Source organism: Shewanella sp. 10N.286.52.E4 (assembly GCF_041468785.1).
Classification (GTDB): domain Bacteria; phylum Pseudomonadota; class Gammaproteobacteria; order Enterobacterales; family Shewanellaceae; genus Shewanella; species Shewanella electrodiphila.
In genome coordinates, this window is the sequence record NZ_JBFRJJ010000015.1 from 1 (window position 1) to 115,343 (window position 115,343).

The 115,343-nt window shown below is 42.1% G+C and carries 110 protein-coding genes and 1 riboswitch (1 of these 111 running past the window's edge); of the genes, 32 read left to right on the plus strand and 78 right to left on the minus strand.

Features of this window, described 5'->3' with window-relative positions; genetic code table 11:
• Nucleotides 1–248 precede the first annotated feature (248 nt).
• On the plus strand, nt 249–707 hold the full coding sequence (locus AB4153_RS07850) for an RNA-binding protein (RefSeq protein WP_102527642.1): 459 nt from the start codon (nt 249–251) through the stop codon (nt 705–707).
• A gap of 11 nt (nt 708–718) precedes the next feature.
• On the opposite strand, the gene murI is transcribed toward AB4153_RS07850, so the two are convergent.
• On the minus strand, nt 719–1,510 hold the full coding sequence (gene murI, locus AB4153_RS07855; protein WP_371996964.1) for a glutamate racemase: 792 nt from the start codon (nt 1,508–1,510) through the stop codon (nt 719–721).
• Nucleotides 1,511–1,651: 141 nt separating this feature from the next.
• Between murI and trmA the strand changes: the two genes are divergently transcribed.
• Nucleotides 1,652–2,758, plus strand: coding sequence for a tRNA (uridine(54)-C5)-methyltransferase TrmA (gene trmA, locus AB4153_RS07860; protein WP_371996965.1), 1,107 nt, complete (start codon nt 1,652–1,654; stop codon nt 2,756–2,758).
• Nucleotides 2,759–2,848: 90 nt separating this feature from the next.
• Here trmA and fabR read toward each other — a convergent pair whose 3' ends face one another.
• Complete coding sequence (gene fabR / locus AB4153_RS07865; protein ID WP_102527639.1) at nt 2,849–3,463, minus strand: HTH-type transcriptional repressor FabR; 615 nt, start codon at nt 3,461–3,463, stop codon at nt 2,849–2,851.
• 145 nt (nt 3,464–3,608) lie between these two features.
• Between fabR and AB4153_RS07870 the strand changes: the two genes are divergently transcribed.
• From AB4153_RS07870 to mnmH, 3 genes are all read left to right on the plus strand, one after another.
• Nucleotides 3,609–4,712: a fatty acid desaturase gene (locus AB4153_RS07870; protein WP_102527638.1), complete on the plus strand. Its 1,104-nt coding sequence runs from the start codon at nt 3,609–3,611 to the stop codon at nt 4,710–4,712.
• A 97-nt stretch (nt 4,713–4,809) separates the two neighbouring features.
• Complete coding sequence (gene selD / locus AB4153_RS07875) at nt 4,810–5,853, plus strand: selenide, water dikinase SelD (protein ID WP_303517129.1); 1,044 nt, start codon at nt 4,810–4,812, stop codon at nt 5,851–5,853.
• Entirely contained in the window at nt 5,853–6,977 is a 1,125-nt protein-coding gene (gene mnmH, locus AB4153_RS07880) for a tRNA 2-selenouridine(34) synthase MnmH (protein ID WP_371996967.1), read from the plus strand. The genes selD and mnmH overlap by 1 nt, the downstream gene beginning before the upstream one ends.
• A gap of 123 nt (nt 6,978–7,100) precedes the next feature.
• On the opposite strand, the gene AB4153_RS07885 is transcribed toward mnmH, so the two are convergent.
• From AB4153_RS07885 to nudE, 4 genes are all read right to left on the minus strand, one after another.
• Nucleotides 7,101–8,990 (minus strand): MFS transporter, encoded by a 1,890-nt coding sequence (locus AB4153_RS07885; protein ID WP_371996969.1) that lies wholly within the window; start codon nt 8,988–8,990, stop codon nt 7,101–7,103.
• Entirely contained in the window at nt 8,981–9,631 is a 651-nt protein-coding gene (locus AB4153_RS07890; RefSeq protein ID WP_371996970.1) for a TetR/AcrR family transcriptional regulator, read from the minus strand. Before AB4153_RS07890 ends, AB4153_RS07885 begins: the two co-directional genes overlap by 10 nt.
• Nucleotides 9,632–9,808: 177 nt before the next feature.
• On the minus strand, nt 9,809–10,618 hold the full coding sequence (gene cysQ / locus AB4153_RS07895; RefSeq protein ID WP_102527633.1) for a 3'(2'),5'-bisphosphate nucleotidase CysQ: 810 nt from the start codon (nt 10,616–10,618) through the stop codon (nt 9,809–9,811).
• A gap of 111 nt (nt 10,619–10,729) precedes the next feature.
• Nucleotides 10,730–11,278, minus strand: coding sequence for an ADP compounds hydrolase NudE (gene nudE / locus AB4153_RS07900; protein ID WP_102527632.1), 549 nt, complete (start codon nt 11,276–11,278; stop codon nt 10,730–10,732).
• Nucleotides 11,279–11,357: 79 nt separating this feature from the next.
• Here nudE and yrfG point away from each other — a divergent pair, with 79 nt between their 5' ends.
• The gene (gene yrfG / locus AB4153_RS07905; RefSeq protein WP_371996973.1) at nt 11,358–12,020 is read left to right on the plus strand and encodes a GMP/IMP nucleotidase; all 663 of its coding nucleotides are present in this window, start codon (nt 11,358–11,360) and stop codon (nt 12,018–12,020) included.
• Between the two features lie 103 nt (nt 12,021–12,123).
• On the opposite strand, the gene AB4153_RS07910 is transcribed toward yrfG, so the two are convergent.
• The 12 genes from AB4153_RS07910 to gspC all read right to left on the minus strand — a co-directional run bounded on the left by AB4153_RS07910 (nt 12,124) and on the right by gspC (nt 23,747).
• On the minus strand, nt 12,124–12,885 hold the full coding sequence (locus tag AB4153_RS07910; protein WP_102527630.1) for a type II secretion system protein N: 762 nt from the start codon (nt 12,883–12,885) through the stop codon (nt 12,124–12,126).
• Nucleotides 12,886–12,897: 12 nt separating this feature from the next.
• The gene (locus tag AB4153_RS07915; protein WP_229370248.1) at nt 12,898–13,374 is read right to left on the minus strand and encodes a type II secretion system protein M; all 477 of its coding nucleotides are present in this window, start codon (nt 13,372–13,374) and stop codon (nt 12,898–12,900) included.
• Between the two features lies 1 nt (nt 13,375).
• On the minus strand, nt 13,376–14,578 hold the full coding sequence (gspL, locus tag AB4153_RS07920; RefSeq protein WP_371996974.1) for a type II secretion system protein GspL: 1,203 nt from the start codon (nt 14,576–14,578) through the stop codon (nt 13,376–13,378).
• Between the two features lie 63 nt (nt 14,579–14,641).
• The gene (gene gspK / locus AB4153_RS07925) at nt 14,642–15,643 is read right to left on the minus strand and encodes a type II secretion system minor pseudopilin GspK (protein ID WP_102527645.1); all 1,002 of its coding nucleotides are present in this window, start codon (nt 15,641–15,643) and stop codon (nt 14,642–14,644) included.
• Nucleotides 15,643–16,407, minus strand: coding sequence for a type II secretion system minor pseudopilin GspJ (gspJ, locus tag AB4153_RS07930; protein WP_371996975.1), 765 nt, complete (start codon nt 16,405–16,407; stop codon nt 15,643–15,645). Before gspJ ends, gspK begins: the two co-directional genes overlap by 1 nt.
• A complete protein-coding gene (gene gspI / locus AB4153_RS07935; protein ID WP_102527626.1) occupies nt 16,388–16,756 on the minus strand; it encodes a type II secretion system minor pseudopilin GspI in 369 nt (122 codons plus the stop codon). The genes gspJ and gspI overlap by 20 nt, the downstream gene beginning before the upstream one ends.
• The gene (gspH, locus tag AB4153_RS07940; RefSeq protein ID WP_371996976.1) at nt 16,743–17,318 is read right to left on the minus strand and encodes a type II secretion system minor pseudopilin GspH; all 576 of its coding nucleotides are present in this window, start codon (nt 17,316–17,318) and stop codon (nt 16,743–16,745) included. The genes gspI and gspH overlap by 14 nt, the downstream gene beginning before the upstream one ends.
• Nucleotides 17,319–17,343: 25 nt before the next feature.
• The gene (gene gspG / locus AB4153_RS07945; protein WP_102527624.1) at nt 17,344–17,778 is read right to left on the minus strand and encodes a type II secretion system major pseudopilin GspG; all 435 of its coding nucleotides are present in this window, start codon (nt 17,776–17,778) and stop codon (nt 17,344–17,346) included.
• Between the two features lie 64 nt (nt 17,779–17,842).
• Entirely contained in the window at nt 17,843–19,066 is a 1,224-nt protein-coding gene (gene gspF / locus AB4153_RS07950; RefSeq protein ID WP_102527623.1) for a type II secretion system inner membrane protein GspF, read from the minus strand.
• Between the two features lie 3 nt (nt 19,067–19,069).
• On the minus strand, nt 19,070–20,617 hold the full coding sequence (gene gspE / locus AB4153_RS07955; RefSeq protein WP_371997041.1) for a type II secretion system ATPase GspE: 1,548 nt from the start codon (nt 20,615–20,617) through the stop codon (nt 19,070–19,072).
• Nucleotides 20,618–20,624: 7 nt separating this feature from the next.
• Nucleotides 20,625–22,802 carry a type II secretion system secretin GspD gene (gene gspD, locus AB4153_RS07960; protein ID WP_102527621.1) on the minus strand — a complete coding sequence of 726 codons (2,178 nt, stop codon included), beginning with the start codon at nt 22,800–22,802 and terminating at the stop codon, nt 20,625–20,627.
• 24 nt (nt 22,803–22,826) lie between these two features.
• The gene (gene gspC / locus AB4153_RS07965) at nt 22,827–23,747 is read right to left on the minus strand and encodes a type II secretion system protein GspC (protein ID WP_371996977.1); all 921 of its coding nucleotides are present in this window, start codon (nt 23,745–23,747) and stop codon (nt 22,827–22,829) included.
• Nucleotides 23,748–23,994: 247 nt separating this feature from the next.
• Between gspC and hslR the strand changes: the two genes are divergently transcribed.
• From hslR to AB4153_RS07985, 4 genes are all read left to right on the plus strand, one after another.
• Nucleotides 23,995–24,393 carry a ribosome-associated heat shock protein Hsp15 gene (gene hslR, locus AB4153_RS07970; protein ID WP_102527619.1) on the plus strand — a complete coding sequence of 133 codons (399 nt, stop codon included), beginning with the start codon at nt 23,995–23,997 and terminating at the stop codon, nt 24,391–24,393.
• A 32-nt stretch (nt 24,394–24,425) separates the two neighbouring features.
• On the plus strand, nt 24,426–25,289 hold the full coding sequence (hslO, locus tag AB4153_RS07975) for an Hsp33 family molecular chaperone HslO (protein WP_303517123.1): 864 nt from the start codon (nt 24,426–24,428) through the stop codon (nt 25,287–25,289).
• Nucleotides 25,290–25,542: 253 nt separating this feature from the next.
• Nucleotides 25,543–27,084, plus strand: coding sequence for a phosphoenolpyruvate carboxykinase (locus tag AB4153_RS07980; RefSeq protein WP_371996979.1), 1,542 nt, complete (start codon nt 25,543–25,545; stop codon nt 27,082–27,084).
• Nucleotides 27,085–27,292: 208 nt separating this feature from the next.
• Nucleotides 27,293–29,140, plus strand: a complete 1,848-nt coding sequence (locus tag AB4153_RS07985; RefSeq protein ID WP_371996981.1) for a M14 family metallopeptidase — start codon at nt 27,293–27,295, stop codon at nt 29,138–29,140.
• An 86-nt stretch (nt 29,141–29,226) separates the two neighbouring features.
• Here the strand turns inward: AB4153_RS07985 and AB4153_RS07990 are convergent, their stop codons facing one another.
• Entirely contained in the window at nt 29,227–29,592 is a 366-nt protein-coding gene (locus tag AB4153_RS07990) for a GIY-YIG nuclease family protein (protein WP_229370226.1), read from the minus strand.
• Between the two features lie 134 nt (nt 29,593–29,726).
• Between AB4153_RS07990 and moeA the strand changes: the two genes are divergently transcribed.
• From moeA to AB4153_RS08005, 3 genes are all read left to right on the plus strand, one after another.
• Nucleotides 29,727–30,977: a molybdopterin molybdotransferase MoeA gene (gene moeA / locus AB4153_RS07995; protein WP_371996982.1), complete on the plus strand. Its 1,251-nt coding sequence runs from the start codon at nt 29,727–29,729 to the stop codon at nt 30,975–30,977.
• Between the two features lie 16 nt (nt 30,978–30,993).
• Complete coding sequence (gene moeB / locus AB4153_RS08000; RefSeq protein ID WP_102527613.1) at nt 30,994–31,782, plus strand: molybdopterin-synthase adenylyltransferase MoeB; 789 nt, start codon at nt 30,994–30,996, stop codon at nt 31,780–31,782.
• A 137-nt stretch (nt 31,783–31,919) separates the two neighbouring features.
• Nucleotides 31,920–32,267, plus strand: a complete 348-nt coding sequence (locus AB4153_RS08005; protein WP_371996983.1) for a DUF333 domain-containing protein — start codon at nt 31,920–31,922, stop codon at nt 32,265–32,267.
• A 38-nt stretch (nt 32,268–32,305) separates the two neighbouring features.
• Here AB4153_RS08005 and AB4153_RS08010 read toward each other — a convergent pair whose 3' ends face one another.
• The gene (locus tag AB4153_RS08010; RefSeq protein ID WP_371996984.1) at nt 32,306–32,506 is read right to left on the minus strand and encodes a DUF2986 domain-containing protein; all 201 of its coding nucleotides are present in this window, start codon (nt 32,504–32,506) and stop codon (nt 32,306–32,308) included.
• A gap of 163 nt (nt 32,507–32,669) precedes the next feature.
• The gene (locus tag AB4153_RS08015) at nt 32,670–32,837 is read right to left on the minus strand and encodes a YqaE/Pmp3 family membrane protein (protein ID WP_102527610.1); all 168 of its coding nucleotides are present in this window, start codon (nt 32,835–32,837) and stop codon (nt 32,670–32,672) included.
• Between the two features lie 144 nt (nt 32,838–32,981).
• On the opposite strand from AB4153_RS08015, the gene AB4153_RS08020 reads away from it, so the two are divergent.
• A complete protein-coding gene (locus tag AB4153_RS08020; RefSeq protein ID WP_371996985.1) occupies nt 32,982–34,172 on the plus strand; it encodes a GGDEF domain-containing protein in 1,191 nt (396 codons plus the stop codon).
• A 21-nt stretch (nt 34,173–34,193) separates the two neighbouring features.
• Here AB4153_RS08020 and AB4153_RS08025 read toward each other — a convergent pair whose 3' ends face one another.
• The 11 genes from AB4153_RS08025 to moaA all read right to left on the minus strand — a co-directional run bounded on the left by AB4153_RS08025 (nt 34,194) and on the right by moaA (nt 42,761).
• On the minus strand, nt 34,194–34,871 hold the full coding sequence (locus AB4153_RS08025; protein WP_371996987.1) for a TIGR01621 family pseudouridine synthase: 678 nt from the start codon (nt 34,869–34,871) through the stop codon (nt 34,194–34,196).
• Nucleotides 34,872–35,054: 183 nt separating this feature from the next.
• Entirely contained in the window at nt 35,055–36,293 is a 1,239-nt protein-coding gene (locus tag AB4153_RS08030; protein ID WP_229370279.1) for a HAMP domain-containing sensor histidine kinase, read from the minus strand.
• A 67-nt stretch (nt 36,294–36,360) separates the two neighbouring features.
• Complete coding sequence (locus AB4153_RS08035) at nt 36,361–37,038, minus strand: response regulator transcription factor (RefSeq protein WP_102527607.1); 678 nt, start codon at nt 37,036–37,038, stop codon at nt 36,361–36,363.
• Between the two features lie 58 nt (nt 37,039–37,096).
• Complete coding sequence (locus AB4153_RS08040; protein WP_102527606.1) at nt 37,097–37,621, minus strand: PepSY domain-containing protein; 525 nt, start codon at nt 37,619–37,621, stop codon at nt 37,097–37,099.
• A gap of 83 nt (nt 37,622–37,704) precedes the next feature.
• A complete protein-coding gene (locus tag AB4153_RS08045; protein ID WP_371996989.1) occupies nt 37,705–38,823 on the minus strand; it encodes an ABC transporter ATP-binding protein in 1,119 nt (372 codons plus the stop codon).
• The gene (modB, locus tag AB4153_RS08050; protein WP_102527604.1) at nt 38,804–39,484 is read right to left on the minus strand and encodes a molybdate ABC transporter permease subunit; all 681 of its coding nucleotides are present in this window, start codon (nt 39,482–39,484) and stop codon (nt 38,804–38,806) included. The genes AB4153_RS08045 and modB overlap by 20 nt, the downstream gene beginning before the upstream one ends.
• A gap of 3 nt (nt 39,485–39,487) precedes the next feature.
• The gene (modA, locus tag AB4153_RS08055) at nt 39,488–40,363 is read right to left on the minus strand and encodes a molybdate ABC transporter substrate-binding protein (RefSeq protein WP_371996991.1); all 876 of its coding nucleotides are present in this window, start codon (nt 40,361–40,363) and stop codon (nt 39,488–39,490) included.
• 16 nt (nt 40,364–40,379) lie between these two features.
• Nucleotides 40,380–40,865, minus strand: a complete 486-nt coding sequence (gene moaE, locus AB4153_RS08060) for a molybdopterin synthase catalytic subunit MoaE (RefSeq protein WP_371996992.1) — start codon at nt 40,863–40,865, stop codon at nt 40,380–40,382.
• A gap of 1 nt (nt 40,866) precedes the next feature.
• On the minus strand, nt 40,867–41,115 hold the full coding sequence (gene moaD, locus AB4153_RS08065; RefSeq protein WP_102527601.1) for a molybdopterin synthase sulfur carrier subunit: 249 nt from the start codon (nt 41,113–41,115) through the stop codon (nt 40,867–40,869).
• Between the two features lie 86 nt (nt 41,116–41,201).
• Nucleotides 41,202–41,684 (minus strand): cyclic pyranopterin monophosphate synthase MoaC, encoded by a 483-nt coding sequence (gene moaC, locus AB4153_RS08070; RefSeq protein WP_102527600.1) that lies wholly within the window; start codon nt 41,682–41,684, stop codon nt 41,202–41,204.
• Nucleotides 41,685–41,780: 96 nt separating this feature from the next.
• Nucleotides 41,781–42,761 carry a GTP 3',8-cyclase MoaA gene (gene moaA, locus AB4153_RS08075; protein WP_248956683.1) on the minus strand — a complete coding sequence of 327 codons (981 nt, stop codon included), beginning with the start codon at nt 42,759–42,761 and terminating at the stop codon, nt 41,781–41,783.
• Nucleotides 42,749–42,882, minus strand: a riboswitch (molybdenum cofactor riboswitch). Its footprint overlaps the gene before it by 13 nt.
• Nucleotides 42,883–43,093: 211 nt before the next feature.
• On the opposite strand from moaA, the gene AB4153_RS08080 reads away from it, so the two are divergent.
• Nucleotides 43,094–44,743, plus strand: a complete 1,650-nt coding sequence (locus AB4153_RS08080) for an electron transfer flavoprotein-ubiquinone oxidoreductase (RefSeq protein ID WP_102527598.1) — start codon at nt 43,094–43,096, stop codon at nt 44,741–44,743.
• Nucleotides 44,744–44,902: 159 nt separating this feature from the next.
• The gene (locus tag AB4153_RS08085; protein WP_229370200.1) at nt 44,903–46,825 is read left to right on the plus strand and encodes a methyl-accepting chemotaxis protein; all 1,923 of its coding nucleotides are present in this window, start codon (nt 44,903–44,905) and stop codon (nt 46,823–46,825) included.
• 182 nt (nt 46,826–47,007) lie between these two features.
• On the opposite strand, the gene AB4153_RS08090 is transcribed toward AB4153_RS08085, so the two are convergent.
• From AB4153_RS08090 to AB4153_RS08165, 16 genes are all read right to left on the minus strand, one after another.
• Nucleotides 47,008–47,712, minus strand: coding sequence for an MOSC domain-containing protein (locus tag AB4153_RS08090; RefSeq protein ID WP_371996995.1), 705 nt, complete (start codon nt 47,710–47,712; stop codon nt 47,008–47,010).
• A gap of 51 nt (nt 47,713–47,763) precedes the next feature.
• The gene (locus tag AB4153_RS08095) at nt 47,764–49,221 is read right to left on the minus strand and encodes a sensor domain-containing diguanylate cyclase (protein ID WP_102527595.1); all 1,458 of its coding nucleotides are present in this window, start codon (nt 49,219–49,221) and stop codon (nt 47,764–47,766) included.
• Between the two features lie 484 nt (nt 49,222–49,705).
• Nucleotides 49,706–50,545 (minus strand): PfkB family carbohydrate kinase, encoded by an 840-nt coding sequence (locus AB4153_RS08100; protein ID WP_371996998.1) that lies wholly within the window; start codon nt 50,543–50,545, stop codon nt 49,706–49,708.
• 171 nt (nt 50,546–50,716) lie between these two features.
• Nucleotides 50,717–52,054 (minus strand): coproporphyrinogen III oxidase family protein, encoded by a 1,338-nt coding sequence (locus tag AB4153_RS08105; RefSeq protein ID WP_102527593.1) that lies wholly within the window; start codon nt 52,052–52,054, stop codon nt 50,717–50,719.
• A 310-nt stretch (nt 52,055–52,364) separates the two neighbouring features.
• Nucleotides 52,365–53,354, minus strand: a complete 990-nt coding sequence (locus tag AB4153_RS08110) for a formate dehydrogenase subunit gamma (RefSeq protein WP_102527592.1) — start codon at nt 53,352–53,354, stop codon at nt 52,365–52,367.
• Between the two features lie 74 nt (nt 53,355–53,428).
• Nucleotides 53,429–53,998, minus strand: a complete 570-nt coding sequence (gene fdh3B, locus AB4153_RS08115; protein WP_102527591.1) for a formate dehydrogenase FDH3 subunit beta — start codon at nt 53,996–53,998, stop codon at nt 53,429–53,431.
• Between the two features lie 28 nt (nt 53,999–54,026).
• A complete protein-coding gene (locus AB4153_RS08120) occupies nt 54,027–56,882 on the minus strand; it encodes a molybdopterin-dependent oxidoreductase (RefSeq protein ID WP_102527590.1) in 2,856 nt (951 codons plus the stop codon).
• A 17-nt stretch (nt 56,883–56,899) separates the two neighbouring features.
• On the minus strand, nt 56,900–57,097 hold the full coding sequence (locus tag AB4153_RS08125) for a twin-arginine translocation signal domain-containing protein (RefSeq protein ID WP_102527589.1): 198 nt from the start codon (nt 57,095–57,097) through the stop codon (nt 56,900–56,902).
• 822 nt (nt 57,098–57,919) lie between these two features.
• Complete coding sequence (locus AB4153_RS08130) at nt 57,920–58,930, minus strand: formate dehydrogenase subunit gamma (protein ID WP_102527588.1); 1,011 nt, start codon at nt 58,928–58,930, stop codon at nt 57,920–57,922.
• 50 nt (nt 58,931–58,980) lie between these two features.
• Nucleotides 58,981–59,577: a formate dehydrogenase FDH3 subunit beta gene (gene fdh3B, locus AB4153_RS08135; protein WP_102527587.1), complete on the minus strand. Its 597-nt coding sequence runs from the start codon at nt 59,575–59,577 to the stop codon at nt 58,981–58,983.
• Between the two features lie 26 nt (nt 59,578–59,603).
• Nucleotides 59,604–62,453 (minus strand): formate dehydrogenase subunit alpha, encoded by a 2,850-nt coding sequence (locus tag AB4153_RS08140; RefSeq protein ID WP_102527586.1) that lies wholly within the window; start codon nt 62,451–62,453, stop codon nt 59,604–59,606.
• Nucleotides 62,454–62,470: 17 nt separating this feature from the next.
• Nucleotides 62,471–62,671 carry a twin-arginine translocation signal domain-containing protein gene (locus AB4153_RS08145; protein WP_102527585.1) on the minus strand — a complete coding sequence of 67 codons (201 nt, stop codon included), beginning with the start codon at nt 62,669–62,671 and terminating at the stop codon, nt 62,471–62,473.
• Between the two features lie 138 nt (nt 62,672–62,809).
• Entirely contained in the window at nt 62,810–63,499 is a 690-nt protein-coding gene (locus AB4153_RS08150; RefSeq protein ID WP_102527584.1) for a molecular chaperone, read from the minus strand.
• A 10-nt stretch (nt 63,500–63,509) separates the two neighbouring features.
• Nucleotides 63,510–65,183, minus strand: a complete 1,674-nt coding sequence (locus AB4153_RS08155) for a 4Fe-4S binding protein (protein WP_371997003.1) — start codon at nt 65,181–65,183, stop codon at nt 63,510–63,512.
• 160 nt (nt 65,184–65,343) lie between these two features.
• Nucleotides 65,344–65,973 (minus strand): DUF3306 domain-containing protein, encoded by a 630-nt coding sequence (locus AB4153_RS08160; protein WP_371997004.1) that lies wholly within the window; start codon nt 65,971–65,973, stop codon nt 65,344–65,346.
• Entirely contained in the window at nt 65,973–66,437 is a 465-nt protein-coding gene (locus AB4153_RS08165; RefSeq protein ID WP_102527581.1) for a DUF3305 domain-containing protein, read from the minus strand. The genes AB4153_RS08160 and AB4153_RS08165 overlap by 1 nt, the downstream gene beginning before the upstream one ends.
• A 414-nt stretch (nt 66,438–66,851) precedes the next feature.
• Between AB4153_RS08165 and AB4153_RS08170 the strand changes: the two genes are divergently transcribed.
• Nucleotides 66,852–67,700 (plus strand): formate dehydrogenase accessory sulfurtransferase FdhD, encoded by an 849-nt coding sequence (locus AB4153_RS08170; protein ID WP_229370273.1) that lies wholly within the window; start codon nt 66,852–66,854, stop codon nt 67,698–67,700.
• Between the two features lie 80 nt (nt 67,701–67,780).
• On the opposite strand, the gene rlmF is transcribed toward AB4153_RS08170, so the two are convergent.
• Both rlmF and AB4153_RS08180 read right to left on the minus strand, forming a co-directional pair.
• Complete coding sequence (rlmF, locus tag AB4153_RS08175; RefSeq protein WP_371997006.1) at nt 67,781–68,920, minus strand: 23S rRNA (adenine(1618)-N(6))-methyltransferase RlmF; 1,140 nt, start codon at nt 68,918–68,920, stop codon at nt 67,781–67,783.
• On the minus strand, nt 68,920–69,321 hold the full coding sequence (locus AB4153_RS08180) for a flagellar basal body-associated protein FliL (RefSeq protein WP_102527578.1): 402 nt from the start codon (nt 69,319–69,321) through the stop codon (nt 68,920–68,922). The genes rlmF and AB4153_RS08180 overlap by 1 nt, the downstream gene beginning before the upstream one ends.
• Nucleotides 69,322–69,399: 78 nt before the next feature.
• Here AB4153_RS08180 and AB4153_RS08185 point away from each other — a divergent pair, with 78 nt between their 5' ends.
• Nucleotides 69,400–69,966: a chorismate lyase gene (locus AB4153_RS08185; protein ID WP_248956677.1), complete on the plus strand. Its 567-nt coding sequence runs from the start codon at nt 69,400–69,402 to the stop codon at nt 69,964–69,966.
• 81 nt (nt 69,967–70,047) lie between these two features.
• Here the strand turns inward: AB4153_RS08185 and AB4153_RS08190 are convergent, their stop codons facing one another.
• From AB4153_RS08190 to AB4153_RS08200, 3 genes are all read right to left on the minus strand, one after another.
• On the minus strand, nt 70,048–72,912 hold the full coding sequence (locus tag AB4153_RS08190; protein WP_303517108.1) for an immune inhibitor A domain-containing protein: 2,865 nt from the start codon (nt 72,910–72,912) through the stop codon (nt 70,048–70,050).
• Nucleotides 72,913–72,914: 2 nt separating this feature from the next.
• Entirely contained in the window at nt 72,915–73,184 is a 270-nt protein-coding gene (locus AB4153_RS08195; RefSeq protein ID WP_229370175.1) for a hypothetical protein, read from the minus strand.
• A gap of 234 nt (nt 73,185–73,418) precedes the next feature.
• A complete protein-coding gene (locus AB4153_RS08200) occupies nt 73,419–74,012 on the minus strand; it encodes a YhgN family NAAT transporter (RefSeq protein WP_102527576.1) in 594 nt (197 codons plus the stop codon).
• Nucleotides 74,013–74,237: 225 nt separating this feature from the next.
• On the opposite strand from AB4153_RS08200, the gene AB4153_RS08205 reads away from it, so the two are divergent.
• Together AB4153_RS08205 and AB4153_RS08210 are read left to right on the plus strand one after the other, a co-directional pair.
• Nucleotides 74,238–75,788 (plus strand): metal transporter, encoded by a 1,551-nt coding sequence (locus AB4153_RS08205; protein ID WP_371997008.1) that lies wholly within the window; start codon nt 74,238–74,240, stop codon nt 75,786–75,788.
• Nucleotides 75,789–75,965: 177 nt separating this feature from the next.
• Nucleotides 75,966–76,757: an NRDE family protein gene (locus tag AB4153_RS08210; RefSeq protein ID WP_371997009.1), complete on the plus strand. Its 792-nt coding sequence runs from the start codon at nt 75,966–75,968 to the stop codon at nt 76,755–76,757.
• A 25-nt stretch (nt 76,758–76,782) separates the two neighbouring features.
• Here the strand turns inward: AB4153_RS08210 and AB4153_RS08215 are convergent, their stop codons facing one another.
• Nucleotides 76,783–77,205, minus strand: a complete 423-nt coding sequence (locus tag AB4153_RS08215) for an SgcJ/EcaC family oxidoreductase (protein ID WP_229370270.1) — start codon at nt 77,203–77,205, stop codon at nt 76,783–76,785.
• Nucleotides 77,206–77,871: 666 nt separating this feature from the next.
• Here AB4153_RS08215 and AB4153_RS08220 point away from each other — a divergent pair.
• The gene (locus tag AB4153_RS08220; protein ID WP_371997011.1) at nt 77,872–78,444 is read left to right on the plus strand and encodes a lysophospholipid acyltransferase family protein; all 573 of its coding nucleotides are present in this window, start codon (nt 77,872–77,874) and stop codon (nt 78,442–78,444) included.
• 59 nt (nt 78,445–78,503) lie between these two features.
• Here the strand turns inward: AB4153_RS08220 and AB4153_RS08225 are convergent, their stop codons facing one another.
• Nucleotides 78,504–79,772 (minus strand): mechanosensitive ion channel family protein, encoded by a 1,269-nt coding sequence (locus AB4153_RS08225; RefSeq protein WP_371997012.1) that lies wholly within the window; start codon nt 79,770–79,772, stop codon nt 78,504–78,506.
• A 231-nt stretch (nt 79,773–80,003) separates the two neighbouring features.
• Here AB4153_RS08225 and AB4153_RS08230 point away from each other — a divergent pair, with 231 nt between their 5' ends.
• Entirely contained in the window at nt 80,004–80,546 is a 543-nt protein-coding gene (locus AB4153_RS08230; RefSeq protein WP_102527571.1) for a TonB-dependent receptor, read from the plus strand.
• A gap of 103 nt (nt 80,547–80,649) precedes the next feature.
• Here the strand turns inward: AB4153_RS08230 and hutH are convergent, their stop codons facing one another.
• The 3 genes from hutH to hutC all read right to left on the minus strand — a co-directional run bounded on the left by hutH (nt 80,650) and on the right by hutC (nt 84,643).
• The gene (gene hutH, locus AB4153_RS08235; RefSeq protein ID WP_102527570.1) at nt 80,650–82,194 is read right to left on the minus strand and encodes a histidine ammonia-lyase; all 1,545 of its coding nucleotides are present in this window, start codon (nt 82,192–82,194) and stop codon (nt 80,650–80,652) included.
• A complete protein-coding gene (gene hutU / locus AB4153_RS08240) occupies nt 82,194–83,867 on the minus strand; it encodes a urocanate hydratase (protein WP_371997014.1) in 1,674 nt (557 codons plus the stop codon). Before hutU ends, hutH begins: the two co-directional genes overlap by 1 nt.
• Nucleotides 83,868–83,935: 68 nt before the next feature.
• On the minus strand, nt 83,936–84,643 hold the full coding sequence (hutC, locus tag AB4153_RS08245) for a histidine utilization repressor (protein WP_229370170.1): 708 nt from the start codon (nt 84,641–84,643) through the stop codon (nt 83,936–83,938).
• Between the two features lie 217 nt (nt 84,644–84,860).
• Here hutC and hutI point away from each other — a divergent pair, with 217 nt between their 5' ends.
• Complete coding sequence (hutI, locus tag AB4153_RS08250) at nt 84,861–86,087, plus strand: imidazolonepropionase (protein ID WP_371997015.1); 1,227 nt, start codon at nt 84,861–84,863, stop codon at nt 86,085–86,087.
• Between the two features lie 113 nt (nt 86,088–86,200).
• Here the strand turns inward: hutI and AB4153_RS08255 are convergent, their stop codons facing one another.
• Nucleotides 86,201–86,644, minus strand: coding sequence for a dCMP deaminase family protein (locus tag AB4153_RS08255; protein ID WP_102527566.1), 444 nt, complete (start codon nt 86,642–86,644; stop codon nt 86,201–86,203).
• Nucleotides 86,645–86,849: 205 nt separating this feature from the next.
• On the opposite strand from AB4153_RS08255, the gene mtnC reads away from it, so the two are divergent.
• Nucleotides 86,850–87,533: an acireductone synthase gene (gene mtnC, locus AB4153_RS08260; RefSeq protein WP_102527565.1), complete on the plus strand. Its 684-nt coding sequence runs from the start codon at nt 86,850–86,852 to the stop codon at nt 87,531–87,533.
• A 133-nt stretch (nt 87,534–87,666) separates the two neighbouring features.
• Here the strand turns inward: mtnC and AB4153_RS08265 are convergent, their stop codons facing one another.
• Together AB4153_RS08265 and AB4153_RS08270 are read right to left on the minus strand one after the other, a co-directional pair.
• Nucleotides 87,667–88,650, minus strand: coding sequence for a Solitary outer membrane autotransporter beta-barrel domain (locus AB4153_RS08265; RefSeq protein ID WP_102527564.1), 984 nt, complete (start codon nt 88,648–88,650; stop codon nt 87,667–87,669).
• On the minus strand, nt 88,647–89,894 hold the full coding sequence (locus AB4153_RS08270; protein ID WP_371997016.1) for a hypothetical protein: 1,248 nt from the start codon (nt 89,892–89,894) through the stop codon (nt 88,647–88,649). Before AB4153_RS08270 ends, AB4153_RS08265 begins: the two co-directional genes overlap by 4 nt.
• Before the next feature lie 153 nt (nt 89,895–90,047).
• On the opposite strand from AB4153_RS08270, the gene AB4153_RS08275 reads away from it, so the two are divergent.
• On the plus strand, nt 90,048–90,479 hold the full coding sequence (locus AB4153_RS08275) for a thioesterase family protein (protein ID WP_229370166.1): 432 nt from the start codon (nt 90,048–90,050) through the stop codon (nt 90,477–90,479).
• A 77-nt stretch (nt 90,480–90,556) separates the two neighbouring features.
• Here AB4153_RS08275 and AB4153_RS08280 read toward each other — a convergent pair whose 3' ends face one another.
• The 6 genes from AB4153_RS08280 to AB4153_RS08305 form a co-directional block, all read right to left on the minus strand.
• The gene (locus AB4153_RS08280) at nt 90,557–90,967 is read right to left on the minus strand and encodes a thioesterase family protein (RefSeq protein ID WP_102527561.1); all 411 of its coding nucleotides are present in this window, start codon (nt 90,965–90,967) and stop codon (nt 90,557–90,559) included.
• A 104-nt stretch (nt 90,968–91,071) separates the two neighbouring features.
• Entirely contained in the window at nt 91,072–91,860 is a 789-nt protein-coding gene (locus AB4153_RS08285) for a lipase family protein (protein ID WP_102527560.1), read from the minus strand.
• A 150-nt stretch (nt 91,861–92,010) separates the two neighbouring features.
• A complete protein-coding gene (locus AB4153_RS08290) occupies nt 92,011–93,804 on the minus strand; it encodes a long-chain fatty acid--CoA ligase (RefSeq protein WP_102527559.1) in 1,794 nt (597 codons plus the stop codon).
• Nucleotides 93,805–93,921: 117 nt separating this feature from the next.
• Complete coding sequence (locus AB4153_RS08295) at nt 93,922–95,247, minus strand: hypothetical protein (protein ID WP_371997017.1); 1,326 nt, start codon at nt 95,245–95,247, stop codon at nt 93,922–93,924.
• Nucleotides 95,244–96,086 (minus strand): ABC transporter ATP-binding protein, encoded by an 843-nt coding sequence (locus tag AB4153_RS08300; protein ID WP_102527557.1) that lies wholly within the window; start codon nt 96,084–96,086, stop codon nt 95,244–95,246. The genes AB4153_RS08295 and AB4153_RS08300 overlap by 4 nt, the downstream gene beginning before the upstream one ends.
• A gap of 73 nt (nt 96,087–96,159) precedes the next feature.
• Nucleotides 96,160–96,534: a GntR family transcriptional regulator gene (locus AB4153_RS08305; protein ID WP_229370157.1), complete on the minus strand. Its 375-nt coding sequence runs from the start codon at nt 96,532–96,534 to the stop codon at nt 96,160–96,162.
• 92 nt (nt 96,535–96,626) lie between these two features.
• Here AB4153_RS08305 and AB4153_RS08310 point away from each other — a divergent pair, with 92 nt between their 5' ends.
• The 4 genes from AB4153_RS08310 to AB4153_RS08325 all read left to right on the plus strand — a co-directional run bounded on the left by AB4153_RS08310 (nt 96,627) and on the right by AB4153_RS08325 (nt 100,396).
• Nucleotides 96,627–98,171: an alpha/beta hydrolase gene (locus tag AB4153_RS08310; RefSeq protein ID WP_371997018.1), complete on the plus strand. Its 1,545-nt coding sequence runs from the start codon at nt 96,627–96,629 to the stop codon at nt 98,169–98,171.
• Between the two features lie 2 nt (nt 98,172–98,173).
• Complete coding sequence (locus AB4153_RS08315; protein ID WP_102531647.1) at nt 98,174–98,908, plus strand: ATP-binding cassette domain-containing protein; 735 nt, start codon at nt 98,174–98,176, stop codon at nt 98,906–98,908.
• On the plus strand, nt 98,908–100,056 hold the full coding sequence (locus tag AB4153_RS08320; protein ID WP_102531648.1) for an ABC transporter permease: 1,149 nt from the start codon (nt 98,908–98,910) through the stop codon (nt 100,054–100,056). The genes AB4153_RS08315 and AB4153_RS08320 overlap by 1 nt, the downstream gene beginning before the upstream one ends.
• A 103-nt stretch (nt 100,057–100,159) precedes the next feature.
• Nucleotides 100,160–100,396 carry a hypothetical protein gene (locus AB4153_RS08325; RefSeq protein ID WP_102531649.1) on the plus strand — a complete coding sequence of 79 codons (237 nt, stop codon included), beginning with the start codon at nt 100,160–100,162 and terminating at the stop codon, nt 100,394–100,396.
• A gap of 74 nt (nt 100,397–100,470) precedes the next feature.
• Here AB4153_RS08325 and AB4153_RS08330 read toward each other — a convergent pair whose 3' ends face one another.
• The 10 genes from AB4153_RS08330 to AB4153_RS08375 all read right to left on the minus strand — a co-directional run bounded on the left by AB4153_RS08330 (nt 100,471) and on the right by AB4153_RS08375 (nt 110,305).
• Nucleotides 100,471–101,478: a GlxA family transcriptional regulator gene (locus AB4153_RS08330; RefSeq protein WP_371997020.1), complete on the minus strand. Its 1,008-nt coding sequence runs from the start codon at nt 101,476–101,478 to the stop codon at nt 100,471–100,473.
• 400 nt (nt 101,479–101,878) lie between these two features.
• Nucleotides 101,879–102,412, minus strand: coding sequence for a molybdopterin adenylyltransferase (mog, locus tag AB4153_RS08335; RefSeq protein WP_153912954.1), 534 nt, complete (start codon nt 102,410–102,412; stop codon nt 101,879–101,881).
• A 179-nt stretch (nt 102,413–102,591) separates the two neighbouring features.
• A complete protein-coding gene (locus AB4153_RS08340) occupies nt 102,592–103,077 on the minus strand; it encodes a C40 family peptidase (protein WP_102527548.1) in 486 nt (161 codons plus the stop codon).
• A 378-nt stretch (nt 103,078–103,455) separates the two neighbouring features.
• Nucleotides 103,456–104,499 carry an inorganic phosphate transporter gene (locus AB4153_RS08345; protein ID WP_248956660.1) on the minus strand — a complete coding sequence of 348 codons (1,044 nt, stop codon included), beginning with the start codon at nt 104,497–104,499 and terminating at the stop codon, nt 103,456–103,458.
• 11 nt (nt 104,500–104,510) lie between these two features.
• On the minus strand, nt 104,511–105,179 hold the full coding sequence (locus AB4153_RS08350) for a DUF47 domain-containing protein (protein ID WP_102527546.1): 669 nt from the start codon (nt 105,177–105,179) through the stop codon (nt 104,511–104,513).
• 114 nt (nt 105,180–105,293) lie between these two features.
• The gene (locus tag AB4153_RS08355) at nt 105,294–106,121 is read right to left on the minus strand and encodes a hypothetical protein (RefSeq protein ID WP_371997023.1); all 828 of its coding nucleotides are present in this window, start codon (nt 106,119–106,121) and stop codon (nt 105,294–105,296) included.
• A 16-nt stretch (nt 106,122–106,137) separates the two neighbouring features.
• Nucleotides 106,138–107,484, minus strand: a complete 1,347-nt coding sequence (locus tag AB4153_RS08360) for an OprO/OprP family phosphate-selective porin (protein ID WP_371997025.1) — start codon at nt 107,482–107,484, stop codon at nt 106,138–106,140.
• A gap of 329 nt (nt 107,485–107,813) precedes the next feature.
• Nucleotides 107,814–109,136, minus strand: a complete 1,323-nt coding sequence (locus AB4153_RS08365) for a hypothetical protein (RefSeq protein ID WP_371997026.1) — start codon at nt 109,134–109,136, stop codon at nt 107,814–107,816.
• Nucleotides 109,137–109,145: 9 nt separating this feature from the next.
• On the minus strand, nt 109,146–109,616 hold the full coding sequence (locus AB4153_RS08370; protein WP_102527542.1) for a CYTH domain-containing protein: 471 nt from the start codon (nt 109,614–109,616) through the stop codon (nt 109,146–109,148).
• A 53-nt stretch (nt 109,617–109,669) separates the two neighbouring features.
• On the minus strand, nt 109,670–110,305 hold the full coding sequence (locus AB4153_RS08375; RefSeq protein ID WP_102527541.1) for a hypothetical protein: 636 nt from the start codon (nt 110,303–110,305) through the stop codon (nt 109,670–109,672).
• 321 nt (nt 110,306–110,626) lie between these two features.
• Between AB4153_RS08375 and AB4153_RS08380 the strand changes: the two genes are divergently transcribed.
• From AB4153_RS08380 to gltS, 3 genes are all read left to right on the plus strand, one after another.
• Nucleotides 110,627–112,228, plus strand: a complete 1,602-nt coding sequence (locus tag AB4153_RS08380) for a DASS family sodium-coupled anion symporter (RefSeq protein WP_102528899.1) — start codon at nt 110,627–110,629, stop codon at nt 112,226–112,228.
• Nucleotides 112,229–112,268: 40 nt separating this feature from the next.
• Complete coding sequence (locus AB4153_RS08385) at nt 112,269–113,282, plus strand: helix-turn-helix domain-containing protein (protein WP_102528898.1); 1,014 nt, start codon at nt 112,269–112,271, stop codon at nt 113,280–113,282.
• Nucleotides 113,283–113,611: 329 nt separating this feature from the next.
• A complete protein-coding gene (gene gltS, locus AB4153_RS08390) occupies nt 113,612–114,841 on the plus strand; it encodes a sodium/glutamate symporter (RefSeq protein WP_102528897.1) in 1,230 nt (409 codons plus the stop codon).
• An 84-nt stretch (nt 114,842–114,925) separates the two neighbouring features.
• Here the strand turns inward: gltS and AB4153_RS08395 are convergent, their stop codons facing one another.
• Nucleotides 114,926–115,343: the end of a methyl-accepting chemotaxis protein gene (locus AB4153_RS08395; protein ID WP_248956652.1), read on the minus strand. Its footprint extends 1,202 nt past the window's final position; 418 of the gene's 1,620 nt are visible here — the last part of the coding sequence; its start codon lies beyond the right edge, outside the window; it ends in the stop codon at nt 114,926–114,928.

The following is a 115,343-nucleotide window of genomic DNA, read 5'->3' on the forward strand; positions in this document are numbered from 1 at the left end:
AACACCGCAAGGGCTTTTTTAAAGAAAAACGATCGAACGAAGAACTTTTGCACAGATCGTTTTATTTTTGACTGTTATGAGTATTATTAAGGCGATTTTATTCTACTTTAATATAGTGCTACGGAGTTTTTATTGTGTTTTGAGCTCATTTTTTCATCAGACTATGGTGAAAGTGCCAATAATTCATTACCATAGCTATGCTTTTTAACAGATATTTATCATTTTTCATTTTTATTAGAGACAAACTTATGCAGAAGTCATTTGTTATTACCTTAATTACGGCGCTAATTGGCGCAGTCATCATTTATGCTCTTTCTACCAATGTTCAACTTGTTGTGTCTTTTATCGCAGGTGCAATGTTAGCTAGTCTTATTTTTACTTTCGCACCATCTTCATCTGCTGCAGGTTCAAATGAACCTTATGTTGGCCCAACGATGACACTTTATGTTGGTAACCTTCCATATCGTGTACACGAGGGTGAAGTTAAATCACTTTTCGGTGAATACGGACCAGTTAATTCAGTTCGCTTAGTACGTGATAGAAAGACTGGTCGTCGCAAAGGTTTCGGTTTCGTCGAAATGTCAGAAGCTGGCGCGAAAAAAGCGATGAACAAATTGAATGATTACAGTTTCCAAGAACGTACTTTAAAAGTACGAGAAGCTAAATCTCAAGAGTCTGATCCTGCAGATCAAAATAAAGATAGTTAGTTTGACCTTATTTAGTTGGCTACGGTAATCCGCTGTAATTGTGTAAAACCGTAGTCAGCTAATGTCATTTCCAGTCCTAAATCTATATCCTTCGTAAAACCTGCTTGCAAGTTTCCTTTCTTAGTAATGAATTGTTCTTCGTTCGCTTCGATAAATGACAGTACTCTTGCTGCTACCGCATCACCAGAATCTAATAACATCACTTTTTGTTGGAGCACTTGATCGATTTCTTGCTGCAATAAAGGAAAGTGAGTACAACCCAATACCAGCGTATCTATATCTGTTGCCTTTATAGGTGCCAAGATTTTTTCTATTTGATTTATGTCGACAGTTTTTCTTTGCGCTTTCGCCTCTGCTATTAACACTAAATCAGACGTTCCAACTAAAGTCACTTTGCAATCGCTAGCAAAGGAATCAATTAAATCTTGAGTATATTGTCTTGTCACTGTACCTGGCGTTGCAAGCAAACCAATATGTCGTGTTATTGAAATTAACGCTGCTGGCTTTATGGCTGGTACCACTCCAACAACCGGTATATCCAACTGCTTTCTTAATTCTGGCAGCACTAAGGTGCTTGCACTGTTACAGGCAACCACTACGATTGATGCCCTAATTGCTTTGACCTGTCTTACAATCAGTTCGACACAGCCATGAATCAATTCTTGCTCATTAAGATCGCCATAAGGAAGACGGGCATTATCAAATAAGTAATAAATGTCATGTTGTGGTAGTTGACTATGTATGTGGTCAAACACTGATAAACCACCTATGCCTGAATCAAAAACGAGTATGGGACCGACCAAGATAATCTCCGTTTGAGTGGTTATTAATAAGAATTCGATTATATTTTGACTTAATCTTCGAAGAACACGCCAATCCGCTGGACATCAGCGGTGTGTAGTATAATATTTGCGCCCTTAATTTACAGCCTATGGTGGAACAAAATGAATTTAGCTGCAATGGATCCTAAAAACTATGATGCGCAACTCGAAGAAAAGCGTATCAAGCTTGAACAGACCTTTGCCGAGTTTACTCCGCCTAGTTTAGAAGTTTTCGCTTCGGAACCTACAAATTACCGCATGCGTGCAGAATTTCGAGTGTGGCATGATGGCGACGACTTATACTATTACATGTTTGATAAAGCATTGAATGAAAAAGTACGTTGTGAGCAATATCTTCCTGCTGGAAAGCTCATTAATGAGGTAATGACAGCATTAATGGAAGAGCTACGTCCCAATCATGATTTACGCTTTAAACTTTTCCAAGTCGATTTTTTATCAACCCTAAGTGGTGAAATATTGGTTTCGTTGCTTTATCACCGTCAACTTAACGATGAATGGCGTGCTCAAGCAGAGCAAATGAAACAACGTTTATCCGCCAAGTTTAACGTTAACTTTATTGGCCGCGCACGTAAGCAAAAAATTGATTTAGATAAAGACTTCGTCGTCGAAACGTTAACAGTCGATGGTAACGAGCTTAAATACAAGCAAATTGAAAATAGCTTTACCCAACCAAATGCTAAAGTTTCTGTGAAAATGTTGGAATGGGCAATTTCAGCGACAAAAGACAGTACGGGTGATTTATTAGAGCTTTACTGTGGTAATGGTAATTTCACCATTGCTCTTGCGCCTAATTTTGATCGCGTACTTGCCACCGAATTGGCTAAACCCTCTGTCGATGCCGCTCAGTACAACATCGCCATTAATAACATCGAGAATTTACAAATCATTCGTATGTCAGCAGAAGATTTTAGTGACGCGATGGCGAAGAAACGTACTTACCGACGTTTAGAAGGTATCGATTTAGACAGCTATGATTGCAATACTATTTTTGTAGACCCTCCACGTGCGGGTATTGATGACGATACACTGTCGTTAATGCAAAACTACGATCGCATCTTATACATTTCTTGTAATCCAGAAACCTTGAAGGAAAATTTAGCGACTTTAAGTCGTACCCACGAGATCACTCGTTTCGCTTTATTTGATCAGTTCCCATATACCCATCATATGGAATCGGGTGTTTTATTAGAACGTAAAATAAATGCCTAAATACCTGCTTAATCGGATATAAAAATCAAAAAAGCGGCGTTGTGATATCACAACGCCGCTTTTTTGTATCTCAACTAATGAAATAGAACCTTACTTAGTTTCGACTTTATGTTGCAAGGCTTCAGCACCTTTAGCAACCATACGCAGTTGAAGTACCAGATGATCTGCTAATACTTTTCTATCTGCACGTTTCATATCTAAAGCCGATGCGCCAGCGTTAAACACTAACGTCACCAAAGCCTCAGCCTGAACTCTGGCTAACATTGGCGTTCGCCCTGCTGTGGCTTCAGTATAATGAGATAGTTCAGAGATAAAATGTTCTATTTCTCTTGCCACTGCTGCACGAAATGCAGCTGAAGTACCAGAACGTTCGTGCAAAAGAATACGAAACACGTTTGGATTTGACTCTAGCACTTCCACAAATGTGTCGACAGAAATACGAATAACACTGCCACCAGCTTCAGCACGTTGTCTTCCTTTGCGCATCATTTGTCTTAAGGTTAATCCACCTTCGTCAACCATTGTCAGACCTAACTCATTCATGTCTTTAAAATGACGATAAAAAGAGGTTGGTGCAATCCCTGCTTCCCTTGCAACTTCGCGTAAACTCAAACTTGAAAAGCTACGCTCAGCACTGAGTTGATTAAAAGCGGCATCTACCAATGCACGACGGGTTTTTTCTTTCTGTAATGCTCTTACACCCATGTATAGAATCCATTTAGTAAATGTTAATGCACAGATAATACCGTTTTTATCAGAGAAACACAGCCCTTCAAAGCTTGACCACAGAATAAGGGTAAGTTAAATTGGCGTACAACTGTACGCCCAATAAGTTTTTTGGAACATCTTAATGAAAAAACCACCGATTATTTGGTTAAATACATCTCTTTTCGCACTCACCTTACTGGGTGCAATCACGCTAGTTCCTTGGCGTGGTATGACTCATGGCTTTGAAGCGATTGAATGGGTTGCCTTTGTTATCCTCGCTTTTGCTAGCGGTCTATCTATTACTGCGGGTTATCATAGATTATGGTCGCATAAAGCTTATAAAGCACATCCAGTGATGCGTTTTCTATTCGCTTTAGGCGGTGCTCTTGCACTGCAAAATAGTGCATTACATTGGTCTTCTGATCACCGTATTCACCATAAGCATGTGGACAATAACGATAAAGATCCTTATTCCGCTAAAAAAGGCTTTTGGTATAGCCACATCGGTTGGATGCTAAGAGAATACCAAGCCAGTCGTTACCACGATTACAATAATGTTCGTGACTTGCAAAAAGATGCCATCGTTATGTGGCAGCATAAACATTACTTGTCATTAGTGGTATTGATGAATATTGGCTTACCTGCTTTTTTAGGTTGGCTAAACGGCGACATTATTTCGATGGTACTCATGGCAGGCTTACTTCGCCTTGTTGTCGTACATCACTGCACATTCTTTATTAACTCACTTGCCCACATCTGGGGAAGCCAGCCATATACAAATAAGAATACCGCGCGTGATAATGGCGTTATCGCATTATTAACTTATGGTGAGGGTTATCATAATTTCCACCATATTTTCGAAAATGATTACCGTAATGGGATTAAATGGTGGCATTACGACCCAACCAAATGGTTAATCAAATCGATGTATTGGGCTGGGTTAGCCACAGATTTACGTGTGGTACCACAAGAACGTATTGAAAGTGCAAAATTGCAGATGCAGTTACTCAGGGCACAAGACAAAGTGGCTCATTTACCAAACTGTGATGAGATCATTGCGAATTTTCAAGCAGAATACGATCTAATGAAGCAACACTTAATGGAATATTACCAAGCTAAAAAGAGTTTGATTGAGGCCAAAAGTAAACAGCTGAGCTATCAACAGCTCAACTTGCAAGTTGAAGAGTTAAAAGCACGCTTGTTAGCTCAAAAGAAAAATTGGAATAACATTACTGCTGCTTATTAACACTAAGCGATTGTCATTAATGTGAAACGGCTACCTTGCAAGGTAGCCGTTTGTGTTTATGATGGATAATCGATGTTCATAACAGGTTATTCATTTCATGGCAGAAACCGATATTAAACTCACCGAATACAGTCATGGCGCAGGTTGTGGTTGTAAGATTTCCCCTCAAGTACTTAGCACCATTCTAGCCAGTGATATTCCAGCTTTTACCGATCCCAATTTACTTGTAGGCAATCTGAGCCGTGATGATGCCGCCGTATATCAGCTAAACCAAGAAACTGGGATTATCAGTACCACTGATTTTTTCATGCCGATTGTTGATGACCCTTTTACCTTTGGTCGTATTGCAGCCACTAATGCCATCAGTGATATTTATGCCATGGGCGGCACACCTATTATGGCTATTGCTATACTGGGCTGGCCAGTGAATACCTTACCAGCTGAAGTTGCACAGAAAGTCATTGAAGGTGGAAGAAAAGCCTGCGCTGACGCTGGCATTATGCTTGCCGGCGGCCACAGTATTGATGCTCCTGAACCTATTTTTGGATTAGCTGTCACTGGACAAATTCCACTGTCTAAACTTAAACGTAATGACCAAGCACAGGCTGGAGATAAACTGTATCTGACTAAGCCTATTGGCATCGGTATTCTCACCACTGCACAGAAGCAGAAAAAACTGGCTGAAGCCGATAGTCAGATTGCCATCAATGCCATGTGTCAGCTCAATAAAGTTGGCCAGAGTATCGCTAATATTAACGGCGTTAATGCATTAACCGACGTCACAGGTTTTGGTCTAGCAGGTCATTTAATTGAAGTATGCCAAGGAGCAAACCTCTCAGCGACATTGTCTTTTGAACAGATTCCACTTTTAGACAAAGCTGAACACTACCTGGATCTAGGTTGCGTCCCTGGTGGCACTCAGCGAAATTTTGATAGTTACAAACAACACCTCGGCTCATTATCAGATAAACAAAAAGCCATTTTATGCGATCCACAAACCAGCGGCGGCTTACTTATATCGGTATCAACCGCTGCAGAGCAAGCGCTCATTAGCTGTCTTTTAGAGCAAGACATAGCGCCTATTTGCATTGGTGAGCTATCGCTTACTGCTCCAACTTTACCTTTGGTGAACATACTCTAATGGCAGTAAATATGATTGCCGACAGCGAATATCAACGCATCTTCATAGAAGATGTGCCTTTACTTGATGTGCGTGCGCCTGTTGAGTTTATTAAAGGTGCATTTGGCCGTTCGACTAATATCGGACTAATGACTGATGATGAACGTAAACAAGTAGGCACTTGCTATAAACTACATGGCCAAGATGCTGCGATAGCACTTGGACATAGTCTCGTTAATGGCAACACTAAACAGCAGCGCATAGAAGCATGGCAGCAATATATAGCTGCTCACCCTAACGCTTACCTGTATTGTTTTCGGGGTGGGCTTCGCTCGAAACTAAGTCAACAATGGATAAAAGAAGCCGGTATTGATATTCCGTATATTGAAGGCGGATATAAGGCCATGCGCCAATATTTGATTAAGACAATCGAACAGGCATCGACTGAACAACCTTTACTGATATTAAGTGGTATTACCGGCAGTGGTAAAACAGATTTATTGTTGCAACGTCATGAAGCAATAGACTTAGAAGGTCTAGCTAACCATCGTGGTTCAAGCTTTGGTAAAAATATTGACCCGCAGCCCACTCAAATTAACTTTGAGAACAATTTGGCGATAAAACTACTCAAGCAACAACACATAGCGAGTACTTTTACCTTGTTAGAAGATGAGAGCTACCTCATTGGGCGCTCAGCTATACCACAGGTATTCTATCAAGCCATGCAGCGTAGCCCTATCATAGTGTTGGAAGAGTCTTTTCAAAATCGCCTTAACCGATTACATAAAGCCTATGTCGCGGACAAATCAGCAGCATACATTAACCGTTTTGGCGCTGAAGCAGGTCAACATGCCTTTAGCGAATACTTACTGAATAGCGTAAATAGTATTAAAAAGCGCTTAGGCGGACAACAGCATGCTGAGTTAACGACCTTGATTGAACAAGCCATCAACAGTCAATTTAATCGTAATGACTTATCAGCTCACTTTGATTGGATAACCAGCCTTCTGCGTCATTACTATGACCCAATGTATCAATATCAATTATCGAAGAAACAGCAAAGAGTAATTTTTAGTGGTGACCATCAAGCCATTCATGATTGGTTATCTTCTAAAGGTCATTCGAATATTTCCTTATCACGCTAATATTCTAGCTAACACACAAAGAAAAACGCCCTTATTCATAAGGGCGCTTTATTCTATCCAAGGTCATTACTTTATAAGATCATTACTTTCTAACGGCATTGAATTAACCGCAGCTCTGAGGGCCTAGGCCTTAGTTATATCATCCGACTTCAAGCTTGCATTAAACAGTTCACTCACGTTTTGATGTAAACCATGTCGGCCTAACGTAACGCCGTCAACAGCTTCGCCTATATTCACTTCCACTTTCGACCAGAAACGCTTCGGACGTGTTGTTAACGCGTGCCCCCCTTTATGACTGAAGTAAGAGCCCCATAAGCCACTTAACGACATTGGGATTACTGTCACAGGGTCTTTTCCCAGTATTCGCTCAACCCCTGGTCTAAACTCAGCGATGTCTCCATCTACTGATAAACGTCCCTCAGGGAAGATGCACACTAACTCTTCGTTGTTCAAGGCATGATGAATTTGCTCAAATGCATTTTCATAGGTTGCTTTACATTTTTTCGGCGAACAAATTGGGATCACGCCTGCATGACGAAATAAGTACTTAAGTAATGGTATTTCGCTAATGGATTTATCCATTACAAAACGAATCGGTCGTGTAGAGGATCCCATAATAATTAACGCATCAACATAACTGACATGATTACACACAATAACCCCTGCCCCTTGCGCAGGAATATGTATCCGGCCATTCACCTTAACGCGATACATGAAGTGACTCAGTAAATAGCTAATAAAGCGCTGAGCAAATTCAGGGACCTGTGAATACACGTATAGTGCAACGACAGTATTCATCGCGGCCAGCAGCAAGAATAAATCTGGAATGCTCCATTCTAGTACGCCAAGTAAGATAATCGACAAGATGGCTGCAACAACCATAAACAACGCATTAATTATGTTGTTGGCTGCAATAGCTTGTGCACATTCATCTTTTGCGGCGCGTGATTGAATAAAAGCGTATAGAGGGACAATGAACAAGCCACCGCTAAGGCCAACCATAAACAAATCAGCCATTACCCTATAGTGCTGCGAGTCACTAATGAAACTACTAAAGCTATAAACAAAACTTAAATCTGCTGGAGCAGGCGGAATAGCAAAAATTAAATCCACACCAAATACGGTTAAACCCAATACACCAAAAGGTAAAACACCTAACTCAACATGACCGTAAGACACACGTTCACAAATCCACGAACCTACTGCGATACCAATAGAGAACAAGGCCAGTAGTAAAGACACGACTGTCGCATCTGCATGTAAGTGCAATTTGGCAAAATTAGGAAACTGGGTCAGGTAAGTCGCACCCAGAAACCAAAACCAACTGATGGCCAGAATAGCCATCCAAATACCTGGCGTTTTCCTCACTTTTGCAATGCTTTGCCATGTACCAGATAAAGGGGTAAATCTAATTTTATCGATTTTACCTTGTGGCGGTAATGCTGGAATTGCGCGACTGCAAAGGTAGCCAATAACTGATAATGTCACAACAATCGTCGCTGCACCGATTAAGCTATGGTCACTGGCAACAATTAAACCTGCTGATAATGTCCCGACTAAAATCGATATAAACGTGCCCATTTCTACCCAGGCATTTCCAGTTACTAACTCACTTTCTTTTAACGTCTGTGGCAACAAAGAATACTTAACAGGGCCAAAATAGGCTGACTGACTACCCATCATAAAGAGCAGTAATAACATCACTAAATAACTTTGAGTCAAAATGGCCACCGCAGCGCAAGACATGATGATCAACTCAAGCAACTTGAGTCTGCGGATCAACATCGCTTTATCCATATTATCTGCCACCATCCCCGCATGAGCGGAAAACAAGAAAAATGGCAAAATGAAAACACCTGCAGCCAAATTAACAAACATATTGACGCTGATAGGTAGTTCACTCACTTGGCTATATGTCACCAGTAATAACAATACATTCTTATAGATATTGTCATTCAGTGCCCCTAAGCACTGCGTGACAAAATAAGGAAGAAAGCGTTTAGTTAACAACATGAAAGCTCCTTTTCTTGAGTCATACCTAATAAATATCCATGAACATGACTACTGAGCATCGCGGGTAATGCGGTTTGATCAGTAAATAATTTTCCATCTATTCCAAGGCATGTTAATCCATGGATCCCGCCCCATAACACACGACTCATCATTATAATCTCTGCGTGATCTGCTTTTGGAAACAAGGCGGTTAGCTGCTCTGAAACTAAACTGAATAGCGTATCAATGGCTTGCTGATGATTTGATGACAGTGATACGCCTTCTGGCGCAGACAGTTCAAAGACCAGTTTAAAACAAACTCGGTGCTCGTTAGCAAACTGGTAATAGCGATGCGCCATGAGCTCAATTGAAGCTTGAGCTTGCTCGGTGGCGTGTATTGGCGAGTGATTATGATTTATTTCATCTGATGTCGATGAGGTTAAGTGCTCGAACAAATCAATCAATACCTGTTCAGATACCGATAATAATAACTGCTGATAGCTGCCAAAAATATTAATCAACGTACTTGGCGCATAACCAATATCGGTGGCGACTTTACGTAGACTCAAACTTTCAAGCGAGGCAATGTGTAGATACTGCATCACTGATTTAATGGCCATATCATGGATTTCACCATGAGTATGTTCTTTCCTTCTTGCCATCAGGTAACTCCATTTATGCGGTTAGTGTTGCTAACCTAACAACAAACAAAATAAAAAACAATGTTCATAATAAGTTTATTTTTAATCTTCTAATAAATATTATCGAAAAAATGACACAAAAAAGCCCTCAACAGAGGGCTTAGATGATGAAACGAGGCAACTGACTTTACACGATAATTAGGTGGTTAAAATATCATCCCACGCTAAACTCGGGCTACCTACAACAATAAAGTTAGGGTTTTCTAATGTTTCACGTTCATTGTAGGTCATTGGCTGAAGGTTAATATCCATTAATGCACCGCCAGCTTCTTCCAAAATAATCTGTGCTGCACCAGTGTCCCATTCACCTGTAGGTCCAAGGCGGACATAACAATCAGCTCGCCCTTCAGCCACTAAGCAACTTTTTAATGCCGCTCCACCTAACACCACGAGTTCGCAGCTGTTTGGATGACTTAATAACTTAAGCACTGACTGCGGATCTTGACGACGGCTAACTGCCAGTTTTAATCCTGATTCTTCAATACTATTAATTTGTCGGCTGGTAATACGCACTTCATTTTTGCTATCACGTTTATAGGCACCTAAGCCTGCAATGGCGTAGTAACAGACTTTCGTCATTGGCACATAAACGACTCCCATTACAGGACGGTTATGTTCTACCAGTGCGATAATAACGGAAAAGTCACCACTACCAGCGATAAACTCACCGGTACCATCTAAAGGATCAACCAGCCAGTAACGCTGCCATTCAGCACGTTCAGAAAAAGCAATATCAGCAGCTTCTTCACTAAGAATAGGAATATCAGGTGTCAACGCTGCTAAACCAGCACAAATGATCTCATTTGCTGCTAAGTCTGCAGAAGTCACTGGGGTATTATCTGATTTTATTTCTCGATCAAAATCACCTTTGACATAAATGTCGCGAATTTTTTGACCTGCCTCGGTGGCAATAGTGATGACTTGTTCAATTACTTCTTCTGGCTTCATAACGACTCCAATCGCCAAATAATACGCTGAATACTGTCAAGTTAGACCAAATTAAGGCATTTTTGTAGTTAACTTAGGCTAATATTTTGTTTTTATTTTACTTTATAACGACTACTTTGCTAAAAACTGCTGTGCAAGAAATAGCGCACTGACACTTCTCGACTCAGAAAAATCTGCATCATCGAGTAAGTTTTTCCACTTCTCTAACGGAAAAGGAATCACTTCTATTGGTTCTGGTTCATCACCTTCAAGGGTACTTTCATATAAATCTTCAGCGATGAAAATCTGCATCTTACTCGCAAAGTAACCTGGGGCTAAACTCAGTTCTTTTAATAAAGTCAGCTTGTTACTGGCAAAACCGATTTCTTCTTGCAGTTCACGGTTCGCAGCTTCAATCCCAGTTTCGCCTGGGTCGATTAAGCCTTTAGGAAAGCCGAGTTCATAATTATCAGTGCCTGCTGCATATTCTTTAGCTAACAACAACTTGCCTTCATGCACGGGAACAATCATCACCGCACCACGACTGCCGCCACTCATTCTTTCATATTGACGCTCAACACCATTGGAAAACTTAAGGTGGAGTTGTTCAATTTGAAACAAGCGACTTTTCGCTACAATCTCACGATGTAAGATTTCAGGCTTTTTATGTCGAGTTGTCATTAAGGCCTCATATATGACGAATTTACTTAGACAAGTTACAATCTTACTATCCTAGCTATATTCTACAACTGGAATTTTCATGTTTCCTTGGCATAAGATAGACACGGTTTTACTTGATATGGATGGCACTTTGCTCGATTTGCACTTCGATAACCATTTTTGGTTAACTTTAGTGCCACAGCAACTTAGCCAGCAAAGACAGATTTCTGTGGCGGAAGCACAGAAATTGGTTGAACAGTCATACCATAAAGTGGAAGGCACACTTGACTGGTATTGTATTGATTATTGGCAGCAACAACTTGGGTTAGATATTTTAACCCTGCACTATTCGCTGGTTGAACGTATTCAAATGCGCCAAGACAGCATGCCATTCTTACAAGCACTGCACAAAGCTGGCAAGCAGCGAATTTTAATGACCAATGCTCATCCTAAAAGCCTGGAGTTGAAATTAGCACATACTGACTTAGCCCATGGATTAGATGCGACTTTTTCAAGCCACGAAACGGGTTACCCAAAAGAACACCCATTATTTTGGCAGCATGCAATTAAGCAGTTTAAGTTGAATCCAAGCCGCTGCTTATTTGTTGACGATAACGAACATATTCTTGAGGCTTCAAAAAAGGCGGGGATTGGTTTTCAATTAGGTATTTCAAACCCCGACAGCAAAAAACCACACAATGACTTTTTTGACTTTCCAGCAATTCATGATTATCAAATGTTACATCAGGATTTATTAGGTTAACGCCGAGAATGACGATTGATGAGTGTGTCGCTCTCTAAGCGATAAGATCAAAAAAGGCATGTTATTCAACATGCCTTTTTAATTGCTATTTTACAGCAGTGGATTACAACCCAGGAATCACACCATTATAATTAATTGGGTAATAACCTTGGCTATCCTGTTTACCCAAAAATGATAACGCTTGGGTTAGATCTTCTGGCTGTTCAGGTGTTGGTTTAATTTTAGCGCTGACCGAAAAACGGTTACTTTCACCCAATGTTGCAATACCTTCGATACCCATCTTGTTCATGCTATCGTCAGTATTTAATTGCACCATACCGTCAACACAGCTTAAACCCAACGCAATATCACCTAGCGGATATTTACCAAACTGGTTATTCACATCAATTCGATTTAAAAATAACTTACCTGATAACTGTTCACACCATGGTTCACCTTGCTCAAGACGTTCCACAATCAAGCTGACATCACCGGCGACTTTAGTTCTAAACGGTAGGCGAGCATTACCCAATAAAAATTGGTTAGGCGCTTCAAAGCGTAAATTATCAGCCGAAATCCCTGACAGAGACCAACTGATATCGCCTTGACCACTGACTGGTGTCGCACGGCTACCAATTTGTAGATCAACATTGACGCTACCAATAAACAAAGCCCATGGGTTTAAATCCCAGTTCACTTGTTCGATTAGGCGTCGGTCAATAGACACAAGTTCAGCACTGCCCTGCCACAAGGTGCCAGATACTCCGCTCACTTTGATATTATTTGGCAGTGGCGCAATGCCTACAACCCAATTAGCTGGAATATACACCACCATGAAAATGAGGTAGATGAATACGCCAATTATAATTTTCTTAATCAAACTCACTACAATACCTGCTTACTTAGACAGCTGAATACGACGTACTTTGACAAAACCTGCAAGATCAGACTCAGATAAATCAACACTTTCAAGGGTTAAGCCTTTCTTCTCGACTAACTCATGTAAGTAATTCAACAAGCTGTCAAACGGAACATCATCCATCCACAATTGAATTTTATCGCCTTGTGGCTGCATCCGAGTAATCTCTAACTTATATTGACCCGCTAGCTGATTCACCACAGAACTTAAACTACCACTTGCAGTCGGTCTGGACCCCGATTGCTTCAGACCTGCGATTTTATTTGCAGTTTGTTTTACATAATTTAATGTTTGTAATTCTGATTGGTGGCGCATTTCAGCATTTTCAGCCGCTGAGGATATTGGGCTCCAAATACCCCAATATAAAATACCAATAACAACAAACACACCACAGCAGGCAACTAACTGTTGCTCACGAAGCACTAAGCCTTTCCACCAGTTTTGCAAATTTTCCATCTTATTTGCCTCTCAATGTCAGGGTTGTATTCACTGCATCTTCACCGCTATTAATTGCGCCCATGTCTAAGTCGTAGCGCACTTCAACTAGCTCTTTAAACTTATCCACTTGATCATAGGTCTTAGCAGTGACCTGCATCCGCAGTTCATTGCGGTTGGCATCAAAACGCAATGAGTTTGGCTTTAAATCTGGTACTTGTTCAAATGAACCGCGTAAACCATCTAGCATTTCGAAGAAAGCAGCTCCACCGCCTTGCCCTTGCATGCTGCGAAGTTGTGAGTCCATTTGCGAGCGAATATTAACAATACGATTAACGTTCGGAATAACCCGTTTGAATATAGCTTCACTTTCTTGTCTGACTTCAGCGCTTCTGTTTTCCAATTGATGGATAGTCAGGCCTTTATTCACTAGAGAAAGCACAATTGCAATGAATGCAATAATCGCGACATTTTTCCAAAGCATTAAATGTTTGCTGTATTCGCGTTTAGGTACATACACCCCACTCAGTAAGTTAACTGGTGATTGTAAAATACCTTTCGCTAACACCATCATAGGTAAATCTAGTGGTTTAGACTCAACTTCAGCATCCATGAAAACTAAATCTTCACTGTAGGCTGCAATACTGATTGGCGCTTCATCTTGTTGCTTTTCTGGCATCAGTTTTGGCAATGCAAAATCCAGCCATGTTTTCGGTAAGCTGACACCACTACCTTCGCCTGTGCGCAGTAATAATTCATCACCCATATCAAGCGCCGCCCAACGGCATTGCTCCAATGGCAATGCGAGACAGTCCGGCACAATACGTTTAACCTTAATGCCAGCGTCCATTAACCATGACATCCAATCTTGCATTTGCTCATGGGCAACAGCAATCACATTAAGCTGTTCGCCGTCTCTTGGGCCGACAACAAAATGCATATCTTCAACATCAGAAGCAATTGTTTCTTCCAGCATAAAAGGTAATGCCTTTAATGCTTGGCGTTGGTTCTTTTCTGGTAATTCAATTTGCGTCAATGTCATGCTAGAAGCTGGTACTAAAACATCAACCGGACGATTACCTGCACGCTCAGTTAAACTGGTTAAGCTGGCAGCATCACTTAACTCACCTGAGGCAATGATCTCTTGCTCTTGTTCTGACCATACTAGCCAAGAACAAGGGCTTTCTAATGTTTTTCCTAATCGGATAAAAAGCCGTTCAGACACTGTTATTCTCCACAAGCTGCAATACCAACAAGGTTAATTGCAGCGGGTTGTTACGCTTATTCATTATTGCTGCCCGCCATATTGACGTGTCAGCACTTCAAATTTATTTCCGCTTCGCTGAAGTACGCTATCCATTCTAAAGGTGGCGTTATCCACTTTCGCCCCAGCCTTTAGTAAAAAGAAATTACTATCGACAACAATACTCGATTTCATATTGCTTTCCGTTGCTAAGCTCGCAAGGGTATTATTTTCCCAAAACTCAGCAGCAGTTTCGAAACCATCAGCTGGCCTTTGATTAATTAGGCTTTCAGCATCACTTTGGCTAATTTTATTTTCTAGCATACCCACCAACAATGCCGCCTGCTCAACTTCAATAGTATTGACGTTCAGTAACTGTTGGTTATTACCTGGAATCGCACAGATATAAGGTAATAAGGTCATATACACTTGTTGGTTGTATCCCATCACAGCTCTAAGTTCGCTGCGATGATTCATTAATGTATTCGCGGCGCGGTATGGCACATTTCGTGATTCATACTCAGCATCTTCTGCGCCATATGGCATTGAAACGGTATCGTCGTCGATATAATCAACTAATGTATGAGTCAGCCTTTCTGCGCCAAAGTCATCCATACCTAAGGCCACTAATAAGGATTTATACTGAGTCGCCGCTAAACTTAATTTAGGCTGTCCGTTTTCAACTTCTGTAGATGTCACCGACAATGCATTGATATTAAAACATGAACGCATATCCATGATTTCACCACCGATTTCACCGTAATCGGCAGGAAAAATCACATCGGCAAGTGCCCAGTATTGTTGGCGATGCACAGTACCATCGCTGTCTTCCATGTCTTGCTTTAAAATCTTTTTAGCTAACTCTTCAGCCGAAATAGCATACCAATAGGCTTGATCATATTGGGCCAAATTCAGGGTTCGTCGCATTGACAGTTGATTGCGACTCGTAATGTTTGTCGCAATAATCACTACCAATGCCACAATCAATAACACCACTAATAAAGCAACGCCACGTTGGTTACGAATACCTGGTAATTGCTGCTTCATCATGTGCCATTACCTGTGCTACCCGTGCCATTACTGCCTGAACCACTGTTACCTGAACCATTACCAGTATTGGTACCATTATTGTTGTTGCCGTTGTTATTACCGTTACCATCGCTGCCGTCGTTACCAGAACCACTACTGTTACCACCTTTAGGTAACAAGAAGCGTCTTTCGATAATGCCTAAGCCTTCAATTTCAAGTGTCATCGTAATGCCCTGAGGTAAAGATGATGCATCAACTTTTCTTTCCCACTCAGTACCGGTAAAAAATGAGTACTCAATCGAAATCACACCTTCAATGATCAAGCTTTTAAGCGGCTCTGCACCGACTTCAGGCTCAGGATATGGATAATACCAACGCTCTAAACGACCATCTTGAACAATATACGCAACAGACTGCAAGCTGCCACGAGGTAACATGCCATCAGGATTCAGCCAGCCTAAGCGGAAAAACACTAAGGCTTCAGTTTCTGAGTCCAGCATGTTGTCGCCGGTTTGAAATACTGATGTGGTGCGTTCACCATCTAGACCGCGCTGTGTTCTAGCGACTATTTGGCCTAAATCTCGTTCAATAATCCCAAAGCCTTGCTGTAAGGCTTTAAGTCGAACTGAAAATTCTTTGGTTGCTTCATCATTTTTCATTACTGTTGATAGCACGGCGTTTGCAGCCAAACCTATCATGGCAAAAATAGCAATTGAGATGAGCATTTCAAGCAAGGTAAAACCTACTTGACTGTGTTGTGGCTTAGCCTTCGTTGTGAACATAACTACTCACTTGGGCAACGGTGCGGTTAAACCTATCTTCATCACTGACTAAAACGCGAATCATTCTAAAATTATCGTCGGTGGTTTTAATCACTTCTTGACGCCAATACCAATCTTTTCCTGCCAGTTCAACTTGACCATTCTTAGTCCCGAGTTCAGGAAATTGTTGCAGCAGTCGAGCTTCAACCATCTGATTACTCGCCACCCATTGCGCCAAGGTACGTTCTTCCAATATGGGGAGGTTCGCCATTTGGTCGCCAATACTTTTGGTAACAGCTACAGCGGCAATAGAAAACACCGCTAATGCCACGATGACTTCAAGTAAGGTCATGCCTTTACTGATCTTCATCGAAACTTCCTATTGCCAAGCGACCCATAGCATCACCAACAACCAAGACTTCCACTTCTTTACCGTTTTCATCATCGGTTAAAAAGCTCAGCTCAAATGTCGACATTTCCCCACTTGGGAAAAGTAATATTTGTGGTTCAGGGTTTTTCTTTTTGTCTTCTTTCGATTCATCTATCAGTGGCTCATCGAACCAAGATTCATCTTCTTCATCATCTTGCACAAGTGGCAAACCATCGAGCAATAAACTCATGCTGACGTCTTGTTCCATTTGCTGCGGTGCAAGCTGTCTATCACCTGTTAACGGCTCCCACTGAGCTTCTTTGTAGTAGACGAACTGATATTCATCTTCTTCAACGACGATACCTAGAAATTGGCCACTAAGGATCGTTTCTTCAATAACTAATTCGGTCGTGGCAATAAACTTTCTGGCCGTTTTTGTTAACGCCTGCTCAGGTCCTGCAGTACTGGTCGTCATGGTCACTGCTGCTGCGGTTAACCCCATCAGCAGCGCCACAAGTAACACTTCTAACAGTGTGAACCCAGCTTGGCGTTTAACGTTCATTATGCGTTATCAGCTTAAACTTCCATTACTGGAAGTTTTGTAGGTTCCAGTTACCGATGTCATCTTCAGTACCAACTTGTCCGTCAGGACCTGCACTGAAAATATCGATACGACCATTTTCGCCTGGGCTCAATAAGAAGTAATCATTGCGCCATGGATCCTGAGGCAAACGTTTTAGGTAACCATCTGGACGGTAGTTACGTGGTTCAGGTGAAGATGTTGGCTTTTGTACTAAAGCATCTAAACCTTGATCCGTCGTTGGATAAACACTGTTATCAAGACGATACATATCTAGGGCATTCTCTAATGCAACAATGTCAGATACTGCTTTTTGTAAATCGGCTTTATCTTTGTTACCCATAAGGTTAGGTACAACCATTGAGGCTAAAATACCTAAGATCACGATAACGACCATGACTTCTAAAAGGGTAAAACCACGTTGTTTACGATTGACTTGCATTGACGACTTCCTCCAGTGCACACCACATTGGCGTGACAAAAATAATATCTAAAAACTTGCTGCGCTAGCCGCTAATCAAGTTATTCAATTCTAAAATAGGTTGTAAAATGGCCATCACAATGAATAACACTACCGAGGCCATACTCACAACCAACATAGGTTCAAATACACCTAAAGCAATGTTCACATTCGCTTCAAACTCACTGTCTTGGTTATCAGCAGCGCGCTCCAGCATTTGCTCTAACTGGCCACTTTTTTCACCCGACGCAATCATATAGAGCATCATAGGTGGAAAAAGTTTAGTATTTGTCAGCGCAGCACCTAAACTTGTACCTTCACGTACTCTTGCTGTCGCATCATCAACAGCCGCGCGTACTTTCACATTGACTAATACTTCACTCGCAATTCGCATGCCTTCAAGTAACGGTACTGAACTTGCCGATAAAATACTTAAAGTTCGGGCAAAACGCGCAGTGTTAATCCCTTTACTGACTTTACCGAGCACTGGCGCTTTTAACAGCCAAGTATCGAACACCATTCTAAAATTAGGTTTTTTCAGCATTTGTTTAAACAACACAAATGCGGCAAACATCAGTCCCAAGACGACTAAACCATATGACTGCACAAAGTCTGATGCAATAATCAAAAATTGCGTAGTGCCCGGTAACTCTTGGCCCATGTGCTCAAACTGGCCAACAACTTTTGGAACTACAGCCGCTAATAAAACAGCAATAACGCCGATAGCAACAACGGTCAGTACAATCGGGTAAATCATCGCCTGAGTAAGCTTAGACTTAAGCTGTTGACGACGTTCGGTGTAATCAGCAAGACGATTCAATACCACTTCTAAATGACCAGACTTTTCGCCTGACGCCACCATTGCACGGTATAGATCATCAAAAACATGGGGATATTCTGCGAGTGAATCAGCTAAGCTATAACCTTCAACAACCCGTGAACGTACAGCCATCACTAAGCTAGCAAGTCTGTCTTTTTCACACTGCTGTCCAACCGCTTTAAGCGATTCTTCAATCGGCAAACCCGCAGCAACTAGGGTCGCAATTTGACGGGTAATCAGGGCAAGTTCTGCCACCGAGATACCACGTTGGAATAATTTCAGACCACCCGTTTTCGCTTTCGCTTCTTTTTCGGCAACAGGTTGTAACTCAAGTGGCATTAAGCGTTGTTCACGCAGCTGACTACGCGCGTGACGCGCTGTATCTGCTTCAATCACACCTTTTTGCTGTTTGCCATTGCTATCAAGGGCTTTATATTCAAACGCTGCCATTGATTATTCCTCGCGAGTTACGCGCAATACTTCTTCTAGGGTTGTGACACCATCAAGTACTTTACTCATGCCATCGTGACGAATACTTGGGATGGTTTGACGAACATATTTCTCAATTGCCAGCTCACCACGACCGCCGTGAATTAACTCACGTACATTGTCATCAACCACGAGTAACTCATGAATACCGGTACGGCCACGATAGCCATTATTACCACACTCTTTACAGCCATTAGCGCGGTAAATAACGCGAGTATCATTGGCGGTCACGCCTAATAATTCACGCTCTCGCTCATCAGGTTCATGGGGGATTTTACATTCGTTACATAGAGTTCGAATCAATCGCTGAGCTAATACGCCCAACAAACTTGATGAAACAAGGAACGGTTCAACACCCATATCTTGCAAACGCGTAATCGCGCCAGATGCGGTGTTGGTATGCAGTGTTGATATCACTAAGTGACCGGTTAATGATGCTTGAACCGCAATTTGCGCGGTTTCTAAATCACGGATTTCACCAATCATCACCACATCAGGATCTTGACGTAATATTGCACGTAAACCACGAGCAAAGCTCATATCGGCTTTCATGTTAACTTGCGTTTGGCCGATACCTTCAAGCTCGTACTCGATAGGATCTTCAACGGTCAAAATGTTGGTATCTTTTGAATTGATCTCAGTTAAGCCTGCATACAAGGTGGTACTTTTACCAGAACCTGTCGGGCCAGTTACCAAGATAATGCCATGGGGTTTACGAATAATGGCATCGAACTGTTCACGAATCGATAATGTCATACCCAGTAATTTTAAATCGAGATTACCGGTATTTTTATCCAGTAGACGTAGCACAACACGCTCGCCATGACTTGATGGCATGGTTGATACACGCACATCGACCGCTCGACCTGCAATACGCAATGAAATACGGCCATCTTGGGGCACACGTTTTTCAGCAATATCTAAACGCGCCATCACTTTAATACGCGAAACCAGCAGCGAAGACAGTTTACGATTTGGTTTTAACACCTCTTTTAATACACCATCAATACGGAAGCGGACAATCAATTGCTTCTCATATGTCTCGATGTGAATATCTGAGGCTTCTTCTTTAATCGCTTCCGATAACAAGGCATTAATTAACTTAATAATTGGTGCATCATCATCGCCTTCTAATAAATCTTCAGTTTGCGGCAGTTCTTCGGCTAGAGTGAATAAGTCCATCTCGTTGCCAATGTCTTCCATCAACTGCTGTGCTTCAGATGAATTTGCTTGGAAAGTTTGAGTTAACTTAGCTTCAAACTCATCAATCGGTAATTTACTTAGCACGAGTTCTTCACCAGCATAACGACGCACTTCGAGCATCGCATCTAATGGTGTTTCACTGGTGTAATACAATTTTAGTGCATCAGTTTCTTTGGCTAATGCCAAATTAAACCTGTGTGAAAAAGCAAAAGGTAAGCGCTCACGACTGGTTGAAACAAACACCTCATCATTGAGTTCATCTGCTTCTAAACCTAAGTCTGTTGACACTTTCGCCAATTGTTCAGTCATTTCTGCTTCACTCATTGGCGTTATCTTCTGATGCTTCTGCGTCTTCTTCAACCGATTCAGCTGCTTTGCTGGCTGCTTCTGTTGCAGCGCGATCTTTTTCCATGCTCTCGCTGATATGCTTCAATGCTGGATCCGAATCACGCATCTTAGTTTCTAAGTTCTTACCTTCTTTATAACGATTTAAGACTTCGTTAACTTCATCAGGTAAGTAAGCCTCTTGATCCCATTCATCAAGTATTGGCACATCAGTATTTGGCATTAAGTTAACACCACGTTCTTGTTGTTCGATTTGCAATGCGCGGAAGTAGTTATATTTACGTCCCGCAATACCTTCCATAGTAATACCATCACGAATAATCGTAGGCTTGATAAATACCATCAGATTTTTCTTTTTCACGCCACTTGAAGATGACTTGAATAAATGACCAATAATCGGTAAATCACCTAAGAATGGTACTTTTTGAACCGACTCTTGGGTTTCTTCATTGATCAAACCACCTAAGACAACGATTTGCCCCGAATCGGCCATCACAGTAGTGGTTAAGCGACGAGTCGCAAACGTCACATCGACACCCGTTTTACCGTTAATCCCTGAGACTTCCTGCTCAATGGTTAACTTAACAGCATTACCCTCGTTGACTTGTGGTACCACTTTAAGTTTTACGCCGACTTCTTTACGTTCAACCGTTTGGAAAGGGTTAGAGTTACCATTACTTGAGTTTTGGCTACCCGTTAGAATTGGCACTTCATCACCAACAATAAATGAAGCTTCTTGGTTATCTAGTGTTGTGATAGAAGGTGTAGCAAGTACGTTTGATTTAGTATCACTTGATACTGCTTGTACTAATGCGCCAAAATCACCAGCGGTAACGCCCCACGCCATGCCATTCACTTTACCTAACGCTTGCGCCAGTAAGGTAATGTCACCACGGGTATCAGGGTTTTCGGTACAGGTACCATTTTCAGTACAGACTGTGGTGCCTTCTTCGCCTTGAGCTTGCCAAATACCCGCACCAATTTCACCGATGGTAGGGCCTAAGTTATTAAACTGGGTGCCACCACCTGCGGCAGTTGCCCACTGCACACCAAAACCAACATCATCACCTTCTGAGACTTCAACAATAATCGCTTCGACTAGGACTTGTGCACGACGAATATCTAATTGGTTAACGACACTTTCAATGGTGCGCATTTGATCTGGTTCAGCGCTGATAACTAATGCATTAGTATCAACGTGAGCCATGATATTAATTTCTTTACGGCGCTTATTGCTGCCACTCTGGCCAGTATCCTGGTCGCTTTGTAGTTGCTCAGCAAAACCTGTTAATACTTCAACTAAATCTTCAGCCTTAGCGTAACGTAAGTAACGGACTTTGGTATTACCTGTTGTAGCTTGCTCAGCATCAAGACGGCGGACCAATTCGACTACACGCTGACGGCTTTTTTCATCACCACTCACAACCACGGCATTGGTTCGTTCATCAGCAACCACTTTAGGTGCTTGGCCTGGCATTTGTGCTTGGTTAGCTGTTGAGCGGTACAAAGTATCAATAATACGAACGATTTCGCCTGCTGATGCAAACTCAAGCGATACTACCTGTACTTCCGTATCACCTTGTTTATCTACACGGCGGACGATTTCGACTAGTTTATTTACGACTGCAGCACGACCTGAAATCATCAATACATTTGATGGGTCATAATTTACAACGTTACCGCCACCCGCATTATCATTTAGCTGACGTAATAACGGCGCAAGTTGTTTAGCTTCGGTATTATAAAGGGCCACAATACGTGTAACCATTTCATCACCTAAACCAGGCTTAGCATCATCGGCCACACGGATAGCTGCGGTTTTCGCATCTTTATCCTTGATGACTTTAATAACACGGTTTTCCATTTCGACAACGGCATAACCATAAACTTGCAATACGTTGAGGAAGAATTGGTAATACTGTTCATCATCCAATAAGTCGTAACTACGGACGTTAATTTTGCCGCGGACAGTTGGATCGACAATAATCGTTTTATTGAGGTTCTTACCTACAATATTAATGAATTCTTGAATATCTGTGCCTTTAAAATTGGCAGCATATTGCTCCGACCAAGCCGCTTGAGAAGCAAGCATTGCTATACCAGCAACCATCCCTGCTAATAACTTGCGTCGAATTCCATAACTCTTCATTATTTTCAATCCTCTACTGCCTAACTATTCTGGCAAACTAAAAATTATTTCTACTAACTGTCCATCACGTTCAACCATGACGCCGACTTCTGTTAATTCTGGTAATTGCGCCATAACTTCTAATGATTGTCCCATGTCGGTCAAATCATAGCCGTTGATGGATTTGGCTAAATCATTTGCTTTAAATCCCGCAGCCGCAAATAAAGATTTATTTTTACCTGGGTTGAGGCGATAGCCGCTGACACCGTCGGCGCCGCGCACTGGAGAAATGGCTAGATAGTCAGTCAGCTTTCCTGGATCAGCTAATAGTTCATCACGTGAATCACTGATTTGCTGAGCAACTTCGGCATTTTGACGACGATCGTCACGCTGTACTTGACGGTCTTTTTTGGCTTGCTGTAATGACTGGTTAGCTTGGCTTTGGGTGGTATAATTTAAACCATCCAACATTAATGTCTCATAACGGCCAGCATTAGTAATGATGATACGGTCGGCATACACTTCTTTCAGCGAAGCAGAAGTGCCTTTAATTTTGTCACCTAAGCCGTAAGTTTCTTGATTACCTTTTGATTCAATGACAGCAAGACCGTTGGTATCAGAAGTAGAAGCCACCACCCCCGTCAATAAAATAGAAAGGTTAGTTTTAGGTGCATCAGTAATTTGTTCAACTGGAGCAGGTTTATTAGGGCGGCCATTTGCATTGGCGTCTTTTTCGCCAAATAATGCCAATCGCTGGACACTACTTAGCTCAACCCGTTTAGCGCTTGCTACCGAAGTTGGCGAAGGTTGCCATGCAACTGCCTGAGAATTTACTGGCATTAGCTTCCAGGTAATCTGCGCTGTCAGTAATAGCACAATCACTAATCCTAACCAGAATACAGCTGTGCTTAATGGCTTTTGGGGGATTCCCGCAGCCTTAGTTATAATTTTATCTAATACATCCATATTCGGCTTTGACCCTCTAGCAGGTCGCTGTTCTAATTCTGTTAATTTAGGAAATACTGCATCATGCTAACCCAGCCAGCTTATTGCAACAAGCCCATAGCATATGGATTGGCGAAATTGCACCGAATATGCTACATTTGCGCGCCTAAAAAGGCTGTGAGAAACGCCACGATATTGGGCTCTCGCCTGCATTTTACACGTTAAAAATGTCAACGGTGTGAACTCGTACCACTTTTGGGGGTGTTAGATGAGCCAAGCTCCATCTAAAACAGTGACTGTTCGACTCGACAAATGGTTATGGGCGGCGCGTTTTTATAAAACACGCTCATTAGCAAAAGAGATGATCAATGGCGGAAAAGTGCACTATAACGGTCAACGCGCTAAATCCAGCAAACAAGCTGAAGTGGGTGCCAAGATACGTTTACGTCAAGGCCATGATGATAGGGAAATAATTATTGCTCAGTTGTCGGAACACCGACAAGGGGCTGCTGTAGCGCAAACGCTATACGAAGAAACAGCTGAGAGCATTAGCAAAAGAGCGTTTAATGCCGAAGCCAGACGTTTGAATATATTGAACAATCCCGCTCCAGAAAATAAGCCGGATAAAAAACAACGTCGCCAACTTATTCGCTTTAAAGATCTATAACGATAGTTAAAGTACAACAAACGAGATAAAACATGAGCAAAGATATATTACATCGCTACTTATTTGATAATGCCGATGTTCGTGGTGAAATGGTTCAACTTGAAAAAAGTTATCAAGAAATCCTATCAGCACATGAATACCCAAAGGCACTCCAACTGATAATGGGACAGCTTATGGCTGCAACATCATTATTGACTGCCACCATCAAGTTCACTGGCGACATCAGTGTGCAATTGCAAGGTGATGGGCCTGTTTCTGTTGCTGTGATTAATGGCACTAACTTGCAAGCTCTTCGTGGTGTTGCTCGCTGGAATGGTGAGTTTTCTGATGAAGCCTCTTTAAGTGATTTGTTCGGTAAAGGTGTGATGGTGATTACCCTGACGCCTGATGAAGGCGAGCGTTACCAAGGTATTGTGTCATTAGATCACGATAATCTTGCCGCTTGTTTAGAAGAGTACTTTAACCAATCAGAGCAATTGCCAACACGCATTTCATTATTCGCTGATGGTAAGCAAGCTGCGGGTATGTTGCTACAAGTGTTACCCACTCAAACTGAAGAAAACGAAGACTTCAACCACTTATTGGCGCTCACTGAGACCATTAAGCAAGAAGAGCTATTTACGTTAGAGGCTGAAGACATTTTACATCGTCTTTATCATCAAGAAGATGTGCGTCTGTTTGATCCTGTAGACGTTAGCTTTAAATGTACTTGCTCAAGAGAGCGAAGCGCTAAAGCACTCGCTACGATTGAGCAAACTGAAGTGGAAGAAATTCTAGCTGAAGAAGGTAAAATCGAAATGGGCTGTGAATATTGCCCGCAAATGTATACCTTCGACAGCATCGATATTGCTGCAATTTATGCGGGTAACTTAGATGCTGGAAACAGTAGCAACTGATCAAACCTACATAACAACTTTCAAAAAAAAGCGCCTTAGGCGCTTTTTTTATGTAAAAAATCTATCTTAAAACTAAAAAACCAGCTCAAATTACAAAAAAGTTACCAAACTGTTGGTTACCTGTTTTGTTTATTACGTTACAATGGCTTTGCTAAATTAGTTTTAGCATAAGCAAGCGAGAACGTAAGTCATCCCAACTATAAATCGGCAATATAGACCGATAAACGACCTATTTACAACGGAGAAGCACCCGATGACAGATGGAACAAATAGCGTACACTTCAACCTTACTAGCGCTGAGTTAATTGAACTTGCTTTACAACGTAATGAAGGGCAGTTAACCGCCAATGGCGCATTAGTAGCAAAAACAGGCGAACGTACTGGTCGTTCCCCTAATGATCGTTTTATTGTTCAAGAAGCCAATACTCAAGATGATATTGATTGGGGCTCAGTCAACAAAGGTATTGCTGCAGATACTTTTGATGCACTTTGGGGCCGCGTTGAAGCTTATCTATCTGAGAAAGACATATTCGTATCTGAGCTAGAAGTAGGTGCTGACGATGCGCACTACCTTCCCGTTCGAGTCACCACAGAATATGCATGGCATCAAGTTTTTGCGCGTAACTTATTTATCACTCCAGAGCAGTTTAACCGAGGCGATAAAGACGTTTGGCAAATAATGAATGCGCCTGAATTTGTTTGTGACCCTGCCCGCGATGGCACTCATTCTGATGCGGTTGTGATGATCAATTTTGCCGACAAAAAAGTCCTTCTAGCTGGACTTAAGTATGCCGGCGAAATGAAAAAGTCGATGTTCTCGGTACAAAACTTCTTATTGCCAGCTAAGGGCGTGCTTCCTATGCATTGCTCTGCCAATGTCGGTCATGATGGTGATACCACATTATTCTTTGGTTTATCAGGTACAGGTAAAACTACCTTATCTGCTGATCCAAAACGTTTTCTTATTGGCGATGATGAGCATGGTTGGGCTCCCGGCGGTGTATTCAATATCGAAGGCGGCTGTTATGCAAAATGTATCGACTTAAGCCAGAAGAACGAACCGGTGATTTGGGATGCGATTCGCTTTGGTACGGTACTTGAAAATGTCATGTTAGATGAACAACGAGTGCCTGATTATACGAATACAACATTAACAGAGAATAGCCGCGCAGCTTACCCGTTAGAGCATATTGCTCAGCGTAAAGAAGAAAACCGTGGTGCTGAACCCAACTCAGTGGTGTTTTTAACTTGTGATGTCTCTGGTGTATTACCACCAGTGTCAGTGTTAACTAAAGAGCAAGCGGCTTATCACTTCTTGTCGGGTTACACTGCAAAAGTGGGCTCTACTGAAATGGGCTCAACTTCAGCAATTCAATCAACGTTCTCAACCTGCTTTGGTGCGCCTTTCTTCCCGCGCCCTGCTGGTGTGTACGCAGAACTATTAATGAAGCGTATTGAGTCATTTGGTAGTCGTGTTTACCTAGTAAATACTGGTTGGACTGGCGGCCCTCACGGCGTTGGTAAACGTTTTGATATTCCAACCACTCGTGCAATTGTTGATGCGATTGTCAGTGGCGAGCTAAAAGATGTTGAAACTCAGTATATTGATAAACTGAACCTCGCTGTACCTGTAGCGGTTTCAGGCGTTGATACTCAATTGCTCAACCCAGTAAATACTTGGGCTGACAAAAATGAGTACGCAAAATACGCCCAGCAATTAGCCGAAGAGTTCACAGCGAACTTTGCTAAATATCAGGTATCGGATGCAATCAAAGCCGCTGGGCCTAATAGCTAGCACACTGATGCTGTAATACGCGTCAATATATGATTGCGCCAACACAAAGCCTCAAGTGACATTGAGGCTTTTTTATTTTATCCCTTTGTTCAAAATTGTTACATTTTAAACAGTAATATTATCAATTACCTCTCGCTAAGCCCTTGTCTCACTTCCTATTTGATTTAATATAAAACGACATTCTATTTGCTCACACATAGGGATATCTATGCGCCGCGCCATACTTGCCAGTTTAATGATCAATTCGCTATTTTCTTTTTCTAGTATGGCCGAAACCTCAGAGCAAGCCTTAACAGAATCACCCAGTTTAGCTTCCCACCCATTTATCAATGATGAGATTTTACCGCCTATTCAACCGTGGCAAGGGCGAAGTGAAGCGATCATTTTAGATGCCTCATCACCTTGGTCAACGCCATTTGAGCAAAATGGTTTAGCACATAGTCCTGATTACGAAGCCACCCATCAATGGCTAAATAAACTTGTTGATAGTAGTGATTTGTTATCACAAGTCTCGATTGGTAAAAGCCCTCAAGGTCGTGATATTTGGATGGTCGTGGCATCAGAATCAGGAGCGGCAACACCCGAGGTTCTCTCAGAAAGCAATAAGCCCACCATTTTAGTTCAAGCTGGTATTCACTCTGGTGAAATTGACGGAAAAGATGCGGGGATGATGCTGTTACGGGATATGACTCAAGGCGATAAGCAAGCTTTGCTTGATAGAGTGAACCTGTTATTTGTTCCAATTTTAAGCGTCGACGCCCATGAGCGAAGTGATGAGTACAACCGTGTAAACCAGCGTGGCCCTGTCGATATGGGTTGGCGCACCAATGCTAGAAACCTAAATTTAAACCGTGATTACGCCAAACTAGATACGCTAGAATTACAGCATATGATCCGTGCCATCAATGTGTGGCAACCTGACTTATATATTGATGTTCATGTCACTGACGGTATTGATTATCAGTACGATGTCACCTTTGGCTATAACGTAAAACAAGGCTACAGCCCTGCAAGCTTTGAATGGTTAGAAAAATATTACCGCCCAGAAGTTGAATCTGCACTGACAGATAATGGCCATGTCCCTGGGCCTTTAGTGTTCGCGTTAGACAATACTGACTTGTCAAAAGGCTTATCTTATTGGAATCCAAGTCCTCGATTTTCAAATGGTTATGGCGATGCACGCCACTTACCCACCATTTTAATTGAAAACCACAGCTTAAAACCTTTTAAACAAAGAGTACTAGGCACATACGTCATGTTAGAGCAAACCCTTAAAACGGTGGCAAAGCATGGCACAAAATTAAAAGCGGCGATTTATGAAGATAAGTACCAACGCCGACAACAGATCCCATTAACCTGGAATACAGTTGAGCAGCCCGGTTGGGATTTCAAAGGCATTGGTTATTCGCTTGAAACCAGTGAAATTAGTGGCACAGAGGTCGTGCGCTGGAATGGGCAACCTAAGCTTTACCCTAACTTACCAGTCATGGGTAATACCGAAGCGAATGTTATGACTCAACGCCCTAAATACTATTATGTACCTGCCCAGTGGCACCAAGTGATTGAGCGCCTATCGATTCATGGCGTCAGAATGACGCCACTGACTGAAGCTAAAACGCTCAAACTAAGCCAGTATCAATTTGCAGAGCCGACATTTAATCAAAAAGATTATGAAGGCAGACAACGCGTCAAAGCCACCAGCAACAAAGTGAATATTGAAACAACATTACCTATTGGCACGATTCAAATTGCAACCAATCAACCATTAGGTGATTTAGCAATTTTATTACTTGAACCACAATCTGCCGATTCGTTTTTCCAATGGGGCTTTTTCAATAGCATCTTCACTCGGACTGAGTACATCGAAGATTATGCTGTAGAGCCACTCGCAGCAAAAATGTTAGCAGAAGATGAAGCCTTAGCGGCAGAGTTTAAAACAGCATTAGAAGATGAAAGCTTTGCTAATGATTCAAAAGCAAGACTGCGCTGGTTTTATGAAAGAAGCCCTTATTACGATAATCAATATATGAAATACCCTGTGCTACGTTCACGATAATTAACTAAACAAGACCAAATGACTAAAAAGCCACCTGAAGATAATCTTTAAGGTGGCTTTTTATTGGCTTTAGCTTCACAGGTTAATTAATCCGTTTGATAATCTGCGATCAAGGCGAGTTTTTTAGCCCGAGTGAGCTTTTTAACCGCTAACTCACGTTTTGTCGCTAAGCTTCTGTCTGCGACACTTTCTTGATAGACCAGAGTTAATGGCCCTTTGCCTTTAAGGTATTTGGCTCCTTTTGTGCCACCAGCCTGATGCTCAGCAAAACGTCTTTTAACATCTGTGGTAATGCCTGTATATAAATGGCCGTTATGGCATTTCACCATATAAAGAAACCAGTCGTTCTTTTTCGATACAGGCTTGATGACAGGAACCTCTGCGGAAACCTTTTCGGAAACCTTTTCGGAAATAATGGCATTATTAATTATTGCGCCACTTTTACTGGTCATAGATATAAAAACCTTCGGTCTGATCATAGTTATCTGCCGCTATCATGGCATAATGCGGTATCAAAAATGAATCTTATTATCTAAGCCAGCCTTAGATAAACCACAACATGGCAAATGTCATGCGAGGAGCTACGATGTCAACAAAATCTGATGCCTGTGCACAGCCTGGTTTAATGCACCCAACTGACGCCATTAATGCTTTACTTGATCAAGTAAGTGTTATTGAACAAAGCGAAATGGTTAGCTTAAATGAGGCTGTTGGCCGTATTTTATCTGAAGACTTGGCATCTTGTATCGACCTCCCTCCTTTCGATAACTCATCAATGGACGGTTATGCCTTTAAGTTCGATGAACTGACAGGTGAAACAGCAACCACGTTAACCTTGGTCGGAACCTCATTTGCAGGACACCCTTACAAAGGCAAGATCCCAGCCAACAGCTGCATTCGGATTATGACTGGTGCGCCAGTTCCTGCAGGTTATGACACGGTACAGATGCAGGAGAAAACCTCTGCTGACGGTGACAAGATCACCATTGAACACCCAAATGCCAAAGGCAATAGCATTCGCTACTGTGGTGAAGAACTTACCGCTGGCACCAATGTACTCAAAAGTGGCACTCAAATTCGCGCGGCAGAAATGGGCGTATTAGCTACAATCGGCATCAGCCAAATAAGAGTAAAAGCCCGTCTTAAAGTCGCTTTCTTTTCAACAGGAGATGAACTGCGACCAGTAGGAAGCGAGCTTGCTCCTGGGCAGATTTACGATTCTAATCGCTACTCGATTAAAGGCCTACTCACCCAAGCGAATGTTGAATGGATTGATTTAGGCGTTATCGAAGATGACAAAGAAGCGATTCGCGGTGCGTTTAGAGAGGCAGCGAAAAAAGCGGATATGGTGCTGACCTCTGGCGGCGTTTCTGTTGGTGATGCTGATTACACTAAGCAAATTCTCTCTGAGGAAGGTGAAATTACCTTCTGGCGCTTAGCGATTAAACCCGGTAAGCCATTTGCGTTCGGTAAATTAGGCAAGGCCGTTTTTTGCGGCTTACCAGGTAACCCTGTTTCATCAATGGTGACCTTCTACAAACTTGTTTGGCCAATCGTCAATAAGATGCAAGGCTTAGCGGTGAAAGAGCCATTAATCGTTAAAGCGACCCTAACGAGTGCCATTCGCAAACAACCAGGCCGAGCAGAATATCAACGCGGTATTTTGAGCCGTGATGACAACGGTGAACTCGTCGTATCAACCACTGGCGGTCAAGGCTCAGGCATGCTTACCTCGATGAGTTTAGCTAACTGCTTTATTAACTTAGAGCAAGAACAAGGCGATATTGCCTCTGGCGCTCAAGTTAATGTTGAACCATTCAACAGCGTATTGTGTTAATTGCTAAGGAAGTTTAATGAGTGATTTATCCCTAAACGCAGCTGATGATTTGGACATTTTGTCAGACAATGAAATGCTGCGTTATAGCCGCCAAATATCCATTAAAGCTATGGATATTGAAGGCCAAGAAAAACTCAAGCAAGCAAAAGTATTAGTGATTGGCGCAGGTGGCCTAGGTTGTACTGTAACCCAATATTTAGCTGTGGCCGGTGTGGGTGAAATGACCCTTGTTGATTTTGATACGGTTGAATTATCTAATTTACAGCGCCAAGTATTGCACTACGATGAAAATATTGGTCAAGCCAAAGTGGACTCTGCCAAGCAGACATTGGCGCAATTAAACCCATTAATTACCATCAATACTATCAACGAATTTCTTGATGAAGCGCGTATTGAACACTTGGTATCTGAGCATATGTTAGTACTAGACTGCACTGATAATGTTCAAGTCAGAGAACAACTTAATCAAAGCTGTTTTAAGCATAAAACCAGCTTTATCTCAGCTGCTGCAATACGTATGGAAGGCACGGTAACGGTATTTGATTATCAGTCATCTTCGCCTTGCTACCATTGTTACAGCAGCTTGTTTGGCGAACAACAATTAACCTGTGTCGAGTCCGGTATCTTAGCGCCAGTTGTTGGTTTAGTAGGTTGTATTCAGGCGACTGAAGCCATTAAGGCCATCAGCCAAATGGGCCAAGGCTTAAATGGTCGTATTTTAATGATAGATGCGATGACGATGGAGTTTCGTGAAATGAAACTACCGAAGCAAGCTAACTGCTCTGTGTGCTCGGCACCTGTATAAGGTTCTTAATCAGCAAGCATTAACAATCAAAGTTTTACTAAAAGTCACAATCTTGGCTATAGTTGATAAAAGAAAACGGCTTAATTATCAGCTCTTTTATAACGCTCATTCATAGAAATCTGTCATAGGGATCTACTATGTTCGAACAATTAACTATAGCCAATATTGCATACTGCACTAACAAGTTAGCCCGCATTTATCTGTGGTACCCGTTTACTGCGCTATTTGCTCGAACACCCACTCGTAAGCTCAGTAATTGTAAGCTGTTATCATGCGTCGTAATACTCAGTGGTTTAAGCGCCTGTTCAGGCGATGAAATCAAGCCGCTACACATGAGTAACCCTGCAGCTGATTATTGCATAGATAAAGATGGCACCTTAGAAACCATTAAGCACATTAATGGCGATGTGTCGCTTTGCACTCTGCCTGATGGTGAAGTGATTGAGCAGTGGGAGTTATTTAGGCGTGATCATCAACAAAGCTAATAGCTTGATACCACCTTGGCGATGTTAAGTGATATCAATTAACCGACTTGCTCTGCTGTAACTTCTTGATTGTCGTCGCTCAATACAGCCAATTGACTCGCCTCTTGTTGCTCAGTCTGTTGTACTAATTCTCGCTCAGCTTTAGAAACATACTTAGGTTTATTACTACCTGCTTTTTTCGCATTGGCTTTTTTCGCTTTCCCTTTGAGCGTTTGGTTAATCTTTTTACGTCTATTCATACTAATTTCACCTTAAACTCTCTGAAACAACAGCTTTGCTATAAAGCACATATTCGATACAAGCGATATAAATCGGAGTGCGATTCTACAACCCTAAATACAAAAATACCAATTCCAAATATTATCAGAATTGGTATTCTCATCGTTCAATAAACCCAGCAGGTTAATCTTGTATCACCACCCAAATGGCATGGATCAAGCCAGGAACAAAGAACAATAAACAGAGAATAATATTAATCAGTAAATCTTTTCCCATGCCTTTTTTCAAAAACACAGCCACCGGCGGTAGTAAGATTGCAATGACAATTAGCAGCAGTTTATTTGTATCCATAATTATTTCTTTCCCTTTAAAATTGTAAAAATTAATCAACCAAAATGTTCATAATTGCAACAATTTGTGAAACAGATCAAATATTATTATGATATTCAACACAATCAACTTATCCTCAATTTTTAATCATTTAGTGCAGGTTCAATGATAGAAACTAGTAGCAGCCTCATTCTAATTCAAGTGATTTGTATCTTATGTTTCGCAGGAACAATCGCATGGACTGTCATGGTTATTCCTATGCGAGTCGCACCCAGTGCTAGCTGGCGTTTTGCGTTAGCCAACTTCTGCGTGTTACTAGGCATGTTGCTTTATACTCAACGTACCCATGAACCAAGTTACCTGCATTGGCTAGTAGCTGACAATATTATATTAGTAGGTTTTTGCTTTTTACGCTGGGGCGCGCAGCGACTTTATCATTTAAAATCTAGCCACCAATTTGATATTACATTAGTTCTTGTTTCCATCGGCAGCATGTTACTCGCCAAACCACAAAACAGTAGCTCGGCATATTTAATGATTATTTTATCTTTAGCTGCCGCTGTTTGTTTCTTTATGCTAGCAAAAGATCATTATGTCGCCTTTAAGAAGAATTTTACTGCTTTCGCCACTTACTGGTTAGTTATTCCGATTTTAATCATTGGCATTATGTTCTTAGCCAGGGCATGTATTTTGATACTTTATCCCGAAAAGGTCGCTACCTACGCGGCGTTTAACACTGAGGAATCAGTGCCTATTTTATGGGTCTATATCGTATTAATTTTATTAGTTAATATCCTCATCATAGGAAACACCATTAATCGTCTTGTGGTGAAAATAATGACCCTAGCGAATAAAGATACATTAACTGGGCTTTGGAATCGAAATGCACTACAAAGCAAGTTAACCCTAGAACATGCTCGATGGCTACGCGACAAGGTCAGCTACAGTGTGATTTTGATTGATTTAGACCATTTTAAACAAATCAACGATGTCCATGGCCACACTGCAGGCGATGAGGTGCTTAAAGTTGCTGCTAAGCAACTGAATAGTATCACCCGAGAAATAGACTATTTATGCCGTTATGGTGGTGAAGAGTTTGTTCTCATCTTACCGCTGACGTCGGAGCAACAAGCTCTTTGTGTGGCGAAAAAACTACAACAGGCCTTAGCGAAAGTGAACTTTGAGTGGCAAGGAACACCCATTGCCATTGAAGCCAGTATTGGTTTTTCGACGATTAATGAGAGCTTACCTGCTGAAGCGTTACTTCAATTAGCAGATAAAGCCATGTATGAAGCTAAAGCCAGTGGCCGTAACTGCATTAAAAGTGCTAATCCAACCCTAAACGATAAGTTCTAAATAAAATAGAATGACCTACGCTTAAGTATGCTTAGGCCAAGCAAGCATTTCTGGCGCTTGCCAGTCTTGTTGTAAAATGTCGGTGACTGATGGTGCTTGAAACACATCCCCTATCTCAGGAAGTTGTATAAACTGATATCGTTTATCTTGATACTCAAAGTCCAATGCCATGGCATGCAAGTAACAACGGTCTGCCACTTCGCCTCCATATAGTTCATCCCCCAAGATCGGCACACCGATACTGCTTAACGCGACACGTAATTGGTGAGTTTTCCCACTTAATGGTTTGAGCAAATATAATCTTAAGCCATCACCAATAGATTGAGAGAAAAACTGGGTTATTGCAGGATTGGTCCTAGTGCGCAGCAGTTTATACATGCTGCGTCGAGATTTGGCCATGTCGCCTATAATCCCACCTTGCTTCTTTTTAGGCTTTCCTTTGGCAATAGCCAGATAAAACTTTTGAATTTTATGCTCACTGAACAATTCAGTAAACTCTGCCGCTGCCTGTGGGGTTTTAGCTAATATAAGTAACCCAGAAGTCGGAGTATCTAAACGGTGTACCGCAAACAGCTTAATACCTAAATCTGCTTCAACTTGCGCAACAACACCTGCAGTGCCATCTTGGCTATGAAAATGAACCTTAGGAGACTTATTGATAACAATAAAGTCTGGGTGTTGTTCTAAAATTTGATACATAGTCTCGATTCTAATGAGAGTACTGAAATACAAGCTCTGAACTAAATTCCTGAACTAAGAGTTCTGAAATAAGCGTTTTGGAATAAGAGCTCTGAAATAAGCGTGCTAAAAATCACTGGTACAAGCCTGATATATCGGCTTTTACCAATGATTAACATGAGCTAGGAATATACCTAAACAGGACTAGAATCGAATGTCGACAATCAGCCCTGGATGATTATCCTTAAGCTCAATTTTAGCATGATGACGGGATAAAATCGCTTTCACCATTGATAAGCCCAACCCCGTGCCTTTGTGATGTCGGCTAGGGTCTAATCGGACTAAACGATCAAATACCCTTTCTTTATCTTCATCACTAATACCTGGGCCATTATCAATAATTTGGATCTTTCTGCCTTTTTGCACTATCTCAATAGTGGCATCTTCAGGGGCATATTTAATCGCATTATCAACTAAGTTAAACAAGGCTTGGAACAATAGGTATTTATCGCCAGAGATTGTCACATCTTTGTCTGCTGACAAGGTCAAAGTTTGTTGTTTCGACTCAGCAACCACTTCAGCCATTTCAAATAAGTCTTCACATAAAAGTTGTAGACTCACAGGCTGCATATCTAAGGTTTGCTGACCTTCTTCTATTCGAGTGAGAGATAACATGGCATCAAAAGTCGCTAAACAATGGTCCAGTTCTTCTAGCAACATGGCGGTCAATTCTGGCACATGCTCTGTCGGTTTACTGGGTAATTGCTCAATACCAATGCGTAAGTGAGACAAAGGCGTTCTTAAGTCATGGGCAATATTATCTGTCACCCCACGAACAGACATTAAGTTATGTTCTAAGGTATCAAGTACCCGATTAAACTGACCAGCAAGCATATCAAATTCGTCTTGATTATGACTCACAGGCAAACGGGTGTTGTACTCACCTTGCTCAATCTTTTTACACAATAAATTGTATTGCACCAAGCGTCTTAAAATCGCTTTAGAGAACACAAAACCAACCGCTAAGGTAATCCCTAACGTGAATGCCACCGCCCAAAATGCAGCATTGATAAATTTATCAATTAATGCGGCTAAATTATCAGTACGAGTCGCTATAAGCACCGGCCCATAATGGGTCATCACAATGCCACCGGTGAGAATATGAAGCTTATCTGGGCCACCGGTTAAAATAGGAAATTCGCGGGTTTTTGGCAATAAAGGCATGTTGTCAGGCACAAAACTCAGTGCCCCAACCATATCAACGCTGTTTCGCCAAGCAATCAAGGCTGTTTTAGGATCTGCTGCGCGAATTTGCGCAGCAAAACTGCGGCGATCAACCGTTAATGCCAATTGCTGATAACGCTGCATTTCAGTGGCAAGATGTTGCTCAACCTGATTTTCTTGCTCAATAACGAGTTGACGGTATAAACCAAATACCAACATCACAATCAACAAGGTAACCAAGGTCGAGAAAATTAGCGTTATCCGCCAAGCACTGCTTTGGTAGGGTTTAATTCCCTTTGCAAAGGCGATATCCAGCCCCTCGAACAGTTTCAATGATCTCTGGGTGGCCTAGCTCTTCAAATTTACGACGCAGTTTTGCAATATGCACATCAATCACATTGGTGCGCGGGTCGAAGTGATAATCCCACACTGCTTCAAACAATAATGTACGGCTAATGACTTGATTTGGATGCTCCATTAGATATTTCAGCAATTGAAACTCTTTAGGCTGTAGCATTAATTCATGCTCATCTAATGTGACTTTGCGGGTCAGCAATTCCATTTTTAAGTTGCCGACTTCAAGATCGGTATTTGCCGCAGCTGGCGCATTACGTTGAATCAGCTTTTCTGCGCGCACTTGCAACTCAGCAAAAGCAAACGGCTTGGTCATGTAATCATCGCCACCAGCACGTAATCCTTTCACTCGCTCGTCGACATGACTGAGCGCAGAAAGGATTAACACAGGTGTTTGGTTACCATTATTGCGCAGTGCAGTCAGCAAGGTTAGGCCGTCTAACTGAGGTAACATACGATCTAAAATGATAATGTCATATTGATTATGCTTTGCTTGGTGTAAGCCATCATGGCCATTGGTCGCAGTATCAACTTGATATTGCTGTGCGGTAAAACCTTCAGCAACGTATTGTAGTGTGGTTGCATCGTCTTCAACGATTAATACTCGCATAGTGCTATTCCTTAGTTCTACAGCGTTTGACTGTAAAGGTGCTAATTGCCAAGTCATATTAGTCCCACTGCAGTAATGGCAGCGGACGTAATTCTTCAATATCAAAAGCAATCGTATGCTTGCTTGAAACATTGAGTAATTTTAATTCTAGATAGCTGATGGCTAAGTCATGGTCTAACTCAGCTTCGATTAAATATCCCGTTTGACCTTTTTGCGCCATTGTGACGAGCTCAGTAAAAGTCATTTTTTGCTTGATGAGTACTCGTGCGGCTTTAACTTGGTCTAAATCATCGGCTTCAAAAGCGGATAATTTTTTGGTGATTAAGCTGCCGTCACTTGCATCAAATGAGAATTCGGTAATTTCACTGTCATCTAGATTGAGTAAGTCTATTTCATAAATGAGTTGACCATTTTCAACATCCATATCGAACGATGAAACGACACCGCTATATTCAGTTTCAATTTGTTCAACCACGACAAGTGGTTGGACGTATTCACCCTCTGAGAGCAAGGTATGCATAGTCGGGGTAGCCATTACCATTGATGGAAATACGACTAACAACGACAGAACGATACGGAACATGAAAGCCTCATAATGAGAATTGGAGTAGTGTTACTTTACCTAAGCCCAGCAAAAGACCCAAGCATTGTAAGATTAATAATTGATCATGATTCTAGAATATGGACTTGCTCAGATTTCAGTGCAATCGTTGTTGCCAATCCGGTTTTTAATGAGAGTTTTTCAGCCAAATGCGAAGGAATATCCATATTGAACACCTCGTCCACATCCGCCATTCGCGCTTTCACACGCACAGACTCACCCATGACTAGCATTGACTCGATAACAATATCGAGTTTATTGATACTACGACACAAACGGCCACTGGAAATCGCATTAAATCGAATGCCTTGGTTTGGGATCACCCAACGCACTTGCTGACCAATTGCCAATTCAGGTGCACTGTCACTGGCAATGATTTGCTCGCCCATTTTAAGCCATGTGATGTTTGCCTCTGCATCTCGGCCACTGACCTCGGCATTGAAAATGTTTCTAAGTCCCATCTGCCTAGCCACGGTTTCATTACGAGGATGAGACAATACCTCAAAAGGTTCGCCCTGCTGCAGCATGTTACCTTGGCTGATTAGGATCATTTTATCGGCCAATAACAAAGCTTCGTTCATATCATGGGTCACCATGACCACAGGAATTGATAACTGTGATTTTAATCTGGCTAACTCAATGTATAAACGTTCACGGGTTTCTCTATCCACCGCAGAAAACGGTTCATCGAGCAATAATACCGAAGGCTCTCGTGCTAATGCCCTTGCTAAAGCCACACGTTGACGCTGACCGCCAGATAACTGTGCAGGCAACCTAGCAGGTAGCCCATGTAAGTTAACTCGCTCAAGCCAGTCTAGAGCCCTTGCTTTGCGTTCACTTTTAGGAATGTGGTCCAAGCCAGATATCACATTTTCTAGCGCGGTAAGATGCGGAAATAAACCAAAGTGTTGTGGGACATAACCAATGTGACGTTGTTGAGGGGATAACTTAATCCGCAGCTCGTCATCAAACCATTGCTGCTCGCCACACTGAATCCGGCCTTTCTCAGGTACACTTAAGCCTGCAATCATGCGTAACAAAGTGGTTTTACCGCCACCAGAAGGTCCAACAACCGCCAGAACTTCGCCCGCTTTACAGCTAAAGTTAGCAATTAATGGGATGGGTGATACTTGCTCAATTTGGCAGTATAAATGAGTCTCTAAATCAACGTTGCGGGTTGGCATGCTGCCCCCCTAAACGTCTTGATAAACTTGTCGTTATTGCCAATACACTCACAGCAAATACCAAGAGTACTAACGACATCGTACCCGCCGCTTCAAAGTCAAACGCTTGCACACTGTCATAAATAGCAATCGAGATGGTTTTAGTTTCGCCAGCAATATTGCCACCAAGCATTAACACCACGCCAAACTCACCTAAAACATGTGAAAAACACAACACCACAGCGGTCAATATTCCAGGCCATATCATAGGTAGTTCAATTTTAATGAAAATACGCCACCAGCTCATGCCACAACATGCTGCTGCATCAGGAATATCATGGGGTATGGTTTCAAAGGCGCGCTGAATCGGCTGCACAGCAAAAGGGATATTAACCAGAATAGAGGCAATCACTAAGCCTGAAAAATTAAACACTAACTGGGCGCCAGTAAACTGCTCGACCCATTGTCCAATAAGACTTTGACTACCTAAACCGACAAGCAAGTAATAACCAATCACCGTCGGTGGCAACACTAATGGCACCATAATCAGTGCTTCTACCCACGATTTACCACGAAATTGTTTGTACGCCAGAAAGCGACCGACAAAAATGGCCATTGGGATCAGAATTAGTACGGTTACAGAACTTAATTTTGCAGATAACCACAACGACTGCCAATCCATAAATTACTGCTCCGCCACTTGCTGTCTTGGTCTTGGTGCACGAAGTTTAGGCTGGTGTAAATGATGTTTATCGCTGACGTTGGCTGGAAAGCCAAAACCATAATTCTCTAGAACTTGCTGAGCAGCTGTTGACTGCATGTACTGATAAAAATGTTGAGTGGTATCCCCCGCTCGCGGAGTCAGCACCATACGTTGATTAATGGGTTGATATAATGACTGGGGGATCTCTATGTAGCGGCCCATTTTGGTAAACTGCGGTGCTGATGCTAGCGACAATGCCACGATGCCACCTTGTGCTGAACCACTTAAAGCAAACTGAGCGGCTTGGGAAACATTCTCGCCCATAATGATCTTAGGTTGCAGCGCAGACCATAAATCTTTGCTCTCAAGTAACGCTTGAGCGCGCTCACCATATGGAGCATGAGCGGGATTAGCAATAACAAAACGCTTTATCTCGCCTTGGGAGACTGCCTGACTCAGACCTGTTAATTGGGGATCTAATGCTAATTTGGAATTATTTGGCGCCACTAGAGCCAACTTACCAATGGCGTAGATATCACCATCTGAATCGGTTTTACCTGCCTTATGAAGCTGTTGTACATAAAACTCATCGGCGCTTAATAGCATTTCAAACGGTGCACCATGCTGGATCTGAGCGACAAAATTGCCAGAAGACCCATATGAAACGCGTAACGCTAAGCCCGTTTCCGCAGTAAAGTTTGCCACAATTTCATCTAAGGCAAACTTAACATTAGCCGCAGCTGCAATGGCTGGCGGTTTAGCCGCCAATGCAGAAAGCGAAAACAAAGAAGAAAGTCCTAGCAAACTCGCAAGTAAAAGACTTTGAACCTTTAATGCAACTCGACGGCTAAATGTCATTGGTAAGCATCCTTTGCTATTTGGTTTCGTTCCACATTGACGCAGCCTGTTCATCTGAATCACGCGCTTCGACCCAGTTATTGCCTTCTTCGCCAGCTTCAAGTTTCCAAAAAGGTGCTTTGGTTTTTAAGAAATCGATAAGGAATTCACACGCTGCAAATGCCGCTTTGCGATGCATGCTAGTAACGCCGATAAATACGATTTGTTCGCCCAGTTCCATGCGTCCAACACGATGAATAATCGTGACATAATTTAATGGCCAGCGTTCATAAGCTTGTTCAGCTAATTGCACTAATACAGCTTCTGTCATTCCTGGGTAATGTTCTAAAGTAAGATCAGTAACAGCGCTGCCATCATTGAAATCACGTACTTTCCCTGCAAATGTTACTACTGCGCCATCACTGTTATCATTTGCAATCGCATTGTATTCATCAGCAACATTGAAGTCAGCGGTTTGCACGCTCACAACTTGCCTAGGATTTTTTTCAGAACTAACGGTCATATTAACCACCTGTTACTGGTGGGAAAAAGGCAACTTCATCACCATCAACAACAGCCGCATCCCATGCACTCATCGTTTGATTAACCGCTACCAGTAATTTGTCTGATGACAATACTTTTGCCCACTTATCATCTTTAGCGGCTAATGCTTCACGTAGCTGCTCAGTATTAGTAATACCTTCAGCGGCAACTTCAACTTTAGCGGTACCGAGTAACTCTCTAACTTGTGCAAAAAATAGAACTTGGATCATGTCGATGTCTCGTATTGATTGGGTCTAACAAATAACGTTTTACTGATTGTCAGCGATTCTTGCTACCAACAATCGCACCAAACTGATTAATCTTCAGCTTGAAAATGACCTGACTTGCCGCCACGTTTTTCGAGTAAACGTACTTGGGAGATAATCATGTCTTTTTGAACCGCTTTACACATGTCATAAATGGTAAGTGCTGCTGTTGAAGCGGCAGTTAATGCTTCCATTTCCACGCCAGTTTTGCCAGAAAGTTTACACAAGCTGGTAATTCGAACACGGTTAAACTCAGGCTGAGCTTCTAGATCCACTTCAACTTTAGTCAACATTAATGGGTGACATAAAGGAATTAAATCAGAGGTTTTTTTCGCAGCTTGAATGCCTGCAATACGCGCTGTAGCGAACACATCACCTTTGTGATGACTGCCGCTCATGATCATCTCAAGCGTACTTGGCGCCATTTCGATGAATGCTTCAGCGCGTGCTTCACGCTCGGTGATATTTTTTTCAGTCACATCGACCATGTGAGCGTTGCCATCGGCATTAATATGGGTAAAACAATTGCTCATGCTAACTTGCCTTATTAGATCTTAATTTCAGTATGGAAAAGGAATACTGTTTAACAGCGACGCTGCAACACCTTAGCCACCTAACATCGCTCTATATTAACCACCAATAGAGGCTAAATGTTTGGTCACACCTGTGATCCCTTGATGTAAGTAATGAGTTTCTTCTTTCTGTGCTAATTGACTGTGCAGACGTTCAATTAATTCCGCTCGCTGAGATTCATGTTGTAATAAGTCACGTAAATCGAGACCGTTTTCAGTAAACAGACATAAATGCAGTTTGCCTTTAGCTGATACACGCAAACGGTTACAGCTGGCACAAAAGTTTTTAGCGTAAGGCATAATCAAGCCAATACGGCCTTGGTAATCTGGGTGACTAAAGTTTTGCGCAGGGCCATCATCAACACTCGGCAGATCATATAACCAACCTTCTGATTCAAGCTTTAGCTTGATATCAAGACCCGCTAAATGATGGGCGTTAAAGTAATCATGGCCTAAACCCGTTTCCATCAACTCGATAAAGCGCAAATCTATCGGCGTGCTTTTAATCCAGTGTAAGAAACGTGGCAAATCTTTGTCATTTAAGCCTTTAAGCAGTACCGCGTTTATTTTAATCCGCTCAAAGCCCGCCTCAAGTGCTGCATCAATACCACGCATCACTTGATCAAACTTATTTTCGCCTGTGATTTGGTAGAACATTTTCGGATCTAAGCTATCAACCGAAACATTTATTCGGCGCAAACCCGCGTCGTACCATTCTTTAGCGTGCTTTTCGAGGCGATAACCATTGGTTGTTGTGGCAACGGTATTAATGTTGTCATTATCAGCAACAACGCGAATGATATCGGTGAAATCTTTTCTAAGGGTCGGCTCACCACCGGTAATGCGGATTTTTTGAGTACCTACCTCACCAAAAGCTGCCACTAAATTTTCAATTTCATTTAGCGCGAGGAACTTTGGCTTGCCATCAGGTCTGTAACCGTCAGGTAGGCAATAGGTACATTTGAAATTACAAACGTCAGTGACTGACATCCGCAGATAGTGAAATCTTCGACCAAAACTGTCTTGTAGTTGGGACATGTTAACCTTTCCAAGTGTGGGAGGTAAGCGCATTTCTTTACTCACCCCGGTGGCATTATTACCACGGCTAAATACCCGTATCTGTGGACGTAGGATATAAAGCTCGGAGAACCGTCAACTTTGATTATAGGCCTAAATTCGCTCTAATCAGTACCTTTTTATGACATTTTGTCCCGGTTTGTACAAAATCTGTAAAGAATTGCGAGCTAGCTCACGAGCTCAAAATCGCACTTGCTACTGTGACCTAGCTCATTTTTGAGGTAAGGTGAGTAAAACAAAAAAATAACAACAAACCCGCCATAAACCGGGGAATGAAGATCAAAGGTGAGATGATGGAACGCGAATCTATGGAATTCGATGTAGTAATTGTCGGTGCAGGACCTGCCGGACTCGCTACTGCATGTCGATTAATGCAAATATCACAAGACGCAGACAAAGAAATGACTGTCTGTGTTGTTGAAAAAGGCTCTGAGGTTGGAGCGCACATATTATCTGGTGCGGTTTTTGAGCCTAAAGTATTGGATGAATTGTTCTCCGATTGGCGTGATTCCGATATCCCACTGAATACTAAAGTGACTCACGATGAGATTTACCTGCTAAGTTCAGACTCCAAATCTCAATTAATGTCGAACAGTTTAGTGCCTAAAACCATGCATAATGATGGTAACTACATTATTAGTGTCGGTAACCTAACACGCTGGTTAGCAGAAAAAGCTGAAGGTTTAGGTGTTGAAATCTTCCCAGGTTTTGCTGCAAGTGAAGTGCTGTTTAATCAAGATAACAGTGTGAAAGGCATATTAATTGGTGACATGGGTGTTGGCGCTAATGGCGAAGAAAAAGACAGCTATATGCCAGGTATGGAGTTACATGCCAAATACACTGTATTTTCTGAGGGTTGTCGCGGCCATTTAGGTAAAGAACTTATCGCGAAATATCATCTCGATAATGGTAAAACACCACAGCATTACGGCCTTGGCTTTAAAGAAATTTGGAAAATTCCAGCAGAACAACATCAAGAAGGTAAAGTGGTTCACACCGGTGGCTGGCCGCTAAATCAAGGGACTTCTGGTGGTGGCTTCCTTTATCACATGGAAGATAACCAAGTCGCTGTCGGCTTGATTATTGATTTGAATTATAAAAACCCACATGTCAGCCCGTTCGATGAATTTCAGCGTTATAAGCAACATCCGGTTATTGCGCAAACATTAACTGGTGGTGAGCGCTTAACCTACGGCGCTCGCGCTATCGCTAAAGGTGGATTGAATTCATTACCTAAAATGAGCTTCCCTGGTGGATTGCTTATTGGTTGTGATGCCGGGACATTGAACTTCGCCAAAATCAAAGGCACACATACAGCTATGAAGAGCGGTATTGTCGCCGCTCAAACCTTAGGCGAAGCACTCATAGCAGGTGTTGAAGCTGGTAAAGATTTAGACTGTTTCCAAACTCGTATTGAGCAAAGCTGGTTACATGAAGAGCTATTTCAATCGCGCAACTTTGGCCCTGCATTACATAAGTTCGGTACCTACTTAGGCGGCGCTTTTAACTTTATTGACCAAAATTGGTTTGGCGGGAAGTTCCCGATAACGCTTCGCGATGAAACCCCAGATCATGCTGATATGGGACTGGCTAAAGACTTCACCCCGATTGAGTACCCTAAGCCTGATGGTAAGCTGAGTTTTGATAAATTATCATCGGTTTATCTATCGAATACCTTCCATGAAGAAGATCAGAAGTGTCACCTGCAACTCAAGGACGCGTCTATCCCCATTGCTGTTAACTTAATTAAATACAATGAACCCGCGCAGCGTTATTGCCCTGCGGGAGTTTATGAAGTGGTCGCTGAAGGCGCTGAGAATAAGTTTGTGATTAATGCGCAAAACTGTATTCACTGCAAAACTTGTGACATTAAAGACCCAAGCCAAAATATCACTTGGGTAACACCTGAAGGTGGTGGCGGACCTAACTACCCGAATATGTAGTTAACCAATTAACTCATCATAAAACGCACTGACTAAAGTGCGTTTTTTATTGCCTTAATACATCACACAGACAAATCAGCTTCAAAATCCCATATAAACTATTCATTTATTCTAGCCGATGCCGATATTAGACATATTGAACTATACAGGTTGTCCCGAATGAATCAGTTAAAACACCTCTCCATTAAACAAAAAATCTTATTTTCGATGATATTTGGTGTCGTCTTTTCAACCATGCTTGTCGGAGTATTCAGTCAACGTAGTGCTAAAAATGTAATTGAACAGCGAATGCTAGACTCCGAGCTACCTAGCTTATTAATGCAAATTCGCCATAAATTAGAACTTGATATCAACAACTTACTAAATGCTGCTGAGCAACTTGCAAACAGTCGCATGTTACTCGAATGGGTTGAACAGGGACGCCCAAGCGATACTGAAGCCAATGTTGTTGCACAATTAGGCGATTTACAAGATCAGTATCAACTTGCACAAGCATCCTTTGCTGACAAAGAAACAGCAGCCTATTACACACAAGATGGCTTTTTACGCGTTTTAAACCCACAGCAAGATAGTTGGTTTTTTGATTATGTTAATAGCGGGCAAGAGCGAATGCTCAATGTATTTACTGAAACGAATGGTGAAGTAAAACTCTTTATTAATTATCAACAACCAAATGGCCGAGGCTTGGTTGGGTTAGCAAAGTCACTGGATGATATGGTACGACAGCTCGGTTCCTTCAAAATCGAAGACAGTGGTTTCGTTTACTTGGTTGATGCTAATGGCAGTGTAAAACTCCATCCTGATCCTAACCAGATAGGTAAAGCGAGTTTGAGTGGCTTCTATTCAGGAAATAATACTCAATCTTTACTGGCGCAGAATGACTTTAACCTTATGCGCATTGACGTAAATGGCCAGAGCACTATTATTGCCAGTAGCTATATTCCGGCCATGAACTGGTATTTGATTGCCGAAGTACCAGAGTCAGAAATTTTTGCCCTGTTAGATAAAGCGGTATATCAAATAATACTGGGGACGATCATTGTCGCAGTATTTTTTATTGTGGTTGCCAGCGCTGTCGCATCCTCGGTAAGTCGTCCCATTGCGAAAGTAGCTGAACTATTCAAAGATATTGGCGAGGGGGAAGGCGATTTACGCCAACGCCTTCCTGTTGAGGGAAATGATGAATTAGCTCAGCTTGCCAAAGGCTTTAATAGTTTTATTGCCAAAATACAAGAATCGGTCATAGAGGTAGCAAGAACCAGTGAACAATTAAGCTTGTCAGCAAAAGATGTCTCAGCTCAAGCGAACCAAACTCTTGATGATAGCCAACAGCAAAAAGACAGAACCATTATGGTTGTGACCGCCATTAATGAAATGGGCGCAACGGTAAATGAAATCGCCAGTAATGCTGCACAAGCCGCAGTGACAGCAAAAGAAGCTGATACTGAATCTTCTGATGGCCAGCAGGTCGTTATGAGTGCAAGAACAACCATTAATCAATTATCAAATGATGTAGAGCAAGTCGGTGAAGTGATTGAGTCTCTTGCAACCCACACTAAATCCATTGGTGGTATTTTAGATGTGATCCGTGCAATCTCAGAACAAACTAACTTACTGGCATTGAATGCTGCGATTGAAGCGGCAAGAGCGGGTGAAGCAGGCAGAGGGTTTGCGGTTGTAGCTGATGAGGTAAGAAACCTTGCTTCTCGTACTGCTGATTCCACCAACGAAGTACAAACCATGATTGATAAACTGCAATCTGAAGCAAGTCGCGCCGTTGTTGCCATGGAAACGTCACGTAACCGCTCCCAAGAAGGGGTGAATGCAGTAGATGAAGCAAGCCAATCACTCAGCGGCATTAGCCAGCAAATTGCTTCAATCAGTGATATGAACATTCAAGTTGCTGCGGCGACAGAAGAGCAATCAACGGTCGTAGAAGATATTAACCGTAATGTCACAGAAATTAATGATATTACTCAACGTACAGCTGATACGGCTCAAGCGGCGGCACAAGCAAGTGAGTCTCTCAACGCCCTAGCGGGTCGACTGGATGTGTTAGTAGCTCGATTTAAAATTGAATAAATATAGGAAATTTTCCAATAAAAAACGCACAATTTATTGTGCGTTTTTTTAATTATATCATTTTTGACAAAGACGATTTAATAATAACTGATTGAAATGAAATAATTAATCGCCATAAGTTAACGATAAGCAAACCCCTCGCCACTTGTTAGCTTGATTATATTATGTAGCTTATTAAACCTTTAAGCCGGTTCACCAGCAGGGCCATATAATCGATATTGCCAGTTTTCGATTTGTTGAGTATCAATACGTCTTTGCATACTCGCCACCCAGTTTTGTGCCAAACCTTCACATTGCATCAATTGCTGATATTGTTCAGGGTCGACTTCAGGTAAGAAGTAAATCTTCATCGCCTGGGCAATACTGATGTCGGTTTTTCGTTCAATCAACACTATGCTGTCATTTGCGTTAATTTCTCCCGCTTGCAGCACTTTATAAAACCAACCACACATGCGACTTTCTTGCATTGCTAATGCAAATTTAGGATGGCCAAATTGCAGATTAAGCTTGAAACACGGTGAGCGTGGTTGAGTCACTTGCAATAAGACTTCACCTATTTGAATAATGTCACCAATATTCACTTGTGACTCATCTAAACCTACAGTACTGATGTTTTCCCCCATGGCTGGGACATCTTTAAAGTTAGTGATTAAATCCCAACGACGATACTGACCATAATGCTCACGCGGAAAATGGTGTAATACACGTTCTTCACCGCCATGATGAATCGGATCGGCTTGCTTATCACCTTCCACACCATGTTGCGTCACACTAAGACTTTGCACCGGGAGTTTATTATTCATACCACTATCAATACTTTCTAAGGTATCAATTTTATCTCCACGGAATAATCCTGAGATCTTTTTTGCTAACACATAGCCTGCCATTAATACGCTCTCGTCATGATATGAACAAATATAGAATTTATTAACTGTGAATTAATAAGACAACACCACCTGATTTCGACCTTGCTCCTTTGCTTGATACAAGGCGATATCTGCGCGGTTAATGAGTTCTTCAGGTGTCTCAGTTTTACGATACTCAGCAACGCCGCTGCTAATGGTGATATTAATATCATTGCCATTCACTTTGATACTTCTAGCAGCGACAGTTTCACGCATGCGATCAGCTAATTCATGCGCCTGACTGATATTCATATTAGGTAATAATACCAAAAACTCCTCCCCACCCCAGCGACAAAGTAAATCCGCTTCTTTAAGGTTTGACTTGAGTACATTGGCTGCAGACTGAATCACCAGATCTCCGATATTATGCCCATATTTATCATTCACTTGTTTGAAATGATCGATATCGATAATGAGCACAGCCATCGGTGTTGACTCGACCAAAGATCGAGATAAAGCTGGGGTAAAGTATTCTTCAAACGCTTGCCTGTTGGCTGCACCGGTTAATTTATCTGTCGACGCCATCATTTCCAATTTTCTTTGGTATTTACCCAAAGTCATATTGGCAATCAATAAAATCCCAAAGGTCACCACTAAACTCAAACCAATGTTGAGCCAAAATGTTGTGAGCAATTTCTTTTCTGCCAACACTTCATCTTGCTCAACCATCAAATACCATTGAAACTCTTCAACCAAACGGCTATTCAAATAAATCGTTCTGTTATCTCTCCTATAGGAAAAAGATGCACTTGGGCTGGTTAAAATACGGGTTGCTAACTTCTCTAACCCTGCTGTCGATTGTAAAGTAGTCGCACCATCAAACCCTTTGCTGCGCAAAGTAATATTGCCTTGTCTATCAGAGAAATAAACTTTGCGGTTATAACGTGTCTGGTATAGCTCAATCATCTTTTTCACGCTTTCAACGGCCAAACCTACACCGGTGACACCAATGAAATTACCTTCAAAGTCATACACCTTATAATTAACATAAATGACCGTACGATTTTTATCGGCGGTATCGGTATCAATGTTAATTTCATAGTCTTCTGACTTAGGTAATGAACGTACTCGAAAATACCAAGCATCTTCACTTGAAACATCTTCAATTTTTTTTAGCACACCACTGGAATGATAGTAATTCCGACTCGATTCAGAGATGAAAAAACTGGTTACCGTATTATATTTTTGCTGGATTTCGTTAAGGTATCGGATCAGTTTTTCAGGGTCTTGCTCATCATTAATGGTCCAGTCCCGAACAAAGGTATCTTGCGCCATTAACGAGGATATAAAGATAGGTCGTAGAAGGTCTTGTTGAATTTCAGAATAGATATTGTCACTGGTCAGCGGCAATGTATTATCTTCTATTTGCTCGCTTAATGATTCATGTGCAACTTGGTAGCTAATTCCACTTGTGACAATAAATGCAGCTAAAAGCAGTATGGATAACATCCAAATAAAACGCTTTTTATCGTTCCAAACTTTATTTCCCATAACGCCCCTACTAAAACTGAGCTCTTCAAAGTAGTAATGGATGCAAGTGGTTACTGATGTATGTGACTACATAGGCAAGTGGCAATCTATTATTAGCTTGATAAGAACTGGTATATGCGAACATGTTAAACCAATGTAAATACTAACTGAAAAGCAATGAAGGCGCATCGGATTTTTGAGCCAAAAACTCTGTATTTATCAGGTATTGCAAATCCTTTATTTTTACCGAGACAAAAAAAGCCCCTGTAAATGGGGGGATACAGGGTCGTAAATTCAAACCAAAAATTAAATAGGGTTGTAATTAACTCCCAGGAAGTGGAAGGGCTATATCAAACTAAATCTTTAGCGGAAAAGAATTGGCTTTCAACAAATTACGGCGAAATTATAGATTTACTACATGACATAATCGCGACAGTTATGTGACAGAAAAATGAAGCTATCCACCAAAAGACAACTTCACTTACTTAACTATTTATTTTCCTATTCAGTTAGCTAAATAGTGTTTTAAGTCGTCACCAGGAACAGAGCTAGGCGTCGCAACAGCAAAAGCCGCCCATCTCGCCCCTTCTTCCATCGCTTCAGTAATGCTTTTTTGCTTACACAGGAAGTGAATTAAACCTGCTGCGTATGCATCGCCTGCGCCTGTGGTATCCACCACCTCAGATAGAACAGCAGGTACATGTACTTGATCATCCTCACTATAAGCGATGGCTCCATTTTCACCATCGGTTACCACAAAGTAACGTAATGACTCACCGGCTATTTGAGTCGCAAAACGCCATTTTTCTTCATTGCAGCGCCCCTCCATATCGGTAATAGAGGCAATGAGAATATGACATGGGCGCACTCGTTCATCTTTGGCTAGTTGCGACACGACAAGGCAGGAGTCTAAAGCTGACTCGGTCCAACCACTGATACCTTTTGCAGAAGAATTAGTATATAGAGCATCGAATTGCAGCCAATTAGGTGGAGAAGATAATGCAAATATTGGACGTTCTGGGCGAATAATGGTTCGCTCACCGTCTGGCGTCATCACCAATAGCATTTCACAGGTATTACCCTGAAAGCGTTCTACTAAGCGACAATCTAAACCTTGGGTACTGGCTTGAGCTAAAATCCAGTTACCAATTTTATCATTGCCTACTTGGCTAACTAGCGAAACTGAATGACCTGCCCAAACAAGACCGATCCCTGTATTGGCGCCACCACCACCCAGCCGTAAACCACCATCTTGATAATGAAAACGTCCACCGGTTTGTAATGGTTTGTCTAACTGAAGTAGTCGGTCACAGTTAATATTGGCAAGCAGTAAAATATTGGCCATAGCAATCTCTTTTAACTATTCAATGTTCAATGCACCAACATCATTATGATAGAAATGACAAAATGGTGAGAATAGAGATGATGCATTCAAATTCAGTATACTGCAAATAACAAAAAAGGCAGTGACTATGGTCACTGCCTTTCATTAACTTATTTCTTAAACGTTAGATACTTACATATCAGCGGCTTGTAATGGTTTACGTAATTGCGCACGAACATTATCCATTCCTGAATAAAATTCTTTCATCATTAACAAGCCCATCATTTTGCCGTTATCAGTCCAAATCAAGTTGTCTGGGTCATTCGGGTCATTTTTAATCGCACCAATGGCTCTCATTGAAGCCATTTCTTTAAATAATGCGGTATCTAAGTTAACACCAAATGTGTCGCGGAAGTATTTACGTGACAAACGACCTGAGAACATACCTAGCAAGAAGCGGTATTGCATCACTTCTTTCTTGCCGTATTGCTTTTGTTGCTCAACACCCATCTTGCCACTGGCAATACGTTCTTGGTATTTCTTCAACGAGAAAGTGTTCACGTATAAGGTGTCATCTAAGAAACTAAATGAACCAGAACCGACTCCTAAGTATTCATCAAAATCGATAACGTATTCATCAAAGCCTTCATTATTGGCTTTACCAAAAGCCCAACCAGAAAGTTGAGTGTACTGGCCATTTAAGCTATTTAGAATTTGACGGTATTGACGCGCCATGTCGCCATGAGGTGCGGCTAGCTTGCCTTTCACACTCTTACGGGTTTGATGGGTAATCATCAATGGATAAGTGGTGATTTGGCGAGGGTCTAATTTTGAAGCCATATCCAAATCATGTTGGATAACTTCATCGGTTTGACCACGGAAACCGAAAATCAAATCAACATTAATAATTGGGAATAATTCTTTAGCCGCCATAATGCGGTCAAAAGTCTGCTGACCAGTGCCGAACTTTTCAATACGGTCAGTCATGGTCAAAATGTCATCGTTAAAGCTCTGTACACCAATAGACATACGATCGACTAAGCCTTCTAATTGCTTAAAGCCTTCACTGTCTAAATGTTGAGGATCTGATTCACATGACACTTCTTTAATACTTGGGAACAGCTTTTTAGCATGTTCAATAGTGCGAGCAAGTTCATCTTCAAGCACTGTTGTGGTGCCACCACCGATGTACATAGATTCGAAATCGTAACCGAGGTTTTTAACCATATCCATTTCTTTACGTAAAGAAACGAAATAGCGACGAGCCTTGTCTTCATTAAATAAGAAGCGATGAAAAGTACAGTAAGAACACAAGGTATGACAAAAAGGCACGTGCGCATAGAGCATGTACTTTTTGCCTTCCACTGGATTCGGCATCATTTCTGCAGATACAGTATCTAAGCGCAAATTACGGTCAACGTAAAATTGCATCACTTTTTCCATCGCACTGATCATCCAATCTGGCGTAGTAATATTGGCCTGGTAAGGTGATTGGATAATTTTATCTGATGGCTTAATTATTGATGACATAGCACTTCCTATCTTAAAATATGTACATACTCGCAATGCTAAACGATTGCTGATTGAGCAGAGTACTCTCAATCGAGTAACCATTATGTGAACTATCTATAACTTAGGAGGTAATCACAACTGATTCAATTGATTTTTACCATAGAGATCACAGATTAGCACTCATTAAATAACCAACACCTAATGTACACTATCCGTATGTTAAATATAACAAAGCTTTATGTTGTAATTTTGAACGTTAAAATTCAGATACAAAAACACCCTCAAAGCAAAGCTATTGAGGGTGTTTACGATTCAATATAGAGACTAATTAGTCTTTATATTTAAGCTCGCCTTTTTCTTTGATTTCATCATACCAAAGGTTGTGATGCTGTTTAGCCCACTGCTCATCACAGTAGCCAGACACCATACAATCCATACCACCTTCAGACATAGCGGTTGCCATGAAGATATGCACGATAGAGAAAGCACAGATTACGATAGCGCTCACTGAGTGAGTAACTAGTGCAATCAAACTTAAGGTACGGCTTGGTTCAAATAAGTTCGGGAACAGTAATAACATTCCTGATACTGAGATGATTAGACCGAATAGAGCAAATGCCCAGAACCATAGTTTTTCACCTGCGTTAGCAAAACCAGCGTCAGGGTGCTTGCCTTTAAATGGACCGAAGTTAATGTAACCACCAACCACCATCATCCATTTAATGTCATACATTTTTGGCATTTGGTTTTTAGCCCAAAGTACTACCATTAACGCCCAACCCAACATGAATGGGATAGCCATGTAATCATGGATAACTTTAGAAGCATTTACCAATCCAGCCCACATACCTTCACCAATGTATGGCTGAAGGAAGTAACGGCCAGCAAGTAGTACTAAACCTGTCAAAATCAATAACATGCAAGGAATCGCACCTAGCCAGTGAATTGATACGTCAAATTTAGACCAGCGATATACCATCTTACCAGTGAAACCACCGTGTAATTTCGAAATACCGTTAATTTTCATAAACAGTACGAAAATGATGATCATGCCAAATAGCGATAAAGCTAAAGCAGGAGCAAGCCAGTCACTACGCAAATCAAATACACGTAAATCATAGGTATTGATTGGTTGTTTATGGAACTCACTTGTTGAAGTCGTACGTCCTTCAGCACCGTCTTTAAGCTGTGCCCATAATTGTGCATTGCCATCTTGAACGGTTAGAGACTCTTCAACATTTCCACTTGCGTGGGCGAAGGTCATGACACTGAACATCAGTGCGATAACAACGCCAATTTGTTTGAACCACTTGTTCATATTACATCCTCTATGCTATTCGATGCCTAGGTTGCCCTAGGCATCATAGCTAAGCTGACTAACACGCTTGGAGATTAACCCCAAACACCTTTGTTAGCTCCGCGGTATGCAACACGCTCGCGGAAGATAGCAGAAACGATTTCTGCATCACCTGCAAGCAGTGCTTTGGTTGAACAAAGCTCAGCACACATTGGAAGTTTACCTTCAGCGACACGGTTAGCACCGTACTTCTCACGCTCAGCGTGTGAATGATCTTCTTCAGGGCCACCAGCACAGAAAGTACACTTGTCCATCTTGCCACGGCTGCCGAAAGCGCCTGACTGAGGGAACTGTGGAGCACCGAACGGACATGCATATAAACAGTAACCACAACCGATACAAGTATCTTTGTCGTGAAGTACGATGCCGTCTTCTGTTTTGTAGAAACAATCTGCAGGACATACTGCCATACAAGGTGCATCACTACAGTGCATACATGCAACTGAGATTGACGCTTCACCGCGCACACCATCATTGATAGTGACAACACGACGACGTTGGATACCCCACTCTAAAGCAGAGTCGTTTTCGTTTTTACAAGCTGTGACACAACCATTACATTCAATGCAGCGCTTGGTATCACATAAAAATTTCATTGTAGCCATTTGGCAATTCTCCTAGCTATAGCTGCAGTTACGCTTTTTCAATTTGACAAAGCGATGCTTTGGTTTCCTGCATTTGCGTCACAGGGTCATAACCGTAGGTCAATGCAGTGTTACATGATTCACCTAGTACGTAAGGTACTGTGCCTTCTGGGTAATTAGCCTCAAGACTCTCACCATGCATCTCACCAGCGAAGTGGTAAGGCATCCAAGTAACACCAGGCTTAACGCGTGGAGTAACCATTGCCTTAATCTTAATACGTCCGCCTTCAGCACCTTCTAACCACACTGTGTCGCCGTCACGAAGACCACGGTCAGCAGCATCAGCAGGGTTAATTTCAACAAACATTTCTTGTTGAAGCTCTGCAAGCCAAGGGTTAGAACGAGATTCTTCACCACCACCTTCATACTCAACCAGACGACCAGAAGTCAGTGCTAATGGGTACTTAGCGCTGTTGTCATTGTCTTGAATTGACTTGTAAAGTGTTGGTAGACGATGTACTTGCATATCTGCGTACGTTGGATACTTAGATACTAAGTCACGACGAGGCGTGTATAACGGCTCACGGTGAACAGGTACTTGGTCAGGGAATGTCCAAACAATACAACGAGCTTTAGCGTTACCGTAAGGGATACAGCCGTGCTTCATTGCAACGCGTTGGATACCACCTGAGATATCAGTTTTCCAGTTTTTGCCTTCTGCATGAACTTTTTCTTCAGCAGTTAGCTCGTCAAACCAGCCAAGCTGTTTAAGCATGTCTGCAGTGAACTCTGGGTAACCGTCAGTGATTTCAGCACCTTTAGAGAAGCTGCCTTCAGCTAACAAGTTCTTACCTTGGTATTCGGTACCGTAACGTGCACGGAAATTACCACCACCATCAAGAACATGCTTGCTTGTGTTATAAAGAATTTGAGTACCTGGATGCTTCTGCTCAGGAGTTCCCCAACAAGGCCAAGGTAAACCGTAAGTTTCGCCTTTAGCAGGTCCGCCAGCAGCTTCAAGTGTCTTGTTGCTGAACGTGCCCCAGTTTTGGGTGTGCTCTTTGATACGCTCAGGGCTTTGACCTGACATACCAATGGTCCACATACCGCGGTTAATTTCGCGAGTAATGTCTTCGATAACAAGCACGTCATTGGCATCTTTAGCGATACGCTTAGTGTACTCGTCTGCAAAACCAAGCTTTTGAGATAAACGGTACATAATCTCAAGGTCAGTTTTTGATTCAAATAATGGCTCAACAACTTTTTCACGCCACTGCTGACTACGACCAGAGTTAGATACTGAACCTTCAGTTTCGAACTGAGTACAAGCTGGTAGCAAGTAAACGCCGTTTTGACGACGATGCATTACACCAGCCATTGTTGGGAATGGATCCACAACAACTACAGTGTCCATCTTGTCTAGTGCGTCACGAACATCATCTTGACGCGTTTCAGTGTTAACTGATTGACCCCAGAAGAAGCCCATGCGTACACGGTCTTTTTGTGCTAATTTTTCAGGTGTTTCTAAAACACCGTCATGCCAGCGTGAACAAGGAATACCAGGAGTATTCATTGGTACGCGACCAAGGTATTCATTTTGGTCGAAACGGTTTTTCACCCAGTCTAGCTCGATGTCCCACACGTTTGTCCAGTGATCCCATGCGCCAGAAGTTAAGCCGTAGTAACCAGGTAAGTTATCGAATAACAAACCTAAATCAGTCGCGCCTTGAACGTTATCGTGACCACGGAAAATGTTAGTACCGCCACCAGAAACACCCATATTACCCAGTGCTAATTGAAGGATACAGTAAGCACGTGTATTCGCGTTACCTACGTGATGCTGAGTACCACCCATACACCAAACAACAGTACCTGGACGGTTATCTGCCATCATTTTCGCAGCTTGGTAAACTTCTTCTTCGCTACAACCAGTGATGTCTGCAACTTCTTTCGGTGGGAACTTCTTCACTTCTTCGAGAATTGATTCCATTTCGAAAACACGTTCTTTGATGAACGTTTTGTCTTCCCAACCGTTTTCAAAGATGTGCCAAAGCATACCGTAGATGAAAGGGATATCCGTACCTGGACGTAGTGCACAATGAAGATCAGAGTGTGCAGCAGTACGTGAGAAACGTGGGTCAACAACAATAATTTTTGCGTTGTTTTTCTCTTTAGCAATAAGGATATGCTGCATTGCAACTGGATGCGCTTCAGCCGGGTTTGCACCGATGAAGAAGATTGCATTTGCATTCTGGATATCATTGAAAGAGTTAGTTTGCGCACCGTAGCCCCAAGTGTTAGCAACACCGGCTACCGTGGTAGAGTGACAAATACGAGCAGAGTGATCGACGTTGTTCGTGCCCCACATTGCCGCAAATTTACGGTACATGTAGCAGCCTTCGTTCGAGAACTTAGCACTACCCATAAAGTAAACTGAATCAGGACCTGATTCTTCACGGATATCCATCATCTTGTCGCCGACTTCGTTGTAAGCCTGCTCCCAAGATAGTTTCTTCCACTTGCCGTCAACCAATTTCATTGGGTATTTAAGACGCTTTTCGCCATGACCATGTTCACGGATAGCAGCACCTTTTGCACAGTGACCACCAGCGTTAAATGGATGATCGAATGCAGGTTCTTGACCTGTCCACACACCATTTTGTACTTCAGCGTATAAACCACAACCAACAGCACATGCAGAACATACAGTACGTTTGATTTCAGTTGGTGCATCATGCGGTACATCATGCGCTTCAGCTCTACGCATCATACCAGTGCCCATTAATGAAGCAGCGGCGATACCACCTGTTGCAATACCTGCATTCTTCATAAATTGACGACGGTTAATACCGAGCGACTTTGATGCAGCTTTAGGTGCTGCGGTAGACTTGCGAGTTAACTTCATCGCTTATTTCTCCTGAATTAGCCGCGTAAGCTATCGTAGTAGCTACGAATATGCGCAGTTTCTTTGTAACCTTTAGCATTTTTGCTGCTAACGTTACTCTCGGTTGCTTGGGCCACACTCACACCTGAAACAGCAATTGCTGCAGTAGCAGCGCTACCTACGGTGATGGCTTTCAGCAAAGATCTGCGGTTCAGATCAGGCTGTTGCTTCTTCATCTTTACTCCCGGTTAAATCACACCAACTCATCGGTTGATGCCCTAATAGGCCTTCTCGATTCCTCAAAACCTGTTGTTAACAACAAGTTAATGAAAGTGAATCCAAAAGGTAAAAACACTTCTAAATGAATAATGTTAAAAATTTTACGCCGCTAATATATAGGGAGAGTGGTCGAAAAAAATTGATCTAGCACCAGTTCACATTCCAAAAAAAGCGATGGAATCAACAAAGCGTTAACTGGGTCATATTTTAGAAAGGTTTGCTTTTGAAATGAACAAATCTGCATCTTAATCCGCAAAGCTACATTTGTTAAAAACCTTAACATCTCATGCAGTTAGATAGTTGATAAGCTATCCTTGTTATTGAGAATCCTTATTATTCACTTATAGCATTTATGACTTAAAACTAACGGAGATAGTACTCTTAGCTATTAACGATGCCCAAGTAACGGCCTAAATAAATACTTATCGACTCATTAACAATCAAGTGACTTCTTACGCAAAATGATTCTACGAACAATGCTTAAATTGAGTGACAGTTAAAGGGGCAATTAAAGGGATAATGACAGAACCAAAAGACACACCAAAAGACAAACAATCAGCCCCAAAATCGAGGCACTTTGAATGACCTTCAAACTCGGGTTAGCTTGAAGTAATTTTTAAATGTAAGCTGGGAAATTAGACTGGTAGTTAGATAATACATAAACAACATTTTTCCATAGCGTCTTTACAAAAATAAAACCTCTACCAATAAAAACACCCCAACGAGATTAGCTCGGTTGAGGTGTTTTTCACTGCTTTAGCCTTATTGGCTTAGTTCAATTACTCTTGGTATTTCAAGGTACCGTTAGCTTTGATTTCATCGTACCAAAGATTGTGATGCTGGATTGCCCAGTTCTCATCACAATAACCTGAAACCATCGATTCCATACCACCTTCACTTAATGCTGTTGCCATCCAAATGTGTACTATCGTGAATGCAATTAAAATTGCAGCACTAACACCATGAACAAGTAACGCAAGCATTGAAGCTTCTCGCGGTAAATCTAAGCCAGGAAGCACTAACATCATGCCTGATACGCTGATAAATAGACCAAAGAATACTAAGGTCCAAAACCACATCTTTTCACCAGCATTGGCAAAGCCACTGTCTGGATGCTTTCCTTTGAATGGACCAAAGTTGATGTAACCACCGACCACAAGGAACCATTTTAAATCGTACATTTTAATGGTTTGTAGTGGCATCCATTTAACAATACATACCAACCAAGATACGATGAAAACAGGACCTGTCCAATCATGCACAAACTTACTGAAAGCAATGACCCCGGCCCAAATGCTGGCACTCACATAAGGTTGAATAGCAAATTTACCTAATATGATCATCAAACCCGTCAGCATTAAGATTAAACAAGCAATTGCCATAATCCAATGCAGTAAAATATCTGCTTTAGACCATCGTTCAACCATCTTGCCTGAAAAACCTTTGGTTAATTTTGCTGGGCCATTGACAAAATAGAACACTAAAAATGCACCAAATACACCTACAAGCGCTAACGCTACTGCAGGGGTAATATAGTCATCCCTAATAATTCTACCTTCATTGCCACCAACATTGATTAATACTCCAGGTTCAATGCCTTGTGCTGTAGTGCGACCAGTTTCACCGCCTTTTACAGCCCGCCATAATTCAGCTGGGTTATCTTTCGCTGCCTGCTGCTTACTTGATTGTTCATCTGCTGCTAAGGTTGTGGTTGAAAAACCCAACCCCATCACCAGAACCAACAGAGCAAACAAGCTACGCAGTGATTTGTTTAACTGTTTGTTTAACATTGTCACTCCTTGCTTGGTTACGGACAAAAGCCCGTAACCTTTTGCTCTGCCTAAACCATATCACCCGTTTTAGGGTCGTAACCCCAAATTGCATCCGGGTTACCACGTTTCGCCATACGTTCGCGGTAAATAGTCGATACGATATCTGCATCACCAGCTAACAATGCTTTGGTTGAACAAAGCTCTGCACACATAGGTAATTTACCTTCAGCAATACGGTTTGCACCATACTTCTGACGCTCGGCTTCTGAATGGTTCTCTTCTGGGCCACCGGCACAGAAAGTACACTTATCCATTTTGCCGCGACTGCCAAATGCTGTCTTTTTCGGGAACTGAGGTGCACCGAAAGGACAAGCATAGAAACAGTAACCACAACCGATACAAGTATCTTTATCATGCAGTACAATGCCGTCGTCGGTTTGATAAAAACAATCCGCCGGACAAACGGCCATACAAGGTGCATCTGTACAGTGCATACATGCAACTGAAATTGATGCTTCGCCTGGTTCACCATCATTGATAGTAACCACGCGACGACGTTGAATACCCCACTCTAGAGCGGAATCGTTTTCGTTCTTACAAGCTGTGACGCAACCGTTACACTCGATGCAGCGTTTTGTGTCACACAAAAATTTCATGACTGCCATAGTGGCTTATCTCCTCATCAAGTTAATTAGGCTTTGCTGATCTGACACAAGCTAGACTTCGTCTCTTGCATCTGAGTCACAACGTCATAACCATAGGTCATTACTGTATTGGCAGCTTCACCAATAACATAAGGAACCGTGCCTTCTGGGTAGTTTTTCTCTAGGCTCTTGCCTTCGAAAACACCTGCGAAGTGGTATGGCATGAAACATTCACCAGCAATGACTCGTGGAGTCACCATTGCTTTAACTGTGATTTTAGCGCCTTCTGGACTGTGAACGAATACGTCATCACCATCACGTAAGCCGCGATCTGCTGCATCAGCAGGGTTAATCTCAATAAACATTTCTTGCTGTAATTCTGCAAGCCATGGATTTGAGCGCGTTTCTTCACCACCACCTTCATACTCAACTAAACGACCCGTCGTTACTGCTAATGGGAAGTCTTTTGCAAAGTCTTTATCTTGAATAGACTTATACAGAGTAGGAAGACGTGCAACCATACGATCTTCGTAGGTTGGGTACTTAGACACTAAGTCACGACGAGGGGTATATAATGGCTCGCGATGGATTGGGATATCATCTGGGAAGTTCCAAACAATAACACGCGCTTTCGCGTTACCGTAAGGGATACAACCGTGATTAATCGCAACACGTTGGATACCACCAGAAATATCTGTTTTCCAGTTTTTCCCTTCAGCATGAACTTTTTCTTCAGCGGTTAAATCATCCCACCAGCCAAGCTGTTTAAGCATGTCTGCTGTAAATTCAGGATAACCGTCTTGAATTTCACTGCCTTTAGAGTAAGAACCTTCAGCAAGAATGTTGTTACCTTCATGCTCTACACCGTAACGTGCACGGAAGTTACCACCACCATACTTAACTTCACGTCCAGTACGGTACAGAATTTGTGTACCTGGATGTTTGTTTTCTGGTGTGCCCCAACAAGGCCAAGGTAAACCATAAGTCTCACCTTTAGCTGGACCACCTGGTGCTTCTAAGCTTTCAATATCGAAAGTGCCCCAGTTTTCTTGGTGCATTTTCAAACGCTCAGGGCTTTGGCCTGTGTAACCAATAGTCCACATACCTTTGTTGAACTCGCGCGTCATATCTTCGATTAATGGCTCATCGCCATTCACTTTAATATGCTTACAGAATTCAGCTTCGATGCCCCATTTTTTCGCCAGCTTGTACATAATAATGTGGTCAGCTTTTGACTCAAATAAAGGATCGATAACCTGTGTACGCCACTGTAGTGAACGGTTTGAAGCCGATACAGAACCGTAAGTTTCAAACTGTGTCGCTGCTGGCAGTAAATACACACCATCAGTACGTTCGTGCATGACACCTGCCATTGTTGGGAAAGGATCCACAACAACTACTGTGTCCATTTTGTTCAATGCTTCACGCACTTCACGGCCACGAGTTTCAGTGTTAACTGATTGACCCCAGAAGAATGACATACGGATGTTGTCGTTCTGAGCAATCTTAGATTTGTCTTCAAGCACACCATCATGCCAACGTGAACATGGGATACCCGTTGAAGTCATTGGGTCTTGGCCTAAATGTTGAGCTTGGTCGAAACGGCTTTTAACCCAATCGAAATCAAGATCCCATACATTACACCAATGCTTCCAAGAACCCGTTTTCAGACCGTAGTAACCAGGTAATGTATCGAACAATAAGCCAAAGTCAGTTGCACCTTGAACGTTATCATGACCACGGAAAATGTTAGTACCACCACCTTCAACACCCATGTTACCAAGGGCTAATTGGAGGATACAGTATGCACGAGTGTTCGCATTACCGACGTGATGCTGAGTACCACCCATACACCAAACCACAGTACCAGGCTTAGTCTCTGCGAGTAATTTAGCCACGCGATGCATTTGCTTTTCTGGTACACCAGCAACATTTTCAACTTCCGCAGGGTTCCACTTCTTCACTTCCTCACGGATACGTTCCATACCGTATACACGTTGGTCGATGAAAGTTTGGTCTTCCCAGCCGTTTTCAAAAATGTGCCACAACAAACCATAAATGTAAGGAATATCCGTACCAGGACGAATATGCACGAACTCGTCAGACTTAGCTGCAGTTCGGGTGAAACGAGGGTCGACTACGATAATTTTCGCGCCGCGCTCTTTACCTTCAAGGATGTGTTGCATTGAAACTGGGTGAGCTTCACAAGGGTTCGAACCGATAAACATCATCGCTTTCGATTTACGAATGTCATTAAATGAGTTCGTTTGCGCACCGTAACCCCAAGTGTTTGCAACACCGGCTACAGTGGTAGAGTGACAAATACGTGCAGAGTGGTCGACGTTGTTCGTGCCCCACATTGCCGCTAATTTGCGGTACATATAAGCTTGTTCGTTTGAGAATTTAGCACTACCCATGAAGAACACTGAATCAGGGCCTGACTCTTGACGAATGTCGAGGGCTTTTTGACCTACTTCTTCAATCGCTTGTTCCCAAGAAAGTTTCTTCCACTTTCCGCCTTCCAGCTTCATTGGGTACTTAAGACGTTTCTCACCATGGCCGTGCTCACGTAGTGCAGCACCTTTAGCACAGTGACCACCAGCGTTAAATGGGTGATCGAATGCTGGTTCTTGACCAGTCCACACACCATTTTGTACTTCAGCATAAATACCACAGCCCACTGAACAGTGAGAACAAATAGTACGTTTTACTTCAGTTGGTGCATCATGTGGTACGTCTTTAGCTTCTGCTTTACGCATCATTCCAGCACCAAGCATTGATGCAGCGGCGATACCACCTGTTGCGAATGTTGCTGACTTTAAAAATTGGCGACGATTCAGTCCAAGTGCAGGCTTATCTGCCACTTCAACTGTCTCTGTTTTGCGGGTTAATCGCATCACATATTCTCCTTAAATTACTTACTACGTAACGTGTCGTAGTAACTACGTACATGGCTTGTTTCTCTATAACCATCACTTTTACCCACAACTGGTGTGGCTTCTGGTGAGGCAGCTAGAGCTTGTCCGCTAACAGTAGCAACTGCGCCAGCGGCACTGCCGACAGCCAATGCTTTTAGCATTTGACGACGACCCATGTCGGAAGCTTGCTTCTTCATAGTCTCTCCTTAATAAACGCTTAAAATAAAAGGGTAAATACACCCTAGATTGAGTGGGAGTAACCTCCCGTTTCGGTCTATGCCACTGAATTTACATTCAGTGGCATAAATCTTTGTACCAACAACAATGTAGGCTAATTAAGATGCCAATTCATTGGTTGAAGGTTCAATTTTTTCTGCAGATTCTGATGCAGAAGCTTCTGCTTCACTGCCTGGGCAGTTCACAGGGATATCTAAGCTTAATTGCTCAAATTCATTTGCTTCTACTTCAAAAAATGCTTTAGCTAGTAATGCAACTGGAGCGTAAAATGCAGCACTAGGTGTTTTTTCTAATGTGTCACAAAAACGAGCTATCCAGCTGCCAATATGGCGTTGGTAAAACGCTAACTGACGGTAACCGGGTGCTTCTAAAATCAGAGTCCCCATCACTTCACATAATGCAGCAACATGATCTTCAGGCTCTTTCACTTCATCTTCGCGAGCAAAACCCAGTTGCAGTAGGTCTTGACGCAATAAAGCCAAAGGCTTATCCATCAATGAACCTGTCATAAACCAACTTGCATAAGGCAATACTTCGCCACGACCAACACCGTAAAAAATGTTGAAGTATTCTTCTTCGAGTTCTTTTTCGGTGTACTGAGTTGCAGCAACTTTCAATGCAGCCCAAGCCGCTGTCATGTCATTTTCTTCTTCAGCATCGATTTCAAGCTCAGCTAAAAAAGCTAGCAGTTCAGCACTTGGCTCACGGCGTAATAAGGCTGCTAATATTTGGTAAATATCTGCCCGTAGCTGATCGTTTTCTGAAATTTCTCTAACTAATTCGGTCATATCGGGTCTCTTATCGAAGTTGCTTCTCAGGGTCTTCAAGAATGTCTTCAAACATATCTTTTACGCGGCAATCACCACACATTTTTAAACGCTCAATGTTGGCGTTAAATGCTGAGTGACCTCCAATCATATCAATCATGCGATGAACCATTGATTGAGTTGCAAACGCTGTACCACAGCGAATACATTCAAATGGAGGTTCTTCTTTTAAGGTTTGGCGCTGTTGACGTGACGCTTGGTCTAAGTTGACTTGCGAAGTAATCGTAATCACATTCTCAGGACAAGAGCTTTCACATAAACCACACTGAACACAGTCTTGTTCAACAAAGTGTAGTGCAGGTTTATCACCGCCATCAGTCAATGCTTGAGTAGGGCAAGTCGCCACACAAGACATACATAAAGTACATTTGTCTTGATTAACTTCGACTTTACCGTAAGGCACATTGTGAATAGCAATACAGGTGTCACTTGCTGCAGCTTGTTGATTAAGATGATCAATAGCTGCATATAATGTTTCACGCTTGGTTGTTTGCGTGAAAGCTGCTGGCACAGTTAATGGCCAATCTAAACTTATAGCCAATTTGTCATTAAGTGACGCTAAGGTCTCTGTATCAATTAAACTAATACGTTGCGGCTGACCCATTTCATCTAAAATAGTATTCGCCAGCGACAATTCACCGTTCAACATTTGCGTCAATGTCGGTGCAGTTGCATCTGTATTTAAAATTAATACCTGACGTGCGCCCCAAGCTAACGCTGACATCCAATGATCAATACTGGCAACGGTAATTTCTTCCAACTCAACCGGAATAATGCCACCGACCAAATCTGCAGTAATTAATTCAGCACCAACGGCACTGTCATGGAATAAAATGACAGGTGCAGCTTGAGCTTGCTCAAGGTAGCGGCTAATTAACTTTTGAATGTAACTATGAAGTGCTTGTGGCGTTGGTAAATCAAATGCGATTGCACCAGTTGGGCAAGCATTGGTACAACTGCCAGCACCATGACAAAGGTATGGATCGATTTCAATTTTCTGCTCGATACTGCTAATCGCATCTGCTGGACAGAAATTCAAACAACGGTTACAGCCATTAACGCCATTACGGTTATGTGCACAGATATCACTGTTCACTTTCACATAGCGTGGCTTATCAAACTCACCAACAAGGTCTGGAATTTGCTCTAATGCATCAGCGAGTTTTTCAGCATCTTGGCCGACGTAAAAGTAACCCGGTGGCAGCATTTCAAGGTTTAAACATGGCTCCATGCTCAAATCTAAAACGATATCAAAATGCGGCTTACGGATGGCGACTAAGCTTAATTCAGCTGCTTTACTGTCTTGTCCGTCACTTTCTACTGTTACTTGGAATTGGCCTAAAAAGCCTTTAACAGAGATAAGTTTGTTGTAATAGCTTTCACTATTCACAGCAGCATTCATTACCGCTTCAAGATGCGCTTCATCTTGGCTAGTAATGGCTTCGTTAGCCAAAATTACGGTATTGGCCATAGTAGACAGTTTGTCTGCAGCTAATCGAGCCAAATCTTCTGGGCCGATGACTAACACATTGCCTTCAGTCGTATAACTGACTGTTGGTGGGATCAAGTTTTGGATCACTTGAGTCTGTGCTAATACCTGCTGGCGAACTTGTTGTAGTTCAAGCGGGGTTTGACTATTGCTCACATTGCGTTCCTGAACAGTTTTCAGCTGCTGGGAATACTTATTACGCTGTTCAATCCATTCATAATCAATGCGTCATCTACTCGCGTTAATTACATCAGCTAAAACAATAAGTAAAACACCTAACACGCCAAAATAGTGGACATAAAATTATTGCGTCGAACTAGACTTTTACTTGGCTTTGAAGCGGTTGTTCCACTTCCTGCGCCAGAATCAGATCATCATTCTGATTAATTAAGTCAGTCTCTGCGACTAATTCACTCTTCTCATTTATACCTTGTGGGGCATCAGCTGCATCACCAACTGTGTCATCTCCCTCACTGGCTAATAACTCTTCATCTTCAGCTGTTTCTTTCTCGTCTTTCATGACGTTTCGGAAAACTTTTTTGGCCAACTCAGCAGAGACTTCTGGGCTCAGTTTGGGTTGGTTGCTGTAATCTAAGGCATACTCAAGTAAGCCATCAATTTCGTTATACTGTGGTTGTTTCCATAACGCTTTTAACGCTGCCGATTTTGCCTCAGGAGAGACATTCGCTCCCATAAACGAAGCAAAACTACCGCCAACTTCGATTTTTTCTGGGTCAGGTAAATCTTCAGCTTCAAGTATCTTCTCAGGTTGGTCTGCTTCTGCCGACTCAGCTTGAGCATCATTACTTGGGATTTCTTCGTTATCAGCTTGCGCCTGTAAAGCTTGTGCTTGTTGCTCTTGTTGAGCTAACTCAGCAGTTTCTGCTTCAACTTGTTCGCGACGCTCTGTCCAGCGAGAGAAAAATCCTCTAGGTTTATCGCTCATTAATGACTCCGAAGGTGATCTGTACTTGGGCCTTGATCCTTGCGGCGATTAACGTGTTTACGTCGTTTAGCTGAAATTTCAACTTCTCCATGACGCGTGATAAATGCTTCAACCCAACATGCTAATGCTTCTGGCATCGGCATATTTAACACCGGAGTTTCTGACTCTAAGCAACCTGCAGCGACATTTTGGTCACATGAAATAACGGCAGGAACATAGGTTCCATCCGCTAGCTCATCACACACGATATAAAGCATGGTGTTGTCCATATCTAAATTGATACGGTAACTTCCGCGCTCATCTTTATGTAATTCAAATAACACTAACTTCGCGCCCTCGGGAGCTTCGTGAGTCGCAGGAAGCATTTGATCGACTTCCCACGTCACCGATGGCCACCGACCTATCATTTTCTCAACTTTCTTGAGTGATACGTACATAGGCCAAACATTTTCAGTGTGTTGCATAAAAGCTGTGCCCTTAAAAACATGAATCAACGAGGAATAAACAAAAGAATAATAAATACATAAACTTAATTAACAATTGCGTGACCTTTTCAAATACGAAATATGGCCTTATTCCTCTATATAGTCATTAATCTGCAATAATAGTGCCAAATAAAATCAAACCAAAAATTTGACCTAGATCTCTTAATCAACATTAAGAGTAGGACAATTTGTCCATATTGCTAATTTTACTAGGACATAAGGCTACGTTAATTAGCTGTTCCTGATTAACTTTTGTGTTAGATCACGCATTTACAATCTACTTGCTGTTACGGGAACAAAAGTTGCTATGCTGATACGCAGTTACTTTAATCACGATACTCATCTTAAAGCCGATGACGGCAATGGATGACACAGTCAGAGGCCTCAATATCAATGACGCAATCCAATACACGTGCTAAAGCCCCACTGAAACTCGTCAAAACTCAAGCAGAAGTGCCTTTAACCTTGCCAGTTAAAGCCATAAATGAATTAGGCGAGAGCATTGATAAATTTGTCGCCTGCGAGCGACCACTGACGGTTTACTTGAATTGGCAACCCATTGTGACCTTAATGACTTTGGGCGCTAAGCCTGAGTCTCTTGCCCTTGGCTATTTGAAAAACCAGGGGTTTGTGAATGATGCGAATTTACTCGAATCAATTATTGTCGATTGGGATGTCAATTCGGCAGCTATTCTGACGCAAGAACAAACCGCCGATTTAGATGCAAAGCTCTCTGAAAAAACAGTGACCTCAGGTTGTGGACAAGGCACGGTGTATGGCGGTTTCATGCAAGGGTTAGATGATATCAACTTACCGACACCAGAACTCAAGCAATCTACCTTGTATAGCTTGCTAAAAAATATCAACGCTTATAACGAGACCTATAAGAATGCTGGCGCGGTACATGGTTGCGGTATTTGTAAAGACGATACCATTCAGGCCTTTATTGAAGATGTCGGGCGTCATAATGCTGTTGATACTCTAGCGGGTGATATGTGGCTTGAAGGTGAGAACGGCAATGATAAGATCTTTTATACCACCGGTCGTTTAACCAGTGAGATGGTGATTAAGGTTGCCAAGATGGGGATTCCAGTATTGCTTTCTCGTAGTGGTGTAACCCAAATGGGACTTGAATTAGCACAAAAGATGGGCATTACCATTATTGCGCGAGCTAAAGGGCGCCACTTCTTGGTTTACCATGGCGCTGAAAACATTGAATTTGATGCTAATAAAGAGAAATAACATCATTTATTCACGCTGAGTCAAAAGTGTGTTTTAGCAAAAAAGTCTACTAAAAAATGGCTCCAAACAAGGAGCCATTTTTATTGCATATTTCTAAATTTTGCCCATTGAAACCGCTGCGCTTTGGTTAAAAAGCTCCATGCCAATACTCGAGTAATCTTATTTCCCTGTTGCATTTCAATGGTTTTGACACTATCTGCTGATAGTTTCTCTAACAAGGCATAACACGGCTTAAGGTTTTCTGATTTAGACACTAACGAACTAAACCACAAGCACTGTGAAGCAAACTGCTGACTTTCAGTAATCATATTGGCTAAAAACTGCTGCTCACCACCTTCACACCATAACTCGGCTTTTTGGCCACCGAAGTTCAAACCACTTGCTGCATTATCTGGTTTTTTAGTGGTTAAAGTTCCAGATGCAGCACTTTTAGCTGTCCCCTTCTTTGCTCTGTTAGCAGCTAAATTGGCGTTTTTCTTTGCACTACCTTGGCTTGCCTCTTCGAGAGAGCGATGAAAAGGCGGATTACACAATGTGATATCAAAGCGTTCATTCTCAGCAATGATACCGCTAAAAATGTGATTGGGGTTATGTTGCTGACGTAAAGAAAGCTTTCTTTTAATCGCTTGATTTTTATCAGCAATACTAGCAACATTGGCAATCGATATAGGATCAATATCACTGGCAACAAATTGCCAACCGTATGACTGAATCCCAAGTAATGGGTAAATACCGTTCGCGCCAGTACCAATATCTAACGCAATGACTTTCTGACCTTTCGGCACTTTGCCTTTGTCACTTAATAAGTCCGCAATGTAGTGTAAGTAATCAACTCTACCTGGAACAGGTGGGCATAAAAAGCCTTGGGGAATATCCCAATGCTCAATCTGATAATCAGTTTTTAGGATTGCCGCATTTAATGTTTTAACTGCTTGAGGATCAGAAAAATCGATTGATAAGTTGCCATAAGGATTAGGCTTAACAAAGTGGGACAATTTGGGACACCCTGAAATAAGCTCTTCAAAATCATAACCTTGTTTATGCTTATTACGAGGGTGTAAGGTCTTTGATATCGGTTTAGCGACTTTAACCTTCGACGATTGAGAAGATTTATTCACCTTTTGAGTTTGCTTGGCACTTTTCGTATTGAGATTAGATTTACGTGCAGTGCCTTTGCTTGATGCTTTGTCTGCTGATGTCGATTGATTTTTATGTTTCATTAATCGTATAAGTACTTAGTAAACAATAAATTAACGACTATTTGTTGCCCAGTTTCTTCTTCTAGAAGCCTATTAACGGTTTCGTAGCACTCACGTCGAATATCTTCACGGCCCGTTAATGATTTCACTTTGTCTTCCGCTTGGTTACCTAATACCTCAACAATTGCTGAGCGTAACAATGGATCATGATGCTCAATAAGCAAAAGGTGATCAGGATCTTTTACCATCAATTCTACACTGATTTTAACGAAGCCTAACTTCTTACGATTTGAAATGTAATTCGTCACTATGTCAGGTTCAAACCCATAATAAGCAAAGTTTTCTACCGTTTTTTCATCGGCACTATATACATTCATCGATAACATCATTGAAAGTAAAATTGCGTATACATACTTTGCCATAGTTAAACAAACTCCATTATTTATATAAGCTCTGTCGTGATAAACTGCACTCGTTGTGTACATTGTAACGAGTAATGAATGAAAGTGACCAGCCTTAGCTTCCCTTATGGTGAATCAATCCAATGGTTTTCACCTGAGAATTTCAATTCTATGCCAAAAACAGCGCTAAAAGAATGGTTACTTGCCACAGGCAGTTTAACTCAAAAATTAAGAAGCTGTTGCCAACATTTTGAAGTCAAAGTACTTGGGGAGCATCTAACGACCCCGTTAGCTGGCGAATGTCCTCATCAACACCGCGTTTGGGTTCGAGAAGTTTTATTATGCCTCGATGGCGAACCTTGGGTTTTTGCACGGACATTAATCCCCGAAGTATTAACCACTTTTCACCAACATAACTTCAAAGCACTCGGCACTAGACCCTTAGGTGAATTGCTATTTTCAAGTAATGATATTGTCCCAGGAAAAATTGAAGTTGCTGAGTTTGAAAGTTGCAGTAAGCTAGCCCAACTGGCCACCAGCTTATCTCAAGAGGTGAACGCGCCTTTATGGGGGCGTCGCCGTTATTTCAATTTAGCTAACCAAGACATTATCGTCAGCGAAATATTCTTACCAGCTGCTGTCGCTAAGATTAATCAATCTATTTAATTCTAGAACAACGCCTAACAATAAAAAGGCAGGGATTTCGCCCTGCCTTTTAACATGTCTTGTGTCTTCGCTAAAACAGCGTTAACAGCGCTTTTGTCTTCCAGAGGCAAACAGACCCAATAAAACAATCGATAACCAACCAAGGCTACCGCCACTGCTGCTTGATGGCTCCACTTTTTCTTCTGCTATCTCAGCTGGCAAAGTTAAACTCCATGCATGCCGCTTTTCAGTGCCCTTTTCATCAGTGACGCTCAGCACGATAGTATAAGACCCAGCTAAGGCATAGGTATAATTCTCAGGGCTCATACCCACTATCGTATTGCCATCACCCATATCCCATGAATAATTCAACTCACCAAAGCCACCCGTCGTGGTATTAGTTAACTTAACCGTCATACTGTCATCGCCAACAACTGCAATCTCAAAATTGGCGTTCAACTCAATGATCACTTCAACAATCTGATTGTGAGTCACAGTTGCCCCTTCTGAGTCAGTCACCGTCAGTGAGACCACAAAGGCATCTGATGAACTATAGGTGTGCGTTGGGCTAGCCAAAGTACTGGTTGCATTAGACTCACCAAAGTTCCATAAGTATGTGTAATCAGCACTACCACCTTGGATTACAGCACTAAAGTCAGCGGTATAATCAGTAACGACAACCTCAAAACTGGCTTCAAGAGTCGACTCGTCCGGATTTGTAACCACCGCATTTCGCTTAAACTCTACTGTCGCGGTGTCACTATTTGATGACTGAGCTATCACACTCATGGTTAAACCTAGCTCTTGCAATACCAAGCCTGATTGAGGTTTTAATGGCGCACTATAATCTCGACTGTCATCAAACAAACTGCTGTTACTCAAATGAGTATCCGATGCATAAGCTGATTGTGGATATAAACTGAAACTCGCGTCACGGATCTGTACATCCGTGCTGTTATTGCCAATAAGGTTTTGATCCGCATCAACAACACCAATTAAGCCGTAACCTGCATGCTCACCAACGTTATTATCTTCATAATTACTGTTTTCAAGCCAAAGCAGCACACCGGCCTCGTAACCGATATTTTCAAGACCTTGGTCAATGCCTTGATAGTTACGCAGCTGGACAATATAACGCTGAGGCAAACCGGGTAAGGTATCTTCAATTCGGTCAAAACCATTGAGAGTGACAGCCCCAGCAACTTCAGCACCATCTTGAAGTATCACACTTCCTTGATGATTTATTTCAATATCATCAATAGCAATACCATAACCACCTACAGCCTCGTCGGTAATATAATTGATTTGAATTTGTACATTCTGCCCTGCAAAACTGGTTAAATCATAGGTGAGTTCAACCCAGGAATCAGAACCAATAGCACTGCTATTATCACTCGATAAGCCGGAAATATAGTGATTAACACCACCATAAAGTGGATTATTAGCCACGGTATGATTACCTTCAATGGCAACCCCATCAACCAATACTTGTGTGTAATCGTAGTCTACCTCGATATCCCAATGCGCTTGAAAAGACAGAGATAACGGCGTGCCAGCAGGTAAATCAGCATCAAAGCTCATGCTATTAGACATTAAATGACCTTTGCCTGAGTGATACTGATACTCACCTGTCAATGGCTGTTTAAAGTCGACTCCTGAGGATGGAATAGCAATGGAGAGTTGGTTAATATCATCAGCGTTCACTGCTGACACTAAATCAGCGCTAAGTCCTGACTGGTCAATATCGTCCCAACTAATTGATTGTTCGTTAACCCACTTGCCTTTATAACGCTCTTGTAAATATGAACGGGCATACGGACTAAAACCTGAAGGCCTGGTCCCTGCAATATAAGTTCCACCAGTCGATTGCCCGACCCAAGAACCACCAGACATTAATGACCAACTCCCGACAGGCGAACCATCACCACTATAAGCAGTGTCATACTCATCTGGTAAACCTAAGTCATGACCAAATTCATGGGTGATAACTCCCGTTGCCGAATCAATAGGCTGCACTGTGTAACCATAAACCTTCATTGATGTGCCAGGAATGGTGCTCCCAAAAGAGCTGGCACCGACAAAGAATCGATGCGACCAAATAGCATCAGTACCTAAGGCGCCGCCTCCCGCCTCTTCACCGACACTAGAGTGAAAAATAACAATATGATCAATAATGCCATCAGCTTCATCCAAATTACCGTTGTTGTTCACATCATAAGGATCTTCAATATCAAACTGGGCTAGCTCAGCACTCGTCATGCCAGCAACAGCTTTGGTCACCGCTTCCATGACTAAATCCGGAGCCGCCATATCATTGTCATCATTATCTGTGTCATTGCCACCATAATGCGCGGCATTATTATCTGCAGTAACCCAGCCTTTAACTTCACCGTTAAAGGTAAAAGTATCACCGGATGCTTGTTCAAAATACTGATATGCAGTTTCTAGGTTTTCACCATTAGGACCAGTAAAGCCAGTGGTAGAAAACAAAATGTCTTCATAATGTGCCACTGAATAATCATTGTAATACATACCTGTATCGGCCGCTGTCAGCCGATTGTCGTTGTATGGCAAATCAGGAAAATCGACTAGAACAGCAAGCACATTTACGCTTTTCTTTATGTCACTATCAGCAAAGGCAACAACAGAGGCCGCATTTTGCAGCTTAGTTCGTGCGATTTGATTCACACGTTTAGTTTGCGCTAATGGTACCGCATGATTGTTTGCGCGAGTTTTACGCGTAAAATTAGCAACTGCAATTTGCTTTTCAGCATCAGAAGCATCAACACTCAGCTCACCCCGTTTCGTTAACCAATAAACAATTTGTTGCGGGTTTATCACCCCTGCATCGGCAGGTGATGTGTGCTTTACTGGAGCCGCCAAGGAAGGAGCACTCAAAATTGCCGCCAAGGTTAATGCTAAAGGAGTGATAAAAGATGACTTGCGGTGCTTTAATATATTAACCATAACTACTTCCCTTGATTACATTTCTTGTAAGCATTATTGCGCTTAGCGATATATTCATTAACAACAGCTTGCTGCTCAGCAGCAGTCATCTCAGAAGTAATATCTCCTCGCTTTAGTAAATTGTTTCTAATTCCTTGAGTGTCCAGCGGAGGCGGCGTCGCACCGCATTGAACTTTAGGAGGCTTAATTTCTGCATGGGTATTTTGAACTGCAGTTTGGTGGCTGCATGCCAGTAAAGAACCGCTTAAAAGTACTGCTAAAATCCGTTTCATAAGTCAACTTACAACATTGTAGATTAACCAAACATTAACAGTTGTTACCGCGTGATCACAAATTAAATCCACAGAATTTTAACCCCATTTACATAGCCAGTGTTTACATAAATAGACAGTGGTTAAGCAAGATAAATAAACTGAATTTTTCAGCTTGTTAGCCTTGAACAATGACAACAAAAAAGGCCGCAATTGCGGCCTAGGTATACATACTTTATTTAAAAGGTTGAGCGCTTATGCAGTGCTTTTCAAATAACTCGAAACACCATCTAAGAACATTTGTACTGAAATCATCACCAATACCATTCCCATCAGTCGCTCAACCGCAGTGAGTCCTTTTTCGCCCAGTAGTCGGGTGAATACTTTATAAAATAGTAAAATCACCGCACTCACGCCCCAAGCTGCAAGCAACGCAATAGTCCAATCAGTCATTCGGGAGCTATCACTATGGGCAAGTAGAATTAATGCCGCCAATACAGAAGGGCCAGCCATTAGTGGGATTGCCATTGGTACAATAAAAGGCTCTTCGCCTGCAGCAAGCCCGACGACTCCGCCCGGCTGCGGAAATATCATTTTAATCGCAATTAAAAATAAAATAATACCGCCAGCAATACTCACCGACTCTTGGCGTAAGTTGAGGAAATTAAGTATCGCTTCGCCAGCAAATAAAAACAGCAGCATGATGGCTAACGCAATCAACAACTCACGAATAAGCACACGACGACGTTTTTTAGGTTCGATATGTCGCAAAATTGAGGCGAAAATCGGCAAATTCCCTAAAGGATCCATGATCAAAAATAGCATCACAGCAGCTGAAAATATGTCCATTACAAATATTCTATTATTAATTAACAAAGAAGCGCCATTGTATACTTAATGAGGCTGTTTTGGAGGTATGAACAGTAAGATTTGTTTATATTTGTCGGTTTTCGTGGATGTTTACCGTGTAAATTCTAAAGATGATGAATAATCAAGCTAAGCAAGTATTAAGTTAAATGAAATACTAGGATATACTTGATTGTTTTTTTCGTCTCTTTGATTCTTTTGGATTCCATGCTCTATCTTGTCGCTAGTTGTATTGCACTTTTATTCGGACCACTTTTTTATCGCTACTTCTCATCGGGAAGTGGGCTACAAAAAGGCTTGGACGGATTTATCTTCGTCTCTTTAGGCGGGCTAGTGCTTATTCATATTTTGCCTGAACTGCTCGAACACGGCGGGATCCTCACATTATTATTTGTCGTGCTTGGCCTTTGGGGGCCTACAGCAAGCGAACGACTATTTCATCGATATTCTGAAATCACTCATAACGTCACCTTAACCCTAGGGATTGGTGGTTTATTGTTGCACACCATTACTGATGGCGGTGCAATGGTATTGGCTCAGCAAGAAGGTAATTCAACTTTACTTGCTCTTGGAGTCATCATGCATCGACTGCCTGTTGGTGTGGCTATTTGGTGGTTGTTAAAGCCGCAAGTAGGCACAAAGTGGGCTAGTGCAGTGCTTGTGGCAATGATGGCATTAACCTCTGTGGGTTATTTTGCCGGTGAGCAACTACTACAGCATTTAAGCATCGACAATACTGTTTACCTCCAAGCATTTGTTACTGGTTCTATTTTGCATGTGGTGCTACATCAACCCCATGGCAATCAAAATGATGATGTCCAGGGTCGTTACCAATATCAAGCGGGTATTGGCAGCTTACTGGGTGTTGGGTTACTAGCATTATTATTACTTGTTGATACAGGTGGTCATAATCACCATAGCCACGGCTCAGATCAATTTATAACTTGGTTACTCACCATCTCACCGATTCTGATTCTAAGCTATTTGATCGCAACGGCACGATTTAAAGCGGGTTTATCGCCTTTAAACGAAGGGTTAGCTAGTCGCTGGCTACAACGTTTAGCGGGCCCTGAAGCATTGATAATTACCCTATTATTACTCGGTCCCTGGTTTGCAATATATCAAGCCATTGGCTTATTGGTTATTGGTACATTTTTGAGTTTAGGTAACGTTGAGCTTACTGATCCCCATGAAAACCTACCGCAATCAGCATGGCGTTTTGGTTTTGCACACTTGGTAGATAGAAGCGCCCCTTGGATTGCTTTAAGCCTTATTTTGGCGAACTTAATTGGTCACCCTTCGATACACCTTGAGCACCCCGCGCTGCAAGTATTGATTCTGCTGGCGGTATTTTTACCAATGCGTTTCTGTAATCTAGGTGCTGCGGTATTAGCCCTTTCACTAGCCTATAGCGGCTGGAGTAATGTGGCTGTTGCGTTTGCCTTAATCGCTGCGCCCGTACTCAGTATTAGTCAGCTTAAACTGATGAGTTGGGGAATGCGCGCCGCTTTATCGACAGTGTTAGTTGTAGCTTTGTTATTTGCACATCACTATCTTGTCGATTGGCACCAATTATTAACCTTGCCAGATAGCATCAACATTACTGCTGCTGTGGTAGTAGGGTTAATCTTTAGCGCCAGCTTATTGCGTTTAGGCCCAAGAAAATTCCTCAGTCGTTTGCTGATTAAGTTTAACAGCCACAGTCATGATCACAGTCATAAAGACGGCCATGAGCACAATCACGGTCATCATCACTAAACTTATGCCAGCTTATTCTAGCCAAGCATTGTCGTAGCGCTTGCTGCGACAATCGCGCAGCAGGATATAACGGTAACGTCTTAATTTAATCCGTTTATTTCACCCATACTGCTTTACTAATGCTTCACCTGTAAATTTTAGGTTATGATGTTTTATCATCTTCTTTAGGTAGAGCTTATGTGCATTTTATTTATCGCTGTCGACATGCATCCCAAATGGCCTTTGATTGTTTGTGCTAATCGCGATGAGTTTCATCACCGCCCTACTGAACCTGCGCACTTTTGGCCAATCGCAGCCAGTTCAACTAACCAAGCCACATCCTCAGCAGCTCAAATCCTAGCAGGCAAAGACTTACAAGCAGGTGGCACTTGGTTGGGCGTCAATAAACTCGGGCAATTTTCAGCCTTAACCAATATACGCCTCCAATCTGAACATGAAGGCATGCGTAGTCGTGGCGAGTTAGTGCTTAAAGCCCTATCGGGTGACGGCTTATTGAATCAACAATGGTTACAGCAGCATAGTGACAACTACAGCCCATTTAATTTGGTTTATCAGCAAGATAACCAGCTATGGTGTTTTAATAGCGCTACAGCGGAAAATTTACCATTAAGCAAAGGATTTCATGCGGTCAGTAATGGCGCGTTAGACGATGTCTGGCCGAAAATGGCTAAAGGGCAACAGGCGTTAGAGCAACATGTATTGAGCCATGACGAGCCAGATATAGTACAAATGCTATCATTCATGCGCGATGAATCTGAGGCGGATGACACCGGTTTGCCAAACACTGGTATTGATCTTGAGTGGGAAAGATTACTTTCAGCGATATTTATTAAGCACCCAGAATATGGCACTCGTTCCACCAGCGTGGTGATGCAGGACAGTATAGGTAATATTGAATTTACCGAAGTACGTTACGACGGTAAATCAAGAAATCTAGGGCAACAACGATTCAGTATAAGCACTGAATAGCTTGCCCATTTTATAAAATAAACCGCTAGTCTGATGAATGATCATGAGTAATAACCCACTTATCATCAATACGTTCAATCAATAAGGTAAACACACCACTTGGTTTGTCCTTAGCGCGTTCTAATGTCCAGCGCCCAACGACGAGTGCCGCATAGTTACTGAGCATTTTAATTTCTCGCACTTTAAAGTTGAGCTTGCCCATTCTGGCAGAGGTTGGATAGCTACGCTTGTAACTGGCTAATATTGAATCCCAGCCATAGTTATACTTACCATTAGACACAAAACGCAGCTTGTCGCTTTTCCAGTAACCTTGCATGTAAGCGTCAATATCACCGCTATTCCAGGCTTTTTCTTGGTTAGAAATAACAGAGCGAATGCGATCCGTTGGAATTGCACTGTCTGAATTCACTTCATCTAAAGAAATAGGTGCTGCATCTTCTGGGTTTATATCAACAGCAGCAACGGGGGTTACTGGTGTAAAAGCTTCAGGCTGCTTTGGCTTGTCATCATTATCAGCCACATTAGCCGGTTCATCAGGTATCACTTCACTGATGTCTGTAACAACGTCTTCTACAGCAGTTTTTGTTTCAGCAATATCTACAGCTTTAATTGAGCCCACTTGCACTTTTTCAGTGGTTGTTGGCTTTAATGGTACTGATTTGAGAGCTTGCTCAGTCGATGTTTCAGTAACCGTGTCAGCTTCTGCTACTGTTTGAACTGCCGTGTTATTTTCTGCAGCCGGTAAGGTGTCCATCGAGACTTTTTCAGTCGCGATACTCACCATTGAAAACAGCACACAAAAAACGCTGCTACTGATTATTGTAAGGTGCTTCACACACTCTCCTCGCTGATTGGATATGCTTGATTTCTCCAGAAGAAAAAAAGAATTAGTCCTTTTGTATTACGACAATGAATACGATAGGTTAGTTAACTATCACAGCATTGACGCTTAAAATGGGTTTGTAATCTGGCATTTTACCGACTCAATCGACACTGTAATCAGGCCGGTATTGTTTGGTAAACAAATCATAACCCAAATAATATTCGTAAAATATTTCATTATCTTATCGTTAGATTCTAGCGTATCAGATACAAATAAACTGGAAAATAGTCCATGTTTCGCAAAATTAGTTTATCGCTACTCACAATATGTGGTTGGCAGTTTGAGGGGAGCGCGCCTCATGATGGCCAGTTCATTATGGTCGTTGGCCCGCATACCAGTAATTGGGATTTTATTATCGGAATCATTGCGCGATCTGCGCTGGGGATAAACATCCACTTCTTAGGTAAACACCAATTGTTTATTCCACCTTGGGGCTGGTTCTTCAAATGGCTCGGTGGCAGCCCTGTTGATCGCCGTAAGAATAACAACATGGTCGATGCTGCAGTGCAGCATTTTGAAGCCGATAATCAATACAAACTAGCATTAGCCCCTGAAGGAACACGCAGTGCGGTTACCCGTTGGAAAACAGGATTTTACCATATTGCGGTAAAAGCGAAGGTGCCAATTATTACTGTGGGACTGGACTTTTCACGTAAATCGATAGTGCTCAATAAGCCGATGGATACCAGTGATGATATATCAGCGGACATGAATCAGATACTGGATTTTTTTCGCGGTATAACGGGACATCACCCTAAGGTGATCCCTGATTATCAGCCTTCAAAAACACAAAAGCCGAACTAGACAAGGTTAGTTCGGCTTTTGTTTCTGTCACTTTAACCACAAAGCTAATAACTAAAGTGCTAATGCACTTTAGTGTCAGGTTTAATACTGCGAATATCGTTACCCGTTGGGTTTTGGAATGCTTTTAAACCAAACTCAGGCAGGATGGCAAAGATATGGTCAAAGATATCAGCTTGGATCCCTTCATAAAATGCCCAACGCGTATCGTTAGTGAAGACATACAATTCAATAGGTAAACCTTCAGTGGTTGGTGCAAGTTGGCGCACCATTAAGGTCATGTCTTTATGAAGCTTATTATTATGGCGAAGATACGCATCTAAGTAAGCTCTAAAGGTGCCTACATTCGTTAAGCGACGACCATTTACTGGCATATCAAAATCATTAACCTGCTCATTTGAGTGATTGATTTCTGATACGACTTTAGGAAAGTAATCTTTGAGGTAATTCACTTTTGATAATCGTTCTATTTCTTGTTCAGATAAAAAATGAATACTATTCACATCAAGATTAATTGCGCGCTTGATACGACGACCACCTTTTTCAGACATGCCACGCCAGTTTTTAAATGCATCTGATACCAACGCATAGGCTGGGATCATCGTAATAGTATTATCCCAATTACGTACTTTTACTGTATTCAGCGACACCTCATCTACTGCGCCATCTGCGCCGTATTTATCCATTTGGATCCAATCGCCTTTACTCACCATGCGGTTGGCCGCAAGCTGAATACCCGCAACAAAGCCTAGAATCGTATCTCTAAACACCAACATGACTAAACCCGTCGCCACACCTAAACCACTTAAGAAATAGACGGGTGACTGATCAGCAAGCACTGAAACCGAAATAATGACGCCAATGAAAAATAAGAACAATTTAAACAGCTGCACAAAACTTTTTACAGGCAAGCGACGGCTAATAAGCTTTACATCGGCAATTTCATTTAAGGCATCAAGACCTGCATAAATCGCACGAATAATAAAAATCACCACCAGAACGCTTAAACCGCGATCAAGTATGACACCTAATAAATCCTGATGGGTCAACACGATAGGTACGAATAGGTCGAGGATAAATGCAGGTACTAACAAGGCTAACTTTTCAAGCACGCCATAGCGCATGAAGATGTCATCCCAGGTCACTGCAGATTTGCGAATAACAACATTAACCGCCTTAACAAAGACTTTTTTAGTAATGTAGTAAGCAATCGTTGCGACTAAAAAGCTGACAAACAATAGAATTGATGTCGCCACGCTATCGGAAGGCTGACTATTCACCCCTGCTTCCAGTAACCACTGGGCAATATCTGCGCGTAACTCGTTATCCACTACTTTCATTCCTTAATGACCGAAAAATCATTGGCTAACATACCATATTTCTGCTTTGAAACGATGGCAATCAAATATATGACAAAACATCAGTAAGCTTTCCACTGACATAAAACAAATTGTTAACACTAATGGCCTATTCAACGATAACGGCCGCAAAAATACGCGCAAATATTGACCTCAGATTGGCAAACCCTAACAATAGCGCCATCCAATCAGGTAGAGGTATTCATGAAAAAAATCTGGCTTGCCATTACATTCTCTATTAGCTTAGTTGCTTTTAGCCAACAAGCTCAAGCAAACACGACTGAAGAAGGTCAACAATACACGCCGTCAGTAGCCTTGCTGGTAGATTATGTTGATAGCCGTGGTGATATGTTTGGTGTCACGATTGCTGCAAAACATTTCGACCCTGATTATGCCGACTGGGGCTATTACATTGGTTATGCTTGGGGCGATAAATACGATCTTGATGTGCCTGAGCCTGGCGAAGGTTATGCTAAAGAATACATGTGGCGCTTTGGTCTAAGTTACAGCCTAACCCAAGACTTAAGTGTCTATGGTGGCGCAACAGCCTACATTTATGAAGAAAACACCACTGATAATATTGTGCCTTTCATTGTCGGCGGTGAGCCTGTGTGGGAACGCAGCCGCAACAAAGAATGGGGCGCTGAGTTTGGCGTGAGATATAACGTCACCAAAGGCTTTGTTATTGGTGCTGGTTACGATACGAGTGCTGATGCTGCCATTTTCTCTATTGGTGTAACCATGTAAGCAGATTGAGACTTGATGATCTGCAAGCAATGTTAAACATAAAAAAGGACCCTAAGGTCCTTTTTTAATGCTTGATTCTTCACTTTAAACAATAAGCGAAAAATTAAAAGCTCGCTAACATTCCAGCAGGTAAATAGCGATTAAAGCTCGCGGTATAAAGCAAGTCTGTCGCGTTCTCAATGTCAGGTGCAAAGAAGCGATCTTTATCATAATAAGCCACCACTTCACGTAACTCAGCTTTAGCACTAGCAACCGCATCACTTGGCGCTAATGGCTTACGGAAATCCAGCCCCTGTGCAGCAGCAAGTAGCTCAACCGCTAACACACCTCGGGTATTTTCCGACATATCGCGTAAACGGCGCGCTGCAAACGTGGCCATCGAAACATGGTCTTCTTGGTTTGCTGAAGTCGGTAAGCTGTCTACTGAAGCTGGGTGAGCATAAGTTTTGTTTTCAGATGCCAATGCAGCCGCTGTCACTTGCGCAATCATAAACCCTGAGTTAACCCCGCCATTTTCCACTAAAAAGGGTGGCAGTTTAGATAAACTAGAATCGATTAATAGCGCAATGCGGCGCTCAGCAATTGAGCCTAACTCAGCAATCGCAATCGCTAAATTATCCGCCGCCATGGCCACTGGCTCAGCATGGAAATTACCACCTGAAATAATATCACCAGTGTCTTGGAAAACTAATGGGTTATCCGTCACACCATTTGATTCAACACCTAATACCTCAGCAGCATGGCGAATTTGAGTTAAACACGCACCTAATACCTGTGGCTGACAACGCAATGAATAAGGATCTTGTACCTTTTCACAATCCACGTGACTGGCACTGATTTCAGATTCATCACCCAATAAGTTACGGAAAATCGCGGCAGAATCAATCTGACCTTTTTGGCCGCGTGCCGCATGAATACGTGCATCAAACGGACTACGACTGCCCATTGCCGCTTCAACACTCATTGCACCGATGACCGAACTCGCCGCAAATAAGTCTTCAGCATGGAATAAACCTTCAAGGGCTAAAGCTGTTGACGCTTGCGTGCCATTCAATAATGCTAAGCCTTCTTTGGCCGCTAATTCAATCGGCTCAAGACCTGCAATTTCCAGTCCTTCTGCTGCAGTGATAATTTGCCCTTGATAGCTCATTTCACCTTCGCCCAATAACGGCAAACACATGTGTGACAGTGGCGCTAAATCACCAGATGCACCCACTGAGCCCTTTTCAGGAATACACGGATAAACTCCTGCATTTACCAATTGAATAAGGAAGTTAATCACCTCTATGCGAATACCTGAAAAACCACGGCTTAACGAGTTAATTTTTAACACCATCATTAAACGTACGGTTGCATCTTGCATGTATTGGCCAATACCTGCAGCATGGGACAATACAATTGAGCGCTGCAGTAATTGTAAATCTTCAGGCGCAATTTTAGTATTCGCCAATAAGCCGAAACCGGTATTAATACCATACACAGTGCGGCCTTCATCAAGTACTTGCTGCACTAAACCTGCACTCGTATTAATATCAGCTTTCGCTTCTTCAGCGAGTGTTACATGGACAGCACTGCGGCTAATTTTACGCAGCTGGGCTAATGATAACGTGCCAGGACTCAGCAATAATCTATGTTGTGTTGCAGTCATTACTTGACTCCTTGCATCGGTAAATCAAGACCTTGCTCTTCAGCGCAGTCAATCGCAATATCGTATCCAGCATCAGCATGGCGCATGACACCAGTGGCAGGATCATTCCATAAAACTCGACCTAAACGCTCAGCTGCATCATCGCTACCATCAGCCACAATCACCACACCAGAATGCTGACTAAAGCCCATACCAACCCCACCGCCATGATGTAACGACACCCATGTCGCGCCACTTGCCGTATTTAATAACGCATTCATTAATGGCCAATCAGACACTGCATCTGAACCATCAAGCATAGATTCAGTTTCACGGTTTGGACTAGCAACAGAGCCAGAATCTAAATGGTCACGACCAATCACGATCGGCGCCGACAGTTCGCCATTCTTGACCATTTCGTTAAACGCTAACGCTAAACGAGCACGGTCTTTCAGTCCGACCCAACAAATACGAGCAGGTAAGCCTTGGAACTCAATACGTTCGCGGGCCATATCAAGCCAATTATGTAAATGCGGGTTATCAGGAATAAGCTCTTTTACCTTGGCATCGGTTTTGTAAATATCTTCTGGATCACCCGATAATGCTACCCAGCGGAAAGGGCCAATTCCTTCACAGAATAACGGACGCACGTAAGCAGGAACAAAGCCAGGGAAATCAAACGCGTTTTCTACGCCTTCTTCAAATGCCATTTGACGGATATTGTTACCATAATCAGTCGTTGCAGCGCCTGCAGCTTGCAGCGCTAACATGGCTTTGACTTGTACCGCCATTGATTGCTTCGCTGCTTTAACCACTGCAGCTTCATCTTTTAGGCGCATTTCAGCAGCTTGGGCTAACGTCCAACCTTGAGGTAAATAGCCGTTTAACGGATCATGTGCCGAAGTTTGATCGGTTACTACATCAGGCGTAACACCACGCTCAACTAACTCAGCAAAAATATCCGCTGCATTACCCAGTAATCCTACAGAGACAGGAGTACCTGATGCATTCGCTTGCTCAATCATGGCTAATGCTTCATCCAGTGAAGTGGCTTTTTTGTCGACATAACGAGTACGTAAGCGAAAATCGATGCGGGTTTCGTCGACTTCACATGCCAGTACTGAGTAACCCGCCATAGTGCCAGCAAGAGGTTGTGCACCACCCATACCACCAAGGCCGCCTGTTAAAATCCACCTACCTGCAGCACTGCCATTAAAATGTTGTTTTGCCATGGCAACGAAAGTTTCGTAAGTCCCCTGAACAATGCCTTGGGTACCAATATAAATCCATGAACCTGCGGTCATTTGGCCATACATGGCCAGGCCTTTTTTATCGAGCTCATTAAAATGTTCCCAGTTAGCCCAATGCGGCACTAGGTTTGAGTTTGCGATAATCACGCGCGGGGCATTACTATGGGTTTTAAACACGCCAACTGGTTTACCTGACTGCACTAATAAGGTTTCATCATCTTCAAGACGTTGAAGCACTTCAATGATCTTGTCATAACACTGCCAATCACGAGCTGCGCGGCCGATACCACCGTATACCACTAAGTCTTCAGGGCGCTCGGCGACATCAGGATGAAGGTTATTCATTAACATGCGCATGGCAGCTTCTGTTAGCCAGCTTTTACATGCGAGCGTAGTGCCATGAGGCGCAATAATATTGCGACTAGGGTCGTGTCTGTTATTCATTGTACTTCCTTCAATTATCTTCAATCGTTTCGCACTGACTGCGCTAACGATTTGGCTTTATTATTGATTTACTGACTAAAAGTTAAATGACCACCTAGGCTAAATTTGCTACCTGGATGGGTTAAACGGGCAAAACTCACCACACCTTTACGAGACCAGGTGCGACGTATAATTTGTAAACAAGGTTCAGCTGCAGTAATGGCAAGCAGCTGCTGGGTTTGCTCATTGGCAATCACGGCTTCAACGGTATGACGAGCCTCAGTTAAAGGCGCAACTCGAGATAAATACTCATGGGGCGTCAGCTGATTAAAATCTTGCTGTAAATAATCAGGGATCATTTGTGGGTTCACATAACGCTCTTCTACCTGCAGGGGTTGCTCTTGTTCGCAATGCACCAACACAGAATAAAACACAGGGCTACCTTCTTCTAAGCCCAGCGAGATCGCCACCGCACCTTCTGCGCGAACTTGCGACAAAGCTAACTGTTTAACGCTATAGCCATGGCCGCGCTCTTTAATTTCATCGGCAATATTACGAATATTCAGCAGCGATGATTGAGACTTCAGCCCAGCGACAAAGGTACCTAGACCCTGGCTTCTTTCTAACACACCAGATGCAACTAACTCAGTTAATGCTCTGCGGGCGGTCATACGACTACAGTCCATTAATTCAGTTAACTGGTTTTCTGATGGCACTCGATCATTTTCTTTCCACTCGCCCGACTCAATACGGGCTAAAATGTGCTGCTTGATTTGCTCAAATTTTGCTAATGCCATCGTGTTATCCAATCTGGTTATCAGGTCAATCGTGGTTATTAGGTCTATTGCCATCAGGGCTTTATTGCTGCAAACAACACCGATATCATGGAATAATGGGTGATGAAAGCCACTTAATGGCTAAAAACTCAGCACCAACCTTACCTTGTATATACAAGTAAAAACAAGTATTGTTTTGCTATTATTCTTTCAATTTATTGCTAATGCTGGAGTTGCCATGTCGTGGGATCATGTTTGGATAGACGTTAATTTAGCTACAATGGATCCAAACAATTCAGCCGCTTACGGTGCCATTACCGATGCCGCTATTGCAGTTAAAGATGGCAAAATTGCATGGCTTGGGCCTCGAAAAGAATTGCCTGATTTCGATGTGTTTTCGATGCCGGTATACCGCGGCAGAGGTGGATGGATAACCCCTGGTCTTATTGATGCTCACACCCACTTAGTGTTTGCTGGTAGTCGCGCCAATGAATTTGAAATGCGCCTTGAAGGGGCAAGTTATGAAGATATCGCCCGCGCTGGCGGCGGCATTATATCAACGGTTAACGCTTGTCGAAAAGCTGAAGAATCAGAGTTATTCGAGCTTGGCCGTCAGCGCTTAAATGCCCTAGCCAAAGAAGGTGTTACGACCGTTGAAATCAAATCAGGTTATGGCCTAGATACTGAAACCGAGGTCAAACTACTAAAAGTGGCTCGCGAGCTTGGTCGTAATCACCATGTAGATGTCAAAACTACTTTCCTTGGCGCTCATGCAATTCCACCAGAGTACAAAGACGATGTTGAGGGCTATGTGGATTTGGTCGTCAATGACATGCTGCCAACGGTTATTGAGCAAGGTCTTGCTGATGCTGCAGACGTATTTTGTGAGAATATTGCCTTTAATTTAGTCCAAACAGAAAAAGTACTTACCGCAGCTCAACAAGCTGGACTGGATATCAAACTCCATGCTGAGCAGTTATCCAATATGGGCGGCTCTGCGTTAGCCGCTAAGCTTGGCGCTAAATCTGTCGATCACATCGAATACCTTGATGAAGACGGAGTTAAAGCACTCGCAGCTAGTGGCACTTGTGCCACATTACTGCCTGGTGCCTATTACTTCTTACGTGAAACTCAGATGCCACCGATAGAGTTGCTGCGCAAACATCAAGTGCCTATTGTGGTTGCCAGTGACTTTAACCCAGGTTCATCACCAATTTGCTCAACCTTATTAATGCTTAATATGGCCTGTACACTGTTTAGGTTAACCCCTGAAGAAGCCCTCAAAGGTATTACCGCCAACGCAGCAAAAGCGTTGGGAATAGAAGAAAAGGTCGGTGTTTTAGCTCAAGGCATGCAGGCTGACTTTTGCTTGTGGGATATCACTACCCCTGCGCAACTTGCCTACTCATACGGCGTTAACCCATGCAAAGATGTGGTTAAAAATGGCGTGTTAGTTCATCAATAATGCGGACCGAGCCTAATTTCAACACAAAAAAGCCGATAAACTTTTTTACTTAGTTATGTCGGCATAATTTGCGATTCTAATGACTAAAGCTCTCGATTGAAAAAACAGCCTATTTATTCAAGTTCACTCACTGGCAGCCAGTTCACCTTCACACCCGCTTGCAAAAACATATCTTGGCTGACTTTAATTTTGTCACCCCAACGAGAAAGAAAATCTTCACTTTGCTCAGGGCAATAAACACCAGTGATCCCAGTTTGAATAATTTTTGCAGCGCAATTAGGACAAGGAAAATGCGTCACCCAGATATCACAGTCACCTAAATCACGCTTGGCGAACAAAATGGCATTTTCTTCTGCGTGCAATGTTTTCAGTAATTTCATTTCACGGTCATCGGTTTCAGCACTATCCGAAATCCCGTGGGGATAACCGTTAAAACCGACAGAAACAATACGGTTATGCTTAGTGATCACCGCGCCAACTTGCGTTGATGGATCTTTACTCCATGATCCAACTAGCTCAGCCATCTGAAAAAATCGTTTTGCCCATTTTGAAATCATAGTGACAGCCTCAAAAGTTGAAATAAAACACCTGTTATGTGTCTATTCATAATACCTAAACTTCACCGTATTGGCAGCTAAATACATGGAATATCATTGATTTGAAGATAACTGCTATTCTAGACACCAATTTGACTAGCCATCAGACCCAATAAAGCTTAGGATCTTGAACAAGCAAATTTAAGGATTGGAGTACGTAGACACTATGGGTATTAGAGCGATTATCGTAGATACAGCTGGCACCACGACTGATCTAGATTTTATTCACGATGTACTATTTCCTTATTCAAAAAAAGCCATGGGCGACTTTCTGAATAAGAATCAGCACAACCCATTGGTTGAATACTGTATTAGTGACGTACGCGACCTTGCACTAGAACAAGACGCCTCTGTTGAACGCGTAACTGAAATCCTCGCACAATGGATTGATGAAGACCGCAAAGCAACACCACTTAAAACCCTTCAAGGTCTTATTTGGAAACAAGGTTATGCATCTGGCGAGTTCACCGGTCATATCTACCCAGATTTCATCGACGCTATCCCACGATTTGAAGCCGCTAACATGCGAATCTATAGCTTCTCGTCTGGCTCTGCTGAAGCACAAAAAATGCTTTTCAGCCATAGTGATGCGGGTGATTTAACCCCTAAATTTAGTGGTCATTTCGATACGCGTACGGGTAACAAATTAGATAAGCAAGCTTACTGTAATATCTTAAACACCATCAGCTTAAGCCCTAAACAAGTGCTATTCGTTTCTGATGTTGTTGAAGAATTAAAAGCGGCAGAAGCGGCAGGATTACATACTCGCCAAATGGTACGTTTTGATAATCAAAAAACCGCTAAATTTGCGCAAATCAGTGACTTCTCAGGATTAGATATCGACGCATAAAGATGTCTGTCCTAATATAAAAAAACGGCCTCTGTGGCCGTTTTTTATTGCCTGTTGTAACGTCGGCAGTGACATCTAGAGCTAGAGCTAAATCTAGAACTAAATCTAGAACTAGAGTGACGCTTTAACACAGCTAAATATCCTCATTAAACAGTAGCACCACACTGCCACCACTTAGGGCACTATCAATATTGACCGTGACGCCAATCCCTACATTGGTCAGCCAAGATGACAATGAAGGGGTTTCAACTATCCAGCCTAGACCGGTTTCGTAATAGTGATTTGTGTTCATTGTTGCCACTGCATCACCCGTTAAATCTATGCGTTTGAATAGGAAGCGCATTTCATTGCGCAGGTTCATCATTGGCGGAAGTGCGTAATGAAAAATAAAAGCATTACTGAAACGACCGACATTAGGCGAGCCATCTTGCTGGGGAGAATCGGTGTCAAACAGTTGCCCAAAAGCATAGTTATAACGGCTGATGAATTGCCACTTATTACCCCACAGCGTATCTTGATAATGCAACTCAATGGTAGGGTCGAGCATCCAAGCTGCATATGAGGTATTAAACAAGCTGCCATCTAGCTCATCTTGAAAATCACCAAAATCGCTGCGATAGTCAAAGTCATTTTCATAGCGAATCAAATGCGCACCCACGGCTAATTGTAACCACCACTTGTCTGATAGCAGATACTTCCAGCGCTGCTCAGCAAACAGTAAATAACTTTTCTCATTTAGTTTATCAACCAGTGTTATATCGTCTGATAGCTGTAATGATTGCTTAGAATTGATATAAGAAAATTTTGCAAATGTCGCTCGCTGCCATTCATCTTCTTTACCCTGCCAGTCACTTTCCCAGGGGATCGAATAGACGCTAAGCTCTTTTCTACGCTGTATTGAAGTCTCCGATCCTGCATCGAATCGGTCAAGACTGACAATATTGTTAGGGTCAAAATTGACTACGCCCAGTGAGATTAAACTTGCATCAGATAACACGATAGCTGAAGCGATATTACCTTTAGCAATATCGCTGATACTTTGTTCAATTACAGGTGCCGACATTGAAGCCTTTGCCAGCAACATAGATAAGCCGATAAAGATGCTATTACGGATCATGACTCCTCTTTAGCAGGAAAAGCCGGTGACACGCATGCTTTCACATCAAATGAATACCCATATCGGCTTTCATCTTTTGCCGTGGGCAATACTTGTAAGATCTCATAGTCATTGAGTTCAACCACTTTACTATTGGGTTCAGATTCACAACGAGAATACTGGTTACCCTCAAAATAATAGATAAAATTGGCAATCGTCATTCTTACCATCAAGCGATAACTCTCTCGAATAATATCGTAACGTCGCTCAGCCGCTTCATCCGCCCCCACATCCAAACGTGTAACCTCGTTTTGTTGTACTTGTTTAATAGATTGTTGAACGGCATCCTCAATCACCTTTTGAGTACTCGCGGCGATATCTGGAGGAGTCACTTCGCTAACACTCGAAGTCACAGGTTCAGGCGCTGGCATTGACTCAGTAGAGCTAAGGTTTTCTAAGTTCTCAGCAGCTACAACTGTCTTAGTCTTAGTCTTAGTCTTAGTCTTAGTCTTAGTCTCTACATTAGCTTCGGCAATTTTCGCACCGACGGCTGAGAGCTTTTGTAAACCAGCTTCAATATCTTCAGTTTTTTCACCCGTTTCCTCTTCTAACAATTTGATCATTTTGGCTCTGGGATCACTGGTTTCAAAGGTGTTCTCAATATCACTTAATAAATACAGGTTAGCTAACACCACGTAAGCCAATATCATTCGCAGCAATATAGTGCGTTTTCGGTAATGCTCACTATTAGTAAAACGTATTGATTTAACGCCAAGCAAGTTAAGTAGTGGCATCAATACAAAGTAAATTGGGATGACGGCTTGCAGCAACATTAAAGCCACTCCGCTAACCAGTACGAACCATACCGGCATATAAAGCAGAATAACGAGATTGTGGGTATAGGTTAAATGATCTGCATCAACACCTGAAACTTCATTAACTACAGAGGCTGCCCACACCAACGAAAAGTTAGCAATAATGGCGTAAAACAACAGCAGAAATGCTTTACCCGCTAAGCTATGCCAAGTTTTAGTAAACAATGGCCAAAATTCAATCATCATTGCAATCATGGCAATGATCCCCACCATCGTCACCCCATCAGTGGTAAACATCAAAAGAAAGGCGATGAAATACAACTTTTGCGCCACGGTCAGCTTACCGATGATGGTCTTAATATAACTGAGTATCACTCGAGGCAAGGCCGATACACTCTCAACGGGGCGATAAAGTAACTGCTGTAATCGTGGGTAGTTAAAAGAGTTCAAACGACGCATTCCATAGCAAATAGTGGTTTAACATTATCAAAACATATTGCCCAATTGATAGCAAAGCATTCCATGCTTGTTGAACTAGGTTTTGCCTGTTAACCTGAATAAAAATCAAACAAGCGTTTAACTTTATTAGGGAGCAAGATTTATATGGACCAGTTTATTCAGCAGCATGCGATTATTACCGAAATTCCAGTGGCATGGGGTGAAATGGACGCACTCAATCACGTAAATAATGTGGTGTATTTTCGCTACTTTGAAACCGCTCGGATCGATTTTTTTAGCCAGATAAACATGATGGCCGATCTTAAAGAAACCGCTGTAGGCCCTGTGTTAAGTGAAACCCACGCGCGCTATAAACGACCAGTGACGTTCCCTGATACATTATTAGTCAGCGTCAATATTAGTGACGTAAAAGAAGACCGCTTTATCATGCATTACCGAATTTTCAGTAAAGCCCAACAAGCTGTGACGACCACAGGCACCGCCAATGTGGTGATGTTTAATTTTAAGACAGGCCAAAAAGCCAAGCTAACACCTGAACTACTCGCAGCGCTGGAACAGCATAAAGTAGCCGAATAGCCACTCAAAAAAAGCCCTGTATTTTGTGTATTCAAAATACAGGGCTTTAAAAAAGATAAGAAACCTACCTCTATAATCTACTCAATCTCACCGGTCAGTGCAGCAAGTTGCGCTTTTACTTCATCAGACATCGGCTGACTTTTTTCAGTTTGATAGTTGTAATGCACCATCGTCGTTTTGGCTTCTGCAGTTTGACGGCCGTTTTGCCAGCAGCTTTGTGCAATCTCAAAACTACTGTTGCCCACACGGCTGATATAGGTTTTAACCGTCACTTCTGCGCCATAAAAGGTTGGTGCATTAAAGACAATATTAAAGCCTGCAATAATCATGTTCCACTTCGACAAATCTTGTCCTGGGTTCACAATATCAAACACTGGATCGCGCGCAGCCTCAAACCACACAGGGATCACCGTATTATTGATATGCCCTAATGCATCGGTTTCACAAAATCGTGGCGTGAGATTTAAACTGAATTGATTATCTGACATGCAAGCCTCTTATTTTTATTATGTGCGTTCAATAATGATAAATAAAACAGCAGGCAGTGTATGACAGCTTTAAAAGTGAGTCACCCTATTCTGATTTTTCAAGCTCAAATGTCATCAAAGAAGTCTTTATTACGGATGTATTTGTGCATGTAATGAAAGGCAAAAGGCGACACTATCCAACTAAAAAAACTTAATAGGAATCGCTTTACCGGCGATATGTTTTCATAAATCCGTTCGTTATGCAGCCACAGCATTTTCCCCACATGAAAGTAAATACCTGGCAGTGGTGGCAAAAAAGTCACCACATCAATATCACAGCAAATACGATAAGTACGTCGATGTAATAAATACGCTTTTTGAAAGCTTTTAAACCCCGGTGACGGCTGGCCAAAAGTCACCACCCGCTTAATTGAGTTTGGGTATAATCGCTCTAATCTATCTGCGGCTAATATTGCCATTGAGCCACCTGATGAGTGACCAGTTAGTGAAATACGCTTACCAGCCAGAATCAACGGGTTGAGGATCATTTGTAACTGAGTGAAAAGACTAATATCAGCCTCATAATGCGGTGCTATCGGGTTAGTACTTTGCTCCAATAAATAGTCATAGCCAGAATGCACATTGTAACGACACCCTTTAAACTGCTTCGCTTTCGGCCAGCACTGACAATTGAGTAGCCATTCGTTCATAGTTTGCGAACCACGAAATACCACCAGCACTTCTTTTTTATTGTCACGCCACATAACTCGGGCACATATATTACCCCAGCGATTGGCAATTTCACGATAATTACCCCTAGAAAACCCGAGCTTTTCTGGCTCAAAGTCAGCACGGTAAGTCACCTTGCACAAAACAGCATAACGTTCGTATTGATAGCGTTTAAGTTTTTTCAAAAGTTACATATTCACAGGAATAAACTAACCAGAGAATAGTCGGCTTTTATGACACTTATGTGATGATCATTTATACAAAAATAATTGAGACAAAAACAACAGACACAAAAAAGGACGCTAATGCGTCCTTTATAATATGCTCAGAAAAAATTACTTAGCGTACATCGCATTAATTTCACGATCATACTTAGAGTAAATCTTCTTACGGCGCAGCTTCATCGTGGGGGTAATTAACCCTGATTCCATTGAAAATGCTTCAGGCAGTAAGGTGAATTTTTTAATTTTTTCAAAGCCTGCTAATTCGTGTTGTAGCTCTTTTAAACGTTGTTCAAAGTGCTCAACAACTTGGCTGTGGCGCAATAATTCCATTGGATTTTCAAACTTAATCTCATGCTCTTTTGCCCAAGATTCTAGTGACTCGAACGCGGGGACAATTAGCGCTGATACATAGTTACGCGCGTCAGCCACAATCGCGACTTGTTCAATGAACGGGCAACAACTGACTTTACCTTCAACACGCTGCGGCGCAATGTATTTACCATTTGATGTTTTCATCAACTCTTTAATGCGATCGGTAATATATAGATTACCTTCGGCATCTAACATGCCTGCATCGCCGGTTTTTAACCAGCCATCTTCGAATGCTTCAGCCGTATCTTCTGGACGATTGTAATAACCACGCATCACCGTTTCGCCGCGAACTAAAATCTCATTATTACTGCCAATTTTCACTTCCATCGCATGTAATGGTTTACCGTTAGAACCCGATACTCGGTTATCTAAGGTATTACAGGTGACTGTTGCACAAGTTTCAGTCATGCCGTAACCACACAAGATTGGTACGCCAATACTATGGAAGAAACCACCAACATTCACGTCTAACGCCGCGCCGCCTACCGGCATAAACTTAAGGCGGCCACCTAATACATTTTGTAATTTGCTGAATACCAGCTTGTTGGCTAATTTCCACTGCAATGATAAACGTGTGCTTGGTCGTTTGCGCCCTTGAGTCACTTCAAATTGACGCGAACCCACACCAATAGCCCAATTAAATAGCTTCTGGCGGATCGCTGGTGCTGTACTGACTTTATCATGCACGGCGCTATACACTTTTTCTAAAAAGCGCGGTACGACACATAAGGTGTGCGGGCGTACTTCTGCAATGGCTTCTTTTACACGGTTAGTGTCACTTAAATAAACATTATGACCACCACGGCATAGAACATAGAAGCTCCAACCGCGTTCAAACACATGGCTTAATGGCAAGAAAGCAAGCGATACATCACCCGCTTTAAAAGCAATTTCATCATCATGCTGCTCTACCATTGACGCAATATTACGATAATCAAGCATGACGCCTTTAGGATCGCCCGTGGTGCCAGATGTGTAGATGAGGGTAAGTAAGTCATCAAGGTTGGTTTGCGATAAACGAGACTCTAGCTCGGTTGCACTTACTGGCGTTGTCTCAGCAATTAAGATGTCATCGAAATGAAAATGTTCATCTGAGGCTAATTTTACTTGGCTATCAAACACCACAATGTGTTCAACAGTAGGACATTGAGCTTGGATCTTACAAGCTGTGGCATATTGGCTTTCGTCACCGGCAAAAATCACTTTAGCGCGAGCATCATTAACGATAAAAACTGCTTGTTCCATTGGGCTAGTTGGATAAACAGGTACCACAACAGTACGTGCTTTTAGCGCACCAATGTCAGCGCAGCTCCACTGTGGGCTATTTTGCGCCACAATTACCACTTTATCTTGAACAGCTAAACCAAAGTCGATTAACAGTTGTGCCACTTTATTAGTAATAGTATCAAACTGACTCCATGAAACTTTGTTCCAAGGAGCTGCCATCTCAAATCCTTCGAGTGCAATGTTATCTTCTAGCGCTTTACTTTGCTCTTGCAGAAGTCTGACTATATGAAATTTTTCGAGAGACATTAATAATTACCTTTTAGCTTACAAGTGTTCCGCTTTTTGGCATTCTACTGTATGCCTCCCATAAAAATAAGAGTTTTTAGTCTAAATTAGCGTCAATTCACAGAATAAGGTCGTTTTTTACAAACCAGCAACACCATTTTTCCATAATTTGTTTCTGCTGATAACGAGTAAAACTCCCATTAACAGGAGTAAACCTAAATCTCCCCAATAATAGCCAACGTTTATAGAACCTTGCTCCCGTAAGCCAACTAATGAAGTTGAAAGCCATATAGCACTACTAAAGACAAGCAGCATAGATAAGCTAACGTGCAAAGTAGATCGACTCATTGCACCGAACGCTAAGGCCAAACCAGATGCCCAAGTCGTCGTTGCGACGATATGTAAGCCCACCATCAGGGTTATCTGTGAGTTAAACAAAGCAGATAACAGGGTTATCAGTGACATAATCATTATCACGATACCCATCAAACGTAATTGCGACTTAAAAAACTGCTCTACCAAGCCAGATTTACCGCTAAAGCTTGGTAGCATATATAGCGTCTCGGCTGCGCGCCAACGCTGAACACGTGTCCAGTGAATTAATGCGCATACCATAATCATTAACTGAGAAAGCACCATTAAAATGGGAAAGTCTGCATCTATGTAAGCTGCAAATAACACCCCAACAGCACTTAATACCAATGAAGCAATCAACACCATGCCGAGCATTGGGCCAATAAAAAAACTGGCAGGATGTAGGTAGCGACTTAGCTTAATAAACCAAGGGTTTTGTCCCACTATTGGGCCAACCATCCACCCCGTTTCTAGGCCATTTAAATATATGGCACGAGCATCTTGATTCCAGCTGAAACGTTTTAGCTTCCGATCAATTAAGAACCCTAATAACACCGGGATCAATACAATATAATCAGCCAGTAATTGCGGAATATAGTTAATTAATTGCGGTGTAATCGGTAAGACTAAAAACACCAGCATGGCATAATTGAATCGCTGCGGTTTAATTAAACACGCATAAATAAACCCAGTACCAATACTGACAAAAAGCATCAATGTCGCGATACTGGTCAATTCACTTAGCTCAATTGCCACGAAACTCAGAAATAAGCTCACCGCCCATATACTGTTAGCTTGTATTAATACCTGCTGTCGATAATGAGGAATAAGCATTGCGCATTCATTGGCCGACAATTTAATCAATTGCCAGGCTACTGCGCAAGACATCGATAAAATAGTCATGCCTAAAGCAAGATTGATGACGTCAATTTTTTCAGGCTTAGTTATTATGGTGAGTATTGTCAGGCCACAACCCAGCAAAGCGACCATCAAAAAGCTCAGACTGCCAAAGTCTCTTAGCCATAGTGAGTAGAACCCTTTAAATGGGTTGCGAAAAGCATTTTTAGTCACTTTAGCGCTAGGTTGTGTTGAGGGCGACGGGCTATTCATCGGTGAAGTTCCATGAATAGTTGTTCAAGATTTAATGAGGTAGTATTGACCACGCCAGCAATGTCGATTTGATCGGCATTATCCACTAACACTTGTTGCTGATTGCGATTTAACACCGTTAACCCCTCGGGTAACTCTTGGTTATCTGCGAGTTGCACTAAAACAACCTCTTCCCGTAAGGCATCAATTTCTTTAAACAAGACTAATTCACCTTGTTTGAGCAGCGCGACATGGCTGGCAACACGTTCAAGATCGGAGGTAATGTGAGATGAGAATAGCACTGCAGAGCCAGACTCAAGCGCTAACTCAAATAAGTCACCCATAAACTGACGACGCACAATAGGGTCTAAACTGGCAACAGGTTCATCAAGGATCAGTAACTGGGGACGATACGCCATCGCCATAATTAGCGCTAAAGATTGACGCTGCCCTACTGATAACTTTTGCACTTGTTGTTTACTATCAAGCCCAAAACGAGCCAACCAATCAGTTTCAAGTGCTTTATCCCATTGCGGGTAAAAACTACTGTGTAATTCAAGTGCACTGGCAATAGTGAAACCTTCATAGCCAAACGGCTGTTGTGGCACATAGCCAATTTTAGCCTTCGCATCGATAGACAGGTCAGTGGCGGTTTCACCTAGAGTAGTAATATTACCTGCATCAATTTCTAAAATGCCTAAGGCTGCACGCATTAAGGTCGATTTACCCGCCCCGTTTTGCCCCAATAAGCCCACAACCATGCCAGCCGATAAGCTAAAGCTCAGTTGGGTTAATACAGCTTGGTCATCAAATCGTTTATCGACTTGTTGAAACTCGAGAATCACTTCAGAGTGTTCCATCAACTTGTTCCTTGTTATCTTGCGCTTACTGCTTGCTGTTATCAGTATTTAAAAAGATTAAATTAAGCTAGGACTACTTATCCCACTGCTGCTCCATCAACGACTTTAGATCATCCAAACAAATGCCTAATTGCTTAGCTTTAGTTATTAAATCATTGGCTTGAGATTCTAATAACTGCAAACTTGTCGTCGTAGGCGCATCTTGCTTATTAGCAACACGAGTAGGTTGCCCACGGCGGCGCTCTAGCCAGCCTTGTTCAACTAATTGTTGAATGGCACGGGATACTGTCATCGGGTTAACCGCTAAATGTTCAGCAAGTTGCCTCACTGATGGCAGTACTTGATCTACCTGCAGTTGGCCGCCCACAATCAATCGCACGATTTGTTCATGCAATTGTCGATAAATAGGTTCACCACTACTGGGGTTGACTTTTATTAGTTCTAGCATTAGCCTTTACTTACTGTATTAATACATTGATACACCGATACACTAATGTTAAGTTACCACAATCATCCTGAAATGCAAAAAGGAAAGATGTTATGAACATCGGAAAAGTTATGTTGCAAGGAACGTTTAATAAGGTTCGTAAGCCAAAGCTATTGGCTCGCCAATCAAAATTAATCAGCGCAATTCAAGTTGGTTTGCTCTCTATGCTTAGCTTGTCAGTGACAGCAGAAGAGACCACGTCAAGTCAGGCACCACTATCAGCTTGTTATGTTGATGGCCTATCAGAGCAAGTTCAATGCGGTTCATTAATGGTGGCAGAAAATCCAGCGATACCAGATGGCAAGCAAATCGCGATTCATTACGCAGTATTACCTGCGATTAAACCCAGCTTTAAAAAACAAGCTTTGTTAGCCATTGCAGGTGGTCCAGGTCAGTCAGCCATTGAAAATGCGGCAGGCTTTAATCGCGTGCTGGCGAAAGTGCGCCAAGATAGAGACATTCTATTAATTGACCAACGTGGTACTGGACAATCCAGTATTTTGGCTTGTGATGACGACAATATGTCAGCCTTATCTTTTAATGACGATGACATGGACTATGTTGCAGACACGCAAAAGTGTCTCGATAAGATTGATGCAGATGTGAGCCAGTACGGCAGTTTAACGGCACTTAAAGACTTTGAAGCTGTACGTGAACACTTAAACTACGACAAATTCCATTTATACGGCGTGTCTTATGGCACGCGTATGGCGCAACTTTATATGCGCGAATTTCCACAAGCGCTCGCCACAGTTACCTTAGATGGTGTGGTGCCAATGCAGCAAAGTGTGATTGCAATAGGTAGTGCTATTGATAGAGGCTACGCCTTATTATTTAAAGATTGTCAGAAAAATAGCCAATGTCAGCAGCAGTTTCCTACGCTTGAGCAAGATTTTCAACAGGTAGATAACGCATTAGCTGAAGCGGCTATCGTCACGCAAACCCGCGATCCACAAACCGATGAAATCGCTGATTTTACTTTAACCCGTGGCAAGTTTAACGGCTCAATTCGTATGGCCTTGTATATGCCCAATATTCGCGCCTTAATTCCCCATGCGATTCATCAAGCATCCATCGGTAACTATCAACCCATTTTAGGTATTTATACCCTTACTGCCGACAGCACTGGGATTGCAATGGGAATGCATGCATCTGTGGTGTGTGGAGAAGACATACACCGCCTTACTGATGACATTCGCCAACGAGCCAAAGGCTCATACATGGCAACCACCATGATTGAGGGGTTAGAAGCCACCTGTAGCGTATGGAATATGCCGCAAGTTGATAGCAGTTTTAGTGATGCCATCGAAAGCGATATCCCCACCTTATTGTTATCTGGCGAATTAGATCCTGCCACCCCACCAAGCTGGGGCGAAATGGCCACCGAAAAGCTCAGCAATGCAAAACACTTTATCTCCAAATTCGCCACTCACGGGGTCGCATACCAAAGTTGCGGCAATGAGTTAATGGCAGATTTAGTCACGAGTGGCTCGCTGGACAATATCGATGGCGAATGTTTAGAAAAAGATGTGAGCCGTAGTTTTTACTTAAATGCCAACACCGTTGAAGTTATTCCAACGACAACTGAGGAAGAATAATCATGATTACTGTAACGAATCTATCTAAAAAAATTGGTGACGTGCAAGCACTTGATAACCTCAGCTTCAGCGCACATGACGGTCATATCACGGGTTTACTTGGCCCTAATGGCGCAGGTAAAACCACCTGTCTACGCACTGTATTTGGTTTACTTGCCGCCGATGAAGGTCATGCAGAAATTGACGGCATTGATGTCGCTAAAGAGCCAACTAAAGCCAAAGCACAACTGGGCTTATTCCCAGATCCATTTGGCCTCTATGAGCGTTTATCGCCTAGAGAATACATCAGCTACTTTGCCGAGCTCAGTGGCATGTCAAAAAATGACGCTAAACAAGCAACCCAAGATGTGATTGCTCAGCTCAAACTTGAAGATATTGCCGATAGACGCTGCAAAGGGTTTTCTCAAGGCCAGCGAATGAAAACTGCATTAGCGCAGGCTATTGTGCACAAGCCGACCAATATTATTTTGGATGAACCGACTCGTGGTTTGGATGTGATGAGTACACGCTTACTGCGTGACATTTTGCTCTCGCTCAAGGCCGCTGGACACTGCGTGCTGTTTTCAAGTCATGTTATGCAAGAAGTTGCCGCACTTTGTGACCAAGTGATTGTGATGGCAGACGGTAAAGTCGTTGCCACAGGCAGCCCAGAAGAGCTTTGCCAACAAACAGGCAAGGATTCACTTGAAGATGCATTTATACAATTAATTGGAACTGACGAAGGGATCGCAGCCTAATGAAAACAGTTATTGCAATGGTTCGCAAAGAACTCATCGACGCCATGCGCGACAAACGCTCTGTCATGGCTGGACTTTATTATGCTATCGGCACACCGCTATTAATGTGCGGCATGTTTATGGTGTTAATCGGACAGTTATCAAGCCCAGAAGATTTAAACATTAATATTACTAACAGTGACAATGCGCCTGATTTAGTCCGTTTTCTCAATAATCGCGGCATCAATGCCTCGACAGATGAAGGCGTCAGCGTAAAAGATGTCAAAGACATTGAGCTTATTATTAGTGACGATTACGCCGAGAATATGGCTAAAGCTAAACCTGCTGAAGTAACCTTAATTGCAGATAACTCTAATGAAAAGCTACAAAAATCAATTCGTAGAGTTGAGCTACAGTTGCAAGCTTACAGCAGTGAAATGGGCAGTTTACGCTTAATTGCACGCGGAATTAATCCAGCGGTTGTACAGCCAGTTAAAGTGATTGTAGAAGATCAGGCTACACCTGACTCTAAAGGTGGCTTTATCTTGGGTATCGCGATTTTCACCATGATTTATTCGGTGTTTATCTCTGGCATGAACTTGGCCATTGATACCAGTGCCGGTGAACGCGAGCGTAATTCGCTCGCCTTGCTGCTAAGTCACCCAATCAGCACGCGACAGTTAGTGCTGGGAAAAATCATTGCGGTCACCTGCTTTGCTTTACTGGGCTTGCTGCTGATCTTGCTGGTGTCTAAATTCGCTTATACCTTTGTCCCTTGGCAGGAACTCGGCTTTAGCGTCAACATCTCGCCTGACTTTATGGGACTGATGCTATTTATCGGCATTCCACTCGCCATCATGGCGGCAACGTTACAGCTGTTTGTGTCTTTCATGGCCAAAAGCTTTAAAGAGGCCCAGTCTTATTTAACCATGGTGCTATTTGTCCCATTAGCCTTATCCATGGCTGCCAGCTATAACATTGCACCAGATGTATTGGAGTGGCTGCCTGTATCAGGTCAGCAACAAGCACTAATGGCCTTTATTAAAGGGCGAGAAATCCCAATGCTGCAGTTATTGGTGTCTTCAGGTGCCACATTAGTCTTGTCAGTTGCACTTGCTTTAGGACTAGAGAAACTGCTGAAAAGCGAGAAAGTGGTTTTTGGTTTATAAGCGTCGATAACACAGGTCATTTTGCTGAGCTTTATCAGCAAATGGCCTCTATCGTCATTGTTATTAACCCAAGCTTGGGTTCATCAAATAGAAGGAGTTTAGTATGGAACAAGAATACGCCATTGTGGCCTTAGTTATCATCATTACCCTGGGCACAACTGCCACGGAAATGTTTAAGCATTACGTCAAGATAAAATCGACAAAACATGACAAAGATAATAATGCTGAAATCAGCATGCTTCGCCAGCAAAATAAAGAACTGCAAACGCGGATAGCTACGCTAGAAACCATTGTCACTGAGCCAGGTTATGATTTAAAGCAAACTATCAATGGATTGTAAAACCTTGCCAACACGATTAAAAAAGCCAATAAAACCACCGATTTTATTGGCTTTTTGTTTATCTATATTTTAAATCAGCAGCAAGTATGGGTGTTAAATTTTTGTCGATATGCTCTTGGCGACAAACTAGTTAACTGAATAAATAACTTCCTAAATGAGCTGCTATCTTCATAGCCCACCCGTTCAACAATTTGTTCAATCCCCAGTTCCGTGGTTTCAAGTAATCGCTTGGCCTCATCAACTCGTAAACGTTGCATATAGCTCGCAGGTGTTTCATTAACGGCCTTTTTAAAGCGTCTTATTAACGTGCGTTTACCTACCGCAAATTTATCGGCAATGTCATCCAACAACCAATGTTGATCTAAGTGCACTTGCATCCATTGCTGCACTTTATGAATCAATTCATCTTTATGTTGCTCAGGGTTGATACTCATAGTCATAAAGGGTTGTTGTGAACTCCGATTAGGATCAATCAATAAGATTTTCGACATTTGCTGTGCCATTTGCTCGCCCACTAAAATCGAAATCAAGTGCAAAGCCAAACTTAAACTGGATGTGGTTGCTCCAGCGGTATGTATATGGCCATCTGAAACCACCAATGAATCCATGCATAACTGCACATCTTTAAAGTTACGTTCAAACATTTCACTTAGCCACCACACAGTGGTTGCACGGCGCTGGTTTAATAACCCTGATGCGGCTAACAATAATGTCCCCGAACAATAAGCCGCCACAGGTTTTCCTGTTTCAGAAAACTGTCGTAATGGCGAAAATAATGGCTCGAAATCACTCAAAAAATGCTGAAACTCATCTCGATTAGTCACAAAGGCCGATGCCAATATCACCGCATCAGCTGCGAGAATATCTTCTTCATGCTTAAGGCCCTTAGCGGGTACTTCTATGCCCTGATTCGTCATTACTGGCCCACCATGGGCAGAAATAACATGGCAATGAAACAAGTCCTCAGTGGCATCTGGATTCATTCTGCGCCAGTAACTATTGCAGAAACTAAACACATCTAGAAAACTCATTAAGCCACTGGCGACAACATTACCCGCAGCCATAATGTAGATCGTTTTCATCTATCACGCCTCAAATGTCAATTTTGACCTTATATTTGTCAATAATGACACTTACAACTCATTTGTCTAGTTTTTATACTGGGCTTATTCATCATTGAGGTACTCAGTAAGGAAACGAGCAATGAAAAGTATCAGTTCAAATTGGTTAATCAGCGTAAGCTATTTGTTGGTAAGTTGGGGCTTATTACTTTGGCTAAATTTCAGTACTGAGCCCAGTATATTTGCGCACTTGATAGCAATTCCAAGTTTAGTGCTATTCGCAGGCTATAGCGCTAACTTGATCCTAAGGAAGGGAGTTTAACTCTGCGATACAAAGTACTAGCCACAAAAAAACCAGCCGTAGCTGGTTTTAATATTCGCAGATTTTAACTGCTGTAAGCTTAATTAATCTGAATTCAGATTACTTCGCTTTCGGTCTAAATGGCTTGATGACTGATTCGTCACACTCTAAGAATGGACCGTCCATTAAATCGATGCAGTAAGGGATCGCAGGAAATACTGCATCTAAACATTCACGAATAGACTTAGGCTTGCCAGGTAAGTTAACGATTAATGAGTCACCACGTAAACCAGCTGTTTGACGAGACAGAATAGCCGTTGGTACAAACTTTAATGACTCGGCGCGCATTAACTCGCCAAAGCCTGGCATCATGCGATCACACACCGCTTCAGTCGCTTCTGGAGTCACATCACGCTTAGCTGGCCCAGTGCCGCCAGTTGTCACGATCAAGCTACAGTTTTGCACATCAGCCATATCAATTAACGTAGCTTCAATATCAGCCGTTTCATCAGGAATGACCTTATAAACAGGTTCCCATTCAGATGTTAAATACTCATTTAGCACATCAATAATGGCTTTACCTGAAATATCTTCGTAGATACCTGCACTCGCACGATCGCTTACCGTAACAATGCCGATTTTAGCTTTGGTCATGACAAAATCCTTAAACTTGATCATTTAATGGCTGTAAGTCTACATAACACTATAGACTTTAGATGTGGCTAAAATACCACAATTTTCAAGCAGAGACGGAGAGATTGATCAAGAGTTGCAAAACATGGGTCACTGCAGCTATGCCTTGTTCAAAAATAAGACAACGTAATTCGCTGAGGTTATAAACGACTCGCAAACCAGTATCGCGGTTTCCAATAAACGTTATCCATGCTTGAAATTATGACGCCTTTTTTAGTCGACACGTGCAAAAAGCGATGCCCAGATAAATACACTCCAACATGACGCCCGCTACCTGTGGTTTTGAAAAACACTAAATCTCCGCTTTGTAAATCACTTTTAGCCACGCGCGTTCCCAAACTTGTTTGCCCTTGCACAGTTCTTGGAATACTTGGACCAACAAGATCTTGATAAGCCACATACACTAAACCAGAGCAGTCCAAACCCTTCTTAGTTAATCCACCTAAACGGTATGGCGTCCCCTGCCACTGCTGGTGAAATTGTAATAAACGCGCTTCGTTCCACAATCTTGAATCAACATCACCTAATGATGATGCTGCAGCGGCGTTATCAGGAACTGTAATATGATTGCTGGCACAAGCTGTCAGAAGAACACTCATAATGAGCAGTAAAATTAATCGTGACATAACAATATCCACCCAGTATTTAGCTCAAAACCAGTATTTAGCTCAAAACCAGTATAGATTTGTATAAAAATAACACGACCAATTCCCATGTAGGCTAAACGAATTAAAGCGTGAGTTAAACCGGACAAGGTCTAAACAAACCTACAAATCATTAATAATTAACCACCGATACAAGCTTTGAGCACATTGTTGATTATGACGTTCTGTGTGGGGCTCCTTCAGTATTCTTATATGAACTGAGTAAGCAACCTAATGACATTGAAACGACTAACATGCCTGCTAAATTAACATGTCTCATTATAAAGTCGCCTCTTATACCACCATGATTTCGTCATCTCAGCTTATCCTAATAATGAGTCAGACATCTAGCATGATTGATTACACTACCACTTGCTTAAACAGGTTTTGGACAATGAATAAGCCAATGAAGCAGGCAATGGCTGATAAAATCGGCGTAATCACCCACCCCACCAGTATTTTACCTAGAACAGGCCATTGAATCGGTAACCGCTTTAAGAAGGCAATACCAATAACAGCACCAATGACCGCCTGAGAACTCGACACTGGCACTAGAGGTATTGCAGGTAAACCCATGTTCACAAAAGCATTAGACAGCGACTGAGAAGAGAAGATAAACAACACAATAGAGTGCGCCATTACTACCACCCATGCTGTCACTGGTGTCATCGAGATTAAATTGCCACCCACCGTCATCATCACTTTTTTAGAGTAAGTAAATACCCCGACACTAATGGCAACAGCACCTAAAAAGAACAGCTGCATTGCACCGCTAAACTCAATACCCGCAAATTCAAAGGCATCAATAGGTGCGCTGAGCACAAATACGCCCATCACATTAGCAATGTTATTAGCACCTAAACTATAAGCACCAAATGCACCTGCTAATATCAAACCAATACGTGTCCACTGATCTAATTGAAATAAACCAGGTCGCCACCAATCAATCGCGCGTGTCACAGCTTTATATAAAATAACTGCGGTGATGGCAGCAAGAATTGGACACATCACCCACGTACTTAAGATTTTAGTCAATACTTCAGGGTCAGTTGCCATGCCACTAAAGAGGTTCCAGCCGATAATAGCCCCGACAATCGCTTGACCTGTCGATACGGGTAAACCTGACTTTGTCATCAGATATACAGTTGTCGCAGCCGACAAAGCCACAGTAAATGCGCCGCCAATGGCAGAGACTTTACCTAAGGCACCTAACGTATGCGATGCACCAGCACCACTGATCACTGCGCCCAGAATCACCATCACTGAACAAATCATTGCCGCCGTGGAGAACTTAACCATTTTAGAACCGACAGCAGTGCCGAAAACATTAGCAGCATCATTGGCCCCTAACGACCAACCTAAAAACAAACCACTCGATAAAAATACCCAAATCGCAATATCCATATTATTCCCTCCTACTGAACCCGTTTGAGAGTAAATATGGCAACCCGATCACTGATGTCTTCAGCTAAATTCGCCACTTGATCTATGCGGTCAAAAAAGTATCGCAACTGGACTTTATTAATCAGCGGTAAATCTGTATCGAACAAGATAGTTTTCGCCCGCGTACAGGCTTTATCCGCATCACTTTCAAACATAATCACTTTCTGGTGATATTCCTGTACGCGCTGTAAGTCGGTAAAAAAACTTTTGGCGCACAATATAGTGTGATCTATGGTATTGCCTACCGCATTCAGTAGCACCATGAGGTCAGCCTCAACCGCTTGAGGGATAAGTGGCTTCTCGATTTTTAAATGTAAGCCTATGGTTTCCTGTTTATTGATAATCCGGTCGGTTAAATCAATCAGCGAGGCCACATCACTGCGTAAATCAGGGATCAGGGTTTTACGATATAGCGTCTGTTCAATTTCACGCTTGAGGACATCAGCTTCATGTTCAATAGATTGAAGCTCTGTTAATGCATTTTCAAACTCCTCGCTATTAGCTCCGTGAGCTAAATACATTTGCCACATATAAACAAACTTATGTTGGGCGAGTGTGACTTGATCGAGGAATAAATACACATTGGTTTCGGTAGACTGACTCTGAGAAAGAAGCGTAGTGATCCGAGAAAAGCCAAACATGGCATCTCCTTTGTTAGGGTTAATTAAGGGGGAATTAAGATGAGAAATGACCAAGCACTACATCAGGGAGTGATGGGGACACAGTGCCTGGTCATTGGATGAACTCAGTGGAACTTACTTAGTAAATCCTTTACTCATTTTAAAGGTAGAACTGGTTTTCGAGCCGCTATGACCATGTTCATATCCAACAGCTTCAACTTGTTGATATAAATGTTGGTACATCTCCTCTAAGCGCGCTTTATCTTTCACATGGCCCTTAAATGAAAACTCATTAAAGCTGATACGTGGCTTGCGGTAATATGGCGTCCAGACTTGAAAATCGACTTCAACGTCATCAAACCGTTTGTCTTTTACCGTGCCTTCCCAACCATGAGTTCGCATAACCATGGTTTGGATTAAGTCGGCTTTATTTGCTTCATAAATATCACCAACAATCTCCCACATAGCGGTATTGCGTTTTAAGATGGCAAATACCGCTTCCATATCGACATTTTTCACATCAATGTCAGCAGGTGAATAAGGAATATCATAGCTCACACTGTAAGCCGCTTTACCTTCGGTATAGTCAATCTCTGCTTTACGGTAATTCGATACATCACCAAAGCTTTGTGGATCTGCAGCGCGTAACTTGACTGTGATTTTACTCTTACGTGGTTTACTTAAATCTTCACGTACTCGAATATTGATCGATTTAGCTTTAAAAGCGCGGTTAGGCGTATCAATATAAGTCACCAACTTTACTTTTAAGCGTTCTTCTAAATCAATGAAGTTAAAAGCTTGTTTAAAATCATCAGTTTGTTTCGAAGCCGCATAAGGCAGTGTTTTAGCCGTGCCAGTATTCACATGATACTCAAGTGAAGTGAATGCATCAGGCGATAACGCATAGGCACTCGAACTTAAACATACATTCACTAGGCCGATTAAAAATAGATTATTTCTCATCAGAATTATCCTTCAGTTAAAATGCAAACTGCAATCTTGCTTGGAAGATATTGCCATCTTGGTCGTACATTTCTACGCCATTAATATCTGTGTATGGTTTTTGGTAATCAGCTTGAGTATGCACATAGTTAAACTGCGCTTTGAGGTTGTTTTCTAAGTACCAATTCACACCAAGGATATAATCGGTTTTTTCACCGCCAGTGATACCAGCATCTGTATCATCAAAGTTTGCCACATCAACACGAGCTGCTAATTCCCATGCACCATAGCCACCAGCAGAAATTGCATTGGCAGGTTTAATCGATTTAAATTTCCCTTTCTTACCACTGTAATTCCATTGTTCACCCGTTAAGGTATAAACCGCTTGTAAGTAGTAAGCATCAACTGTCACAGATTCATCATCAATCTGATCAGCCATTGAAGTGACATATTCACCTTGAATTAATAAGTTTCTGTGCTGATAAGCCACCTCTAAACCATAGCTTTGTACTGATTCGGCATCAAATTTACCAGTATCAATGGTGCGGCTGACAGGCTTGCTGCTAGGACGAGCACGGTAGCGCGTTTCTACTGCTTCACTGTTATTGTTGGTGTACATACCACTGACACCAAGATGTAGTAAATGGTCACTGTTATTAATCGGCGCCATGGTAAAACGGCCGTTATAGACATCTTGCTTAAAGTTTAAGTCGTCGTCATTAATATTGGCAGTAGTACCGTAACCCAACACCAAGTTGTAATCATTACCTTTATAAAGCCACTGCACGCCGACATTACGATCAGGTGCAAATGTATCTGTACTTGCACGTTCTAAGAAAGCTAAATGAGCCGAACTGTTCGTGGCTTCAAGACCAAAACCATATTTCTGGAAACCCATGGTCAACTCTGAATTTTCCCAGCCGCGATAAGTCACGTTCGCATCTTTCACTTCAACTTCAGACTCGCCATCAAAATCAAACTCTAACGAGTATTTCCATACATTTGAAAAGTAGCCTTCGACCCCAAATCGAACACGACGAAAATCGACCGTATTGGCTCCACCTTCAAACTCACGCTTACTCCCAGTGTAAAAATCATCGTAGTTAACATAGTCCAATTGAATTCGACCAGAAAACTCCATGGTAGATTTACCATCTTGAGAAATGAACTCTGGTGACGGGCTGCTGCTAGAGAATTTTAATCTATCTTTTTTGTTAGCAGCATCTTGGGCTTCAATCAGCTCCATTTCTAACGCATCTAAGCGTTCTTCTAACTCTGTAACGCGATCGGTATCAGCCGCCATAGTGGCACCTGAAAAACAAAATAATGATATTGCTACTGCTTTAGCAACTCCTGAAACTGACAACACATTTTCTTTGCTCATCTTCATCTTCCTTAGATTATTTTTATTACTTAATTTGGAACAAAAATGTTTCTATCTCGTTAGCCATAGAGTAGAACTACGGCTGTAAAAAAAACATGATCAATATCAACTAATTACAACTTAATCTTACAATCTTGCGCAAAAAGTGATCTAAGACGAAATGTAAAATAATCCAATTGCAGATTTTTTTAAGTCAGCCGAAAGCGACTTATGAAAATCATATTCTCATAAGCCACTCTTTTTGCATGCTGTTGATTTAAATGCTTATTTATATATTAATTATTGAAAGTTTTTGTCAATTAAAAACCAATACTAAACTCAACAAGTGCTTATTCGACTTGCTCTAATCTATGAATACCTTTGCGACTTGTGGTTAATTTATATCGATAATAACTACAACCACTGTCAGTTTTAGTGACTAAAACAATGTTGATAGGATAGACACTATGCACATTGTGGAGCTTAATATTACTCTCCGTTTCCTCCCAATGTGATCGCACCATTCTTGGCAGTAACCGTAAACGCTTACTTAAATTAACTGTAAGTTTATCTTTAAACTTAAATTGGGAATTTGGTTGTGAATGGGTATGCGATGTATAACTTCGCTTATAGACGAGCGCTTCTTTAAAGCTATGGCTTTCAGCCCGATAAAAGCGTTTACGTAATGCATTTACTTTTTCAGGTAGCTCAGCAGGTTTTTGTCGGTATACCGCCTCTTTAGCGTCATACACTAATTGGCTGGAACCGTGTTGATAGAATCGATAATGATGCTGTGAATACTTAGAGAAATATTTCTCCATTAAGTAATTACGCCCCAACTCTTTAATCCGGTCTTTGAAGATATACGACAACACCAGAGAGAAAAAAAATGGTGTAGAAAAATTGCCAAAAGCTTTTTGAGTCGCAAAAGCGATACCTGTAGCAAATGCCATTGCTAATGCGGCTGCAAAACCAAAGATCAATTGTTCAGCCACTTCACCATCTTTAAGTTTCTTACGAGTTAATTGGTGTGGACGATGGATCACCCGTTTAGCGATGTGTAATCGATTAAGTAATTTCTCTCTTCCAGCTTCTGAGGTAGGAGATAACTTAATCTTCAGTATATCGGCATCTACGCAAAGCCGTTGTATTTGAACAGTCAGCCAAAGCTTATCTTCTTTACTGGCCTGGTGTTTAGCCTGTAACAGAGATTGATGATAGTGATACATTAATAAATGTAGTGCCAACTTAAATAGCTGACCTTGGGTGAGTAATTGTTCGTTATCGTGGATCCGTGAAAATTGCTCTATTTGATCACCGATATAGGCCAACTGCGCTAAGCTAACATTCTCTTGTAAATCAACAATACCACTGACAAATTCAGACAACGCTAGTACATAACGACTCTGATTAGCTTGGGCGGAAGCATAAGCAGTTTGCTTAATAATGAGTAAATCACGGTCAATGGTGTGACAACTAATGGGCTCGACTTTGACCAATTGTTGTTGTTGCAACAAATTGTGATAAAAGCTGCTTTTATTCATGACGTCGCTATTGTCAGCTAGTTTGGCAGGAAAGAAAAAATAGGCCTGCAATTGTACTCGACTTAATTCAGGCGGAATATCCACCTGAATTGTTAAGTGGTACTGATCAGCTATCGATAGCGACAACATGGTTTCAGCCTACCATTGCGTAAATGGTTGCTTCATTAGCATAGAGTTGTAATAACGTGCATCACCCGTCACTTCTTCTGCTAACCAGCTTGGCTTATTGACCGTTTGTGCTTCGTCAGTTAATTCGACTTCAGCAACGGTCAGTCCTTGGTTACTGCCGTAGAACTCGTCGACTTCAAAGATGTGTCCTTGATGATCAACGAGGTATCGGGTTTTATCGATAACACCTGGTTCGCAGATTTTCAGTAGTTCTTGCGCCTCTTCAACAGAGATCTCTTTTTCCCATTCATAACGCGACGCACCTGACTCATTACCAATACCTTTAATCGTTAAAAACCCTTTGTCACCTTTTACACGCACTCGCACTGTGCGCTCAGGCACGCTACTTAAGTAACCTTGGATAATACGAACCGACTTACCCGCTTGTGCTTTAAATTCTTCACTTGATACTAAATACTTGCGTTCAATTTCTTGTGCCATGATAGCTATGCCCTATTTATAAAAAAGTATGATGATGTAATGCTCATGCAAGCTTAATTAGCTAGTGGTAGGTTCTTCATACCGATAACGCGCTTAATCGCTTGAAGGTAATTAATGTTTTCAACACCCGCTAAGCGTAAGTCTTTAACTGTGGTGTGAATGTCATCTAATTCTGTTGATTCACTGTTTACGCTGACAAGTCTTGCGCCATTGACTAACACATTTGCCACTTCACAGATGGTGTTATTGACCATATAACCAAAACGTTCTTTATGAATTTTAACGGCTTGTAAATCAGGATGGGCGTCGATGATAGCGATAAATTCTTCGAAGCTATAGCTGTCTTTAGCTAATGCAGGTTGCTCCACCATGAACGCAGGGAAGATTTCTTGTTCTAACTGAACTTTACTGATCGGAAATTCCGCTTTTAATTTTGGATCCCACTGCTCTAAACCATCTACGGTTTGTACGTAACTTTTAACGTCCATTTTGCCATCGCGAATTTTAGTGTTATTCAAATCATTAGTGCGAGACATAATATAAATTTCGTCACTTTCACGACGCCATACCTTTTCAGGAACCGGAACAGATAGGCGCGCCATACGCTCTGCGGCTTCAGTAAAGTCTTGCCCAAAAGTACGGAACTCAAAGCGTGGTTTAGAAATTTCACCAATTGTTAATTCAGACATACTGTTTCCTTTAAATTTATTTCGTTTGTTATTAAGTACCCATTTACAGTACTCCTGTGTTGAGTAAAAAAAACAGATCTAGATCATGTTTTATTAATTTTAGTCTCAACCTAATCTTACATAATAAAAATAAAAGCAATTGCAGCATAAACAAAAAACCTTTAAAAACAACTAAATATCATAAGCAAAAAACCACACCGATAGTTAGTTAAAATATTAATTAAAAACTATTAAGATAATTTATTGATCTTGATCCATTTTTATTACGGCTTTAACGGTTATGGTTATTGCAAATGGAATATAGCTTAAGGTCACAACAAGATGAGCAAAGAGATAACGGATAAGATTGATCCACTTGATATGAACCAATACAAAATGGAACGGCTACCTGTCAGATCAAAAACTAACTTCGAGTTATGGTTAGCTAAAAGTGGTATATGGATAGCGTTGGCGGCATTTATCTTTTTACTGACGGGCAACCCAGCCTCTTTTTTGACAGATTTTGACTCATCAATGTTAAGCAAGTCAGCTGCAGAACATTTTCACAATGTCGGCCTGACAGAATTTAGCTGGCATGGGCAGGCGATGTTAGCCATTTTCTGCACTGCGGTTATTTTATGGATTACTGAACCAATCCCCAATTATCTCACCTCATTAATGGTCATTATTGCCTTAGTTCTGACCGGTGTACTGCCTGAACGCCAAGCCTACGCCCAGCTTGGGCATCCAATTATGTGGTTAAACATTCTATCTTTCATCCTAGCTTCCATGTTGGTGTCTTCGGGTGCTGCAAAACGCTTTGCCTTATGGTTTATCTGCCGTTTTGGTACCAGTGCGACACCGATTTTTTACAGTTTTATGGTGATTAACTTAGCCTTGTCTGCCTTTATTTCTGCGACCACAGCAAAGGCTGCGATTTTGATGCCTATTTTTATGGTGATTGCTGCGGTCTATGGCGCAAGAGGCGGAGAAAATAAAAACAACTTCGGCCGAAATTTAGTCCTGCAAAACCTATTACAGATTAACTTATGTGCTGGTGCGTTTGTCACAGGCTCAGGGGCTAACCTATTAGCTGCAAGTCTGATAGCAGGTGCTATTGGCGGCAGTTTCTTCTTTGCCGACTGGATGATAGTCGCCATGCCAATTGTCATCTGCATGATTGTGATTGGCTGGTTACTGGCAACGAAGGTCTTTTTCCCACTGTCACCTGAAGAGCGCCTGCCACAAATCGAAGGAGGGATGGAACGCTTACAACAAGAATTAGATAAAATGGGTAAAGTCTCGTTCCGTGAGATTAAATCTATCGTGATTTTTGTGACTATTTTAGTTTTTTGGGCCACCGACAAATACCACGGCGTCAGTGCAACTGCGATTGCATTCATTGGGGCGATTGTCGCATTAAGCCCGCGTATTGGGGTTGTGAACTGGAACCAAGTCGATGTGCCTTGGCATTTATTACTGTTCTCTGCAGGTGCATACACTCTAGGTGCAGGCTTTAAGCAAACTGACTTACCTAACCTTGCGGTTAACTTTAGCCTTGAATACTTTGGCTTAGATGAATCAACACCATTTAGTGTGTTCTATATTATGCTGACAGGCGCGATGCTATTAAGCTCACTGGTATTCCAATCTAAAACCATGCGCACTATGCTGTTTGTGCCCATTGCCATTGGTATTGCTCAACGTTTTGATTTTCCAATTATGAGCTTAGCTCTACCTGTGGCGCTGTTAATCGAGCACGTTTATGTGCTGCCATTTAACAGTAAGCCTGCTTTGCTGCTTTACTCAACCGATCAATACAGCTTAAGTGACAGCTTTAAGTTTGGTTTTACCATGTTGATGATTGGTTGGGCTACCAGTATTTTAATGGGTGAAACTTGGTTTAAGTGGTTAGGATATGCCCCTAACGGTGTTTTTTGGTAAGATGGGTTTTGTGGTAATAACTTAACGATAATAAGCAGATATGAATTCAAATAAAAATGAAATTCGCAGTAAACTCGCTCTGCTTCAGTTAGCAACTGAACTGGGTAGCATCAGTAAAGCCTGCGACATTATGGGTTATAGCCGTGACAGCTATTACCGCTTTAAAAAGCAATATGAAGAAGCAGGTGAACGCGGGCTTAAAAACCTTTCACGCAAGAAACCTGCGCTTAAAAACCGTGTATCACAAGAAGTTGAAGACCAAGTCATCGAAATCGCACTCGATTACCCTAATTATGGTCAAGCGAAAGCTGCGGAACTTCTGACTGCCCGTGGTTGTACTATTTCCGCCAGCGGTGTGCGTACCATTTGGGTGAGGCACAATCTTGAAACCAAGAAAAACCGCCTAGTGGCGCTTAATAGCCGTTTACGTCAGCAAAACCAGCTTAGCTTTAAAAGCCAGCATGATATGGAGCAGCTTTATAAACTCGAGCAAAATGAATCAGCGTTAGATTGTAAATACCCAGGTGATGTTTGTGTGCAAGATACCTTTAGTATTGGCAATGTTGATCCTATGGGTCAGCTCTATCAGCACACTTTCATTGATGCTTATAGTCAGTATGCCATTGCGATTATCAGTGATAATAAAGACTCAAGTACTGCAGCGAACTTTTTGCAATCTACGGTTCAGCCATGGTACATGCAGCAACAGATCAAAATTAACAGCCTACTGACCGATAGAGGGGCTGAATTCTCTGGTAAACAAAGTGCGCCATTTAAAGATTTACTCGACCACGCTGATATCAACCACATTCAAATGCGTGCCTATAATGGCCCTGTAGTTAACGGCCTAGCTGCTCGTTTTCAACAGCTAACCTACGATGAATTTTATGCGCCATTTTTAAAGAATCATCGCATTACGACTATTGAAGAACTCAACCAACAATTACAAAAATGGTTAGACCGCTATAATCATCAATATGCCATTGCTGGCCGCTATACCTTAGGTAAAACCGCCGTTGAAGTGCTGCAATTAAGCAAACACTTAACTAAGTGATCACCTAACTAAATGCACTGCTAACTAAATGCACTTCTATCTAAGCTGACTCCTAAAACCACCCTATTTCGGTGGTTTTTTATGTAACCTCTTCAGACAGAGTTCTGCTATCACTTCAAGATGATCATTTTATGAGATATCCAATGTGGTTTTAGCGATAAAGCCTCCCCCGCAGTTGTAACCTAAAATCAGTAACGCAAAACACAGTCTTAATCTCACAACGCTGTTTTTAGGGCTTAGTGGTGATTGCTGCTATCAATGGTTTGAGTATGTATGTCAAACTATTGCGATTAATCACACAGTATTCTTAAAGTTAACAAGGAAGTATTATGGAATTTGCTGACGGCATTGTGCAGTTAAACTCTTTCTTTACTGTCACGGTAGGGATTATCGTGCTGTTTATTGGTAGACGTTTAAATCAGGTTGTGGGCTTTTTAAAAGAATTTAGTATTCCTGAGCCCGTTTCTGGCGGGATCATCTTTTCTATTTTATTCACCCTTATTTATGCAGCCACCAGCATTGAAATCAACTTTGATCTAATGGCCAGAGATGTCTTACTGGTGTACTTTTTTACCACTATCGGTATTAATGCCAGCTTGGGCGATTTACTCAAAGGTGGTAAGCCCTTAGTCATTTTACTCATTGTCACTATTGGTTACATGATTTTGCAAAACCTTACCGGTATAGGTGTAGCAACCTTATTTGGTCAAGAACCGATTGTCGGTTTACTCGGTGGCAGCGTGTCATTGATTGGCGGCCATGGTACCGCCATTGCCTGGGCACCAAAAATCCAAGAACAATTTGGTTTATCCAGCGCCATGGAAATTGGTATTGCTAGTGCCACATTCGGGTTAATTCTTGCCAGCTTAATGGGCGGGCCCATTGCCAAATACTTGATCAATAAACATCAATTAAAACCTTCAGTTGATTTAGAAGCTGCAAATACGCAAGGTAAAGAAACCGAAACAGCCGTCAAAATGACTTCGTTTGATTTCTTAGATGCCCTATTAGCGATTCATATCTGTGTGATTTTAGGGTTTCTGTTAAATGAAGTGGTCAGCAGTTTAGGGCTAGACTTACCCTTGTTCGTGACTTGCCTATTCGCTGGTATTGTAATAAGCAATTTAATTCCTAAAAGCTACCCACGTATTACTGGCACTGCTTGGCCTAGCCGTACTGCAGCGATTGATCTCATTGCTGATATGTCACTAGGAACGTTCTTAGCGATGTCATTAATGAGCATGCAATTATGGACATTAGTGGATTTAGCTGGACCTATCTTTGCCATTCTTGGGATGCAATTTATTGTGGCTATTGTGGTCAACTTATTCATCGTGTTTCCTGCAATGGGCAAGAATTATGATGCCGCTGTGATTTGTTCAGGCTTTGGTGGTATCTCACTGGGCTCAACACCAACAGCGATGGCTAACATGTCAGCAGTCTCAATGCGCTATGGATACTCTGCTCAAGCCTTCATCATTGTGCCGTTGGTTTGCGCCTTCTTTATCGACTTAGCCAATGCGTTAATCATCCCTTACTTTATTGGTCTAATGCAGTAATCTGCTAGCGACTTACTGAAATCAATCACTCATTAAAAAGGGAAGCAGTTGCTTCCCTTTTTAATTGCCATAAACAAATGCAGCCTATACAGAAAACTTAGTAATTTCAGATTCAAGTGTCTGGATTAATTTTTGGGTTTGATCTGTCCCTGCGTGTACTTGGACAGAGACAGCAGAGGTATTTCGCGCAGTATCGGCAATAGTAGCAATGCGTGTTGCAGCATCTTCCCCCGCCGTTAATTGCTCAACGGCAGCTTGAGATATTTGATGACTCATTGACGAAATGGCCGATAACGACTGCGCAATATGGCTTAATGCTAAGGCGACATCTTGAGACTTAGCCACGGTATCCGCACTCGTCGACACACTTTGCGATACGGATAACTTGGCGTCTTGTGTTGCGCTTTGCAGTTTAACAATAGTGAGTTGAATTTGCTCCGTACTTGTTTGAGTACGCTGCGCTAACTGCCTCACCTCATCTGCCACTACTGCAAAGCCACGA

Coding starts and splice junctions, on each gene's coding strand:
- AB4153_RS08340 (WP_102527548.1), bottom strand. CDS start 103,077: ATGTCACGATTAATTTTACTGCTCATTATGAGTGTTCTTCTGACAGCT.
- AB4153_RS07890 (WP_371996970.1), bottom strand. CDS start 9,631: ATGGCAAGAAGGAAAGAACATACTCATGGTGAAATCCATGATATGGCC.
- AB4153_RS08325 (WP_102531649.1), top strand. CDS start 100,160: ATGGAACAAGAATACGCCATTGTGGCCTTAGTTATCATCATTACCCTG.
- AB4153_RS08370 (WP_102527542.1), bottom strand. CDS start 109,616: ATGGCACAAGAAATTGAACGCAAGTATTTAGTATCAAGTGAAGAATTT.
- hutH (WP_102527570.1), bottom strand. CDS start 82,194: ATGACTGCAACACAACATAGATTATTGCTGAGTCCTGGCACGTTATCA.
- AB4153_RS08275 (WP_229370166.1), top strand. CDS start 90,048: ATGGACCAGTTTATTCAGCAGCATGCGATTATTACCGAAATTCCAGTG.
- gspI (WP_102527626.1), bottom strand. CDS start 16,756: ATGAAGATCAGTAAAGGCATGACCTTACTTGAAGTCATCGTGGCATTA.
- moaE (WP_371996992.1), bottom strand. CDS start 40,865: ATGACCGTTAGTTCTGAAAAAAATCCTAGGCAAGTTGTGAGCGTGCAA.
- AB4153_RS08030 (WP_229370279.1), bottom strand. CDS start 36,293: ATGTTGGTATTTGGTTTATACCGTCAACTCGTTATTGAGCAAGAAAAT.
- mtnC (WP_102527565.1), top strand. CDS start 86,850: ATGGGTATTAGAGCGATTATCGTAGATACAGCTGGCACCACGACTGAT.
- AB4153_RS08125 (WP_102527589.1), bottom strand. CDS start 57,097: ATGAAGAAGCAACAGCCTGATCTGAACCGCAGATCTTTGCTGAAAGCC.
- AB4153_RS08330 (WP_371997020.1), bottom strand. CDS start 101,478: ATGAAAACGATCTACATTATGGCTGCGGGTAATGTTGTCGCCAGTGGC.
- gspE (WP_371997041.1), bottom strand. CDS start 20,617: ATGACTGAACAATTGGCGAAAGTGTCAACAGACTTAGGTTTAGAAGCA.
- gspF (WP_102527623.1), bottom strand. CDS start 19,066: ATGGCAGCGTTTGAATATAAAGCCCTTGATAGCAATGGCAAACAGCAA.
- hslR (WP_102527619.1), top strand. CDS start 23,995: ATGAGCCAAGCTCCATCTAAAACAGTGACTGTTCGACTCGACAAATGG.
- AB4153_RS08305 (WP_229370157.1), bottom strand. CDS start 96,534: ATGCTAGAACTAATAAAAGTCAACCCCAGTAGTGGTGAACCTATTTAT.
- AB4153_RS08130 (WP_102527588.1), bottom strand. CDS start 58,930: ATGTTAAACAAACAGTTAAACAAATCACTGCGTAGCTTGTTTGCTCTG.
- gspD (WP_102527621.1), bottom strand. CDS start 22,802: ATGAAGAGTTATGGAATTCGACGCAAGTTATTAGCAGGGATGGTTGCT.
- hutI (WP_371997015.1), top strand. CDS start 84,861: ATGTCGTGGGATCATGTTTGGATAGACGTTAATTTAGCTACAATGGAT.
- AB4153_RS08295 (WP_371997017.1), bottom strand. CDS start 95,247: ATGAATAGCCCGTCGCCCTCAACACAACCTAGCGCTAAAGTGACTAAA.
- AB4153_RS08365 (WP_371997026.1), bottom strand. CDS start 109,136: ATGTTGTCGCTATCGATAGCTGATCAGTACCACTTAACAATTCAGGTG.
- AB4153_RS08385 (WP_102528898.1), top strand. CDS start 112,269: ATGAATTCAAATAAAAATGAAATTCGCAGTAAACTCGCTCTGCTTCAG.
- AB4153_RS08035 (WP_102527607.1), bottom strand. CDS start 37,038: ATGCGAGTATTAATCGTTGAAGACGATGCAACCACACTACAATACGTT.
- AB4153_RS08140 (WP_102527586.1), bottom strand. CDS start 62,453: ATGCGATTAACCCGCAAAACAGAGACAGTTGAAGTGGCAGATAAGCCT.
- AB4153_RS08080 (WP_102527598.1), top strand. CDS start 43,094: ATGGAACGCGAATCTATGGAATTCGATGTAGTAATTGTCGGTGCAGGA.
- AB4153_RS08280 (WP_102527561.1), bottom strand. CDS start 90,967: ATGTCAGATAATCAATTCAGTTTAAATCTCACGCCACGATTTTGTGAA.
- AB4153_RS08160 (WP_371997004.1), bottom strand. CDS start 65,973: ATGAGCGATAAACCTAGAGGATTTTTCTCTCGCTGGACAGAGCGTCGC.
- AB4153_RS08360 (WP_371997025.1), bottom strand. CDS start 107,484: ATGAGCAAAGAAAATGTGTTGTCAGTTTCAGGAGTTGCTAAAGCAGTA.
- AB4153_RS08170 (WP_229370273.1), top strand. CDS start 66,852: ATGACGCAATCCAATACACGTGCTAAAGCCCCACTGAAACTCGTCAAA.
- AB4153_RS08025 (WP_371996987.1), bottom strand. CDS start 34,871: ATGTATCAAATTTTAGAACAACACCCAGACTTTATTGTTATCAATAAG.
- AB4153_RS07885 (WP_371996969.1), bottom strand. CDS start 8,990: ATGTTGTTAACTAAACGCTTTCTTCCTTATTTTGTCACGCAGTGCTTA.
- AB4153_RS08220 (WP_371997011.1), top strand. CDS start 77,872: ATGTTTCGCAAAATTAGTTTATCGCTACTCACAATATGTGGTTGGCAG.
- AB4153_RS07870 (WP_102527638.1), top strand. CDS start 3,609: ATGAAAAAACCACCGATTATTTGGTTAAATACATCTCTTTTCGCACTC.
- fdh3B (WP_102527587.1), bottom strand. CDS start 59,577: ATGGCAGTCATGAAATTTTTGTGTGACACAAAACGCTGCATCGAGTGT.
- AB4153_RS08090 (WP_371996995.1), bottom strand. CDS start 47,712: ATGGCAGGCTATGTGTTAGCAAAAAAGATCTCAGGATTATTCCGTGGA.
- AB4153_RS08015 (WP_102527610.1), bottom strand. CDS start 32,837: ATGGATACAAATAAACTGCTGCTAATTGTCATTGCAATCTTACTACCG.
- gltS (WP_102528897.1), top strand. CDS start 113,612: ATGGAATTTGCTGACGGCATTGTGCAGTTAAACTCTTTCTTTACTGTC.
- rlmF (WP_371997006.1), bottom strand. CDS start 68,920: ATGAAACATAAAAATCAATCGACATCAGCAGACAAAGCATCAAGCAAA.
- moeB (WP_102527613.1), top strand. CDS start 30,994: ATGAGTGATTTATCCCTAAACGCAGCTGATGATTTGGACATTTTGTCA.
- AB4153_RS08040 (WP_102527606.1), bottom strand. CDS start 37,621: ATGTTCCGTATCGTTCTGTCGTTGTTAGTCGTATTTCCATCAATGGTA.
- gspG (WP_102527624.1), bottom strand. CDS start 17,778: ATGCAAGTCAATCGTAAACAACGTGGTTTTACCCTTTTAGAAGTCATG.
- AB4153_RS08195 (WP_229370175.1), bottom strand. CDS start 73,184: ATGAAACGGATTTTAGCAGTACTTTTAAGCGGTTCTTTACTGGCATGC.
- AB4153_RS08190 (WP_303517108.1), bottom strand. CDS start 72,912: ATGGTTAATATATTAAAGCACCGCAAGTCATCTTTTATCACTCCTTTA.
- AB4153_RS07980 (WP_371996979.1), top strand. CDS start 25,543: ATGACAGATGGAACAAATAGCGTACACTTCAACCTTACTAGCGCTGAG.
- AB4153_RS08345 (WP_248956660.1), bottom strand. CDS start 104,499: ATGGATATTGCGATTTGGGTATTTTTATCGAGTGGTTTGTTTTTAGGT.
- fdh3B (WP_102527591.1), bottom strand. CDS start 53,998: ATGGCTACAATGAAATTTTTATGTGATACCAAGCGCTGCATTGAATGT.
- AB4153_RS08205 (WP_371997008.1), top strand. CDS start 74,238: ATGCTCTATCTTGTCGCTAGTTGTATTGCACTTTTATTCGGACCACTT.
- AB4153_RS08210 (WP_371997009.1), top strand. CDS start 75,966: ATGTGCATTTTATTTATCGCTGTCGACATGCATCCCAAATGGCCTTTG.
- AB4153_RS07850 (WP_102527642.1), top strand. CDS start 249: ATGCAGAAGTCATTTGTTATTACCTTAATTACGGCGCTAATTGGCGCA.
- AB4153_RS08150 (WP_102527584.1), bottom strand. CDS start 63,499: ATGACCGAATTAGTTAGAGAAATTTCAGAAAACGATCAGCTACGGGCA.
- AB4153_RS08110 (WP_102527592.1), bottom strand. CDS start 53,354: ATGAACAAGTGGTTCAAACAAATTGGCGTTGTTATCGCACTGATGTTC.
- AB4153_RS08315 (WP_102531647.1), top strand. CDS start 98,174: ATGATTACTGTAACGAATCTATCTAAAAAAATTGGTGACGTGCAAGCA.
- moaD (WP_102527601.1), bottom strand. CDS start 41,115: ATGATCCAAGTTCTATTTTTTGCACAAGTTAGAGAGTTACTCGGTACC.
- AB4153_RS08180 (WP_102527578.1), bottom strand. CDS start 69,321: ATGGCAAAGTATGTATACGCAATTTTACTTTCAATGATGTTATCGATG.
- AB4153_RS08290 (WP_102527559.1), bottom strand. CDS start 93,804: ATGTCTCTCGAAAAATTTCATATAGTCAGACTTCTGCAAGAGCAAAGT.
- moeA (WP_371996982.1), top strand. CDS start 29,727: ATGTCAACAAAATCTGATGCCTGTGCACAGCCTGGTTTAATGCACCCA.
- cysQ (WP_102527633.1), bottom strand. CDS start 10,618: ATGAAGCCAGAAGAAGTAATTGAACAAGTCATCACTATTGCCACCGAG.
- AB4153_RS08200 (WP_102527576.1), bottom strand. CDS start 74,012: ATGGACATATTTTCAGCTGCTGTGATGCTATTTTTGATCATGGATCCT.
- AB4153_RS08045 (WP_371996989.1), bottom strand. CDS start 38,823: ATGCCAACCCGCAACGTTGATTTAGAGACTCATTTATACTGCCAAATT.
- nudE (WP_102527632.1), bottom strand. CDS start 11,278: ATGACAACTCGACATAAAAAGCCTGAAATCTTACATCGTGAGATTGTA.
- gspH (WP_371996976.1), bottom strand. CDS start 17,318: ATGAACGTTAAACGCCAAGCTGGGTTCACACTGTTAGAAGTGTTACTT.
- AB4153_RS08010 (WP_371996984.1), bottom strand. CDS start 32,506: ATGAATAGACGTAAAAAGATTAACCAAACGCTCAAAGGGAAAGCGAAA.
- AB4153_RS08380 (WP_102528899.1), top strand. CDS start 110,627: ATGAGCAAAGAGATAACGGATAAGATTGATCCACTTGATATGAACCAA.
- AB4153_RS08310 (WP_371997018.1), top strand. CDS start 96,627: ATGAACATCGGAAAAGTTATGTTGCAAGGAACGTTTAATAAGGTTCGT.
- AB4153_RS08095 (WP_102527595.1), bottom strand. CDS start 49,221: ATGGGAAATAAAGTTTGGAACGATAAAAAGCGTTTTATTTGGATGTTA.
- AB4153_RS08320 (WP_102531648.1), top strand. CDS start 98,908: ATGAAAACAGTTATTGCAATGGTTCGCAAAGAACTCATCGACGCCATG.
- AB4153_RS08265 (WP_102527564.1), bottom strand. CDS start 88,650: ATGATCCGTAATAGCATCTTTATCGGCTTATCTATGTTGCTGGCAAAG.
- selD (WP_303517129.1), top strand. CDS start 4,810: ATGGCAGAAACCGATATTAAACTCACCGAATACAGTCATGGCGCAGGT.
- gspK (WP_102527645.1), bottom strand. CDS start 15,643: ATGAAGCAGCAATTACCAGGTATTCGTAACCAACGTGGCGTTGCTTTA.
- AB4153_RS08100 (WP_371996998.1), bottom strand. CDS start 50,545: ATGGCCAATATTTTACTGCTTGCCAATATTAACTGTGACCGACTACTT.
- AB4153_RS07990 (WP_229370226.1), bottom strand. CDS start 29,592: ATGACCAGTAAAAGTGGCGCAATAATTAATAATGCCATTATTTCCGAA.
- AB4153_RS08185 (WP_248956677.1), top strand. CDS start 69,400: ATGAAAGTGACCAGCCTTAGCTTCCCTTATGGTGAATCAATCCAATGG.
- hslO (WP_303517123.1), top strand. CDS start 24,426: ATGAGCAAAGATATATTACATCGCTACTTATTTGATAATGCCGATGTT.
- AB4153_RS08255 (WP_102527566.1), bottom strand. CDS start 86,644: ATGATTTCAAAATGGGCAAAACGATTTTTTCAGATGGCTGAGCTAGTT.
- AB4153_RS08165 (WP_102527581.1), bottom strand. CDS start 66,437: ATGCAACACACTGAAAATGTTTGGCCTATGTACGTATCACTCAAGAAA.
- mog (WP_153912954.1), bottom strand. CDS start 102,412: ATGACCAAAGCTAAAATCGGCATTGTTACGGTAAGCGATCGTGCGAGT.
- AB4153_RS08020 (WP_371996985.1), top strand. CDS start 32,982: ATGATAGAAACTAGTAGCAGCCTCATTCTAATTCAAGTGATTTGTATC.
- fabR (WP_102527639.1), bottom strand. CDS start 3,463: ATGGGTGTAAGAGCATTACAGAAAGAAAAAACCCGTCGTGCATTGGTA.
- AB4153_RS08145 (WP_102527585.1), bottom strand. CDS start 62,671: ATGAAGAAGCAAGCTTCCGACATGGGTCGTCGTCAAATGCTAAAAGCA.
- gspC (WP_371996977.1), bottom strand. CDS start 23,747: ATGGATGTATTAGATAAAATTATAACTAAGGCTGCGGGAATCCCCCAA.
- AB4153_RS08005 (WP_371996983.1), top strand. CDS start 31,920: ATGTTCGAACAATTAACTATAGCCAATATTGCATACTGCACTAACAAG.
- hutU (WP_371997014.1), bottom strand. CDS start 83,867: ATGAATAACAGACACGACCCTAGTCGCAATATTATTGCGCCTCATGGC.
- modA (WP_371996991.1), bottom strand. CDS start 40,363: ATGACATTTAGCCGTCGAGTTGCATTAAAGGTTCAAAGTCTTTTACTT.
- AB4153_RS07915 (WP_229370248.1), bottom strand. CDS start 13,374: ATGGAAAATTTGCAAAACTGGTGGAAAGGCTTAGTGCTTCGTGAGCAA.
- modB (WP_102527604.1), bottom strand. CDS start 39,484: ATGGATTGGCAGTCGTTGTGGTTATCTGCAAAATTAAGTTCTGTAACC.
- AB4153_RS08300 (WP_102527557.1), bottom strand. CDS start 96,086: ATGGAACACTCTGAAGTGATTCTCGAGTTTCAACAAGTCGATAAACGA.
- AB4153_RS08085 (WP_229370200.1), top strand. CDS start 44,903: ATGAATCAGTTAAAACACCTCTCCATTAAACAAAAAATCTTATTTTCG.
- moaA (WP_248956683.1), bottom strand. CDS start 42,761: ATGTCCCAACTACAAGACAGTTTTGGTCGAAGATTTCACTATCTGCGG.
- AB4153_RS08350 (WP_102527546.1), bottom strand. CDS start 105,179: ATGTTTGGCTTTTCTCGGATCACTACGCTTCTTTCTCAGAGTCAGTCT.
- moaC (WP_102527600.1), bottom strand. CDS start 41,684: ATGAGCAATTGTTTTACCCATATTAATGCCGATGGCAACGCTCACATG.
- yrfG (WP_371996973.1), top strand. CDS start 11,358: ATGTTTCCTTGGCATAAGATAGACACGGTTTTACTTGATATGGATGGC.
- mnmH (WP_371996967.1), top strand. CDS start 5,853: ATGGCAGTAAATATGATTGCCGACAGCGAATATCAACGCATCTTCATA.
- hutC (WP_229370170.1), bottom strand. CDS start 84,643: ATGGCATTAGCAAAATTTGAGCAAATCAAGCAGCACATTTTAGCCCGT.
- trmA (WP_371996965.1), top strand. CDS start 1,652: ATGAATTTAGCTGCAATGGATCCTAAAAACTATGATGCGCAACTCGAA.
- AB4153_RS07985 (WP_371996981.1), top strand. CDS start 27,293: ATGCGCCGCGCCATACTTGCCAGTTTAATGATCAATTCGCTATTTTCT.
- AB4153_RS08230 (WP_102527571.1), top strand. CDS start 80,004: ATGAAAAAAATCTGGCTTGCCATTACATTCTCTATTAGCTTAGTTGCT.
- AB4153_RS08375 (WP_102527541.1), bottom strand. CDS start 110,305: ATGTCTGAATTAACAATTGGTGAAATTTCTAAACCACGCTTTGAGTTC.
- gspJ (WP_371996975.1), bottom strand. CDS start 16,407: ATGTTCACAACGAAGGCTAAGCCACAACACAGTCAAGTAGGTTTTACC.
- AB4153_RS08355 (WP_371997023.1), bottom strand. CDS start 106,121: ATGAGAAATAATCTATTTTTAATCGGCCTAGTGAATGTATGTTTAAGT.
- AB4153_RS08120 (WP_102527590.1), bottom strand. CDS start 56,882: ATGAAGTTAACTCGCAAGTCTACCGCAGCACCTAAAGCTGCATCAAAG.
- AB4153_RS08105 (WP_102527593.1), bottom strand. CDS start 52,054: ATGTCATCAATAATTAAGCCATCAGATAAAATTATCCAATCACCTTAC.